This window comes from Methylobacterium sp. NEAU K, from assembly GCF_030700285.1.
Classification (GTDB): Bacteria; Pseudomonadota; Alphaproteobacteria; order Rhizobiales; family Beijerinckiaceae; genus Methylobacterium.
The window spans coordinates 1-93,511 of sequence record NZ_JAUYZJ010000023.1 but is presented as its reverse complement, the minus strand read 5'-3'; the positions used below and the strand labels follow the sequence as shown (position 1 = coordinate 93,511).

At 72.3% G+C, this 93,511-nt stretch carries 81 protein-coding genes and 3 pseudogenes; 50 read left to right on the top strand and 34 right to left on the bottom strand.

Annotation, left to right across the window (positions count from 1 at the left end):
- Positions 1-223 (top strand): transposase (locus tag Q8W67_RS18410; RefSeq protein ID WP_305548275.1); only part of this gene is annotated, 223 nt, incomplete at its 5' end.
- A 75-nt stretch (positions 224-298) separates the two neighbouring features.
- On the opposite strand, the pseudogene Q8W67_RS18405 reads toward Q8W67_RS18410, so the two are convergent.
- From Q8W67_RS18405 to Q8W67_RS18395, 3 genes and pseudogenes are all read right to left on the bottom strand, one after another.
- Positions 299-1,460 (bottom strand): annotated as a pseudogene (locus Q8W67_RS18405) (IS3 family transposase).
- 342 nt (positions 1,461-1,802) lie between these two features.
- Entirely contained in the window at positions 1,803-3,170 is a 1,368-nt protein-coding gene (locus tag Q8W67_RS18400) for an ATP-binding protein (RefSeq protein ID WP_305548272.1), read from the bottom strand.
- The gene (locus tag Q8W67_RS18395; protein ID WP_305548269.1) at positions 3,163-3,840 is read right to left on the bottom strand and encodes a response regulator transcription factor; all 678 of its coding nucleotides are present in this window, start codon (positions 3,838-3,840) and stop codon (positions 3,163-3,165) included. Before Q8W67_RS18395 ends, Q8W67_RS18400 begins: the two co-directional genes overlap by 8 nt.
- 250 nt (positions 3,841-4,090) lie before the next feature.
- Here Q8W67_RS18395 and Q8W67_RS18390 point away from each other — a divergent pair, with 250 nt between their 5' ends.
- The 7 genes from Q8W67_RS18390 to Q8W67_RS18360 all read left to right on the top strand — a co-directional run bounded on the left by Q8W67_RS18390 (position 4,091) and on the right by Q8W67_RS18360 (position 13,304).
- The gene (locus tag Q8W67_RS18390; protein ID WP_305548266.1) at positions 4,091-4,288 is read left to right on the top strand and encodes a polyhydroxyalkanoate synthesis regulator DNA-binding domain-containing protein; all 198 of its coding nucleotides are present in this window, start codon (positions 4,091-4,093) and stop codon (positions 4,286-4,288) included.
- 43 nt (positions 4,289-4,331) lie between these two features.
- Complete coding sequence (locus tag Q8W67_RS18385) at positions 4,332-5,681, top strand: efflux RND transporter periplasmic adaptor subunit (RefSeq protein WP_305548263.1); 1,350 nt, start codon at positions 4,332-4,334, stop codon at positions 5,679-5,681.
- 8 nt (positions 5,682-5,689) lie between these two features.
- Positions 5,690-8,854: an efflux RND transporter permease subunit gene (locus Q8W67_RS18380; protein ID WP_305548260.1), complete on the top strand. Its 3,165-nt coding sequence runs from the start codon at positions 5,690-5,692 to the stop codon at positions 8,852-8,854.
- Between the two features lie 506 nt (positions 8,855-9,360).
- Positions 9,361-10,650 (top strand): LarC family nickel insertion protein, encoded by a 1,290-nt coding sequence (locus Q8W67_RS18375; protein ID WP_305548257.1) that lies wholly within the window; start codon positions 9,361-9,363, stop codon positions 10,648-10,650.
- Entirely contained in the window at positions 10,647-11,462 is an 816-nt protein-coding gene (locus Q8W67_RS18370) for an adenine nucleotide alpha hydrolase (RefSeq protein WP_305548254.1), read from the top strand. The genes Q8W67_RS18375 and Q8W67_RS18370 overlap by 4 nt, the downstream gene beginning before the upstream one ends.
- Complete coding sequence (gene larB, locus Q8W67_RS18365) at positions 11,459-12,139, top strand: nickel pincer cofactor biosynthesis protein LarB (RefSeq protein WP_305548251.1); 681 nt, start codon at positions 11,459-11,461, stop codon at positions 12,137-12,139. The genes Q8W67_RS18370 and larB overlap by 4 nt, the downstream gene beginning before the upstream one ends.
- Before the next feature lie 55 nt (positions 12,140-12,194).
- Positions 12,195-13,304, top strand: coding sequence for an aldo/keto reductase (locus Q8W67_RS18360; RefSeq protein ID WP_305548248.1), 1,110 nt, complete (start codon positions 12,195-12,197; stop codon positions 13,302-13,304).
- 173 nt (positions 13,305-13,477) lie between these two features.
- Here Q8W67_RS18360 and Q8W67_RS18355 read toward each other — a convergent pair whose 3' ends face one another.
- The gene (locus Q8W67_RS18355) at positions 13,478-14,047 is read right to left on the bottom strand and encodes a PepSY domain-containing protein (RefSeq protein WP_305548245.1); all 570 of its coding nucleotides are present in this window, start codon (positions 14,045-14,047) and stop codon (positions 13,478-13,480) included.
- Between the two features lie 352 nt (positions 14,048-14,399).
- On the opposite strand from Q8W67_RS18355, the gene Q8W67_RS18350 reads away from it, so the two are divergent.
- A complete protein-coding gene (locus Q8W67_RS18350; protein WP_305548242.1) occupies positions 14,400-14,687 on the top strand; it encodes a hypothetical protein in 288 nt (95 codons plus the stop codon).
- A gap of 46 nt (positions 14,688-14,733) precedes the next feature.
- Positions 14,734-14,982: a hypothetical protein gene (locus Q8W67_RS18345; protein WP_305548239.1), complete on the top strand. Its 249-nt coding sequence runs from the start codon at positions 14,734-14,736 to the stop codon at positions 14,980-14,982.
- Positions 14,983-14,988: 6 nt separating this feature from the next.
- On the opposite strand, the gene Q8W67_RS18340 is transcribed toward Q8W67_RS18345, so the two are convergent.
- Positions 14,989-15,753 (bottom strand): 3-hydroxyacyl-CoA dehydrogenase, encoded by a 765-nt coding sequence (locus tag Q8W67_RS18340; protein ID WP_305548236.1) that lies wholly within the window; start codon positions 15,751-15,753, stop codon positions 14,989-14,991.
- A 358-nt stretch (positions 15,754-16,111) separates the two neighbouring features.
- Here Q8W67_RS18340 and Q8W67_RS18335 point away from each other — a divergent pair, with 358 nt between their 5' ends.
- Together Q8W67_RS18335 and Q8W67_RS18330 are read left to right on the top strand one after the other, a co-directional pair.
- Positions 16,112-16,861 (top strand): GDSL-type esterase/lipase family protein, encoded by a 750-nt coding sequence (locus Q8W67_RS18335; RefSeq protein WP_305548233.1) that lies wholly within the window; start codon positions 16,112-16,114, stop codon positions 16,859-16,861.
- Positions 16,858-17,163, top strand: coding sequence for a hypothetical protein (locus tag Q8W67_RS18330; protein WP_305548230.1), 306 nt, complete (start codon positions 16,858-16,860; stop codon positions 17,161-17,163). Before Q8W67_RS18335 ends, Q8W67_RS18330 begins: the two co-directional genes overlap by 4 nt.
- 310 nt (positions 17,164-17,473) lie before the next feature.
- Here Q8W67_RS18330 and Q8W67_RS18325 read toward each other — a convergent pair whose 3' ends face one another.
- Positions 17,474-18,247, bottom strand: coding sequence for a GNAT family N-acetyltransferase (locus tag Q8W67_RS18325; RefSeq protein ID WP_305548227.1), 774 nt, complete (start codon positions 18,245-18,247; stop codon positions 17,474-17,476).
- A 2-nt stretch (positions 18,248-18,249) separates the two neighbouring features.
- On the bottom strand, positions 18,250-21,120 hold the full coding sequence (locus tag Q8W67_RS18320) for an amino acid adenylation domain-containing protein (protein WP_305548225.1): 2,871 nt from the start codon (positions 21,118-21,120) through the stop codon (positions 18,250-18,252).
- A gap of 151 nt (positions 21,121-21,271) precedes the next feature.
- On the opposite strand from Q8W67_RS18320, the gene Q8W67_RS18315 reads away from it, so the two are divergent.
- Genes Q8W67_RS18315 through Q8W67_RS18305 form a run of 3 tightly spaced genes read left to right on the top strand, consistent with a single transcriptional unit; the run spans position 21,272 to position 25,066 of the window.
- Entirely contained in the window at positions 21,272-22,258 is a 987-nt protein-coding gene (locus tag Q8W67_RS18315; protein ID WP_305548223.1) for a GNAT family N-acetyltransferase, read from the top strand.
- A 34-nt stretch (positions 22,259-22,292) separates the two neighbouring features.
- A complete protein-coding gene (locus tag Q8W67_RS18310; RefSeq protein WP_305548220.1) occupies positions 22,293-23,624 on the top strand; it encodes a lysine N(6)-hydroxylase/L-ornithine N(5)-oxygenase family protein in 1,332 nt (443 codons plus the stop codon).
- Between the two features lie 8 nt (positions 23,625-23,632).
- Complete coding sequence (locus tag Q8W67_RS18305) at positions 23,633-25,066, top strand: MATE family efflux transporter (RefSeq protein WP_305548218.1); 1,434 nt, start codon at positions 23,633-23,635, stop codon at positions 25,064-25,066.
- 24 nt (positions 25,067-25,090) lie between these two features.
- Here Q8W67_RS18305 and Q8W67_RS18300 read toward each other — a convergent pair.
- Positions 25,091-25,585 (bottom strand): annotated as a pseudogene (locus Q8W67_RS18300) (sigma-70 family RNA polymerase sigma factor); the annotation flags it as partial.
- Between the two features lie 325 nt (positions 25,586-25,910).
- Here Q8W67_RS18300 and Q8W67_RS18295 point away from each other — a divergent pair.
- The 3 genes from Q8W67_RS18295 to Q8W67_RS18285 all read left to right on the top strand — a co-directional run bounded on the left by Q8W67_RS18295 (position 25,911) and on the right by Q8W67_RS18285 (position 27,750).
- Positions 25,911-26,306: a DUF3307 domain-containing protein gene (locus tag Q8W67_RS18295; protein ID WP_305548216.1), complete on the top strand. Its 396-nt coding sequence runs from the start codon at positions 25,911-25,913 to the stop codon at positions 26,304-26,306.
- Between the two features lie 222 nt (positions 26,307-26,528).
- Positions 26,529-27,035 (top strand): response regulator, encoded by a 507-nt coding sequence (locus tag Q8W67_RS18290; protein ID WP_370693902.1) that lies wholly within the window; start codon positions 26,529-26,531, stop codon positions 27,033-27,035.
- A 472-nt stretch (positions 27,036-27,507) separates the two neighbouring features.
- Entirely contained in the window at positions 27,508-27,750 is a 243-nt protein-coding gene (locus Q8W67_RS18285) for a hypothetical protein (protein ID WP_305548213.1), read from the top strand.
- Positions 27,751-27,766: 16 nt separating this feature from the next.
- Here the strand turns inward: Q8W67_RS18285 and Q8W67_RS18280 are convergent, their stop codons facing one another.
- Positions 27,767-28,165: a hypothetical protein gene (locus Q8W67_RS18280; protein WP_305548210.1), complete on the bottom strand. Its 399-nt coding sequence runs from the start codon at positions 28,163-28,165 to the stop codon at positions 27,767-27,769.
- A 405-nt stretch (positions 28,166-28,570) separates the two neighbouring features.
- Between Q8W67_RS18280 and Q8W67_RS18275 the strand changes: the two genes are divergently transcribed.
- From Q8W67_RS18275 to Q8W67_RS18260, 4 genes are all read left to right on the top strand, one after another.
- Positions 28,571-28,807, top strand: coding sequence for a DUF4170 domain-containing protein (locus tag Q8W67_RS18275; protein WP_305548207.1), 237 nt, complete (start codon positions 28,571-28,573; stop codon positions 28,805-28,807).
- A gap of 200 nt (positions 28,808-29,007) precedes the next feature.
- Positions 29,008-29,952: a ribose-phosphate pyrophosphokinase gene (locus Q8W67_RS18270; RefSeq protein ID WP_007563055.1), complete on the top strand. Its 945-nt coding sequence runs from the start codon at positions 29,008-29,010 to the stop codon at positions 29,950-29,952.
- Between the two features lie 576 nt (positions 29,953-30,528).
- Positions 30,529-30,936 carry a hypothetical protein gene (locus Q8W67_RS26885; RefSeq protein ID WP_370693901.1) on the top strand — a complete coding sequence of 136 codons (408 nt, stop codon included), beginning with the start codon at positions 30,529-30,531 and terminating at the stop codon, positions 30,934-30,936.
- Positions 30,937-31,215: 279 nt separating this feature from the next.
- Positions 31,216-31,923 carry a DUF1013 domain-containing protein gene (locus Q8W67_RS18260; RefSeq protein WP_305548201.1) on the top strand — a complete coding sequence of 236 codons (708 nt, stop codon included), beginning with the start codon at positions 31,216-31,218 and terminating at the stop codon, positions 31,921-31,923.
- A gap of 267 nt (positions 31,924-32,190) precedes the next feature.
- On the opposite strand, the gene Q8W67_RS18255 is transcribed toward Q8W67_RS18260, so the two are convergent.
- From Q8W67_RS18255 to Q8W67_RS18245, 3 genes are all read right to left on the bottom strand, one after another.
- Complete coding sequence (locus Q8W67_RS18255; protein ID WP_305548199.1) at positions 32,191-33,540, bottom strand: MFS transporter; 1,350 nt, start codon at positions 33,538-33,540, stop codon at positions 32,191-32,193.
- A gap of 170 nt (positions 33,541-33,710) precedes the next feature.
- On the bottom strand, positions 33,711-34,736 hold the full coding sequence (locus tag Q8W67_RS18250) for a histone deacetylase family protein (RefSeq protein ID WP_305548196.1): 1,026 nt from the start codon (positions 34,734-34,736) through the stop codon (positions 33,711-33,713).
- 138 nt (positions 34,737-34,874) lie between these two features.
- Positions 34,875-36,068, bottom strand: coding sequence for an HD domain-containing phosphohydrolase (locus tag Q8W67_RS18245; protein WP_305548287.1), 1,194 nt, complete (start codon positions 36,066-36,068; stop codon positions 34,875-34,877).
- 615 nt (positions 36,069-36,683) lie between these two features.
- Between Q8W67_RS18245 and Q8W67_RS18240 the strand changes: the two genes are divergently transcribed.
- The 3 genes from Q8W67_RS18240 (at position 36,684) to Q8W67_RS18230 (ending at position 40,846) form a co-directional block, all read left to right on the top strand.
- Positions 36,684-37,568 (top strand): LysR substrate-binding domain-containing protein, encoded by an 885-nt coding sequence (locus Q8W67_RS18240; protein WP_305548193.1) that lies wholly within the window; start codon positions 36,684-36,686, stop codon positions 37,566-37,568.
- 304 nt (positions 37,569-37,872) lie between these two features.
- Positions 37,873-39,069 (top strand): NAD(P)/FAD-dependent oxidoreductase, encoded by a 1,197-nt coding sequence (locus Q8W67_RS18235; protein ID WP_305548190.1) that lies wholly within the window; start codon positions 37,873-37,875, stop codon positions 39,067-39,069.
- 88 nt (positions 39,070-39,157) lie between these two features.
- Positions 39,158-40,846, top strand: a complete 1,689-nt coding sequence (locus Q8W67_RS18230) for a thiamine pyrophosphate-binding protein (protein ID WP_305548187.1) — start codon at positions 39,158-39,160, stop codon at positions 40,844-40,846.
- A gap of 105 nt (positions 40,847-40,951) precedes the next feature.
- Here Q8W67_RS18230 and Q8W67_RS18225 read toward each other — a convergent pair whose 3' ends face one another.
- A complete protein-coding gene (locus tag Q8W67_RS18225) occupies positions 40,952-42,280 on the bottom strand; it encodes an Nramp family divalent metal transporter (RefSeq protein WP_305548183.1) in 1,329 nt (442 codons plus the stop codon).
- A 158-nt stretch (positions 42,281-42,438) separates the two neighbouring features.
- On the opposite strand from Q8W67_RS18225, the gene mntR reads away from it, so the two are divergent.
- Positions 42,439-42,906: a manganese-binding transcriptional regulator MntR gene (mntR, locus tag Q8W67_RS18220; RefSeq protein WP_305548180.1), complete on the top strand. Its 468-nt coding sequence runs from the start codon at positions 42,439-42,441 to the stop codon at positions 42,904-42,906.
- A gap of 4 nt (positions 42,907-42,910) precedes the next feature.
- On the opposite strand, the gene Q8W67_RS18215 is transcribed toward mntR, so the two are convergent.
- Complete coding sequence (locus tag Q8W67_RS18215) at positions 42,911-44,095, bottom strand: putative zinc-binding metallopeptidase (protein WP_305548178.1); 1,185 nt, start codon at positions 44,093-44,095, stop codon at positions 42,911-42,913.
- 227 nt (positions 44,096-44,322) lie between these two features.
- On the opposite strand from Q8W67_RS18215, the gene Q8W67_RS18210 reads away from it, so the two are divergent.
- From Q8W67_RS18210 to Q8W67_RS18200, 3 genes are read left to right on the top strand one after another with little or no spacing between them, the layout of a single operon-like run.
- Positions 44,323-47,607, top strand: coding sequence for a DUF2126 domain-containing protein (locus Q8W67_RS18210; RefSeq protein WP_305548175.1), 3,285 nt, complete (start codon positions 44,323-44,325; stop codon positions 47,605-47,607).
- A 13-nt stretch (positions 47,608-47,620) separates the two neighbouring features.
- Entirely contained in the window at positions 47,621-50,158 is a 2,538-nt protein-coding gene (locus tag Q8W67_RS18205; protein ID WP_305548173.1) for a circularly permuted type 2 ATP-grasp protein, read from the top strand.
- Positions 50,155-51,066: a transglutaminase family protein gene (locus Q8W67_RS18200; protein WP_305548166.1), complete on the top strand. Its 912-nt coding sequence runs from the start codon at positions 50,155-50,157 to the stop codon at positions 51,064-51,066. Before Q8W67_RS18205 ends, Q8W67_RS18200 begins: the two co-directional genes overlap by 4 nt.
- A 179-nt stretch (positions 51,067-51,245) precedes the next feature.
- Here the strand turns inward: Q8W67_RS18200 and Q8W67_RS18195 are convergent, their stop codons facing one another.
- The 5 genes from Q8W67_RS18195 to Q8W67_RS18175 all read right to left on the bottom strand — a co-directional run bounded on the left by Q8W67_RS18195 (position 51,246) and on the right by Q8W67_RS18175 (position 55,040).
- On the bottom strand, positions 51,246-51,857 hold the full coding sequence (locus Q8W67_RS18195) for a pyridoxamine 5'-phosphate oxidase family protein (RefSeq protein ID WP_305548156.1): 612 nt from the start codon (positions 51,855-51,857) through the stop codon (positions 51,246-51,248).
- A 7-nt stretch (positions 51,858-51,864) separates the two neighbouring features.
- Positions 51,865-53,568, bottom strand: coding sequence for a lysine--tRNA ligase (locus Q8W67_RS18190; RefSeq protein ID WP_305548154.1), 1,704 nt, complete (start codon positions 53,566-53,568; stop codon positions 51,865-51,867).
- 124 nt (positions 53,569-53,692) lie between these two features.
- Positions 53,693-53,971, bottom strand: a complete 279-nt coding sequence (locus tag Q8W67_RS18185) for a type II toxin-antitoxin system RelE/ParE family toxin (RefSeq protein ID WP_305548151.1) — start codon at positions 53,969-53,971, stop codon at positions 53,693-53,695.
- A complete protein-coding gene (locus Q8W67_RS18180) occupies positions 53,968-54,195 on the bottom strand; it encodes a hypothetical protein (RefSeq protein WP_305548148.1) in 228 nt (75 codons plus the stop codon). Before Q8W67_RS18180 ends, Q8W67_RS18185 begins: the two co-directional genes overlap by 4 nt.
- Before the next feature lie 80 nt (positions 54,196-54,275).
- Positions 54,276-55,040, bottom strand: coding sequence for a transporter substrate-binding domain-containing protein (locus Q8W67_RS18175; protein ID WP_370693900.1), 765 nt, complete (start codon positions 55,038-55,040; stop codon positions 54,276-54,278).
- A gap of 225 nt (positions 55,041-55,265) precedes the next feature.
- Between Q8W67_RS18175 and Q8W67_RS18170 the strand changes: the two genes are divergently transcribed.
- The 4 genes from Q8W67_RS18170 (at position 55,266) to Q8W67_RS18155 (ending at position 58,832) form a co-directional block, all read left to right on the top strand.
- A complete protein-coding gene (locus Q8W67_RS18170; protein WP_305548142.1) occupies positions 55,266-57,134 on the top strand; it encodes a glycosyltransferase family 2 protein in 1,869 nt (622 codons plus the stop codon).
- A gap of 77 nt (positions 57,135-57,211) precedes the next feature.
- Positions 57,212-57,445, top strand: a complete 234-nt coding sequence (locus Q8W67_RS18165) for a hypothetical protein (RefSeq protein ID WP_305548139.1) — start codon at positions 57,212-57,214, stop codon at positions 57,443-57,445.
- 110 nt (positions 57,446-57,555) lie between these two features.
- Entirely contained in the window at positions 57,556-58,425 is an 870-nt protein-coding gene (gene mazG / locus Q8W67_RS18160) for a nucleoside triphosphate pyrophosphohydrolase (RefSeq protein WP_305548136.1), read from the top strand.
- A gap of 77 nt (positions 58,426-58,502) precedes the next feature.
- On the top strand, positions 58,503-58,832 hold the full coding sequence (locus Q8W67_RS18155; protein WP_305548133.1) for a hypothetical protein: 330 nt from the start codon (positions 58,503-58,505) through the stop codon (positions 58,830-58,832).
- A 108-nt stretch (positions 58,833-58,940) separates the two neighbouring features.
- On the opposite strand, the gene Q8W67_RS18150 is transcribed toward Q8W67_RS18155, so the two are convergent.
- From Q8W67_RS18150 to pabB, 6 genes are all read right to left on the bottom strand, one after another.
- Positions 58,941-59,477: a ferritin-like domain-containing protein gene (locus tag Q8W67_RS18150; RefSeq protein ID WP_305548130.1), complete on the bottom strand. Its 537-nt coding sequence runs from the start codon at positions 59,475-59,477 to the stop codon at positions 58,941-58,943.
- A gap of 129 nt (positions 59,478-59,606) precedes the next feature.
- Complete coding sequence (locus Q8W67_RS18145) at positions 59,607-59,783, bottom strand: hypothetical protein (RefSeq protein ID WP_305548127.1); 177 nt, start codon at positions 59,781-59,783, stop codon at positions 59,607-59,609.
- 289 nt (positions 59,784-60,072) lie between these two features.
- Complete coding sequence (locus Q8W67_RS18140) at positions 60,073-60,453, bottom strand: DoxX family protein (RefSeq protein WP_305548284.1); 381 nt, start codon at positions 60,451-60,453, stop codon at positions 60,073-60,075.
- Between the two features lie 32 nt (positions 60,454-60,485).
- Positions 60,486-61,349 carry an aminotransferase class IV gene (locus Q8W67_RS18135; protein WP_305548124.1) on the bottom strand — a complete coding sequence of 288 codons (864 nt, stop codon included), beginning with the start codon at positions 61,347-61,349 and terminating at the stop codon, positions 60,486-60,488.
- Positions 61,336-61,959, bottom strand: a complete 624-nt coding sequence (locus Q8W67_RS18130; RefSeq protein ID WP_305548121.1) for an aminodeoxychorismate/anthranilate synthase component II — start codon at positions 61,957-61,959, stop codon at positions 61,336-61,338. The genes Q8W67_RS18135 and Q8W67_RS18130 overlap by 14 nt, the downstream gene beginning before the upstream one ends.
- A complete protein-coding gene (pabB, locus tag Q8W67_RS18125) occupies positions 61,956-63,329 on the bottom strand; it encodes an aminodeoxychorismate synthase component I (protein ID WP_305548118.1) in 1,374 nt (457 codons plus the stop codon). The genes Q8W67_RS18130 and pabB overlap by 4 nt, the downstream gene beginning before the upstream one ends.
- A gap of 354 nt (positions 63,330-63,683) precedes the next feature.
- Between pabB and rimO the strand changes: the two genes are divergently transcribed.
- From rimO to Q8W67_RS18110, 3 genes are all read left to right on the top strand, one after another.
- A complete protein-coding gene (rimO, locus tag Q8W67_RS18120; RefSeq protein ID WP_305548115.1) occupies positions 63,684-65,036 on the top strand; it encodes a 30S ribosomal protein S12 methylthiotransferase RimO in 1,353 nt (450 codons plus the stop codon).
- A 118-nt stretch (positions 65,037-65,154) separates the two neighbouring features.
- Positions 65,155-66,237 (top strand): DNA polymerase IV, encoded by a 1,083-nt coding sequence (dinB, locus tag Q8W67_RS18115; protein WP_305548112.1) that lies wholly within the window; start codon positions 65,155-65,157, stop codon positions 66,235-66,237.
- Between the two features lie 142 nt (positions 66,238-66,379).
- Entirely contained in the window at positions 66,380-66,610 is a 231-nt protein-coding gene (locus tag Q8W67_RS18110) for a hypothetical protein (protein WP_305548108.1), read from the top strand.
- Between the two features lie 19 nt (positions 66,611-66,629).
- Here the strand turns inward: Q8W67_RS18110 and Q8W67_RS18105 are convergent, their stop codons facing one another.
- The 3 genes from Q8W67_RS18105 to Q8W67_RS18095 all read right to left on the bottom strand — a co-directional run bounded on the left by Q8W67_RS18105 (position 66,630) and on the right by Q8W67_RS18095 (position 68,544).
- Positions 66,630-66,830: a hypothetical protein gene (locus tag Q8W67_RS18105; RefSeq protein ID WP_305548105.1), complete on the bottom strand. Its 201-nt coding sequence runs from the start codon at positions 66,828-66,830 to the stop codon at positions 66,630-66,632.
- Between the two features lie 99 nt (positions 66,831-66,929).
- Positions 66,930-67,556, bottom strand: a complete 627-nt coding sequence (gene pncA / locus Q8W67_RS18100) for a bifunctional nicotinamidase/pyrazinamidase (RefSeq protein ID WP_305548102.1) — start codon at positions 67,554-67,556, stop codon at positions 66,930-66,932.
- Between the two features lie 10 nt (positions 67,557-67,566).
- A complete protein-coding gene (locus Q8W67_RS18095) occupies positions 67,567-68,544 on the bottom strand; it encodes a quinone oxidoreductase (RefSeq protein ID WP_305548281.1) in 978 nt (325 codons plus the stop codon).
- Positions 68,545-68,747: 203 nt separating this feature from the next.
- Between Q8W67_RS18095 and Q8W67_RS18090 the strand changes: the two genes are divergently transcribed.
- The 6 genes from Q8W67_RS18090 (at position 68,748) to Q8W67_RS18065 (ending at position 77,362) form a co-directional block, all read left to right on the top strand.
- On the top strand, positions 68,748-69,044 hold the full coding sequence (locus tag Q8W67_RS18090) for a succinate dehydrogenase assembly factor 2 (protein ID WP_305548100.1): 297 nt from the start codon (positions 68,748-68,750) through the stop codon (positions 69,042-69,044).
- 11 nt (positions 69,045-69,055) lie between these two features.
- Positions 69,056-69,286: a hypothetical protein gene (locus Q8W67_RS18085; RefSeq protein ID WP_305548097.1), complete on the top strand. Its 231-nt coding sequence runs from the start codon at positions 69,056-69,058 to the stop codon at positions 69,284-69,286.
- 147 nt (positions 69,287-69,433) lie between these two features.
- Positions 69,434-73,042 carry a transcription-repair coupling factor gene (mfd, locus tag Q8W67_RS18080; protein WP_305548094.1) on the top strand — a complete coding sequence of 1,203 codons (3,609 nt, stop codon included), beginning with the start codon at positions 69,434-69,436 and terminating at the stop codon, positions 73,040-73,042.
- A 246-nt stretch (positions 73,043-73,288) separates the two neighbouring features.
- Positions 73,289-74,611 carry an MFS transporter gene (locus tag Q8W67_RS18075; RefSeq protein ID WP_305548092.1) on the top strand — a complete coding sequence of 441 codons (1,323 nt, stop codon included), beginning with the start codon at positions 73,289-73,291 and terminating at the stop codon, positions 74,609-74,611.
- Positions 74,612-74,879: 268 nt separating this feature from the next.
- Entirely contained in the window at positions 74,880-76,178 is a 1,299-nt protein-coding gene (locus Q8W67_RS18070; RefSeq protein WP_305548089.1) for a tlde1 domain-containing protein, read from the top strand.
- Positions 76,179-76,312: 134 nt separating this feature from the next.
- Positions 76,313-77,362, top strand: a complete 1,050-nt coding sequence (locus tag Q8W67_RS18065; RefSeq protein ID WP_305548088.1) for a CoA ester lyase — start codon at positions 76,313-76,315, stop codon at positions 77,360-77,362.
- A gap of 9 nt (positions 77,363-77,371) precedes the next feature.
- Here Q8W67_RS18065 and Q8W67_RS18060 read toward each other — a convergent pair whose 3' ends face one another.
- Positions 77,372-78,367, bottom strand: coding sequence for a GlxA family transcriptional regulator (locus Q8W67_RS18060; RefSeq protein WP_305548086.1), 996 nt, complete (start codon positions 78,365-78,367; stop codon positions 77,372-77,374).
- A gap of 53 nt (positions 78,368-78,420) precedes the next feature.
- On the opposite strand from Q8W67_RS18060, the gene Q8W67_RS18055 reads away from it, so the two are divergent.
- From Q8W67_RS18055 to Q8W67_RS18045, 3 genes and pseudogenes are all read left to right on the top strand, one after another.
- Positions 78,421-79,164 carry a DJ-1/PfpI family protein gene (locus tag Q8W67_RS18055; protein ID WP_305548084.1) on the top strand — a complete coding sequence of 248 codons (744 nt, stop codon included), beginning with the start codon at positions 78,421-78,423 and terminating at the stop codon, positions 79,162-79,164.
- A 117-nt stretch (positions 79,165-79,281) separates the two neighbouring features.
- The gene (gene hspQ, locus Q8W67_RS18050) at positions 79,282-79,620 is read left to right on the top strand and encodes a heat shock protein HspQ (RefSeq protein WP_305548082.1); all 339 of its coding nucleotides are present in this window, start codon (positions 79,282-79,284) and stop codon (positions 79,618-79,620) included.
- A 93-nt stretch (positions 79,621-79,713) separates the two neighbouring features.
- Positions 79,714-80,697, top strand: a pseudogene (locus tag Q8W67_RS18045) (DUF4424 domain-containing protein).
- 83 nt (positions 80,698-80,780) lie between these two features.
- On the opposite strand, the gene Q8W67_RS18040 reads toward Q8W67_RS18045, so the two are convergent.
- Positions 80,781-81,539 (bottom strand): invasion associated locus B family protein, encoded by a 759-nt coding sequence (locus tag Q8W67_RS18040; protein WP_305548080.1) that lies wholly within the window; start codon positions 81,537-81,539, stop codon positions 80,781-80,783.
- Between the two features lie 486 nt (positions 81,540-82,025).
- Between Q8W67_RS18040 and Q8W67_RS18035 the strand changes: the two genes are divergently transcribed.
- Positions 82,026-83,276, top strand: coding sequence for an acyl-CoA synthetase (locus tag Q8W67_RS18035; protein WP_305548078.1), 1,251 nt, complete (start codon positions 82,026-82,028; stop codon positions 83,274-83,276).
- A gap of 161 nt (positions 83,277-83,437) precedes the next feature.
- The gene (locus Q8W67_RS18030) at positions 83,438-83,782 is read left to right on the top strand and encodes a hypothetical protein (RefSeq protein ID WP_305548076.1); all 345 of its coding nucleotides are present in this window, start codon (positions 83,438-83,440) and stop codon (positions 83,780-83,782) included.
- A 33-nt stretch (positions 83,783-83,815) separates the two neighbouring features.
- Here the strand turns inward: Q8W67_RS18030 and Q8W67_RS18025 are convergent, their stop codons facing one another.
- Positions 83,816-85,030 carry a UbiH/UbiF family hydroxylase gene (locus Q8W67_RS18025; protein WP_305548074.1) on the bottom strand — a complete coding sequence of 405 codons (1,215 nt, stop codon included), beginning with the start codon at positions 85,028-85,030 and terminating at the stop codon, positions 83,816-83,818.
- Between the two features lie 175 nt (positions 85,031-85,205).
- On the bottom strand, positions 85,206-86,090 hold the full coding sequence (locus Q8W67_RS18020) for an alpha/beta fold hydrolase (protein WP_305548071.1): 885 nt from the start codon (positions 86,088-86,090) through the stop codon (positions 85,206-85,208).
- A gap of 92 nt (positions 86,091-86,182) precedes the next feature.
- Here Q8W67_RS18020 and recG point away from each other — a divergent pair, with 92 nt between their 5' ends.
- Positions 86,183-88,396, top strand: coding sequence for an ATP-dependent DNA helicase RecG (gene recG, locus Q8W67_RS18015; RefSeq protein WP_305548069.1), 2,214 nt, complete (start codon positions 86,183-86,185; stop codon positions 88,394-88,396).
- Between the two features lie 294 nt (positions 88,397-88,690).
- Positions 88,691-89,014 (top strand): hypothetical protein, encoded by a 324-nt coding sequence (locus tag Q8W67_RS18010; RefSeq protein ID WP_305548067.1) that lies wholly within the window; start codon positions 88,691-88,693, stop codon positions 89,012-89,014.
- A gap of 185 nt (positions 89,015-89,199) precedes the next feature.
- Here Q8W67_RS18010 and Q8W67_RS18005 read toward each other — a convergent pair whose 3' ends face one another.
- The gene (locus tag Q8W67_RS18005) at positions 89,200-89,955 is read right to left on the bottom strand and encodes a DUF502 domain-containing protein (protein WP_305548278.1); all 756 of its coding nucleotides are present in this window, start codon (positions 89,953-89,955) and stop codon (positions 89,200-89,202) included.
- A 183-nt stretch (positions 89,956-90,138) separates the two neighbouring features.
- Positions 90,139-91,074, bottom strand: a complete 936-nt coding sequence (locus Q8W67_RS18000; RefSeq protein ID WP_305548065.1) for a sugar kinase — start codon at positions 91,072-91,074, stop codon at positions 90,139-90,141.
- Between the two features lie 497 nt (positions 91,075-91,571).
- Between Q8W67_RS18000 and Q8W67_RS17995 the strand changes: the two genes are divergently transcribed.
- Positions 91,572-93,511, top strand: a 1,940-nt coding sequence (locus Q8W67_RS17995; protein ID WP_370693899.1) for a methyl-accepting chemotaxis protein, incomplete at its 3' end; no start/stop codon positions are given.

The following is a 93,511-nucleotide window of genomic DNA, read 5'->3' as shown; positions in this document are numbered from 1 at the left end:
CGAGCAACTCCTGGTCTTCCTCGCCTATCCCGGACAGGTCGAGCCCACGAACAATGGCTCCGAGCGGCTCCTGCGTCCCGCCGTCGTCCAGCGGAAGGTGACCAATGGCTATCGCGCCATGTGGGCGGCCGAAGGCGAGGCCGCCATCCGCACCGTCGTCGACACCGCGCGCCTGACCGGCGCCAGCCCCTTCGGCACCATCCTCAAAACCGTCGGCGCCTGAACACCGCCATCACAGGCGTGGGTAATTACCAGCATAGTGACCTGACCTGTATTTTGGACCGAGCCAATTGAGGCGCTACTGCATGGTGGCGCCCATGGGTAGCCGGAAGGCCAGATCTGGGATGGGTACAGGCGCGGGCGGCCGGTAGCCGAGGGACGAATGCGGCCGGAGGCGGTTGTATGTGTTCTGCCAGAGCCTGATCACGATTTGCGCCTCTTTGAGCGAGTAGAAGATCTCTTGGCGCAGTCACTCGTCGCGCATCTTGCCGTTGAAGCTCTCGCAGTACCCGTTCTCCCACGGTGATCCAGGCGCGATGTACTGGATCTGCGAGCCGGTCTTGGCGACCCACTTGCGTAGTGCTTTGGAGATCATCTCGCTGCGCGGTCCTTCGGTTCGGGGCCATTGTCGCAACGGATATGCTCGGGGATGCCGTGCAGGCACATGGCGTCGGCCAGCGCTTCGATCACGCCCACACTGTTGATCCGCCGTGCCACCTTCAACGCTAAGCAGGCCCGACTGTGCTCATCGATCAGCGTCAGGATGCGCAAGCTTCGACCGTCGTGGGTCTGCTCCTGTACAAAGTCGAAACTCCAGACGTGATTGCGGTGGAGCGGCTGCAGCCGCACGCAGGAGCCGTCGTTCAGCCACAGGCGGCTGCGCGGCCGGTGCTTCTGTGGGACCTTAAGCCCCTCGCGACGCCAAATGCGTTGAACCCGATCCTTGCCCACCTGCCAGCCCGCTGCCTGCAGCAGTGCGGTGACACGGCGGTAGCCGTAGCGTCCGTACCCAGATGCCAGGGCGATGATAGCGCGGGTCAGTGCATCCTTGTCGGCCAGCACGATCGGCACGTAGCGTTGCGTGCCGCGGTGCTGGCCGACGATTCGACAGGCGTGACGTTCCGAGAGGTCGTACTTCTCTCGGATGCCGTCCACCGCCTCCCGGCGTCGCTCGGGGGCTACAAGTTTCCCGAGGCGACGTCCGCCAGCACCTGCTTTTCCAGGGACAGATCGGCCACAAGCCGGCGCAACCGGGCGCTCTCGTGCTCCAGATCCTTCATCTTCCTGGCTTGGTCGACTTGGAGGCCGCCGTACTCCTTGCGCCAGCGGTAATAACTCTGCTCGGAGATCTCCGAGTCCTTGCAGGCCAAGGCCAAGCTCTTGCCTTGTGCCGTTTGTACCTCGATCTGGCGCAGCTTCAGCACAACCTGTTCTGCACTCGTTTTCTGACCTCGCCGCATGTCCCGCTCCTTCGGTCCAGGCTGATCCTCTCAATCAGCCCCGTCCAAAGCCAGCCGGTCAGGTCAAGGGAACATTCCGTCTCTCAGCCGACGGAAAGACTCCTGTGGTTAGGTAGTTGCCAGCGGCGATGGTGTACGCTCCTCCCGGGCCCCCCAACACGACCCTTCGACGGGGCGGGCGGTGGATGAGCGACCCCATGCGGCGACCGGCTCGGACGGATCGGTCGGCATCCCGAACGCTGGACCGCCCTTGGTCGACCTCCTGCCGCCGCCGGCCGGGCGAGCCGCTCCGGCGCGGCGCCCGCGGAGACCGGGAAACCTCGGCTCCACCGGAACCGCGCGTCAGCCGGGTTCCGGCAGCGGGAAGGTCAGCTCGAAACGGCAGCCGCCGGCCGCGGTGGCACGGACGGTCGCGGCGGCGCCGTGGAGCTTCGCGATCGCCGCCACGAGGCTCAGGCCCAGGCCGTTGCCGGGCGTCCGGCGCGCCGCCTCGGCGCGGTAGAAGCGGTGGAAGACCTGGGCGTGCTCCGCCGGCGGCAGGCCGGGTCCCGTGTCCTCGACGGACAGGATCGCCGCCGCGGCGGCGCGCGTCACCCCGACCCGCACGACGCCCCCGGAGGGCGTGAACTTCAGCGCGTTGTCGAGGAGGTTCGAGAGCGCCTCGAAGCACAGGTCGCGATCGCCGTCGATGGTGTGGTCCGCGGACGAGACCGAGACGTCGAGGTGGATGTCCTTCTCCTCGGCCAGGGGCGCGAAGAACTCGACCGCGACGGAGGCCACATCGCCGAGATCGACCCGCGTGAAGCCGCCGCGGCGGCGCCCGTCCTCCATCTCGCCGATCCGCAGCACGGCGGTGACCATGGCCAGCGTCTGGTCGATCCACATCAGGCCCTGGTCGATCGCCTCGTGGAACTCCGCCACGGTCCTGGCCTGCGACCGGCTGCGCTCCAGCCGGGCGCGCAGGCGGGTGAGCGGCGTGCGCAGGTCGTGCGCGACCGCGTCGCCGACGCTGCGGACCTCGCCCATCAGGTGCTCGATCTCCTCGAGCATCCGGTTGACGTTCCCGGACAGCCGGTCGAACGCGTCGCCGTGGTTCCCGACCGGCAGCCGCTTGCGCAGGTCGCCGCGCATCACCTGGGCCATCGCGGCCTCGGTCGCGGCGAGGCGCCGGCGCGCGCGGCTTGTGAGCAGCAGGCCGCCGATCCCCGAGAGCACCAGGGTGGGCACCAGCGCCAGGCCGAGGGCACGCAGCGTCGTCGCCCGCACCCGGTCGATCTCGTCGGTGTCGTGGGCGATCACCACGGTGCTGCCGTCGGGCAGCGCCAGGGAGGCCGCCCAGGTCTCGTCGGCGAGGGTGCGTCCGGCGATGTCGACCGTCGCGCTCACCCGGTACGCGTCCCCGTCGCGTACCAGGTGATCCGGCACGAGGCCGAGATTGCCGGCCCGGCGCGTCCCGTCCGGTCCGAACAGGCCGCCGTAATGGGTGGCGTGGAGGTCCATGGCGATCCAGGTGTCCACGCGGACCGCCGCGGCCGCCGGTTCGGCCGCGGCGGTCCGGACCTCCAGCCGGAGCGTCTCGGCGAGTTCCTCGCGCAGGTAGGCGGCGGTCTGCCAGTAGACGAAGGCGAACGTCGCCAGCGACAGCAGGACCGACCACAGGGCGATGCCGAGCGCCCAGCGGAGCGCGGTGGAGCGCGGGAACTCAACCATCGGGTTCGAGCGTGAAGCCGATGCCGCGCACGCTGTGGAGCAGGGGCGCCTCGCCCCCCGCCTCGAGTTTCCGCCGCAGGCGCCCGACATGGACGTCGATGAGGTTGGATTTCGGCGTGAACCGGTAGTTCCAGACCTCCTCGAACAGCATCGCCCGGGTCACGATCTGACCCGGGCGGCGCATCAGGTATTCGAGGAGCTTGAGCTCACGCGGCAGCAGCTCAAGGTCGCGCGCGCCGCGCCGGCCGGTGCCGGCGATGAGGTCGACCTCCAGGCCGCCCACGTGCAGGACCGTCTCGCGGCTGTCCACCGGGCGCCGGAGCAGCGCCTCGATGCGGGCGGCGAGTTCGCCCAGGGCAAAGGGCTTGGCCAGGTAGTCGTCGCCGCCCGCGCGCAGGCCGCGGATGCGCTCGTCCACGTCGCCGAGCGCGCTCAGCACCAGCGCCGGCGTCCGGTCTCCGTCCCGGCGCAGGTCCTGGAGCACGCAGAGCCCGTCCTGGCCGGGGAGCATCCGGTCGACGATGATCGCACCCCAGGCGCCGTCCCGGGCCGCCCGGGCGCCGTCCGGCCCGGTCGCCGCCCAGGCGACGTCGTGGCCGCGCCCGCGCAGGTCGTCGAGCACGTCCCCGGCGGTCTCGGCATCGTCCTCGATCAGCAGCAGCCTCGCCACGCCCGCACCCGCTCCCGGCTCGCATCCATTGTGTCGGACTTCGACGCGGCAGTCGCCGCGCGGGGGCCCGTATGAACCCGAATTTAATGGCGCCGCATCGGGTTCGCCCCATTCATTGGAATGACTCTAATAGGTTCCGGCGCCCGTTCCGCGCCTGGAACCACGCCTATCCGGACCCCATCTATGTCTGACCCGCCTCGCGACATGGGCTCGATCCGGGCTGTTGCGTGCCGCGCGACGGGGGCCGGACATGCCTAGGAAACGGCGCCCGCGGCGCCTTATCAACCGGTACGCCCGGACCCGCCTCTACGATGTGGAGACCGGGACCTACGTCGCACTCGACCGGCTCAAGGAACTGCGCAGCGAGGGATACGAGGTGGTGGTGCGCGACGTCGAGACCGGCCGCTACGTGACCGAGGACGTACTCCGCCCGGGCCTCGACGCGTGAGGCCGCACGCGCGCCGAACCGGCGCCCTCTCCCGACCGTGCCGATGTCGCTGAACGCCGAGCCGCCGCCCGACGGCCGGGATTTCGACGCTGCCGACGCGGGCGCCCCGGACGGGGCGGAGCGAGCGGCTGCCCCGTCCGGTCCGCAGGCCTCGGCGCGCCGCCGAGGCGGGGCCGTCCTCTGGCTCCTGGTGCTCCTCGGGGCGCTGGGCTTCGCGGGCTGGCGCTACGAGGCTCCGATCCGCGACGCGCTCGGCCTCGCGCCGGCCTCCGCCGCTGCGGAGCCGGGGGACGCGAAGGCCGAGGACGCCCCCGCGAGCCCGGACAGCGTCACCCTCGACGAGGCCGGCCAGAAGCGGCTCGGCCTCGCCTTCGGGCAGGCCGAGACCCGCCGGATCGTCCTGCCGGTGCGTGCTCCCGGCACCGTCGCTTTCGACGAGCGGCGCGTGACGCATCTCCGGCCGCGCACGCAGGGGCGGGTTCTGAGTCTCGCCGTCCAGCCGGGCGACCGGGTCGAGGCCGGCCAGAGCCTGGCGACCCTCGACGCCGCCGGCATCCTGGACGCGCGCAACGGCTTCCTCGCCGCCCAGGCGGCTTTGGGCGAGGCGCAGGCCTCCGAGAAGGTCGCGGAGCTGCAGCTGAAGCGCGGCCAGGACCAGCTCAAGTTCGGCGGCGTCGCCCAGGCCGAGGTCGAGCGGCGGCAGGTCGACCTCGCCAAGGCCCGTGCCGCCCTCCAATCGGCCCAGGCCAGCGCCGACATGTACCGGGCGCAGTATCAGCGCCTCGCCCCCGCGGAGGGCGCCGCGCCCGGCACCAGCGCGATCGTCACCCCGATCGCCGGGATCGTGACCAGCGTCGGGGTGACCCTCGGGGAAGTCGTCGATACCGGGCGGGACGCCTTCACGGTCGCCGACCCGACCCGCATCCTGGTGCTGGCCAACCTCTACGGACCGGACATCACCCGGGTGAAGGCCGGGGACGCGGCCTCCGTGGAGAGCCCGATCCCGGGCCATCCGGGCTTCGAGGGGCGGGTCCGGTCGGTCAACGCCGCCCTCGACCCGGCGACCAACACGGCGCCCGCGCGGATCGAGCTCGACAACCCGGGCGACCTGCTGCGCGGGAACATGTTCGTCTCGGTCACCATCGCGGCGGATCTCGGCCGCGACGGCGTCACCATCCCGGCGGCGGCGGTTCAGCAGACCGAGGCGGGGCCGATCGCCTTCGTGCGCGCCGCTCCCGACCGGTTCGAGCGGCGCGCGCTCACCCTCGGGATCCAGCGATCCGACTGGGTCGAGGTCCGCAGCGGCGTCGCGGCCGGGGAGAGTGTGGCGACGGCGGGCAGCTTCGGCCTCAAGGCGATCCTGCTGCGCAGCCTGCTCGGCTCCACGGATTAGGCGCCCCGATGAGAACGTGGTTCGCCCTGCTGGTGCGCCGTCGCATCCTGGTCCTGGTGGTGGCGCTGGCGGCCGCGCTGGGCGGCCTCGCCAACCTCCGGGGCCTCTCCATCGACGCGGTGCCGGACATCTCGCCCAAGCAGGTGATGATCCTGACCCTGTCGCCGGGCCTCGGGCCGCTGGAAGTCGAGCGCCTCGTCACCTTCCCGGTGGAGAACGCCATGGCGGGGGCGCCGGGGCTGTCCGGCGTGCGCTCGACCTCCCGGGCCGGCGTCTCGGCGGTCTACGTCACCTTCGATGAGGCCGTGTCGATCACCGAGGCGCGGGCGCAGGTGTTCCAGCGCCTGCCGCAGGCCAGGAGCCTGATGCCGGCCGGCGTCGGCGACCCGCAGATGGGCCCGATGGCGACGGGGCTTGGCGAGGTCTACCAGTTCGAGCTGCGCGGGCCGGCCTACACGCCGATGCAGCTCCGGCGCATCCTGCAATGGACGATCGCGCCGAAGCTGAAGCTGACCCCGGGCATCGCCGACGTGAACATCTACGGCGGCCAGATGCCGACCTACGAGGTCCGCGTCTCCGCCGACGCCCTGCGCCGCTACGGCGTCACCCTCGCCCAGGTCTACACGGCGCTGGCCGACAACAACGCGGCGCGCGGCGGCGCCTATATCGAGCACAACGACCAGCAGGAGGTGATCCGCGGCCTCGGCCTCGCCAAGGGCCCGGAGGACATCGCCAACATCGTCGTCGCCACCGGCCCCGGGGGCGTACCGGTGACCCTGTCGACCCTGGGCGTGGTGACGGAGGCCCCCAAGGTCCGGCTCGGCGCCGTCACGCACGACGCGGCCGGCGAGACGGTCGTCGGCATCGCGATGATGCAGTACGGCGAGAACGCCAGCGCGGTCGTCGAACAGGTGAAGAAGACCCTCGACGACCTGCGCCCGCAGCTGCCCCCGGGAGTCGAGATCGTTCCGTACTACGACCGCAGCACGCTCGTGGACCGGACGATCCACACCGTGGCGCACAACCTCCTCGAAGGCGCGGTCCTGGTGATCGTGGTCCTGCTGCTGCTGCTCGGCAACCTGCGCGCCGGCCTGATCGTGGCCGCGGCGATCCCGCTCTCGATGCTGATGGCCTTTGCGGGGATGCGGCTGCTCGGCCTGTCGGGCAACCTGATGAGCCTCGGGGCGATCGATTTCGGCCTGATCGTCGACGGCGCCGTGGTGATGATCGAGAACGTCCTGCGCGCCCGCGGCGAGCACCCGGACCGGCCCGCCGCGGAGGTGGTGCGGGACGCCGCCGCCGAGGTCGCGCGGCCGGTGATGTTCGCGGTGGCGATCATCATCCTGGTCTACGTGCCGATCCTCGCGCTCCAGGGCGTGGCCGGCAAGATGTTCGTGCCCATGGCGCTGACCGTCATCCTGGCGCTCTCCAGCTCGCTGATCGTCACCATGACGCTGATGCCGGCGCTCGCGGCGATCTTCCTCGCCGGCCGCGGCGTCGGCGAGCACGAGACCCGCCTCGTCCGCTGGCTGCGCGCCGCCTACACGCCGGTGCTGAAGGGCGCCGAACGGCACGCGGTCGCCACCGTCCTGGTGACGCTCGCCCTGTTCGCCGGTTCCTGCGTGCTGGCGACCCGGCTCGGCGGCGAGTTCCTGCCCAAGCTGTCGGAGGGCTCGGTGGTGATCACCTCCGAGAAGCTGCCCGGCATCAATCTCGACGCCTCGCTGGCCACGATGCGTCGGATCGAGCAGGTGCTGAAATCCTTCCCCGAGGTGAAGCGCGTGGTCTCGCTCACCGGCAGCGCCGAGATCCCCACCGACCCGATGGGCGTCGAATCCACCGACAGCTTCATCACGCTCACCGATCCCGCCGCCTGGAAGACCGCCGAGACCCAGGACGGGCTCGTGGCGGCCTTCGACAAGCGGCTCAGGGAGGAGGTGCCGGGGGTCGCCTACGCGTTCTCGCAGCCGATCCAGATGCGCATGGACGACCTGCTGGAGGGCGTGCGCGGCGACGTCGCGATCAGCCTCTACGGCGACGACCTGAAGGTCCTCAAGGACAAGGCCGACGCCATCGTGCGCGCGGTCGCAGGCGTCGACGGCGCGGCCGACGTGAAGGCCGAGTCACAGGCCGGCATGCCGGCGCTCTCGATCCAGGTCGACCGCGCCCGGGCGGCGCGCTACGGCATCAACGTCTCCGACGTGCTCGACGTGGTCGAGAGCATCGGCGGCCGCACCGGCGGCATGGTCTACGGCGACGACAACTCGATCACCGAGATCGTGGTGCGCCTCGCCCCGTCCGACCGCGGCGACATCGAGCGGATCCGCGCCCTGCCGGTGGGCCGCGCGGGCAAGGAGGCGGGGCCTTCGCCAATGGTGCCGCTGTCGATGGTCGCCACCGTGGAGGTCGCCTCCGGTCCGGCCCAGATCAGCCGGGAGCGTCTGCAGCGGCGGATCTCGGTCCAGGCGAACGTCCGCGGCCGCGACGTCCAGAGCTTCGTCGACGCCGCCCGGAAGGCCGTCGCCGAGCAGGTGAGCCTGCCGCCGCGCTACGCGCTGGTCTGGAGCGGCCAGTTCCAGAACCTGCAGGAGGCCACCGCCCGGCTCGTGCTGGTCGTGCCCGCCGCGCTCGCGGCGATCCTGGTGCTCCTCGTGGTGATGTTCGCCGACATCCGCCTCGCCGGCCTGATCTTCCTCAACGTGCCGGTGGCGGCCACCGGGGGCATCCTGGCGCTGTCCCTGCGCGGCATGCCGTTCTCGATCTCGGCGGCGATCGGGTTCATCGCGACCTTCGGCATCGCGATCCTGAACGGCGTCGTTCTGACGAGCTACATCCGCGACCTGGAGCGATCGGGCCTCGACCCGCGGGAGGCCGCCACCCGGGCCGCCGAGAGGCGGCTGCGGCCGGTGATGATGACGGCGCTCGTGGCGGCTCTGGGCTTCCTGCCGATGGCGCTCTCGACGAGCGCCGGCGCGGAGGTGCAGCGCCCGCTGGCCACCGTGGTGATCGGCGGCCTGATCTCCGCGACCCTGCTCACCCTCGTGGTGCTGCCGGCGGTCTACCCCGCCGCGGCGCGGCTGCGCCTCCCCTTCGGCCGCGGCCGGCCCGGACCGGGTCCCGGCGCGCCGTCGGGCCGAACGGGGACGCGCCAGCAGGCCGGCGCCGGCGCGTGAGCGGAGCCGCCACGGCGGTCGCCCCCCTGCCGCCGTCGCCAGCGTCGGGCCGTGATAGGCGAGGATGCGCTTCGGCAGTCAGATGTCGGCGTCCCGGTGTGCGCCGATGCCGAGTCGCGTCCCGGCGCGGTGCGGGACATCCTTGGATTCCGGCCTGATCGGGCGCGACGATGATCATCGCCCGGTCGCGCAGGATGGCGCGGGTGAGCCCGTTGGTCGGCAGGAGCACCTCGGGCCGGACCACCGCCTCCGGTACTCAAGTGGTCAGGGAAGGATCCGGATCGTGCCGACGCGTGCGACCGCGAGCACAAAAGCAAAAGATTGTCTTCGCTCTTGTTCCCCGCGCGCCGGGGAAGGGCTTTCGCCGCTCGCCCGCTCGAGGCCATCCGGCCGGGGTCGACGGCGATACGCCGCGCCGCCGCTTCGGCCTGACGGACCTTGCCTTGCGGTCGCGACGGCCGATCTGAGCTGGACTTCCCGATCCGGTGCGGGCCGACCGACAGACGATGCACATCCATCTCGACGCCCTCGGCGGCGTGGCCGGCGACATGTTCGTCGCCGCGCTTCTGGATGCCTTTCCCGAGCACCGGGAGGGCCTGCGCGCGAGCGTGCGGGCCGTCGACCCGCGCATCGATTGCGCGGCCCGCGACCACAATGACGGCATCCTGCGTGGGCTGCGCTTCGCCGTCTCGGGCCCGGGCGCGGAACCCACCCACAGGCACGAGCCGCACCCGCACGGCCCTGACGGGCACGCGCACCCGCACCCTGATCATCCCGGTCACGACCACGGGCACGCGCACCCCGGTCACGGTCACCGGCCCTGGTCCGAGATCCGCGCGGAGCTGGAGGGCGCGGACCTCGCGCCCTCCGTCCGGGCGCATGCGCTCGCCATCTTCGGGCACCTCGCCGACGCCGAGGCCCGTGTCCACGGCATCCCGGTCGACACGGTGGCGTTCCACGAGATCGGCGCCTTCGACTCGATCGCCGACATCGTGGCCGCCGCCCATCTGATCGCCGCCCTGGAGGCGCGGAGCTGGAGCGTCTCGGCCCTGCCGCTCGGCTCCGGCCGGGTGCGCACCCAGCACGGCCCCCTGCCGGTGCCGGCTCCTGCCACCGCGCTCCTGCTCGACGGGTTCCCGACCCTCGACGACGGCATCCCGGGGGAGCGGGTGACGCCCACCGGCGCGGCGATCCTGCGCCATCTCTGCGGCGCCGATCCGGGGCGCGGCCGCCCCCGGGGCAGCCTCGGGCGCAGCGGCATCGGCTTCGGCACCCGGGTCCTGCCGGGCCTGAGCAACTGCCTGCGCGCCCTCGTGCTGGAGGATGGCCCCGCCCCCGGGCCGGGCCGGCGCGAGCTCGCGGTCGTCGCCTTCGAGGTCGACGACCTTTCGGGCGAGGACCTCGCCATGGGCCTCGACCGCCTGCGCGCGGAGCCCGGGGTGCTCGACGTCGTGCAGATGCCGGTCATCGGCAAGAAGGGGCGGATGATGGCGCATGTCCGCGCCCTGGTGCGCCCCGAGAGCCTGGAGGCGGCCATCGCGGCCTGCTTCCGCGAGACCACCACGATCGGGCTGCGCCACCACCGGGTGGAGGGCGCGGTGCTCGATCGCGAGGCCCGCACGGTCGCGTCCGGCGGCCGGACGGTCCGGGTGAAGATCGTCGACCGGCCGGGCGGGCGCACCGCCAAGGCCGAGGCCGACGATGCCCTGGACCAGGCGGGTCACGCCGCCCGGGCGGCCCTGCGCCGCGAGGCCGAGCGCGTTGCCCTGCAGGCGGATTGGAAGGAGGCCCCGTGACGCGCGCACGACTCGAATCCGGCCTGGCGGGGCTCGGCCCCGTCGCGGTGGCGGTGAGCGGCGGGGTCGACAGCCTGACGCTGGCCACCCTCGCCCATCGTCTGGCGCCCCACGCGACGCTGATCGTCCACGCGGTCTCGCCGGCCGTGCCCGGCGAGGCGACGGAGCGGGTCCGTGCCGAGGGCGCCCGCGAGGGCTGGGACCTGCGGGTGATCGAGGCCGGCGAATTTGCCGATCCCGCTTACCGGGCCAATCCGGTCAACCGCTGCTTCTTCTGCAAGACCAGCCTGTACGGGGCTATCCGGAGCGTGACCGACCGGCAGATCCTGTCCGGCGCCAATCGCGACGACCTCGGCGAGTACCGCCCCGGCCTCGATGCCGCCCGGGAGCACGGCGTCCGTCACCCCTACGTGGAGGCCGGCCTCGACAAGGCGGCGGTGCGCGCGCTCGCCCGCGATCTCGGCCTCGGCGCGGTGGCCGAGTTGCCGGCGGCGCCCTGCCTGTCGAGCCGGGTCGAGACCGGCATCCCGATCGAGCCGGAGACGTTGGGCTTCATCCACGCGGTCGAGCGGCTGGTCGGGGGTGCCCTCGACGCCGGGACCGGCCCCAAACGGGCCGTTCGCTGCCGGGTGCGCGCCGAGGGTGTGGTGGTGGAGCTCGATCCCGAGAGCCTCGCCGCCCTCGACGCCGACGGCCGCGCGGCGCTCGGGGCCGGCATCCGGGGGATCGCGCCGCAGCGGCTCGCCGGCCCGGTGCGGTTCGCGCCCTACCGCGTCGGCAGCGCCTTCCTGACCGGGGCTTCCCGGTCATGAGCGTGGCGGACGAGTTCACCCTCGACTTCGCCCGGTCCGAGCGGATCGGCCTGGAGGAGGCGATCTTCTGCGCCGGCAAGAGCGCCGAGCAGATCGACGCGATCCTCACCGCCGCGCGGGCGCGGGGGGCCTCGCTGCTGCTGACCCGGCTCGACCCGGAGAAGTGCTCCCGCCTCCGGGAGGCGGCGCGGCTCGATTATTGCCCGGTCTCGCGCACGGCGGTGTTCGGGGAGGCGCCCCGGGTCACCGGGCCGGCGCGCGTCGCCGTGGTGGCGGCCGGCACCTCGGACGTCCCGGTCGCCCGGGAGGCGCTCCGGACCCTGGCCTATGCCGGCCGGGCCGCCTCGCTGTTCGCCGATGTGGGCGTCGCCGGCCTGTGGCGGCTGACCACGCGGCTCGACGAGATCCGGGCGCATCCGGTGGTGATCGTCGCCGCCGGCATGGACGCGGCGCTCCCGAGCGTGGTCGGCGGCCTCGTGGCCGGCGCCGTGATCGCGGTCCCGACCTCGGTGGGCTACGGCGTCGCCGCGGGCGGGCGCGCGGCTCTCGACGCGGTGCTGGCGAGCTGCGCCCCCGGGATCGCGGTGGTCAACATCGACAACGGCTACGGCGCGGCCTGTGCGGCCCTGCGCCTGCTCAACGCGGCGTACCGCCTCGCTCCGGACAGCGAACGATGACCCGACGCGGACCGTTACCCACCCCGACACACGCATCCTCGAACGGAGACAGCCGATGGAACGCCGCAGCTTCCTCCAGGGCGCCGTGCTCGGCGCGGGCCTCGCGGGCGCCGGCAGCGCGGGTGCGGCCGTGAGCGTCCCGCCGCTCCCGAACACGCGGCCGCAGGACCCGGCCGACCTGCCGCTGGTCACCGATCCCGGGGAGCGCCGGGGCGAGATGCTCTACCGTGCGTTCGGGCGAACGTCCGAAAAAATCTCGGCGATCGGGATGGGCGGGTTCCACCTCGGCAAGAGCGCCGTCAGCGACGACGAGGCGACGCGGCTGATCCACGAAGGGGTCGACCGCGGCATCACCTTCATGGACAATTGCTGGGACTACAACGACGGCCGCTCCGAGCTGCGCATGGGCGCGGCCCTCGCCCAGGGCGGCTACCGGGACAAGGTCTTCCTGATGTCCAAGATGGACGGGCGGACCAAGGAGGAGGCGCTCAAGCAGATCGACCAGTCGCTCCTGCGCCTGCGCACCGACCGGATTGACCTCGTCCAGCACCACGAGATCCTGCGCTACGACGACCCCGACCGCGTCTTCGCGGAGGGCGGCGCCATGGAGGGCTTCCTGGAGGCCAGGAAGGCCGGCAAGCTGCGCTACATCGGCTTCACCGGCCACAAGGACCCCCGCATCCACCTGCAGATGCTCAGCGTGGCGCAGGAGCGCGGCTTCCAGTTCGATTCCTGCCAGATGCCGCTCAACGTGATGGACGCGCATTTCCGCTCGTTCGGCCACCTCGTGCTGCCGCACCTCGTGGCCGCGGGCATCGCGCCGCTCGCCATGAAGACCTTCGGCGACGGCGTGATCCTGAAGGCGGACGCGCCGATCAAGCCGATCGAGTACCTGCACTTCTCGCTCAACCTGCCGGTCTCGGTGGTGATCACAGGCATCCAGAGCCAACGCGACCTCGACCAGGCCTTCGAGGCGGTCAAGACGTTCAAGCCGATGGACAAGGCCGCGGTGGCCGAGCTGCTGTCGCGCTCCCGGCCCTACGCGCTGGAGGGTAAGTACGAGCTGTTCAAGACGAGCGCGACCTTCGACGGCACCGCTAAGAATGCGGCTTGGCTCGGCGAGGATGTGCAGGGCGTCAAGAAGCTCGCGCCGACGATGGAGTAGGCGTCCCAGGGGCGCGCCCCGCTTCTTCGCGCCGTTTCCCGGCCTTGTGGCGACCGGCTTGTGGCGGTGAGCCGCGGCGCCCTGTGCGGACGTCGCCGCCCCTTCGGCCTTCTGGGAACGGGCCGCGACGGTGCATCACCCTCATCGCGGCCCGAACGCGACCCTTCCGGCGCTCAGTCGACCACCTTGCCGTCCGGGCCGACCTTGACCTTCTGGTCCTTGTCGGCGGTGGCGACCTTAATCTCGTACTGGACCGCGGACCCGTCCTTCTCGACCTCTGCCTCGTAGGCCTTGCCGCCGCCGGCCTTCTGCTCGGCGATAGCGAGCGCGTCCTTCAGCGAGGTCTTGGCGTTCTGGAAGTCGGCGGGCTTGAGACGGGTGAAGTAGCGTTCGATCGGCTGGTTCTCGGTCTTGTACAGCGCGCCTGTATCGGCGTTGATTCCGTACTCCACGAGCTTGCCGCTCGGGTAGACGACCTTCACGCTGTAATGTGCCGGGTTCTTGCTGTCGGCCTTCTCGAAGTCGGCGTCGATGGCGCGGCCGCCCTTCTCGTCGCCCTGCGACTCGGCGGTGGTCAGCGCCTGGGCGAGGCCGACCTTGGCCACCTTTGCGACCTGCCATTCCTTCAGGCTGCTGTCGGCATGGGTGGCCGGTTCGGCGGGGGCCGGCGTGGCGGTCTGGGCCAGGGCGAGGCTCGTCGAGAGCGCGAGCAGGCCGGCCGTGGTGGCGATGCGGGTGATCATGGCGGGTCTTCCCTCTGCGGGTTCGTTCACGGGAGCGTGAAACGCCGAGCCCCGAAGGCGGTTGCCCGCCGCCGGAAAAAACCTGCCGCCGGAGCGGCCGCGTCGGATGGCCTCGGCTCCGGCCGCGCTCGCGCACCGGACGCTGCGACCCGACGTCGTGGCCCCTCTCGGGTCGCCCGACTGCCGAGGCGCGCGACAGGCGGCGCGGCGTGCCGAGGGGGCGCCCCGCGCCCTGGGCGCGCGTCCTCGACCACGCCGCCCGCGAAGGCGTATGGCTGGGCCGCCGCATCGACAAGCGCGCGGCACCGGATCACCCGTCCGGTGCGGGGCCCTGATCCCGGGAGGACACTGCATGCCCGACAAGCCCGCCGCCGGCTCGCCCCCCGAGGTCGAGGGCAGCATCGAGGCGCCGATCCTCTATTTCGAGACCGTCTCGGCCTTCGGCGTCGGGGCGGGGGTCGGGCGGATGACGCTGGAGATGGTGGTCTACGACCCGACCGAACCGGGGGCCCTGCCCCTGGCCCGGCGACGCGTCGTGGCGCATCTGCGCGGGCCGCTCCCCGCCTTCGAGGCCCTGCGCAGCGCCGTCAACCAGATCGAAGCGATGCTGACCCCGCCGACCGGCGATAGGCCCAACTGAGAGCGTCGCCGCCGGCGGCCGACCCCACCCCGAGACGGAGCAGTCCATGACCGCGAACGAGCCCGAACCGCTGGACGACTTTACGCGCGTGCACGCCAAGCTGTCCGCGCTGGAGATCGTCCTGGGCGTGCTGATCGGGCGATTGTGCGAAGAGAACCCGGAGATCCGCGAAGACGTGAAGCGCGACGTGGCCGCGATCCTGTCCGACATGCCGATCGAGGGGCCGAGCGAGGAGATGATCGCCGCCGAGGTGCGCCGGGCCGCCGAGATCCTGACCAGCGTGTCGATCGGCTGACGCCGCTCAGCGGGGCGGCATCCGCAGCGCCCCGTCCAGGCGGATCGTCTCGCCGTTCAGCATCGGGTTCTCGCAGATGTGCCGGACGAGGTCCGCGTACTCGGACGGGCGGCCGAGCCGCGGCGGGAACGGCACGCTGCGGCCGAGCGCATCCTGCACGTCCTGCGGCATCGCCGCCATCATGGGCGTCTCGAAGATGCCCGGCGCGACGGTGACGACCCGGATCCCGTGCCGGGCCAGCTCGCGGGCGATCGGCAGCGTCATCGCGGCCACGCCGCCCTTCGAGGCCGCATAGGCGGCCTGCCCGATCTGCCCGTCGAAGGCCGCGATCGAGGCGGTATTGACGATCACGCCCCGGGCGCCCTCCGCGTCCGGCGCCTCGCGGGCGATCGCCGCGGCGGCCAGCCGGATCATGTTGAAAGTGCCCACGAGGTTGACCGACACCGCCCGGGCGAAGCTGTCGAGCCGGTGTGGGCCGTCGCGGCCGATGACCTTCTCGCCCGGCGCGATCCCGGCGCAGTTGACGAGCCCGTGCAGATGCCCGAACCCGTCGAGGGCGGCCTGGACCGCGGCCTGCCCGTCCGCCTCGCTGGTGACGTCGGTGGCCACGAAGCGCGCCGGCGCGCCGAGTTCCGCCGCCACCCCGGCCCCCGCCTCCCGGGCGATGTCCGCCAGCACGACGCGCGCGCCCGCCGCAACGAAGCTGCGCGCCACCGCGGCGCCCAGGCCCGAGCCGGCACCGGTGACGATGTAGACCCGATCCCTGATCATCCTGGCTCCCCCCGGGCTGTGCGGCCTGCGCAGTCGCTTTCCGCAGCCATCACGTCGGGACGCGGCGTAGCGCGGGATCGTGAAGTCCGAAAGGGCGGACCGGCCGACTCGGCGATTGACGTGTGAAAATTTCCCACATATGCAGGTGGCAGTTCTAGAGTAGTTTTCAGCGCATGGTTCCTGCCAGATTGGCATGAATGCGAGTCTGAGTGTAATATAAACACAGTAAAATTCCGAACTATTAGAAAAATCCAGAATACAACTGCGTAAAAACGGCACCTCAATGCACTCGGTGCGAACCTCCGCTCCCGGACTGCCGTCGGGGGCGACCGTCTCCTCACGCCTGTTCAGGACAGCCATGCGTGCTCCATGGATCGAGACAGCGGCCCGGCACTGGCAACACAGGCGGCTCGCCCGGTGCCGCCGCGCCGAGCGGCGCCCCGCCATGCGCGACGCGCTGGCGGCCGCCGCCGGGGATTGCGTCCTTCTGGCGGGCAATTCGCACGCCGAGTTCCTCGGGACGCCGGATTTCGGCGGCAGGCCCTGCATCAACCTCGCCGTCGGCGGCAGCACCGCGGCCGATTGCGCGGCCCATCTCGCGGGCCTGCGCGCCCCGGTGCGGGTGGCGGCGTCCATCCTGATCATCGGCACCAACGACATCATGCGCTGGCGGCATCCGGAGCGGGCGCGCACGCAGCGCCGGTTCGAGGCCGAGGTCCGGTGCATCCTGCGGATCCTGGAGGCGTGCTCGCCACAGGTCTTCGTCGCCGCGCTCCCGCCGATCGGTGCCTGGGCGACGGGCCGGGATCCCGCGTCCGTCGCCCCCTTCTCGGCCCGGCTCGAGGCGCTCTGCGCCGAGGGCGGCCACAGCTTCTTCGACCCGTTCGCGGCGCTGCGCGACGCCGGCCCGGGGCTCGCCCGCACGGGCCTGTACCGGGACGGCGTGCATCTGGCCGATTACACCCGGCTGGCCGCGGAGGTCGTCCGGCTGGTCGCCATCGATCCGGCCCCGTCCGGCCTGCGGGCAGCCCCCCGGGCCGCGGCGGCGCCGCTCCCGACGGGCAGCCTTCGGGCGCTCCACGCCGCCGCCTGGGGCGTCCGCCCGTGAGGCTCCGGGCAGTCCGGGACGCGGTCCGGCACCGGCTGCGCCGGCCCGGTCCCGTGCGGCTGTGGCCCGCGGACGAGTCCGTCTGGCTCGATGAGAACGGCGCCCGGCGCCCGCGCGCGGCCCGGCACGTGCTGCGCGCCCTGGCCGCGCTCGGCCCCCGGGGCCGCTACGCCGCGCGCGCAGAGGGTAGGGGCAAGATCGTGACCGGACCGGTCAGCGCGTTGGCCTTGCGGGATGCCGAGGCCGAGAGCCGGTTCGTCTTCCGCCTCACGCCCCTCGGGTATGGCGAGGACGAACTCTGAAGCGCCGCAATCCGACCTGCCGGGCCGATCCAGCCGATGCGACCGAGCGTGATCGCCCATGCCGACGACCCGGACCTCTCGCGCCGCGGCGGGCCGACCTGATCGCGGCCCGACCGGCCCGATCGCGGCGCCGGGCACCGGCTCCGTGACGCGGCCCGGGCCCATGCCGACCTGGACGCCGACCTGGACGGAGGATGGCCACGGGCAGAGCCATCCTCACGGTCTCTCGTGCCCGCACCCATCCGGTCGCGGGCGGCTGCTGGATCGTGTCCTGCCGTTCCGCATCGTGCCCTCACGTCGCGGCGGCGCCTCAGGGCGGACTCGTGCACAGCAGGCTCGGCGTGCAGACCCTCCGAAACCCGGCTCGGGCGTAGAGCGCCTCGATGGCGCCGCCGGCTGGGCATTGCAGAAACACTTGGGCCGCTCCCCGCGCCCGCGCCTCGCGCAGGGCGGCGGCGGTCACGCCGGAGCCGAGGCCGCGGCGCTGCCGGTCGGACCGGGTGCTGACATTGTACAGCCCAGCGATGCCGCCGCGCAGGTAGAGGCTGGCGCAGGCCGCCGGGCCGCTCGCGTCGCGCAGCACGAGGTGGAGCGGCACGAGGCCGGGGCGCCGACGGGCCGCCTGGAGGGCCGGCAGGTAGGTGCGGCGCAGATGCGTCCGCACCGCCGCGTCGTCGGACAGGTTGGCGAAGACCCGCTCGAACGCGGGCGGCGGTGCGGGGGCGGCGTGCACGGAGACCGATCCGCCCGGGGGCGCTGATGTCGGGGCCGGCCGCGCCACCATCCAGCTCGCCGGATAGAGGACAGCCGGCTCGAACAGGGCCCGCAGGGCCACGACCTCCGCGTCGTCCCGGGCCAGGAAGGCTGGCGTCCGGGCGCGCCCCAGCGCCGTCGCGCCCGCCCAGGCGAACTGGTCGGGCCGGCGCACCCCGTAGGCGAAGTTCAGGGTCGGGTCCGGGATCGTGCGCGACCAGACGTAGGCCGCCCCGCCGGGACCGTGCTCGACGCCGTCGATCAGCGAGCCGGTGAGCGCCGCCACATGGGCGTCCCGCAGTTCCTCGAAGGAGAGGGTCGCGTCGTGCATGGTCAGGCTACGCTCCGGGCCGGGCCGGGCGCCGTCAGCGCGGCGATCCGGGCGTGCAGATGCGGCGACAGCACGATGTCGAGATGGTCGGTCTCCGGCACGGTCTCCACTGAGACGAGCCGGGTGGTGAGCGGCCCCCAGTCGATCACCGGAAGGCCGCGGGCGCGGGATTCCGCAGCCACGAAACTGCGGATCGGCACCGAACCGGGGGCGAGACTCAGCGCCCGGAACTGGATCGCGTGGTCGACCAGGGTCCACAGGATGCGCTCCCGGCTGCCGACCTCGGGCCCGTCGGCGGGCAGCGGATGCGGCTCGGCGGCCAGGAAGCGCAGGAACTGCACCGACGCCTCCGGGTCCATGCGGGCGCGCAAGCCCTCCCACTGCGCCCGCATCGGCGAGCGCTCCAGCCAGGCGGCCAGCATCGCCGCGTGCGCGGCCCGCTCCTCGACGTCGATCGGCCGGCCTGCGCCGCGCGCGAAGCTGGGCTCCAGCCCGCAGGCGTCGAGCATGCCGACGCAGTCCAGGGGAAAGCCGGGCCCGAGCCGCCGGGCGGTCTCGTAGGCGAGCACCCCGCCCCAGGACCAGCCGAGGAAGACGCAGCCGCCCGCACGCCCGGCCATCAGGCCGCGCACCCGCTCGGCATAGGCGGCAGCCAGCTCGGCGACCTCCGGCAGGGGGCGCACGGATTCGACCAGGGAGGCGCACAGGAAGCCGTGCGCCTCCTGCTCGGGCCCAAGATGGGCCACCAGCGGCTCGTATTCCCGGGTGCTGACCAGGAGCCCCGGGAACAGCACGAGGAGCGGCCGCCCCGCCCCCGGGTCGCCGGCCGAGAGCCGGACCATCGGGGCCGGGCCGTCCTCGGCGGTCTGCGCGCCTGCCTCGATCCGGGCGGCCAGCTCCGCGATGGTCGGATCGCGCAGGAGATCCGCCACCCCGATCCCGCCCCGGGGAGCGATGAGGCGCAGGCGCGCCACCAGCCGCAAAGCCGACAGGGAATCGCCCCCGAGTTCGAAGAACCGCCGGTCCGCGACCCGGACCGGGAAGCCCAGCACCTCGGACCAGATCCCGGCGAGCCGCCGCTCCGTAGTGCTGCCGGGCGGGCGCCCGCGCCGTTCGTCGGCGGCCGGGTCCGGCAGGGCGTTGCGGTCGAGCTTGCCGTTGGTGGTCACCGGCAGCCGGTCGAGGAGGGTGAGGCTCGCCGGCACCATGGGCTCGGGCAGCCGGCGGGCCAGCGCGGCGCGCAGGCGCCCGGCCTCCGGACGGCGGCTCTTCGCCGGGACGACATAGCCCGCGAGATAAGCGCCGCCGGGCCCCGCGCGGCGCAGCACCGCGGCGTCGGCCACCTCCGGCAGCGCCCGCAGGGCCGCCTCGACCTCGCCGATCTCGACCCGGTGGCCGCGGATCTTGACCTGGTCGTCCGCCCGGCCCGCGAAGGCGAGGCTGCCGTCGGGCCGGCGTCGCACCCGGTCGCCGGTGCGATACATCCGGCCGCCCTGCGGGGCGAACGGGTCGGGCAGGAACCGCTCCGCCGTGAGGGCGGGGCGCCGCCAATAGCCCCGGGCGAGACCGCCGCCGACATAGAGTTCGCCGGTCTCGCCCTCCCCGACCGGTTCGAGATCGGGCCCGAGGATGTAGGCCGCCCGCGCCCCGACCGGGCTGCCGATCGGCGCGTAGGGCTCGTCGAAGGTCGCGTCCGGCGGCACCTTCCAGATCAGCGGCGAGATCACGCACTCGGTCGGCCCGTAGCCGTTGATCAGCAGCCGGGGCTTCAGGGCGCGCCCGAGCCGCGCGAACGTCTCCCGGGCCATGGCCTCGCCGCCGAAGGAATAGACCTGGACCGCCGGTGCCTCGCCCAGGCGCTCGGCCCAGTCGGCGAGCTGGCCGACGAAGCTCGTCGGGAAGCCCGCATGGGTCACCCGGTGGCGGCGGATCTGCGCCAGGGTCTCGGCGGCGGTCCACAGCGCCGGCCCGCGCAGCACGATGGAGCCGCCCGCGACCAGGGGGGTCATCCAGCGCTCGTGCGCCCCATCGAAGGCAAAGGACAGAACGTGCAGCTCGCGCGAATCCGGGCCCATCTCGTAGGCCTCGGCCGTCGTGCGGCAATGCATCGCCAGCGGCCCGTGCTCGACCAGCACCCCCTTCGGCCGCCCGGTCGAGCCCGAGGTGTAGATCAGGTAGGCGGGATCCCCCGGCTCGGGCATGGCGGGCGCGGGGGAGGCCCGGCCGGCTTCGGCCAGCGCCGCGAGGTCGAGCCGCGCGATCCCCTGCGGCAGGTCGAGGTGCGCGGCGATCTCGGGATTCGTGACGCAATGCGCGATGCCGGCATCCTCCAGCATCATCTGGACGCGGGCGGCCGGATACTGGGGATCCAGCGGCAGGAAGGCGGCGCCGGCCCGCAGGATCCCGAGCAGCGCGACCACGAGGTCCGGCGAGCGCTCCAGCGCCACCGCGACGCGGTGTCCCCGGCCGATTCCGCGCGAAGCGAGCCCGGCCGCCACGGCGGCGGCCCGGGTATCGAGGCCGCCCCGGGTGAGCGCCGCCCCGCCGAACAGCACGGCCGGCCGGTCGGGCGCCGCCGCGGCGAGGCGGGCGAGGCGGGCCGGGACGCTCTCGGCATCCGCATCGGGTGCGGGCGCCACCGCGGGGGGGGCGTTCGCCGGATCCTCGATCCAGGCCCGTGCCGCGTCGATCCCGCAAGGGCCGTGCGCGCGTGTCCAGCCCGCGGGAAGCCCGCGCGCGGCCGGCCAGAAGGCGGCGTGCCCGGCCGCGTCGAACGCCGCCACGACCGCCCCCCCGGTCCAATCCTCGGCCGGCTCCCCGATCGACCCTTTGGCCGACTCTTCGACAGACTCTTGGCCGCCCTGCCTGTCCATCCGCTCGCTCCCGCGCCTCTCCGGGCCTCGCCTCATCTGACGGTTGGCCCCGGCCGCGGTTCACGGCGGGGCGCCCGCGGGGCGGCGAAAAATCCCTGAACCGCGGCCGGGGCCAACCGTCAGGGAGGTGCCGGCGACGCGCGGAGGGCGGATGACGGACGTGGCGAGGGATGAGGCGGGCGCGGTGCGGCTCGCCGTGGAGGGGAGCCGGGAGGCGCCGGTGATCCGCGTCTCCGGATGGGCGGAGGCGGCCGCGGAGGCGATCCTGGGCCGGGCCGAGGCGCTGACCGCCGAGGACACGCGGGTCCTGCGCATCGGCGTCGAGGCCGACCCCCGTGTCGCCGAGCGCCTCCTGGCCCTCGGGGCCGCCCGGCGCTTCGGCGGCGGGGTCGAGATCCTGCCGGGTCTGCTCTGGCAATGCGCCCCCCGCTGGCTCCCCGCCGCCCGGCCGCCCTTTCCCGAGCTGTTCACCGCGACGGACGGCCGCCGACACCCCCTGCGGCCCGAGACGCCCCCCGGCACCGTCTATGCCCGCGCCATCCCCTGGCTCGGCCGGACCTTGAGCTTCCGCACGATGACGGAGCCGGGGGACGTCGCGCTGTTCTCGGCCTGGATGAACGACCCCCGCGTCGCCGAGATCTGGCAGGAGACCGGCACGCTGTCGGAGCACGCCGCCTCCATCGCGCGCCTTCAGGCCGACCCCGCGAGCCTGCCGCTGTTGGGCTGCCTCGACGGCGCGCCGTTCGGCTATTTCGAGCTGTACTGGGCCCGGGAGAGTCGCCTCGGGCCACTCTACGAATCCGGCCCGTACGACCGCGGCTGGCACGTGGCGATCGGCGATGCCGGGGTGCGCGGGCGCCCCTACCTCTCGGCGTGGCTGCCGGCGCTGATGCACTACCTGTTCCTCGACGAGCCGCGCACGCAGCGCATCGTCGGCGAGCCCCGGGCCGACCACGCCCAGCAGATCCGCAACCTGCACGGCTCGGGCTTCGCCACCCTCGCCACCATCGACTTCCCCCACAAGCGGGCGGCCCTGGTCGCCCTGTCGCGCGAGCATTTCGTCCGCGACCGGCTCTGGGTGCCGGGGGCCGCGTCCGCCGACGCGGCGCCGCGGCCCCCCGCGGTGCCGGCCGCCTGAACGCCTTCCCCGGACCGCACGAGAGACGCGAACGATGACGGATCACCCCGCGACGGACGACATCGTCGGCATCGGCTTCGGCCCGGCCAACCTCTCCCTGGCCATCGCCCTGGAGGACGCCATGCGCTGCGGCCCGCTGCGGCCGAGCCTGCGCTTCGTCGAGCGGCAGGGGCGCTTCGGCTGGCACCGGGCGATGATGCTGCCCGGGGCCGACATGCAGATCAGCTTCGTGAAGGACCTCGTGTCCCTGCGCGATCCGACGAGCCCGTTCAGCTTCCTCAACTACCTGCACGTGAAGGGCCGCCTGAGCACCTTCCTCAACCTCAAGACGTTCAACCCGTCGCGGGTGGAGTACAACGACTACCTCGCCTGGGCGGCGGAGCATTTCTCCAACGTGGTCGCGTATGGCGAGACCGTTGAGGCCGTCCGGCCGGAGACCCGCGACGGGCGGCTCGCCGCCTTCGTGGTCGAGGCCCGGGACGCGGCGGGCGCGTGCCGCCTGCGCCGCTGCCGCCACCTGGTCGTGGCCGCCGGCGGCGATCCGGCGATCCCGCCCCCGTTCGCCGCCCTCGTGCAGGACCGGCGGGTGATCCACTCCTCCTGGTACCTGCCCGGGATTGCGGCCGCCCTCGGGGCGCCGCGGCTCGACGGGCCCCGGCCCCGGATCCTGGTGGTGGGCGGCGGCCAGAGCGCCGTGGAGATCGCCACCGACCTGGGCGAGCGCTACCCCAGGGCGCTGATCGACCTCGCGATCCGCGGGCCGGCCCTGAAGGCCGCCGACGACAGCCCGTTCGTCAACGAGATCTTCGACCCGGCCGCGGTCGACCGCATCCACGCCGCGCCCGCGCCGGTGCGGGCGGAGCTGATCGCCGCCCACCGCGCCACCAACTACGCGGTGGTCGACGCGGACCTGATCCAGGCCTTCTACGCGCGGCTCTACGAGCAGCAGGTCAGCGGCGAGGCCCGCTACCGCCTGCGGCGCAGCACCCGGGTCCTGACGCTGGAGGCCACCCCGGAGGGCCTGCGCGCATCCCTGCGGGACGACGTCGCCGGAACCGAGGCGCACCAGACCTACGCGGCGGCGATCTGCGCCACCGGCTACGCGCGCGCCGCGGTCCCGGCGATCCTCGATCCGCTGCGCCCGTTCCTGGCGGCCGGGACCGCCGACCGGCACTATCGCCTGCCGCTCGCCCCGGCCGAGCCGCGGGTGAGCCTGCACCTTCAGGGCTTCAGCGAGCCGACCCACGGGCTCACCGAGACGCTGCTGTCGATCCTACCGGTGCGGGCCGGCGCGATCGCGCGGACGATCCTCGGGGCGGAGCGCGGGGCCCGGGCCGCGATCCGCCCCGCCGCGGCGGCCCCGTGAGACACCCGGTGACGCGCGCGAGACACCGGCCGGTCGACCTTGACCAGGATCGGGTCGTCGCCCTGGTCCTGCGCCTGTCGGGGCCGGCGATCCTCGGCATCTCCGCCCACGCGCTGCAGATGCTGGTCAACGCGTGGTTCGTGGCCGATCTCGGGGCGGCGGCGATCGCCACGATCGCCATCGCGTATCCGGTCACCCTCCTGGTGGCCGCCCTCGGCTACGGCGCCGGGATCGCCGCGGCCTCGCAGGTCGCGCGGGCCCTCGGCGCGGGCGCGCGCGACCGGGCCGCGGCGGCGGCCTCCCTGGGGTTCTGGCTCAGCCTGCCCGCCGGGCTCGCGGTCACCGCCGCGATCCTGGCCGACACACCGTTCTGGCTGGGGCTCCTCGGGGCGGATGCCGGGCTGGCCGCGACCGCCGCCCCCTACACGGCTCTGGCGACGATCGGCACCGCCCTGATGCTGGTGATGATCGTTGGCGGCTTCGTGGTGCGCGCGCAGGGGCACGCGCGTCTCAGCGGCGCCATCATGGTCGGCAGCTTCGGCCTCAACATCCTGCTCGACTGGATCCTGATCCGCCTCTGCGGCCTCGGCACCGCGGGGGCGGGCTGGGCGGCGATCGGCGCGCAGCTCGCCGGGGCGGGCGCCTACCTCCTGCACTTCGCCCTAGCGCGGGGCCCGGACCGGATCCGCTTCCGGCGGCCCGGCGGTGGCCGGATCGCGCCCGGGCTGCTGGCCGAGGCGCTGCGGCTGGCGGTCCCGGTCACCGGCTCCAGCCTGCTCGCGGCCGTCGCGATGGCGCTGATCGTGCAGGCGGCCGCCCCCTACGGCGATGCCGCAGTGGCGGCCCAGGGGCTGGCGCTGCGCCTGGTCCTGGTGGCGGCCCTGCCGCTGCTCGGCATGATGGCGGGGGCCCAGGCGGTGCTTGGCCACGCCGCCGGTGCCGGTCGCCGGGACCGCTTGCACCGCGCCCTCGGCTTCGTGGTGGCCGCCTCCCTGGCCTACGGGCTGCTCGTGGGCGGGCTGATGGTCGCCCTCGCCGCCCCCCTGGCGGCCCTCTTCGCGCAGGATGCAGAGACGGCCCGGGAGGGCGCCCGCGCCACGGCCGCCTTCGCGGTCGCCTTCGCGCCGGTGGGGCTGCAACTCGCCGCCGCGACCCTGTTCCAGGCGATCGGCGCGCCGCGGCGCGCCGCCGCGGTGTCGCTGGCCGCGCAGGGGCTGGCGCTGATCCCGCCGCTCCTGATCCTGCCGCCGCTCCTCGGCTATACCGGCGTGCTAGCCAGCCGGATCGTGGCCGAGTTCCTCGCCGACGGGATCGGCCTGGCGCTGATGCTGGCGTGGCTCACCGGCGCGGGCGCCGGCCGGGCAGGCGGCGCACCGCCGGTCGAGGGCCGCAAGGCAGTGCAGGTGCCCCCGGCGCACGAGCCCGCACACCAGGGCACGTGAGACACCCAGCCGCGCGGCGATCTCGATCTGCGGCATGCCCTCGATCCGGTGCAGCCGGAAGGCGGTGCGCATGGGTTCCGGCAGCTCGGCTACCGCCACCTCGACCTGGCGCAGGGATTCCCGCGCGGTCACGGCCGTCTCGGGTGTTCCCGCATCGGAATCGGCCGGGTCGGAGGCCGCGTCGAGGCCGGTGAACAGGCGCCGCTCCAGGCCGCGCCGCCGCGCGCGGTCGAGGGCGAGGTTGCGCACCATCCGGCTGATATAGGCGGCCTCGGACCCCTGCCCGGTCCGCGGCGGATCGACGATGAGCCGGAGCATCACGTCCTGAACCACGTCCTCCGCCTGCATCGGACAGTCGAGGATGCGGCGCGCGCTCGCGAGATAGGCCGCGCGATGCCGCTGGAACGCAGCGAGGTTCCAGGGCGGGCCGGGGGGGGCCTGTCCGGGCCGGCCGAGCGGGCGCGCCGCGACCCGTGCGCCGTGGTCGTCCGCATCGCGATCCGGGTCTGCCGATGTCATGCTCGCAGGGCTCATGCGCCGCGACGGCTACCATGCGGAGCGTGTATCCAACAATGACTATCTTCATGAATTAGAACACTTAAAACCTGAAAAACGACCTATATGCAGGACAAAACGACAAAATTCACGATAACAATTCTGTCCAATAATTGGAAATATTTCGATCTTCAGTTGGTTCAACTGCCAATGCTGCGCAGGCCGCGCCGATCCCGGCTCGAGCCAGGAGCCTCAGACCCGGTATATGCTGCGCATTCCAGGATTCGGCTCGCACGACGCGGATCGAACCTTCGCCCCGCGGGATCGCGGCAGGAGAGACAGCGCCCGGATGCCGTCCGTCGACACGCCCGTTCCGGTCGGAGCCTTCGCGCTCCTGCTCGTCGCGTTCTCAGCGAAGCATCTCGCGGCGGATTTCTTCTTGCAGAGCAACTGGATGGCGCAGGGCAAGGACCGGCCCTCGGCCTGGGTCGGCCCGCTCTGTGCCCATACCGGCCTGCACGGCTTCGGGACCCTGCTGATCGCGCTCGCGGTCAAGCCGGCCCTGTGGTGGCTGGCGCTCGCGGATTTCGCGATCCACACGGCGGTCGACCGCGGCAAGGCGCTGGCGGGCCAGCGGACGCACTTCCCGACCTCCGACGCCCGGTTCTGGTGGCTGATCGGGTTCGATCAGTTCCTGCACCACGTGACCAACATCGGGCTCGCCGCCCTGCTGGCGGCGGCCTGATCCTCGGCGCGGCCGGGGCATGATCCTGCGCGCGCGTGCCGTGCACGTGAGCGTTTCAGCGGGCGGTACGGTTACGGATTGGATCGCGGGTTCAACCGTGCATTGTGTGATTTCATACGCTATAGGGTGCCTCCGGCGGCTGCCGGGAGGATGACACGGCCATTCGAGATCCGCCGCAGCTGCCTAGAAAGTCGGGACATTTCGGGCGCCGAGGGGTTGAGTGTGACGCAGCAATCGGGGTCGGAGGTCTCGCAAAGCCAGTCGGTCGCCATCCTGATCGCCGAGGATGACGATCACGTGCGGTTGGTGGCCTCCGACATGTTGGCCGATGCCGGTTTCAGCGTGGTCGAGGCGCAGGATGGGCGGGGGGCGCTGGCCCTGCTGCTCGCGCGCGACGACGTGCGGCTCCTGTTCACGGACTGCGACATGCCCGGTTCGATGGGCGGCCTCGCGCTCGCGCGCTTTGTCCACGAACGCTGGCCCGAGATCCGCATTCTCGTCACCTCCGGCAAGACGCACCCGGCGCCCGCCGATCTGCCTCCGGGGGCTCACTTCCTCCGCAAGCCGTACGGTGTCTCGGCCCTCGTCGGCGCCGTGGAGACACTGCTCGGGGTACGGGACGACGCAGACGGCGCGCCCCTGCTCCCGCAGTCGGTGACGGGCCAACCGACGCTCGTCGAGGGCGGTCAGATCGCCGCAGCACCGATCGCGGCCCCGAGCACCGAGTGACGACCTGACGGGTCCGGCTCGCCCCGACAGCCGCGCCGATCGCAGGCGTTCGGGTTGAGCCGAGCCGTCTGATCCGCGTGTCCCTTGGACCGGCGGATCACGCGGGCCGGACGCGATGCCAGGTTGCGACGGATCCGGGGCATCGAGGTCGGCGTGCGCGGGCGACGCGCTTTCCTTGGCGTCGGTCGTCCGCTGCCCGCCCCTCCCCGCCCACTTCGGAGCGCTCGGGTCCGAGGCCGCGACCGGTCCGGCGATGCGGATAGCAGCGATCTCGGGCGGCTGGATCCGTGCTCGGCGATCGCCCGGCGACATCCGCAACGGAGCTTGCCATCTCGAGCCGTGCGGAACGGCAGGTGCCCTGGCCCGTTTGATCTGTTGCATCGATCAATGCGCTGGATGCCGCCGTGAAGATCCGTCCCGCCATCTCCCTCTCGCCGCCGGCCGCAGCCGGCCGTGCGCGTTGAGGCCGGTCATGCTCGACAGGCTCATGCCGCTCCTCCCGCCCGGTTTGCGCGAGAGGCTTCGGGCGCTGGCCGCCCGCTGGCCGCTGCGCCCGGCGGCGCCCGCGTCCGATCCCACGATTCTGCCGGGGCTCGACCTGCGGCCCGGCCCGATGCCGCCCCTGCACCCGCCGGCCGCCATCAACGACAATCCGCTCCAGGCCGTCCACGACGCCGTCGAGCGGGGTCTGCGCGCGAGCGGCCACCTGCGCTGAGGCGGGCCGCCGCGTCTCAGCGGGCCGCCGGGGCTGGGCGGCCGGTCGCGCCGGCCTCCATCCAGTGGCAGGTCGTGGTCCCGCGTACGCCGGCGCAGTCGTAGCTCTCGCCGCCCAGGGATACCCGGTCGGCGATGCCGGTGATCTCCCCGCGCGAGAGCGTGCTGCAGCCGAGGTGGTCCGCCTTGGGATCGGCCAGCAGCGCCGCGGCCGCGGGGGCGCCCCCGCGCATCAGCATCCGGTAATTGGCCAGGGACGGGCAGCCGATCACCTGCGGCGCACCGGACCGGACCGGGGCGCCCTTGTCGTGTGCGGCCCGGTCCGGTCCGGTGCGGGCCGGCGCCCGGCCCCCCTGCTGGCCCAGCGCCTGCCCGGCGCAGAGGCCGAGCGCGAGTACGGCGAGGCGGAGTCGCATGCCCGTCATCCGCCGTCCCTAGGCATCATTGGCCGACGTGGTCACCGATCCGGCGGCAAACAGGATGCACGCGCTAGGACGTGAGCAGAATTGATTCATGCACGTCGGCTTAGAGCATGATGCAGCGAAGTGGAATCCGGTTTTCCGAGACCGTCATGCCACGACAGAGCGCTGAAGAACCCTCCTGTTTCCGTGAGAAAAAGTCCGCTCCAGCCTGCGGCATCGGCGGTTTCGTGCCCGCCGCGTGGCCGCGCCCGGTGACGCATGCGGCCCGTGGCGGGCGGCCGGGCATCGTCGCTGAATCCGTGCATGCGCGGGGTTCCCCGGCCCGGGGACCGCGACATCCGGGCTTGACCGGGCAGCCGCCATCTGCGAGCGCCGCGGACGAGAGCTGAGGAGTGGTTCATGACGACGGCGATCGATAGCGACCAGAAGCTGCACCTGGTCTTCGGTGGCGAGTTGCAGGACCTCGACGGCGTCCGGTTCCGGGACATCAAGGGCCTCGACATCGTCGGCATCTTCCCGGACTACGCCTCCGCGCAGGCCGCCTGGCGTGCCAAGGCGCAGGCCACCGTCGACAGCGCGCAGACGCGCTACTTCGTGGTCCACCTGCACCGGCTGCTGGAGCCCCCGGCCGTCTGAGGCGCCCCGCCCCCATGACCCTGCGCGATGACCCTGCGCGGGCGCCCGCCTGTGCGGTGCGCACGTGAAGGCCACGTGAAGGCATTGTGACGCTCCCTGCCCGCTGCTAAGAGCCTCGCCCGTCATCAAATCCATCCGGCCCGACGCGGGACCGGTATTCGGAGCGCGGCGCGAAGTTCGGCCGTGAGTGAGCGGATGCCATGAAATCCTCGATCAAGATCATCGCCGGCAACGCGAGCCGGCCCTTGGCCGAGGCGATCGCCGCCTATCTCGAATTGCCGCTGGCCAAGTGCATGGTCCGGCGGTTCGCCGACATGGAGATCTTCGTCGAGCTCCAGGAGAACGTGCGCGGCGAGGACGTGTTCATCGTCCAGTCGACTTCGTTCCCGGCCAACGACCACCTGATGGAACTGCTGATCATGATCGACGCCGCGCGCCGGTCCTCGGCCCGGCGCATCACGGCGGTGATCCCGTATTTCGGCTACGCCCGGCAGGACCGGCGCACCTCGGGGCGCACCCCGATCTCGGCCAAGCTGGTGGCGAACCTCATCACCGAGGCCGGGGCCGACCGGGTGCTGACCCTCGACCTCCATGCCGGCCAGATCCAGGGTTTCTTCGACATCCCCACCGACAACCTGTTCGCCGCCCCCGTGATGGTCCGCGACATCAAGGAGCGACTGCCGAGCGCCGACCGCATGGTGGTCTCGCCGGACGTCGGCGGCGTCGTGCGCGCCCGCGCCATCGCCAAGCGCATCGACTGCCCGCTCGCCATCGTCGACAAGCGCCGCGAGCGCCCAGGCGAGTCCGAGGTGATGAACATCATCGGCGAGGTCGAGGGCCGCTCCTGCATCCTGGTCGACGACATCGTCGATTCGGGCGGCACCCTGGTCAACGCCGCCGAGGCGCTGCTCAACGCCGGCGCCCGGGACGTGTCCGCCTACATCACGCACGGCGTGCTCTCGGGGGGCGCGGTCTCGCGCATCGCCGCCTCGCGGATGAAGGAACTGGTGATCACCGATTCGATCCAGCCGACCCAGGCGGTCAAGCTCGCCCGCAACATCCGGGTGGCGACCATCGCGCCCCTGCTCGGCGAGGCGATCGGGCGGACCGCCACGGAGGCCAGCGTCTCCAGCCTGTTCGACTGATCGCGGCGCCGGTTCCGCGAAGCCGCGTGACGGCGGCGCGGAATTCGCCGCAGTGTCTTTAGGAAAGGCCGGCCCTACCTCGTCAGGCCGGCGGAATCGCCGGTCCGGGAGGAGCGGGCACTGGGCCGGACGACACTCATCGGCATCCACGGGCTGGCCAACAAGCCGCCCCGGGACGAGAAGGCCGCCTGGTGGCGCGCGGCGATCCGGGAGGGCCTGGGGCGCAACCTCGGGCGCCCGGCGCCCGAGCTGGCCTTCTCGTTCGTCTACTGGGCGGACCTGCGCTACCCGGAGCCGCTGGCCGGGGGGCTCAACCGCGAGCCCTATCGTCCCGACGACGGCACCGGCCCGTTCCCCTCTCCGGCGGGCGATCCCGACCGCCCCGCGCCGACGCTCACCGACCGGATCTACCGCGGCCTCTCGCACCTGCAGGAGGCTGCCGGGCTGACCCCGGTCGACGACCTGATTCTGGAACACCGCCTCGACGATCTCTGGGGCTACTACGAGGACGCGGGCTTCCGGGCCGCCGCCCGCGCGCGCCTGCGGGCGGCGCTGTTGGAGGCCGCCGGATCCGACGTGCTGATCGCCGCGCACTCGATGGGCGGCCTGATCGCGTACGACGTGCTCCGGGCGGCCGAGGCGGAGGGGACACCCCTGCCCCGCTGCGCCCTGGTCACCCTGGGCGCGCCGCTGGGCCTCGCCGAGCTGAAGCTGAAGCTCGCGGCCGAGCACGGCGACCTGCGCGTGCCGGCCGCGCTGACGGCCTGGACCAACCTGATGGACCGCCAGGACATCGCCACGGTGGGCGACGACCTCGGCGAGATCTACGCGCCGAACGCGTCGAGGGTGCGGGTCCGGGACGTGCCGGTGATCAACGCCTACCGGAGGCCGGACGGCGCCGAGAACCGCCACAAGTCCTACGGATATTTGCGGACCCCGGAATTCTCGACGGCGGCGGCCCGGTTCCTGGGCGCCGGGCCCTGACGCGGCCGCGACGCCGGCGGAGCGGGCCGGCGCCGCCCGGCCTCGTGCGGGCTCCCCACGCGCGCCGACGAAAGCCCGGCCTCGGTCGAGGCCACCGGCGCCGAGGAGGCGACCCGGCTCGACGCGCGAACCGCCCAACCCGCGATTGCGCCACTCACCGGCCGGCCCTATAGTGGCCCATCCCCATTCGACAGCGTGAGACGGGACTTCCGGATCATCCATCCGGAGCCCGCGGCCCGATGCCCGGTCCCCGTCCCGCCAGGCCGGAGCACGAGAGACATGTCCCAAGGTCCGCTGATGCCGAAGGCGACCGCCGTGTGGCTGGTCGAGAACACCTCGCTGGCCTTCGAGCAGATCGCCGACTTCTGCAAGCTGCACCCGCTGGAGGTGAAGGGCATCGCCGACGGCGAGGTCGCGGCCGGCATCAAGGGGCTCGATCCGGTCGCCACGGGCCAGCTCACCCGCGACGAGATCGAGAAGGCCCAGAAGGCGCCGCACTACAAGCTCAAGCCCGCCGTCTCGAAGGTGAAGCTGCCGGAGGTGAAGCGCACCACCAAGGGCCCGCGCTACACCCCGCTCTCGCGCCGCCAGGACCGGCCCAACGCCATCCTGTGGCTGCTGCGCAACCACCCCGAGCTAAAGGATTCGCAGATCATCCGCCTGGTGGGCACCACCAAGTCGACGATCCAGCAGATCCGCGAGCGCACCCACTGGAATTCCGGCTCGCTCCAGCCGATGGACCCGGTGACGCTGGGCCTGACCACCCAGATCAACCTCGACTTCGAGGTCCAGCGCGCGGCGGCCGACCGCCCGGCCGCGGTGGCGGCCGAGGCCGGCGCCTCGCTCCTGCCCACGGAAGTCTCCACGGCCCGGGAGCCCGCGCACGAGGAGGCGGACGAGCATGGCGGCCGCGAGGAGCGGATCGACGCCGATTCGGTCTTCGCCAAGCTCAAGGGCCGGCACCAGGACGAGGACGACGAGGATTAATCAGGCCCTTCGCGCCTCCCCGCGGGTGCATAGAGCGGGGCCGGGTGCGAGCGTCTGAGATACGGCGCGTTTCCCCTCCCGATTGTGCGGAGGGGGGCGCGGGCGGCCCCGCCGCGATCGATTCCGGAACCAGCCCGCCTCCAACGCCGTCCCGCAAGGGCTAGGGGCGGCGCAGGATCGCCTGGCGGGACAGAGGGCCTTCCCCGATCCCGCCCCCCGCCGACGCGCGGGCCCCCCTTCCGCGTTGCGGGGAGGGATCCGAAGCGGTCATTCCGGGAGCGGCTTCCCGGTCGTCTCCGGCATGAACCACGGCACGATGAGGCCGACCACGTAGACGCTCGACATGGTCAGCGCCGCCGCCGCCACGCCCCCCGACAGGGTCACGATCTGCCCGGCGATGATCGGGAAGACCCAGGCAATCAGCCGCGCCCCGTTGAACACGAAGCTCGCCGCGGTGGCCCGGACCGCGGGCGTGAACAGCTCCACCAGGTAGATCGCCATCCACGAGAAGGCGAAGCCCAGGGTGAAGAACCCGTTCAGGAAGGCGAGCCCCAGGAACGGCACCAGCCCGCCCGTCCAGAGATAGCAGGCGAGCGAGGTGACGATGCAGCCGAGATAGGTCGCCAGCAGGAAGGCGCGCCGCCCGATCGCGTCGGCGACGAAGCCGGAGAGCACGTAGGCGGTGATCGCCCCGATATTGTAGATGATGCCCATGCGCGGGCCCCAGACGTTGGCCGGCTCGCCCGCGGCCTTGGCCAGCGCCTCCGTGTAGGCCGGCAGCCAGGACGAGACTGCCCACCAGCCGACGGTTGTGGCAAACGACATGGCGGTGGCCAGCAGCACCCGACGCCGGCTCTCCGGCTCCCGGAAGATTTCGGCCAGTGTGAACGGGCGCTGCGCGGTCCGCGGGGCGTGGCCGGCATCCTCCGCTGTGGCGGCCCAGCGCTGCTGCTTGAGCGCCTGCATCCATTGCTCGGATTCCTCGAGCGCCCGCCGGAGGTACAGGCAGACGAAGGCCGGGAGCGCGCCGAGGGCGAACATGATCCGCCACGAATCCTTGCCGAGCGGGTCGAAGGCGGCCAGCACAGCCCACACGATGGCGGCCAGCACCGCGCCGCCGCCGAAGCCCGACTGCAGGAAGCCGCAGCCCTTCGGCCGCGCCCGGTTCGGCCATGTCTCGGCCACGAGGGCGATGCCGGTGGACCATTCCGAGCCGATCGCGAGCCCGGTGATGAACCGCAGGATCGCGAGCTGCGCGAAGCTCCCCGCGAAGGCGGTCAGCCCCGTGAAGACCGCGTAGCCCAGGATGGAGATCATCATCATGCGCTTGCGGCCGATGTAGTCGGCCGCGATGCCGCCCATCAGGCCGCCGATGCCCCAGCCGAGCAGCGTGATGCCGATGGCCAGTCCCACGTAATAGGCCGGCGCCTGGGCCTGCTCGGGGGTGAGGATCGAGGCCAGTGCCGGGCGCAGGGCGTAGATCAGGGCGACCGCCTCGTAGCCGTCGAAGATCCAGCCGAGATAGCTGCCCCAGAGAATGCGCCAGTGGCGCGGGGTGACACCCGCGTACCAGGGTGCGCTGGCCGCCTCGCGCAGCCGGACGTCGCCCGCGGTCATCGCTCTGTTCCTCCTCCCGGGACGCACGTCGAAGCGGCGCCCTTTCCGACCGGTATACAGGTCGCACGCGCCATGTCGGCGCGCGCCGGGCCTCCGGCTATCACATTCGGGTCGCACTGCACGGTATTCGTATCGCGACGCCCGGTCTTCGCGTCGGGCGGAGCCGGCGCTCAGCGGGCCGCGTCGAAGGCGGCCAGGAACGCCGCCAGGTTCTCCGGCAAGGCCGCGCAGAGGTAGCCGCCCTCCTGGACGATCGCGGTGGGCAGCCCGGCCCGGGCGACAAGCTGCGCCGCCGCGGCGAACCCGGCCCGGGTCACCGTGAGCGCGCCGATCGGGTCGTCCGCTGAGGCGTCGAGGCCCAGCGCCACCACCAGCCCCCGCGGCCTGTGTGCCGCGATCGTCGCGAGGCCCGCCTCCACGGCCGCGAGCCAGGGCGCGTCGCCGGAGCCCGGCGGCAGCGGCAGGTTGCGGTTGAGCCCGGCCCCCATCCCCGCCCCGGTCTCGTCGGCGTAGCCGGCATAGAACGGAAAGTAGTCCGACGGGTCCGCGTGGACCGAGACCGTGACCACGTCCGCGCGGGCGTAAAAGATCCCCTGCGTGCCGTTGCCGTGGTGCACGTCGATGTCGAGGATCGCCACGGGGCCGCCTCCGGCCGCCAGCATCCGCCCGGCCGCGATCGCGCTGTTGTTGAGGAAGCAGAAGCCGCCGGCGGACTCCGCGTAGGCGTGGTGGCCGGGCGGCCTGCACAGGGCGTAGGCGTGGCCGATCTCCCGCGCCGCGTCGGCGGCCGCGACGGCGCATTGCGCCGCGCCGTAGACCGCCGCCCAGGTGCCCGCCCGGATCGGCGTCGAGGTGTCGGCGGTGTAGAGGCCGGCGAGCCCGAGCAGGCCGGCGGGCTTCCGGTGCATCTGCGGCCGGGCGAAGCAGCCGGTCAGGATCTCGTCGCCGATGCCGGGCATCTCCGCCCGGCGCGCCCAGGCCTCGGCCAGGAAGGTGACGTAGCCGGGATCGTGTAAGGCCAGGATCGGGTCGAGGCCGTGGTCGCCGGGGGCGGCGAGGTCGTGTCCGCCGTCCCGGGCCGCCGCGTGCAGGATGGCGTAGCGCGCGGCCTGCTCGGGATGCGGGATCGGCGTGCCGCGCCGCAGATAGCGTTCGGGATCGTGCCGGGCGGAGTCGGCGGTGTGGAAGACGCGCATGGGGGCAGGTTAGGCGTGCCGGCGCCGCGCGTCACCCGCGTTCGGATCGAGGCCCGCGATCGGGTTTCCAAAGGTCGAAGACCTTCTGAAGCCGTGATTTTCACAGATGCGCCGACATCAGCACCATTGCCCGCGGCGTCATCCATGGCGCCTGCATGCGGGCCTTTCCTCCCCGCCGGCGCGGGCGTTCGGGATGTCGACGAACCGTCCTGCGAGGACGGGGGTCTCGGCGGCGATCTCGCGGAGCAGGGTCGGCACCCGGGCCCAGGGCTCCGTGACGGCGCGGGCGCCCGGCCGGGCCGCGGCCCGCTCCTGCCCGCCGGCCACGAGCACGTCCGGCCAGCGCGCGCAGAAGGCCTCCACGCAGGCCGGGTCGAAATGGCGGCCGCTATCGGCCCGGATGCACGCCAGGGCCGCCTCGAAGGACATCGCCTCCTTGTAGGGCCGCTGCGTGGTCAGGGCGTCGAACACGTCCGCCACGGCGACGATCCGGGCTGCCAGGGGGATCCCGGAGCCCGTCAGCCCCTTCGGATAGCCGCTGCCGTCCCATTTCTCGTGATGCGCCTCGGCGATCTCGGCGGCCAGCCGGATCAGCTCGGAGGTGCTGCCGCCCAGGATGCGCTGGTCGATGGTCGCGTGCGTCTTGATCAGGGCGAACTCGTCCGGGTCGAGCCGGCCGGGCTTCAGCAGGATGCCGTCCGGGATGGCCACCTTGCCGACATCGTGCAGCGGCGCGGCCAGGTACAGGTTGCGGCAGACCTCCGCCGGCAGGCCCAGCGCCTCGGCCACGATCTGGCTGTAGCGGGCCACCCGCCAGGTGTGGTCGCCGGTGTCGTTGTCGCGGTACTCTACGGCCAGCGACAGGCGGAAGATGATCTCCTCCTCGCGCTCGCGCATGTGCCGCAGGGCGGCCTCGACCTCGCCGTCGAGCCACGCGGCTTGCTCGGCCAGCCGCCGCACCGCCTTGGCGAGGCGGACCAGGTTGCGCAGCCGCACGGTCTGCTCGACGCCCCGCATGGACTTGTCGAGGAAATCGGTCGCCCCCGCCTCCAGGGCGGCGAGCCGCACCGCGTCGGAGATGTCGCTGGTGACCATCGCGATGGGCACCTGGGCGTAGTGCGGGATGGTGCGCATGTGCTGGATGAACGCGATCCCGTCCATCGCCGGCATGTGGTAGTCGACCAGCACCAGGTCGAAGGCGCGCATCTGCGCCTCGACGAGGGCGGCGGCCGGGTCGGCGTAGTCGGTCACGCTGACATCGGGCTTGGCCTCCAGCATCTGGCGCAGCCGCAGGCGCATGGTCGAGCTGTCGTCGACCAGAAGCGCATCCATCATCGGGTCTCGACTCGCTCGGCGGGCAGGGTTCCGGCGCGGGACGGGCGGCGCGGCGCGCCGGAGGCGCACGGCCACGGTCCCGCAGCGCTGCGGCAGAGGGCGCCCCCCGCCGCGGGAATCCTCCCGCTGGTCAAACGCGGATCTGTATCGCCGAAGTCGGTCATGGCCTGGTCCAGTGACGATCGCGGTGCAGGTGCCGCACCCGACCCAAACGGATTCGGGGACGGTAGCATACGGTTGAATTGTTGCCCGTTAAAGAGGAGTAAATAATTCTCGAATCGATTCCAAATTTATCCCGATAGTGAAAGTCATGGTCTCTTCGCGTCCAATTGCGCGATGATTAGATATGTATATTGTAAGATTGTTATAGGAGAGACATAATGCGCGTTCATATATGAAGACAGGCGCTCTCCATTCGTTCCTGGCGCGCCGATAGTGGTCTGTCGGAACCTGCTTGGGGGCGGGGCGACCCGGTCGATGTCTTCGAGAAGATGCCCGGGGACGCTGACACGCAAGCGGTGCGACGCTACCGTCGCGGGGCATCGCGACACGACGGGGCGGGGCCGCGCGCGGCGGTCGGCGCGGGTGGCGTGCGGAGAGGGCACCTGGGCGATGATCCGGTTCGATCTGGTCGATCTCGGCCTGTTCCGGCACGTGGTCGAGGCCGGCTCGATCACCCATGGGGCGGCGCGCGCCAACCTCGCCCTGGCGGCCGCCTCGACGCGGATCCGGTCGATGGAGGAATCTCTCGGCGCCGCGCTCCTGACCCGGAGCCGGCAGGGCGTCTGCGCGACCCCTGCCGGGCGCGCGCTCCTGGTCCATGCCCGGGAGGTCCTGGCCGGCGTGGAGCGGCTGCGCGAGGAGATGTCGGTGTTCTCGGGGGGGGCGGTCGGCCAGATCCGGGTGCTGGCCAACACCAATGCGCTCACCGAGTTCCTGCCCGACGCGCTCTCGGCCTTCCTGGCCGCTCATCCCGGGATCGGCGTCGAGATCGACGAGCGCACCTCCGACGAGATCGTCGGGCTGGTGGCCGAGGGCGCGGCCGATCTCGGCATCCTGTCCGGCACGGTCGATACCGGCTCGCTCCAGACCTTCCCGTTCCGGGAGGATCGGTTCGTGCTGGTGGCGGCCCGAGATCATCCCTTGGCGGCGCGCACGGGGATCCCCTTCGCCGAGGTGCTCGGCCATGATCTCGTCGGCCTGGATCGGCGCAGCGCGATCAGCCGGTTCCTGGTCGCCCAGGCGGTCCGGGAGGGGCGGCCCATGCGCCTGCGGGTGCAATTGCGCGGCTTCGACGCGGTCTGCCGCCTCGTCGAGGCCCGGGTCGGGATCGCGGTCCTGCCCGAGAGCGCGGCCGCCCGGGCGGCCCAGGGGCTCGCCATCGCGGTGGTGCCGCTCTCCGACGCCTGGGCGCGGCGCGACCTGACCCTGTGCCTGCGCGATCTCGACGGTCTGCCGCCGTTCATGCGCGCCTTCGTGGCGCAGTTGCGGGCGTGAGGCCGCGGATCCGTGCTGGGTGCCATGGATCCGGGCAAGCTGCAGCGATTCAATCAGAAGATGAGGCGGCCTAGAGTCGCGGATGCTGCCATGTAAGCGCCCCTCACAAAACGCCCGCTGTGCCGTCGCGATCAGTAGGAGGTCTCCCGCTGATCGGGCGTTTTGTCAGGAGCTCTCAGTCTATCTCTGCGGACGCCGAAAAAATTACGTACGCGCTTTGCGGACTTCGCGATCGCTGCCATGCGGGCGTATTCATGCGTTCGATTACCGGCCCCGTGAACGGGACGACTTTCGGATGTCGGCGATGGAGAGCGTGTTGGACCGCCACGACGTGGCCGTGGTCGGGGCCGGGCTGGCCGGGAGCTGCCTGGCCGGGGCGCTCGCCCGCGCCGGGACGCGGGTCGCGCTGATCGACGCCCAGGCCGAACGCGGCGAGGCGCGTCGCGACTTCCGGGCGGAAAAATTCGGGGCCGACCAGATGGCCCTGTTCGAGGGGCTCGGCTTCGGCCCGGCGCTCGCCGCCTGCACGACGGCGACCGAGGAGGTCGCGGTGGTCCGCTACGGCCGCCTCGCCTACCGCGAGGCCGCCCGCGAATGGGGCGCGCCCTATCCCGTGCTGGTCGGGGCGGTCCGGGACGCCCTGCCGAAGGGGCTGCTGATTCCCGGCCGCGTCGCCGAGCTCGAACTCGGGCCGGATCGCCAGGTGGTCACCCTGGGCGACGGCCGCCGGATCGAGGCGCGCCTCGTCGTGCTCGCCACCGGGCTCGGGCAGGCGCTGCTGGCCAAGGCCGGCATCGCCAAGCGCCCCCTCAGGCCGCGCCACTCCCTGGCCGTCGGCTTCGACATGGCGGCCTCGCGCTCGTGCTTCCCGTTCCCGGCCATGACCTACTTCTCGGAGCGGTTCGGCGGGCGCGACGCCTACCTGACCCTGTTCCCGATCGGGGACGTCATGCGGGCCAACCTGTTCTGCTACCGCGACCCCGGCGAGCCCTGGGTCGCGGCCCTGCGCCGGGATCCGGAGGCGGCCCTGCGGGCGATGATGCCGCGGCTGTCTCGGCACTGCCCGGACCTGTCGGTGGCCGGGCCCGTGGAGGTCCGGCCGATCGACCTCGCCCGGGCCGAGGGCGTGGGGCGCGATGGACTGGTGCTGATCGGCGACGCCTTCCAGACCGCCTGCCCGATCCCCGGCACCGGGATCGGCAAGCTCCTCACCGACGCCGACCGGCTCGCGCGGGTCCACGTGCCGGCCTGGCTCGCCACGCCCGGCATGAGCCGGGGCAAGATCGCGGCGTTCTACGACGATCCGGTCAAGCAGGCCTGCGACGCGCGCAGCCTGCGCGCCAGCCTCTACGCCCGCGGGCTCGCCGTGGAGACCGGCGCGCTCTGGCGAGCCCGTCGCCTGCGCAACCGCCTCGCCCGCACGGCGCTTCGCCTGGTGAAGGATGGGCCCAGGGCCGCGGCGTCGCTGGCGCCCGGCCTCCTCCTGCCGATCGGGTCCTGACACGCGCTCGCAGCGCCCGGCCATTGCCCCGACGCACCCATGGTTTAGCCTCCCCCCGATTCCGCCGAGGCGCGGAGGAGGGATCCGCATGGCGATCGAGACCGTGGAAGCCGCCGGCCGCCGCCGGGGGGCCGACCTGCTGCTGGAGGTGCTGCGCTCGGAGGGGGTCCGCTACATCTTCGGCAATCCCGGCACCACCGAACTGCCGCTCATCGACGCGCTCACCGAGGCGCAGGACATCGGCTACATCCTCGCTCTCCAGGAGGCGACCGCGGTAGCGATGGCCGACGGCTACGCGCAGGGCGCGCGGCGGCCGGCCTTCCTCAACCTGCACACCGCCGGCGGCCTCGGCCACGGCATGGGCGGGCTCGTGAACTCGCAGGTCACCGGCACGCCGCTGGTGGTCACCGCCGGGCAGCAGGACCTGCGCCACGCGCTCACCGACCCGCTGCTGATGGGCGACCTCGTCGCCATCGCCGACCCGGTGGTGAAATGGGCCCGCGAGGTCACGAGCCCGGACCAGCTCCCGGTGCTCCTGCGCCGCGCCTTCCATGATTGCGCCGCCGCGCCCTCCGGCCCGGTCTTCCTGTCCCTGCCTATGGACGTGATGGAGGCGATGACCGCGGTGCCGGCGGGCGAGACCTCGACCATCGACCAGCGGGCGGTGGCGGGCTCCCTCGACCGGCTGGCGGACAAGCTCGCCGCCATCGCGCCCGGCCGCCTCGCGCTGATCGCCGGGGACGAGATCGACGCCTCGGACGCCTCCGCCCAGATGGTTGCGCTGGCCGACCTGCTGGCGGCGCCGGTCTACGGCTCGTCCTGGCCGGCCCACATCCCCTTCCCCACCGCCCACCCGCTCTGGGCCGGCAACCTGCCGACCCGGGCCGATGCCATCGCCGAGATCCTCGGGCGCTACGACGCGGTGTTCGCGCTCGGCGGCAAATCGCTGATCACCGTGCTCTACTCGGAGGTCTCGGCGGTGCCGCCGGGGACGCAGGTGTTCCAGCTCTCCGCGGACGTGCGCGATCTCGGCCGCACCTACGCCACCAATCTGTCGACGGTGGGCGACATCCAGGCCTCGCTGGACGCGCTGCTGCCTCTGCTGGCCGTCCGGGTGGCCGACCGCGCCGGCACCTTCGCGGCGCTGCGCGCGACGGCGACGGCGGCCCGGGCCGAGCGGCGGGGCAAGCTCGCCGCCGCGGCCGACGCCGCGTTCGAGGATCCGGTGATCGCGCCGCTTGTCGCCGCCCGCGAGGTGGCCCGCGCGGTAGGGGCGCAGACCACCATCATCGACGAGGCGCCCGCGACGCTCACCCACCTGCGCACCTTCCTCGACAGCCCCTCCGCCCACCAATACGCGGCGATGCGCGGCGGCGTGCTCGGCTGGGGCATGCCGGCCGCGGTGGGCTTCTCTTTGGGACTCGACCGCGCGCCCGTCGTCTGCGTCGTGGGCGACGGGGCCGCCATGTACTCGCCCCAGGCTCTGTGGACAGCCGCGCACGAAAAACTGCCGGTCACCTTCGTGGTGATCAACAACGCCGAGTACAACATCCTCAAGACATTCATGAAGGGCCAGTTGCACTACGCCTCGGTGCGGGCCAACCGCTTCATCGCCATGGACCTCACCGACCCGCGCATCGACTTCCTGGCACTGGCCGCCTCCATGGGCGTGCCGGCGCGGCGGGTGACCCGGGCGGCCGACATCGCCCCGGCGATCGAGGCTGGGATCCAGTCCGGGGGGGCCAACCTCGTGGAGGTTGTGGTTCGGGCGACCTGACCGGGGGCCGTGCGCGCGCGTCTGGCGAAAAAGTCACGGTTTCCAAAGGACTGTGACCCAGCCCTTTGGAAACTCGTAAAAGACGGCGCCCGCCTTGGGGAAGAATCACTCCAGCCCCGGCACCGGCACCCCGAAGGCGGCGGCCAGCAGAACCATGTTGAGGCCGAGCACCACCACAGCCCCGGCGACAGCCGCCGCCTGGGTCAGCGGGCCGTTGGCGAACGGGCCCATCAGGTCCCGGCGGCGGGTGAACAGCACCAGCGCCACCATAGGCACCGGCAGGGCGAGCGACAGCACCACCTGGGACAGGACCAGCGCGCGCGTCGGATCGATGCCGGCCGCCACCACCGCGAAGGCCGGCAGCATGGTCGCGAGCCGGCGGACCAGGAGCGGGATGCGCCAGCCGGTGAAGCCCTGCATCACCATCTGCCCGGCGAGCGTGCCGACCACCGAGGATGAGATCCCGGAGGCGAGCAGCGACACCAGGAAGGCGGCCCCGGCCGCCGGCCCGAGCAGCGGCGTCAGGGTGCGGTACGCCTCGCCGATCTCGGCGACCGTGCTGTGGTCGCCGTGGAAGGCGGCCGCCGCCATGATCACCATCGCGATGTTGACCAGACCCGCCAGCAGCAGCGCCACCACCACCTCGCGGTTCGAGAAGCGCACCAGCAGGCGCCGGTCGGCCTCGCTCCGGGGGCTGCCCCGGCCTTGCGTCAGCCCCGAATGCAGGAACAGCGCGTGCGGCATCACGGTGGCGCCGATGATCCCGACCGCGATGGTGAGCGCCTGCGCGTCCGGAATCTTCGGCGTGACGAGCCCCTTGGCGGCCTCCGCCCAGGCCACCGGCGCGATCAGCAGCTCGACCGCGTAGCAGAGGCCGATCGTGCCGACCATCGCGCCGATGGCGATCTCCAGCGGCCGGAAACCCTCGTGCTCCAGAAGCAGGATCGCGTAGGTGATGACCGCCGTGACCGCCATGCCGGCCATGAGCGGCATGCCGGTGAGGAGCGACAGGCCGATGGCCCCCCCGAGGAACTCGGCGAGGTCGGTGGCCATGGCGGCGATCTCGCTGATGCCCCAGAGGACGAGCCGCGCCGGCAACGGCGTCGCGTCGCGGCAATGCTCGGCGAGGTTCTTGCCCGTGACGATGCCGAGTTTGGCCGACAGCGCCTGGAACAGCATCGCGGTCAGGTTGGCCAGGAGCACCACCCAGAGCAGGCCGTATCCGTAACGGGCGCCGGCCTGGATGTTGGTGGCGAAATTGCCGGGGTCCATGTAGGCGATCGACGCCGTCACGGCCGGGCCCACGAACAGCAGGAACCGGCCCCTTCCGCCCTTCCGCCCCTCGAGGACGTCGCGGATGCCCACCTCGGCGCGCCGGCTCATCGCACCGGGCGCCGCGCCCCCGGGAACCGTCGCGGCGTTCGGCGCTCCCATGTCTCACCCTTTCCTCAAAGATATAGCCCGAGCTATATTCAGTGCGCCGGCCGCGGGATTCAAGAGGCCCGGCGCAGCGATCGCGGGACTCCCCTCCCCGGGCCGGTTTTTGCTAAACAGGAGTCGGGCGGTGCCGGGGGCGGCGAAAGGGAGAGCCGATGCAGGAACCGTCCGAGCAGGGCGCGCCCGAGACCGTGCTGGTCGAGCCCGAGCGGCAGGTGGAGAGCTTCCGCCAAGCCCGCGAGGCGCGCCGTTCCGAACTCATCGAGGATTACGTCGAGCTGATCGACGACCTGATCGGCGATGGCGGCGAGGCGCGCCAGGTCGACATCGCCGCCCGCCTCGGCGTGGCCCAGCCGACCGTCGCCAAGATGCTCAAGCGCCTGTGCGAGGACGGGTTCGTCCAGCAGCGGCCCTATCGCGGCGTGTTCCTGACCGAGGCCGGGCGCCGGCTCGCCGTCCAGGCGCGCGAGCGCCACCGGATCGTCGAGCGCTTCCTGTGTGCGCTCGGCGTCAGCCCCGAGACCGCCCGGCGGGACGCCGAGGGGATCGAGCACCACGTCAGCGCCGAGACCCTCGCGGCGTTCCGCGCCTTCGTGGAGAGCGGTCGAGCGGGCGGCGCCTGAGCGGTCACGCCGTCGGCGCGGCCACCTTCTGGCGCAGGCCCAGGATCACCGCACGGAGCATGTCCGCCCCCGCCTCGCCGGCATCCGGCAGGCTGCCGGAGCGGGAAGCGTAGATCCGCTCGTGCACGAAGGCGAGCTTGGCGATCACCGTCGGCGTCAGCTTGAACGGGTAGAGCGCCGGCTGGCCCATGCTGTGGGACAGGGAGTTGATCGCGTAGGTCAGCGGCAGCCACGCCTCGATCAGCCGGTCGAGGTCCTGCGTGTCGTAGGGATCGAAATCGATCACCGTGGGCGCCTGCGACGTGTTGCGCAGGCGCGGGCGCACATGCAGCTCGAAGGTCGAGGCGGTCTCCACCGTGTCGACGATGTGCAGGTAATGCGCGAAGGTCTCGGCGAAATCCTCCCAGGCATGGGCGGTGGCGTAGGCCGAGACGTAGGAATCCTCCCAGTCGGCCGGGGCGCCGCGGGCATAGTGGTCCTGCAGGGCCAGGACGTAGTTCAGGCTCTCGTCCCCGAACAGCCCCCGGAACTCGGCCATGTGGGGACCGTTCATCACCAGCAGATACCAGAAGTAATGCCCGATCTCGTGCCGGAAGTGGCCGAGCAAGGTGCGGTAATGCTCACCGAACAGGATCCGGCGACGCTCGCGCTCGACGTCGTCGGCCTCGGCGATATTCATGGTGATCAGGCCGTTGATGTGGCCCGTGAGCACCGGCGACCCGTACGAGAAGCTCTCGGACGGATCGACCAGAAAATCGAAGGCCAGCCCGTCCGTGTACTGGGCCCGGGTCGCGAGCGGCAGTTCGAGGCGCAGCAGCGAGTAGAACAGCCGGCGCTTGGCCGCCTCGATCTGGCGCCAGCGGGTGAGGTTCCAGGATTGCGAGAGATCCGGCACCACGCGGTTGTGCCGGCAGGCGGTGCAGAAGATGTCGGGGCTGTCCTCCGGCACCAGCCAGTTGCAGGCACCCGACAGGGCGTTGTTGCAGTAGCGGTAGCGCCGGCCGGAATCCGCGTAGGCGTGGAAGGCCTGGGCCCCGCCCATGGCCGGATGGGCCGAGAGACCCACGGGCTCCAGGGCCGAGACCTCGTGCACCGCGCAAGCATAGCCCAGCCGGCGCGCGCAGCTCTCGCAGGCGGTCGCCTCGAAGGTGACCGGCTGGTCGCAGGCCTGGCACTGGAAGATCTTCATCGCACGGTCCTGGGCCGGCACCCGGCCCACCTCGGGTTCAAAGATATGCGACCGGCAAAGTTCCGGCAGGCCCGCGACCGGCGAGCCCCTCGTCGGCGCGCCGATGCACGAAAATTGCTTGGGACCACCGCTTTGTCCCATAACCGTGCGGCGGGGGCGGCGATCGGCCGGCCCCGGTGCCCACTGCCGGCTACGAGACCGTATTCGATCCTTCACACGGAGCCATCGTGTCGATCAAAGCCGCCCTGCACCACGTCACGCATTACCGCTATGACCGGCCGATCAGCCTCGGTCCGCAGGTGATCCGCCTGCGGCCGGCGCCGCATGCCCGGACCAAGGTGCCGGCCTACGCGCTGACGGTGACGCCCGCCAACCACTTCCTGAACTGGCAGCAGGACCCGAGCGGCAACTGGCTCGCCCGAATCGTCTTCCCGGAGAAGACCGACGAGCTGAAGATCGAGGTCGACCTCACCGCCGAGATGGCGGTGATCAACCCGTTCGACTTCTTCGTCGAGGATTACGCGCAAGTTCGGTCCTTCGCGTACGAGCCCGACCTGTCGGAGGAACTCGCGCCCTACCTCCATCCCGTCGAGGCGGACGGGCCGGAGATCGAGGCTCTGCTCGCGCGGCTCCCCGAGGAGACCAGCACGGTCCTGTTCCTGGTGGCGCTCAACGGAATGATCGCCCGCGAGATCGCCTACGGCGTGCGCCTGGAGCCGGGCGTGCAGACGCCGGCGGAGACGCTCCGGCTCAAGAGCGGGTCCTGCCGCGATTCGGCGTGGCTCCTCGTCCAGGTGCTGCGCCGGATCGGGCTCGCCGCGCGGTTCGTCTCCGGCTACCTGATCCAGCTCGTGCCCGACACCACAGCGGTGGACGGCCCGGCCGGCGCCTCGGCGGACTTCACCGACCTGCACGCCTGGGCCGAGGTCTACCTGCCGGGCGCCGGCTGGATCGGCATGGACGCGACCTCGGGGCTGCTGACCGGCGAGGGGCATATCCCGCTCGCCGCGACCCCGCACTACCACTCGGCCGCGCCGATCTCGGGGGCTGTCGAGCCGGCCAAAACCGAATTCGGTTTCGAGATGCGCATCACGCGCGTCGCCGAGACGCCGCGGATCACCAAGCCCTTCTCAGAGGCGGTCTGGGCCAAGATGGATGCGCTGGGCGAGCGGATCGACGCCGACTTGGTCGCCCAGGACGTGCGGCTGACCATGGGCGGCGAGCCGACCTTCGTGTCGGTGGACGATTTCGAATCGCCGGAATGGAACATCGCCGCCGTCGGTCCGACCAAGCGGGGGCTCGCCGACCAGCTGATCCGGCGCCTGCGCGACCGCTTCGGCCCGGGCGGGCTGCTGCATTACGGCCAGGGCAAGTGGTACCCGGGCGAGAGCCTGCCGCGCTGGGCCTTCGCGCTGTACTGGCGCAAGGACGGCAAGCCGATCTGGACGAACCCGGCCCTGATCGCCCCGGAGGCGCCGCAAGAGGGCACCCCGGAGGGCGCGGCGACCATCGCCCAGGCCAAGGCGCTGGCGGACGCGCTGGCCCGCCGGCTCGGCCTGTCCGACTACGTCTTCCCGGCCTTCGAGGACGGCGATCTCTGGGAGAAGAAGGCCGCGGAACTGCCGGTCAACGTCACGCCGGCTGCCGCCCAATCCGGGTCGGTGGAGTTCGACGCCCGGATCAAGCGCGTCTACGCCCGCGGCCTCGGCGCGGCCGCGGGCTACGTCCTGCCGCTCGCGAGCCTGCCCACCGGCAAGGACGGCGATGCCGACCGGGTCTGGATCTCGGAGAAATGGGCCTTCCGCCGCGGCCACGCTTTCCTGGTGCCGGGCGATTCGCCCGTGGGCTACCGCCTGCCCCTCTCCTCGCTGCCCTACGTGCCGCCCGAGCACTACCCCTATTACCAGCCGCAGGACCCGCTGGAGGCCCGCGGCCCGCTCCCGGAGCGGCCCACCGGCGAGACGGTGGTCAACGGGGCGGGCATCACCGGCGTCGCGGTGCGCACCGCGCTGTCGATCGAGCCCCGGGACGGGATCGTGCGCGTGTTCATGCCGCCGACGCAGCGCGCCGACGAGTATCTCGAACTCGCCGCCCACCTCGAGGCTGCGGCCGCGGAGCTGAACCTGCCGATCCACATCGAGGGCTACGAGCCGCCCTACGATCCGCGCCTCGGACTCATCAAGGTCACCCCCGATCCCGGGGTGATCGAGGTCAACGTCCACCCGGCCGCCTCCTGGCGCGAGGCGGTGGCCATCACCACCGACCTCTACGCCGAGGCCCGGCAGACCCGGCTGGGCGCGGAGAAGTTCATGACCGACGGGCGCCACACCGGCACCGGCGGCGGCAACCACGTGGTCATGGGCGGCGTCACCCCGGACGATTCCCCGTTCCTGCGCCGGCCCGACCTGTTGAAGAGCCTCGTGCTCTACTGGCAGCGCCATCCGGCGCTCTCGTACCTGTTCTCGGGCCTCTATATCGGGCCGACCAGCCAGGCCCCGCGCATGGACGAGGCGCGCCACGACGGGCTCTACGAGCTGGAGATCGCGCTCGCCCAGATCCCGGCCGCCGACGCACCCAACATCCCGCGCTGGCTGGTCGACCGGGTGTTCCGCAACATCCTGGTGGACGTGACCGGCAACACCCATCGCGCCGAGATCTGCATCGACAAGCTGTACTCGCCCGACGGGCCGACGGGGCGCCTCGGCCTCCTGGAGTTCCGGGCCTTCGAGATGCCGCCGGATTCCCGCATGAGCCTCGCGCAGCAAGTGCTGCTGCGCGCCCTGGTGGCGTGGCTGTGGCGCGAGCCGCAGACCGGGGGCTGTGTCCGCTGGGGCACGAGCCTCCACGATCGCTTCATGCTGCCGCATTTCCTCTGGGCCGACTTCCTCGGGGTGCTGGAGGATCTCCGGGCGGCGGGCTACGATTTCGACCCGGTCGCCTTCGAGGCGCAGGCCCAGTTCCGCTTCCCGGTCTTCGGCACGGTCGAGCACGGCGGGGTCCGGATGGAGCTGCGCCAGGCGCTGGAGCCCTGGCACGTGATGGGCGAGGAAGGGACCAGCGGGGGCACCGTGCGCTTCGTCGATAGCTCGGTCGAGCGGCTGCAGGTCAAGGTCGAGGGCTTCGTGCCCGAGCGGCACGTCATCGCCTGCAACGGGCGCCGGCTGCCCATGACCGGCACCGGCCGCGCCGGCGAGGCGGTGGCGGGCCTGCGCTTCAAGGCGTGGCAGCCGGCCTCCTCCCTGCACCCGACGATTCCCGCCCACTCGCCGCTGACCTTCGACATCCTGGATTCCTGGAGCGGGCGCGCGCTCGGCGGCTGCCGCTACCATGTCGCCCATCCCGGCGGCCGCAACTACGAGACCCACCCGGTCAACGCCTACGAGGCGGAGGGGCGGCGCCTCGCCCGCTTCCAGCCGCACGGCCACACCCCCGGCCTGGTCGTGATGCCCCCGGCCGAGCCCAACGCCGAGTTCCCCCTGACCCTCGACCTGCGCATGCCGGCGCCGACATGACCGGGGTGCGGTGATGGAGGCGGCGCTCGCGGCCGGCACTGCCCGGACCGATGCGGTCGAGAGCCCGCGGGAGCGCGTCACGCGCTGGAGTGCGGGCTACCGGCCCGCCCCCGGCCGGCCGGACGAGTTTTTGGGGCGCGACGGCGCCCCGCGCGGTGCGTGGCCGCGCCTTCTCGACCATCTCGGGGCGCTCACCGAGCCGGAGATCATAACCCGCTTCGTCTCGGCGGAGCGGCACATCCGGGACGCGGGCATCTCCTTCCGGATCTCCGGCGACCAGCGCGAGCATCCTTGGCCGCTCGGCTGCCTGCCCTTGGTGATCGAGGCCGCCGAGTGGCGGGACCTGAGCGCCGGCATCGTCCAGCGCGCGGAGCTGATGGAGGCGATCCTCGCCGATTCCTACGGCGAAGGCCGGCTGGTCGCAGAGGGGCTGCTGCCCGCCGCGATCGTGGCCGGGACGCCCGAGTTCCTCCACCCCCTCCACGGCGTCGCGCCCCCCGGGGGGCACTACCTGAAGCTCTACGCCGCCGATCTCGGCCGGGGGCCCGACGGGCGCTGGCAGGTGCTGGCCGACCGGACGCAGGCGCCCTCGGGCCTCGGCTGGGCGCTGGAGAACCGCATGGTCCTGGCCCGGACCTTCCCGGATTTCTTCCACGACCTCCACGTCGAGCGCCTGCCGGCCTTCTTCCAGGCGTTTCGCGACGGGCTGGCGCTGGGGGCCGAGCGGTCCGACCCGCGCATCTGCCTCCTGACCTCCGGCCCCTACAGCAGCACCTATGTCGAGCAGGCGGCGCTCGCCCGGTATCTCGGCCTGATGCTGGTCGAGGGCGACGACCTCGTGATGCGGGACGGCTGCCTGCACGTGCGCACCGTCTCGGGGCTGAAGCGGGCCGACGCCCTGTGGCGGCGGATCGACGCCGACTTCCTCGATCCCCTGGAGCTGAACCCGGCCTCGCGGCTGGGGGTGCCCGGCATCCTCGAGGCCCTGCGCAACGGCTCCCTGGTGATGGCCAACATGCCGGGCGCGGGGCTGGTCGAGTCCGCGGCGCTGGCTCCCTATCTCGACGGCATCGCGCGCCGGCTGCTGGGTGAGCCCCTCCGGCTCGGGCACCCGCGGGCGTGGTGGTGCGGCGACCTCGAAGGGCTCGCCCATGCCTGGGCGAATCTCGACAGCCTCACCCTGCGCCCGGCCGCCACGCCCCAGCGCGGGGCGGGCCGCGACGCGATCCTGGCGCCCCAAGCCCTTGCGGCCGAGCGCGCGCGCGTGGTCGCGGCCCTGCGCGACCGGCCCTTCGACTACGTCGCCCAGGAGGCCGCGCCGCTCTCGACCATGCCCGGCTGGGAGCGCGGCGAGGGCGGCCTCACCCTCGTGCCCCGCCCCTTCGTGGTGCGGGTCTTCGCCACCCGGACGCCCTCGGGCTGGCAGGTGATGCCGGGGGGCTTCTGCCGGGTCTCGGAGCGCGAGGATGTCGACCCGATCGAGATGCGGCTCGGCATCCGCTCCGCCGATGTCTGGGTGCTGTCCGAGAACCCGGTCGAGGCGCCCCTGATCGGCTCCCACGCCGCCCCGCGGGTGCGGCGGGTCGGGGGCCACCTGCCCTCCCGGGCCGCCGACGGCCTGTTCTGGTTCGGCCGCTACCTCGAACGCGCCGAGGCGGTGATCCGGCTGGTGCTGGCCCACCTGCGCAGCGTCGGCGACGCGGTGGGCGCCGACATCTCGGGCGCCCTCGACACGCCGGCGGCGCTCGCCCTGCGGGCGCTCCTGTACGAATGGGGCGCCACCGGCGCGGCCGACCTGCCCACCGCCCGGCTCGCCCAGGAGGCGCTCACCGGGCGTGAGCGGCCGGGCTCGGCCCGCGCCCACATCGCCTCGGCCCGGCGCAACGCCGCGGCCTTGCGCGCCCGCCTGTCCGGCGAGGCCTGGCGGGTGCTCGCCGACCTGAACGAGCTCCTGTCCCTCGACACCGAGCTGGCCTTCACCGAGTCGCAGCTCGCGGGCCGCGCCGAGCGGGCGCTCAGCCATCTCGCCGCCCTCTCGGGCCTCACCCACGAGAACATGAGCCGGGCCGAGGGCTGGCACTTCGTCGAACTCGGGCGCCGCATCGAACGAGCGATCAACACCTGCACCTTCGCGCTCGCCTTCGCCAACGACGAGGCGACGCCGGGCTGCCTCGGGGTGATGCTGTCGCTCTGCGACTCGCAGATCAGCTACGGGCGGCGCTACCTGCAGGGCGCAGCCCTCGACCCTGTCCGCGACATGGTTCTGCTCGATCCCTACAACCCGCGCTCCATCGCGTTCCAGGCGGAGGCGATCGCCCGGCACCTCGCCGACCTGCCGGCGCTCGCGGCCGACGGCATCCCCGAGCCGCATTGCCGCCTCGCCGCCCGGATCCTGGCGGAGCTGCGCAGCGGCGAGGCCGCGGATTTCGACGCCGTGCGCCTCACCGCCCTGGAGACCGATCTCGAACGGCTCGCCGACGGCATCGCGGTGCGCTACTTCCCGGCGGGGCCGAACGCCCTCCGCCCGGAAAAGCTGACAGGCCTCGCGTGATCTACACGCTGCGCCACCGCACCACCTACCGTTACGGCAAGCCGGTGCGCTTCGCCCGCTGCTCCCTGCGGCTGAAGCCGCAGGACGGCGAGGGCCAGAGCGTGCTGGCCAGCGCCGTGACCATCGACCCGAGCCCGACCACCGCGGTGATGCGGCGCGACTATTTCGGGATCGAGGCGGTGGCGATCACCCTGGACGTGCCCCACACCGCCTTCAGCGTCGAGGCGCTCTCCACCGTGCGGGTCGAGCGCCCTGCCCCGCCGCCACCGGAATCCGGGCCGCCCTGGGAGCGGGTCCGGGACGCCGTGGTGGCCGGGCGCGACCTCGGCGGCCGGGCGCCGGTCCATTTCCTGTTCCCGAGCGCCCGGGTGCCGCTGCTGCCCGACGTGACCGACTATGCGAGGCTCAGTTTTTCCCCGGGCCGCAGCGCCTACGGGGCGGCCCACGACCTGATGCTGCGCATCGGCGCCGATTTCCGGTTCGATTCCAAGGCCACGACCGTGCACACGCCGCTCTCCGAATCCTTCGCGCTGCGGGCCGGGGTCTGCCAGGACTTCGCCCACGTGATGATCGCGGCCCTGCGCGGCATGGGCCTGCCGGCGGCCTATGTCAGCGGCTACCTGCGCACCGTGCCGCCGCCCGGCCGGCCGCGCCTGCGCGGGGCGGATGCGAGCCACGCCTGGGTGGCGGTCTGGTGCGGCGAGGGCTGGCTCGGCCTCGACCCGACCAACGGCGTGCCGGTGCGGGACGATCACATCGTGGTGGCCCGGGGCCGGGATTACGGCGACGTGGCGCCGGTCGACGGCATCGTCAGCGGTTCGGGCAAGCAGCGCCTCAAGGTCGAGGTGGACGTGATCCCCGATACGGAGACGCAGGGTCTCGACCAAGGTCTCGCCCTCGTCAGCTGAGCCGGCTCACCCCTGGGTCTCCGAAGGCGCGTTAACGGCGCCGTGCTGGAACGGTCCCGGTCTCACGTCGTCATTCCGGGCTCGCCTTCTGCGCCCCGGAACGACGGAGCGGGTGTCATCGGCGCTTCGATGAAGCCGGTCGCCGCGCGTTCTGTTAACCCGCGCTCGGAGTCCGGGCCTCACCACAGCGTCTCAGCGGCCCGGGCCGGCCAGTCCGCGTCGTAGGCCTGGCCACCCACGTCACCCGCGGTGAGCGCGGCCAGGATCGCCCCGGGGCTCGGCAGGCTCGACGAATCGACTCGGGACTCCGCCGCCCACAATTTGGCGCGGATGATCGCCCGCGCGCACTGGAAATATGCCGCCTCGACGGTGATCACGACCGCCGTGCGCGGCGCATGCTCGTCCACCCGGAACGAGTCCAGGAGATCCGGGTCGGCCGAGATCACGGCCGTCCCGTTCACCCGCAGGGTCGTGCCCGAACCCGGGATCAGGAACAGCAGCGCTACCCGGGGATCGCGCACGATGTTGCGCAGGGAATCGATCCGGTTGTTGCCGCGCCGGTCGGGCAGGATCAGCGTGCGCGGATCGGCGACCCGCACGAAACCCGGACGGTCGCCGCGCGGGCTGCAATCGAGCCCCTCGGGGCCGCTGGTCGCCAGCACCGCGAACGGCGAGGCGGCGATCAGCGCCGCGTAGTCCGGGGTGATCGCCGCCGTGACCTTGGCCACGGAGGCGCGGGCCGGGGGCGCAGCGTAGATCGTCTCCAGTTCCGCGAGGCTCGCGACGATCATCACGCCCTCACGTGGGCGTGGCGTCGCCGGCCGTGAAGGCGGCGTGCTCGGCCACCAGCGCGCCCGACAGGGCCGCTTCGATCAGGCTCCTCGTCTCCGCCACCCCGTAGAGGGCCACGAAGGAACCGAAGCGCGGGCCCCGCGCCTCGCCGAACAGCACGTTGTAGAGGCTCGTGAACCACGCCTGCGACACGCCGGGGCGCCCGTCCGGGCTTTTGGCCTTGCCGGACAGGTCCGGGAAGTGGCGCCGCCCGACCTCGTAGACCGCCGCCTGCAGGGCCTCCGGATCGGTGAAGCCGGCATGCTGGCCCAGCGTTTCCGACAGGTCCTCCAGGGCCGCCCGCTCCTCGGGGGTGGGCTCCCGGTAGGTCTTGGCCGGGCGCACGAAGTCCGAGAAGTATTTCAGGGCGTGGACCACCAGCCGGTCGAGGCCCGGATGGGTCTGCGGCCCGGTCTGCGGCGCGTAGCGGCGGATGAAGCCCCACAGCACGGCCGGATCCTCGGTGTTGGCGACCGCGGCGAGGTTGAGCAGCATCGCGAAGGTCAGGCTCGCGCCCTCGACCCGCTCGGGCTCCGGCGGGGTCCCGGCATGGAGGTGCCAGACCGGGTTGCCGAGCCGCAGCTTCGCGTCCTGGCCGGCAAAGCGGTCGAGGAAGCCGATATACTCGTCCACGTGCCGCGGGATCACGTCGAAGTACAGCCGCTTGGCCTCGCGCGGCTTGGTGTACATGAACAAGGCGAGCGATTCCGGCGTGCCGTATTTCAGCCAGTCGTCGATGGTCAGGCCGTTGCCCTTCGACTTCGAGATCTTTTGTCCTTTTTCATCCAGGAAGAGTTCATAGTTGAACCCCTCCGGCGGCTCGCCGCCGAGCGCCCGGGCGATCTTGCCGGACAGCTTGACCGAATCGATCAGGTCCTTGCCGGCCATCTCGTAATCGATGCCGAGCGCCACCCAGCGCATCGCCCAGTCGGGCTTCCATTGCAGCTTGGCGTGGCCCCCGGTGATCGGCGTCTCGTAGCGCGTCCCCGTGGCGGGATCGCGCCAGACCAGGGTGCCGGCCTCGACCCGCACCTCGTCGATCGGCACCTGCATGACGGCGCCGGTCTCCGGATGGAGCGGCAGGAACGGCGAGTAGGAGGCCGAGCGCTCCGCGCGCAGCGACGGCAGCATGATCGCCATCACGGCGTCGTAGCGCTCGGCCACGCGCATCAGCGTCGCGTCGAACACGCCCGAGCGGTAGCACGCGGTCGCCGAGCGGAACTCGTAGGCGAACCCGAAGGTGTCGAGGAAGCGGCGCAGCTCGGCGTTGTTGTGCGCCCCGAAGCTGTCATGGGTGCCGAACGGGTCCGGCACCCGGGTCAGCGGCTGGTTGAGATGGGCGGCCAGCATCTCGCGGTTCGGCACGTTGTCGGGGACCTTGCGCAGGCCGTCCAGGTCGTCCGAGAAGGCGATCAGCCGGGTCGGCACCGTGTCCCGGGTCAGCACCCGGAAGGCATGGCGGACCATGGAGGTGCGGGCGACCTCCCCGAAGGTGCCGATATGCGGCAGGCCCGAGGGCCCGTAGCCGGTCTCGAACAGCACCTCCGTCTTCCCGGATTTCTCTAGCCGCGCCACGAGCTTGCGCGCCTCCTCGAAGGGCCAGGCGGCGGCGTTGGTGGCGGCCTCGAGGATGTCGGCGTCGAGGGTTGGGGCAGGGGGAGCGGCGGGCATGTCTTCGGGGATCGAGGAAATCGGGGATCGCGCACCCTAGAGCGGTTCGGGCCGGAGCGGAACGCCCGGCGGTGCAATCCGGCATCCCGGTGTGGTTCGCGGCGGTGCGCGTGGACGTGTGCGTTCAGGGCTGTGGCTGCCGTGCGGCGTGCCGAATCCCGAGGATGACGATCTCATCCGCCGCGACGCAGTATGTGATCGCGTAGGGGTAAGGACGTGCTATGAGGCGCCGGACGCCGGGCCGGGCCGTGATGGAGCCCGCGAAGGGATGTTGCCCCCGAAGCTCCATGGCCGCCTGAAGGCGCTGTTGCACCTTGCGCGCGCCCTGCCGGTTCCGGCGGTCGATATAGGCGAGCGCCTGATCGAGCTGCGAGGCCGCGGGTCGGGTGAGACGCAGTCTCACAGGCCGTATTTGGCCCAGATGGCGCGCACCTCGTCGTCGGTCGCGAAGTCGCCACGTGCAGCCGCGGCTTCGGACTCATCGAGTTCTGCCTCCTTCTCGGGTGTGAACCGATAGACCGACGCCTCATCGCCCACGAAGGCCAGCATCAGGCGAGCGGTCTCGTCCTGCAGGTCTGGGGCGAGGTCCCGCGCCTTGGCAACCGCCTTCTCGAGAAGATCCGTCATGATCCGATCCCGTCGGGGGAACCCGGCGCCGGGCAGGATCACCGGTTCCCGCCCGCGACGGAAGCCCCTCCCCGGCCCCCTCAGAACGGGCTGACGGGGAAGAACCGCAGGTACAGCTCGGTGTACTTCCCGTCGTCCCAGACCCGCTGGAGCGCGTCGTCCAGCGCCCGGGAGAGCGCCCCATCCTCCTGGCGCGTGATCAGGCCGATCCCCTCGCCGAAATAGCGGTTCTCCAGGTAGTCGCCGCCGGTCAGCGCGCAGCAGGCCTCGGCCTCCTGGCCGCCGACGTAGAGGGCGAGGTTGAGGCCGTCGGCGAAGAGGTAGTCGATCTCGCCGCGCTTGAGCGCGCCCTCGGCGGCCGCGAGGTCGGTGAAATCCTTCTGGACGGCTTTGGGGAAGAACGCCTTCAGGTAGGCCGCGTGCGCGCTGCCGCCCATCACCCCGACGCTGCGGCCGGCCAGCGCCGTCGCCGAGGGGACCGGAAGGCCCTTGTCGACCCGCGCGGCGAAGCGCGCCGGCCACCGGAAATACGGCCGCGTCGCCAGGAATTTCCCGCGCAGCGCCGCGGTCAGGGGAATCGCGGCGGCGACCACGTCACCCTGCCGGCTGTCCAAGGCGTCGAGCAGTGTGTCGAAGCGACGCGCCTGCACCGTGCAGGGGATCGTCAGCTTCTCGCAGACGGCGCGGGCGAGCTCGACCACGAAGCCGGTCGGGTTGCCGTCGGGGCCGGCGAAGTGCAGCGGCGGGAACTCGTCGTCGGTGAGGAACCGGACCGCCCGGCCGGTCTGGGGCGCCTCCACCCGCTCGCCGCGGCTGCGCGGGTTCCAGAAATCCGGAACGGTCACGGTGGGCGTCGCGACGTGCGGCTCCGTGGGCGGCGCGGCGCAGGCGGGCCGCGGTCCGGCCCAGACGGACGCCGCGAGCAGGGCTGCCGCGAGCCAGGCGCGCGCCCGCCTCCTGCCGTCTCTTGACGACGGGGAGGGGGCGATGCTCCTCTCGGAGGGCGGGGACGGGGTCTGGCTCACGCCCCTGCTCTATCACGTCCGGGGGCCGCCAGGGGAGCGCGCGGCATGTCGTTCCAGCGCCTGCCCACGGCTGAGGTTGCCCTGCCGCCGGAGATCGCGTTCCTGCTCGCCGAGGGGATCGACGGTCGCCTGCTGGCCCGGGTGGCCGGTGCCGCCGCCGCCGCCGGGACCGACGCCGCGACCGCGCTGCTGAATGCCGGGCTGATGGCCGAGACGGCGTATTACCGGGCCCTGGCCCGGCATCTCGGCGCCCCCTACCTCGACGGGCCGATCCCGTTCGGCCTGGGCCTGCGCTTCCCCGACAGTCTGGTCGCCGGCCTCGCGCCCCTGGCGCTCGGGTCGGTCGCCCCCTGCGTGCTGGCGCCGCGCGGCCGGTTGATCGCGGAGCTCCTCGACGGGCCGCGCCGCGCCGCGATGCCGGCGATCACCAGCCCGACGCACCTGCGCGAGGCCTTGTTCGCCGCGATCCCGGAGGCGGTGGCGGATTACGCCGCCCAGGAGTTGCGGCGGCGTGCGCCCGAGCGGGCCGCCTCGCGCGAGCCCGCGAGCCGGTGGCTGCTGGTCCTCGCCCTCGCGCTCACCGCGGCGCTCTGCCTGTTCGCGGCGCTTCCGGCGCCCCTCGCCCTCGCGGTGACGCTGGCGGGGCAATGCCTGTTCCTGGCCATGGCGACGTTCCGGCTGACCGCGCTGGTCATCGCGGCCCCGGTGGCGGCCGGGGCGGTGGAGATGCTCACGGACGCCGAGCTGCCGGTCTACACGGTGCTGGTTCCCCTCCACCGCGAGGCGGCGGTGGTGCCCGACCTGATTCGGGGGCTGGCCGCCCTCGATTACCCGCCGGCCAAGCTCGACCTGAAGCTCCTGATCGAGGCGGACGACCCGGAGACCGCGGCGGCCCTGGCCCCGATCCCCCTGCCCGCCCGGTTCGAGGTGATCACGGTGCCGCCGGGCGCACCGCGCACCAAGCCCCGGGCGCTCAACGCCGCCCTGCCGCTGGCCCGCGGCTCCCTGCTCACGGTCTTCGACGCCGAGGACGTGCCCGACCCCGGGCAATTGCGGCTTTCCGCCTCGCTCTTCGCGCGCCTGCCCGAGAGCACCGCCTGCCTCCAGGGGCGGCTCGTGATCGACAACGCCGGCGATTCCCGGCTCGCGCGCGCCTTCGCGCTCGAATATGCGGGCCTGTTCGACGTGCTGAACCCGGCGCTCGCGCGCCTGGACCTGCCGGTCCCGCTCGGCGGCACCTCGATGCACCTGCGCACCCGGGTGCTGCGGGACCTGCACGGCTGGGACGCCTGGAACGTCACCGAGGATGCCGACCTCGGGATGCGGCTGGCCCTGGCCGGCTACGCGGTGGGCGACCTGCCGAGCGCCACGATCGAGGAGGCGCCGGCGCGGCTCGGGCCCTGGCTCGCCCAGCGCACCCGCTGGCTGAAGGGCCTGATGCAGACGAGCCTCGCCCACGGGCGCCGTCCCGTCGCCAACGCCCGACGCCTCGGTGGCCTGGAGGCGTTGTGCGCGGCGGCGCTGGTGCCGGGCACGGTGGCTTCGGCGCTGGCCTACCCGGTCTGCCTCGCCTGCGCGCTCTGGGCCTTCCTGGTCCTGGAGATCCCGGCCGCCCCGTCCTTCCTGGCCAACCTCGTGCCGGGGCTCGCCATCACCCTGTTCGCCGTGGGGCTCGCGGCCATGATCCTGCCGCCCCTGGTCGGCTGCGCCCGGCGCGGCTGGGGCGACCTCGCCCAGGCGGTTCCGTGGATGCCGCTCTACTTCCTGCTCATCAGCCTGGCGGCCTGGCTGGCCCTGATCGAGCTGGTTCGTGCCCCGGGCCGCTGGAACAAGACCCAGCATGGCTTGGCGCGCACGACGCGCAGCGGCCGTTTGCGACTGCGTCGCCGCAGCCGGCGGCCGGCGGCCGGATAGCCGCGCCGGGCCGCCGAGCCGGGGCGGATGCAACGCGAAGACCGCTCGCGTCGTTGATGTCCCATGGTGAGGGGCCCATGGCCACAGTCGCGATTCTGATCGGCACGCAAGCGGGGGCCCGGCTGCTGGCTGCCGCCTCCGAGCGCGAGGCGGCCCTGTCGGCCGAGGCCTTCCTGCTGCGCCTGCCCGCCCGCGCGCTGCCGGCCCCGCTCTGGGTCCAGTGCGCCGACCCGGAGGTCAGCGGGCGCCTGACCGGCTATCTCAGCGAACTGCAGGCCGAGCAGGTGCGCGAGCGCGACGCCCGGGTCTGACCGGGGCCGCGGCGCCGTCCGCTCGCGGGGGCCGGGCTGAATTCCCCTTTGCCGCCGCATGCTCTAACGCCGCGGGCGTGAGCGTGGCACGCGACGGGGATCGATCCGGCATGGCCGAGGCATCCACCCGACAGACAGCAGAGCAGGCGCCTGAGGAAAGGTCCTTGCGCCGGCTGCTGCGCCTGATGGCGTCTCTGCGCGACCCCGTCCGCGGCTGTCCCTGGGACGTGGCGCAGACCTCCGCGTCGATCGTGCCCTACACGATCGAGGAGGCCTACGAGGTCGCAGACGCGGTGGCGCGGGGCGACCGCGACGACCTGCGCGACGAACTCGGCGACCTCCTGCTCCAGGTGGTGTTCCACGCCCGCATGGCCGAGGAGGAAGGCGCCTTCGCCTTCGACGACGTGGCGCGCGCCATCGGCGACAAGCTGGTCCGCCGCCACCCGCACGTGTTCGACCCGCAGGGGATCCCCCTGCCCGAGGGCTCGCCGCTGCGCGATCCCGCCCAGGTCGAGGCGCAGTGGGCGGCGATCAAGGCGCGGGAACGTTCGGAACGGGGTGCCCAGGAGCCCGCGCCGGATCCGCTCGGCGGCGTCGCCAAGGCTCTTCCGGCCCTCGCCCGGGCGGAGAAGATCTCGCGGCGGGCGGCCGCCTACGGCTTCGACTGGGGGAACGCCGCACAGGTCATCGACAAGGTTCGCGAGGAAACCGACGAGGTCGCGCAGGCCCTGGAGGCGGGCGACGCACGGGCCGTGTCGGAGGAGATCGGCGACCTCCTGTTCTCAGTGGCCAACCTCGCCCGGCATGCCGGGATCGACCCGGAAACCGCCCTGCGCGACGGGACCGCCAAGTTCGAGCGTCGCTTCGCCGCGATGGCGGAGCACCTGCGGGCGGCAGGCGGTGCGCTCGGCTGCTCGGACCTGCCCGCCATGGAGGCCGCCTGGCAGGCGGCGAAGCGCGACGAGGGGGAGAAGGCGTGAGCGGGCGCGGCGATCGTCCGCGCGGCGCCCCGCGTCCGAGGGCTCGACAGGCGATGGGCGGCGGATATGTTCCGCGCATGCGCTTCGCCCTGCCTGCCCTCGCCGCCCTCGCCATCACGGCCTCCCTGTCCCGGCCCGCCGGGGCCGAGACGATCGTCCAGGAACGGTTCGGCTGCCACTCCCAGGAGGTCACGGACCGCCTGTTCAAGCTGGTCATGGCCGGCGACGAGGAAGGGTTCGGGCAACTCCTGCGGGGCAGCCTCGCCAGCGGTGAGTGCCGGTCCTGGAAGACCGGCGAGGAGGTCCGGCTGGAGACCCGGACCATGAGCTACGGTTGCCTCGCCCTGACGGACAGCCAGGATCGCTGCTACTGGACGCCGCTGAGCGCGATCGAGAAGGCGAACTGAAGCGCTTCCCGCGCAGGCAATGCCGGGTCGGCGCGCAGGATCGCGTCGAACCACGACGTGGAATCGTACCCGGCACCGCCGAGGCGGCGGCGCCGGACGCAACCGCGCTCAGGCGGCCTTCTTCGAACCTTTGCCCTTCGCGGCATTCCCCTCGTCGGGCGTGCCGTCGGCGTTGATCGTCTCGGCGATCTTCGAGAGCAGCGCGTCGGTCCTCTTCTCCTCCTGCAGGGTCTCGTCCAGGAGTTTGGCCGCCTCGCCGTAGCCGAGCTGGTTGGCCCAGGCCTTCAGGGTGCCGTAGCGGGCGATCTCGTAGTGCTCCACCGCCTGGGCGCAGGCGGCCAGCACCGCGTCGGCGGCCGGGCTGCCCTCGAAATCGTCGAGATCCTCCTCCATCTCGGAGACGATCCCCTGCATCGCCTCGCAGGTCTTGGCCCGGGCCGGCTTGCCGATGATCTCGAACACCTGGGTCAGGCGCTCGACCTGCTGGGCGCTCTCCTCGGCATGGGTCTCGAAGGCCTGTCGCAACGCCTCGTGCTCCGCCGCCTTGGCTGATTTCTTGAGGGCTTTCACGGATTGCTTCTCGGCGTAGTAGACGTCCTTCAGGGTCTCGTAGAAGGCGTCGTGCAGCGTCTTCTGCTTGGCCATGGCGGTCTGTCTCCAATGCGGGCCGCTGTCGGGAACGCGGCTTCCGGACGGGCAACTCCGGTCCGGCCCGACGGGTCCGGGCGATATCTTCGCCCTGGGGAGGAACCTTTTTCCGAGGCCGGCGGCCGCTCAGCCGTCCTTCCGGACCGGGCCGGTCTTCCGGGCGGCATCGGCCCGCGGCACGCGGACCGGCTTGGGGCGCAGGCGGTCCAAGATGGTCTCGATGGCGCTTTCGACCGCGGCACGGTCCGGCAGGGTGTCCGGGAGTGGCGGCGGCCTCGACCGGCCGGCATTGCCGCGCTTCATCCTGCACTCCGCCCGTATCGGGGCCGGGCTGCGCGATGTTCCAGCGCGCGCGGCGGTCGAACCAGAGTGTATCTGCCGTGATCTCCGGATCAAAGTCTGCCGTGAGCCTGCGATGCCGGGATCCTGTGATCACGGTTTCTGGGCGGTTGCTGGCAGCACGCGGCAGCCGGACGCTCCTCGGGTACGGCAAATCCCGGGTGTCCGCGTCGGTCGGCGGCTGGTCTCTCGGCGAAATCCCCGGGCGGACCTTCCGGTGGCCGGAGTAAGCGGCGCTGAGCGGGCCGGGGCCTCAGCGCCTGCGATCGCGCAGCGGCCAGTCGATCAGGCCGCCGGCCCAGAGGGCGGCCCAGACGAAGACCGGCTGAAAGGCGAGCCGCGGGCCGTGGTACCACCAGGAATCCGGGATGCCGTCGATGTGGATGCGATCGAAGGCGTGCTTGAGGTTGGCCGGGTAGACGCAGACCGCGTAGAGGGCGAGGCCGATCGCCGCCGCCCGGCGGAACGAGCGGGTCAGGAGGCCGACGGCGCCGGCGATCTCGCACAGGCCGGTGGCCAGGATCACGAGGCGCGGCGCCGGCACCCAGTCGGGCATCAGCGGCAGCATCGCGTCGGCCGCCACGAGGTGGACGATCCCGATGAAGACGTAGAGGGCCGAGAGCCCGTAGCGCAGCCACCGGCGGCCTGCCGCCTCTGCCCGGTCGGTCACGCCACGCGGTCCTCCGCCACCCCGCAGGCGCGGGCCACCGAGGCCTTGAGCGCTGCCATGAGTCGGGCCAGGGCAGGGTGTCCGGCGCTCGCGAAGGCAGTGTCGCCGATCGCCGTCACGGGGGCTATGAGCCGCAGGGAGTTGGTCAGGAACACGGCCTCGGCGCCCAGCAGATCGGGCAGTGTCAGGGACCGCTCCTCCGCGCGCAAGCCGCAGCCGCCGGCGAGTTCCAGCACCGCCCCGCGCACGATCCCGGCAAGGACTCCGTCGTCGAGCGGCGGCGTGACCACGCTCTCCCCGAACAGCGCGAACAGGTTGCCGGTGCCCGCGCAGGCGACATGCCCCCGCGTGTTGCGGAACAAGGCCTCGTCGAACCCCGAAGCGGCGGCCTCGCGGGCGGCGAGCACCGCGTCGAGATAGCCGAGCGTCTTCAGCCGGGCGGCCGGCGACGTGTCGTTGCGGGCGATGGCCGTCGGCCGCAGGCGCAGGGGCGCGAAGGCGATGCTCCGGGCGCTCGGCGCCGCGATGGCGAACAGGGTGGGGCTCGGATCCTCCGGGGGCTTCAGCCCGCGCGGGCCGGAGCCGCGGGTGAGGGTGGTGCGGATCGCCAGCCGGTCGCCCGTCCTGGCCCCCTCGCCGGCCAGCCCCCGTATGGCGGCGCGGATCCGCTCCGCCTCGGCGGGGATCCCGAGCGCCGCCGCGGAGGCGACGAGCCGGTCGATATGAGCCTGCTCGAAGGCCACGCGGCCGCCGATGGCCAGCGCGGTGTCGAACAGGCCGTCGCCCAGAGTCAGGCCGCGGTCGGTGTGGTCGAGGGGCGCGTGCGTCCCCGGGACGATCGTCCCGTCACGCCACAGCATCTGTTCGCCCTGCCTGTTGGTCGCGCCGCTGCCGCCAGGCGCGGGCCAGTCCCAGAAAATTGGCGAACAGGGCGTGGCCGCCCTCGGTCAGCACCGATTCCGGGTGGAACTGGATGCCGTAGGTCGGGTGGGTCCGGTGCGAGAGCGCCATCACCTCGCCCTCCTGCGAGACCGCGTCGACGGTGAGGTGCTTCTCCATGCCGGGCTCGGGCGTCACCACCAGCGAGTGGTAGCGGCCCACCGGCATCGGCGCCGGGAGGCCGGCGAACAGCCGCTCGCCCCGGTGCTCGATCGGCGTCGCCTGCCCGTGCAGGGGGCGCCGAGCCCGCTCGACTTTGCCGCCGAAGGCCGCGCCGATCGCCTGATGACCGAGGCAGACCCCGAGGATCGGCACCGCGCCGGACAGCTCCCGGATCGCCGGCAGGGAGATGCCGGCTTCCGCGGGGGTGCAGGGACCCGGCGACACCACCAACGCCTCCGGGGCCAGCGCCCGGATGCCGGCGACGTCGAGGGCGTCGTTGCGCACGACCCGGACCTCCTCGCCCAGCTCCTCCAGGTAGCGGACGATGTTGAAGACGAAGGAGTCGTAATTGTCGAGGACGAGGATCATGCGAAGGCCTCGAACACGCGCGCGGCCTTGGCCAGGGTCTCGTCGTATTCCGGGCCGGGCTCCGAGAGCAGCGTCACCCCGCCGCCGGCCTGCAGGACGGCCTGGGTCTCGTCCATGAACACGGTGCGGATCGCGATCGAGGTGTCGAGCGCCCCGTCGAAGCCGATCCGCCCGATGGCGCCGCAATAGAGTTCCCGGGCGTCCCCCTCGATCTCCGTGATGATGTCCATGGCCCGGATCTTCGGGGCGCCGGTGATCGAGCCCCCGGGGAATGTCCCTTTCAGGAGGTCGAGGGCGTCGAGCCCGTCGCGGAGCGTCCCGGTCACCACCGAAACGAGGTGGTGGACGTTGGCGTAGGTCTCCAGGCCGCACAGGGTGGGCACGGTGACGCTGCCGGGCGCGCAGACCCGGGACAGGTCGTTGCGCAGCAGGTCGACGATCATGACGTTCTCGGCCCGCTCCTTGACGGAGGCCAGCAGCGCCTCGGCGGCCGCTCGGTCGGCCGCCGGATCGTCGAGCCGGCGGGCGGTGCCCTTGATCGGCCGGGTCTCGACGTGCCGGCCGTCGAGCCGGATGAAGCGCTCCGGAGAAGACGACGCGATGGTCAGCCCCTCGAGTTCCAGATAGGCCCCGAAGGTCGCCGGGTTGGTGTCGCGCAGGCGCCGATAGAGCGCGAACGGGTCGAAGCCCGCCGGCAGGTCCGCCGTGAAGCGCTGAGCGATGTTGGCCTGGTAGATGTCGCCGGCCCGAATATAGGCGCGGACCTTTTCGACAGCAGCCTCATAGGTTTGCCGGTCGAAGTTCGATCGCCACGTGAGCTTCTCGGCCGGCTGGGAGGGGGGCTCGATCCGGGAGCCGTCGGTGCCGAGCAGGTCGGCGAAGCAGGCGAGTCGTTCCTCCGCGCGGGCCTGCTGGGCGGTCGGGTCGGATTCGGGGAAGCCGGTGGCGACGAGGCGGCAGGCGCCATCGGCATGGTCGATCACCAGCGCCGTGTCGTAGAGGTTGAAGGCGATGTCATCCGTGAGCCCCGCCCGCCGGGCTGGTGCCGCGACCCGCTCCAGCTGCGCGCCGAGATCGTAAGCGAGGTAGCCGATCGCTCCGCCCGGAAAAGGTTCGGAGCCGGGTTCGAGCCGGTAGGGGGCGAGGCACGCCCGCAAAGCCGTGAACGGGTCCCCCGGCACCGGAGTCCCGTCCAGGGTCGCGCGCCCGTCGCGGAACCGGAAGCGCGCGAACGGGTCGGCGGCCACGATCGCGTAGCGACCCAGGGGATCGTGCCGCATGGCGCTGTCGAGGAAGGCGAGTCCCGGCAGGCGCCGCAGCCGGGCGGCCGCCGCGACGGGATCGATGAAGGGGATCTCTCGGGTCCACATGACCGGGTTCGGGGCTGATGTCCTGGGCTCGCGCGCCGCACGCTGCCGTTGCACAGGCGATGCCGCGGGGGAAGCGGCAGTTCCGCGCAAGGCCCGGCCTCACAGCCGGGATTGATCCCGCAGGACTTGATGTGGGATCTCAGGAGCCCCCGGCAAAGCCCTGGCAAACGGCCAAGTTTCAGATCGGGATCTAGCCTCCCACGCGGGGCCGGGCACCCCTGCGGCCGTCGGCCTCGCGCCAGCGCGCCGGAGCCGCTATAGGAAGCGCGATCCCGAACTCACGTCCTCGCGCCCCCTGCGACTGAGCTACCGGCCGCACGCGAGGGTGCCGTCCGATCCGTCCTGAACGCGCCCATGACCGCAACCGCCACGCCCACCCCCCGCGGACCCGCTCCCGGCGCCGCCCCGAAGATCTCGTTTGTCTCGCTGGGCTGCCCCAAGGCCCTGGTCGATTCCGAGCGGATCCTCACGCATCTGCGCGCGGAGGGCTACGAGCTGGCCCGCCGCCACGACGGGGCGGACGTGGTGATCGTCAACACCTGCGGCTTCCTGGATTCGGCCAAGGCGGAATCGCTCGCGGCGATCGGCGAGGCCATGGCGGAGAACGGCCGGGTGATCGTCACCGGCTGCATGGGCGCGCAGCCGGACGAGATCCGCGAAAAATATCCCGACCTCCTCGCGGTGACCGGGCCACAGGCCTACGAGTCGGTGGTGGCCGCCGTCCACGAGGCGGTGCCGCCGGCCCACGACCCGTTCCTCGACCTCGTGCCGCCGCAGGGGATCAAGCTCACCCCGCGCCACTACGCCTACCTGAAGATCTCGGAAGGGTGCAGCAATCGCTGCAGCTTCTGCATCATCCCGTCGTTGCGCGGAAACCTCGTCAGCCGCCCGGCCGGCGACGTGCTGCGCGAGGCCGAGAAGCTCGTCAACGCCGGCGTGAAGGAGCTGCTGGTCGTCTCGCAGGATACCAGCGCCTACGGGGTCGACATCCGCTACGCCGAGAGCCCGTGGCGGGACCGGGAGGTCCGGGCGAAGTTCTACGACCTCACCAAGGAGCTCGGCGAGCTCGGGGCCTGGGTGCGGCTGCACTACGTCTACCCCTACCCGCACGTGGACGAGGTCATCCCGCTGATGGCCGAGGGCAAGGTGCTCCCCTATCTCGACATGCCGCTTCAGCACGCGAGCCCCGCGGTGCTCAAGCGCATGCGCCGGCCCGGCAACCAGGAGCGCCAGCTCGACCGGATCCGGAGCTGGCGGGCGATCTGTCCCGACCTCGCGATCCGCTCGACCTTCATCGTCGGCTTCCCCGGCGAGACCGAAGCCGAGTTCGAGGAGCTGCTGGCCTGGCTCCAGGAGGCCAAGCTCGATCGCGTCGGCTGCTTCGAGTACGAGCCGGTGGCGGGCGCCACCGCCAACGCGCTCGGCGACCTCGTGCCGCCGGAGGTGAAGGCCGAGCGCAAGCGCCGGTTCATGGAGACGCAGAACGGGATCGCGCTGCGGCTCCAGCGGGCCAAGGTCGGGAAGCGGATGGCGGTGATCGTCGATGCCGTCGAGGGCGGGGTCGCGAAGGGCCGGTCCAAGGCCGATGCGCCGGAGATCGACGGCACCGTCCACGCCGCCTTCCGGCGGCCGGTGCGGGTCGGCGACATCGTCACCGTGAAGGTCGAGCGGGCCGAGGCCTACGACCTCTACGGCAGCGTCGCCTGATTTTTTCGCGTTTCTCGTGAACGACCTGTGAGCTGTGCGGCCGGATCGGTTGACCCGGGCGCCTCGCCGCGCTCTTTCGGAACAGATCAGGAACCTGGACCGGGACCCCGAGGCGGCGATGGATCCGGAGGTCGCGCTCCGCAAGATCATCCACATCGACATGGATGCGTTCTACGCCTCCGTGGAGCAGCGCGACGACCCCACCCTGCGCGGGCGCCCGCTGGCGGTGGGCGGCTCGCGGGAGCGCGGCGTGGTGGCGGCGGCGAGCTACGAGGCACGCCGGTTCGGGGTGCGCTCGGCCATGCCGTCGGCGACCGCGCGGCGGCTCTGTCCGGACCTGCTGTTCGTCAAGCCGCGCTTCGAGGTCTACCGGGCGGTCTCGGAGGAGATCCGGGCCGTCTTCGCCCGGCACACGCCGGTGATCGAGCCGGTGGCCCTGGACGAGGCCTATCTCGACGTCACCGAGAATCTTCTGGGGCTTCCGACGGCGACAGCCGTTGCGCGGGCCATCCGGGCCGAGATCCTGGAGCGGACAAGCCTCGTCGCCTCGGCCGGGGTCTCGTACAACAAGTTCCTGGCCAAGGTCGCATCCGACCACCGCAAGCCCGACGCCCTGTTCGTGATCACCCCCGCCATGGGTCCGGATTTCGTGGCCGCCCTGCCGATCGGCCGGTTCCACGGGGTCGGCCCGGTCACCGAGGCGAAGATGAAGCGGCTCGGGATCCAGACCGGGGCGGATCTCCGCGCCTGGACGCCGGAGCGCCTGCGCGAGACCTTCGGATCCGCGGGTGCCTACTATCACGCGGTCGCCCGCGGGATCGACGAGCGGCCGGTGCGGGCCCACCGGGTGCGCAAGTCGATCGGGGCGGAGACCACCTTCTCGGAGGACACGGCCGCCTACGACGTCCTGGCCGCCCGGCTGGCACCCCTGTTCGACAAGGTCTGGGCGGGCGCGGACGCCAAGGGGATGCGGGCCCGGACCGTGACCCTGAAGCTCAAGTTCTCGGATTTCGCCCAGGTGACCCGGGCGAAGTCGCTCCCCGCCCCCGTAACCGACCGGGCCGGCCTGGAGCGGATCGGCCTCGATCTGCTCGCCGGCCTGTTCCCCTTGCGGCGCAGCGCCCGGCTGATCGGCGTGTCGCTCTCGGGCTTCGCGCAGGACGAATCGGACGGGCCGCAGCAACTCGGGTTGGCGCTCTGATCCGTCCCCGCGGCCATCAGGGTGCAGGGCGGCGGGATTGGTGTGGGGCCGCACGCTGGCCGCGGCCGATCGATCACAGATAGGAGCCATCCGGTGCGGACCGGGATTGCCCGGACACCGCACGAACCGAAGGGTCCGCCCCATGTCGAAGCACGCCCCGCTGGCCCTGGCCGCCGCTCTGCTGCTGAGCGTCCCGGCGGGCGCTGCCCACGCCGACGGCACTGCCGCCTTCGGTGCCGCCAACGCGGCCCAGCTCCAGGGTTACACCGCGAGTCCCGCCCAGCTCTACGTCCCTGCGGGCGGCCCGAGCGCCGGGCTCGCCGCCACCGTCCACGCTCCGCAGCGGCCGAAGGCGGCGGTGCGCGGCCGCTGAGATCGACCCGGGCAGGCCGTTACGCGTTCTTGCGCGGCCGGTGGTCGGGATCGATGCCGCCGTCCACCTTCGTCGCGTTGTCGACGTCGCCCTCGAAGGTCCAATCCGCCTGCAGATCCGCAGGGTCGGCCCCGCTCATGCCTTGCGACCTGCCGATGCCGGGATTGCCCTTGAGGTCGGCGTCCGTGGGAGTCTCGGTCTCCGGGTCCCGGCCTGACACGCTGGCTCCTGTCGAGTGCTGGTGGCAGGCCAACGCGTCGGGGCCGGGGCGGTCTCCCGATCCCCGTGCTGCGGTTCGCCTCCCGATCCCCGCGGGCGCTCAGCCGATCTCCCCCGATCCGATCCGGCGCACCCCCGCCGCCTCCATTCGCGCCCAGGCTTGGGCGAGCGAACCGCCGACATCGATCCCCCGCACCGCATCCTCCGCCACCCACACGTCGAAGCCCGCCGCGCGGGCGTCCAGCGCGCTCCAGGCCACGCAGAAATCCGTGGCGAGCCCGCATAGGATCACGCGGGATATCTCGCGCTCGGCCAGTGCCCCGGCGAGCCCGGTGCGGGTGGCACGGTCGGCCTCCAGGAAGGCCGAGTAGCTGTCGACCCGGGGATCCATGCCTTTGCGGATCACCAAGCCGCCCCGTTCGGTGTCGAGTCCCGGCCCGAAGCCGGCGCCGGCCGTGCCCCGGACACAGTGGCGGGGCCACAGCACCTGCGGGCCGTAAGGGAGCGCCACGCTCTCGTAGGGCGCCCGCCCCGGATGATTGTCGGCGAAGGAGACGTGGTCCGCCGGATGCCAGTCCTGCGTCAGGGCGACGTGCCGGAACCGGTGCTGGAGCGCGTTGACCGGCCCGATCACCGCGTCGCCGTCCGGGACGGGGAGTGCTCCGCCCGGCAGGAAGTCGACCTGCACGTCGACGATGAGGAGCAGGTCGGCGGCGCCGGGCGTCACGGTGGAGGCCCTATGGCAGCATCACGATCGAGCCGGTGGTCTCCCGGGCCGCCAGATCCCGGTGCACCTGCTGCGCCTCGGCGAGCGGGTAGGTGGCGTTGACCGCGATCTTCACCGAGCCGTCGCCGACCACCTTGAACAGGCGGGCGGCGGCCTCTTCCAGGGTGGCGCGGTCCGACGAGAAGGTCGCGAGCGTCGGCCGCGTCACGTAGAGCGAGCCGCGCGGGGCCAGCAGCCCGAGGTCGAGGCCGCTGATCGGCCCGGAGGCCGAGCCGAAGCTCGCCAGCAGGCCGAGCGGCGCGAGGCTGTCCAGCGAGCCCATCAGGGTCGCCTGCCCGACGCCGTCGTAGACCACCGGCACGCCCTTGCCGCCGGTGATCTCGCGCACGCGCTTGGCCACGTCCTCCTCGCGATACAGGATGACGTGGTCGCAGCCGTTCTGCCTGGCCAGCTCCGCCTTCTCGGGGCTGCCGACGGTGCCGATCACCGTGGCGCCGAGATGCTTGGCCCATTGGCAGGCGATCAGGCCGACGCCGCCGGCGGCCGCCTGCCACAGGATCGTGTCGCCGGGCTTCACCGCGTAGGTCCGGTGCAGCAGGTACTCGACCGTCAGGCCCTTGAGCATCATGGCCGCGGCGGTCTTCTCGTCGACGCCGTCGGGGATCGGCACGGCCGCGGAGGCCGGGACCACCGGCTCCTCGGCGTAGCAGCCGTCCGGCGCCGAGCCGTACGCGACCCGGTCGCCGGGCTTGAGGTTTGAGACTCCCTCGCCCACCGCCGTGACGATGCCGGCGCCCTCCTTGCCGGGGGTGAAGGGCATGTGCGGCGACTTGTAGGCGCCGCTGCGGAAGTAGATGTCGATGAAGTTGACGCCGATGGCGGCTTGGCGGACCCGGATCTGCCCGGGGCCGGGCTCGGCCAGGGGCACGTCCTCGAACCGCATCACCTCGGGGCCGCCGTACTCGTAGACCCGGATCGCCTTCGGCATCGTCGTACTCCCGCTCATCGCCCATGATCCTGGACGTCGCGGACCCGAGATAACGGAGCGTCCGCAGGAGGCAATTTCTTTTTGCGCCTCGCCTTGCGGTTGCAGGGCGGTCCGCGGCCCGACCATCCTGGATCCGCCGGTCCCGGCCGCCTATCTTGGGTCTGCGCGTCCCCGCCCGTCCCTCCGGCCCGAAGTCAGAAACCATGTCCGGCACCACCCGCACCAGCGCCGACCTCGATCCGCGCCGCCGCCGCCTCCTCTACCAATCCTGGCACCGGGGCATCCGCGAGATGGACCTGATCATGGGCCGCTTCGCCGATGCCGAGATCGGGACCCTGTCGGAACCGGAACTCGACCAGTTCGAGGCGCTGATCGAGGTGCCGGACCGGGACCTGTTCAAGTGGCTCACCGGCGAGGTGGAGACGCCCTCGAACTACGACACGCCGGTCTGGCGGCGGGTGCGGGCCTTCCACCGGCACGACGCGCCGATCCATTCTTGAGAGTGCCCGCGATGGATGAACCCAAGCCCGCTTACGACCACCCGGCCCGGTCGATCGCCACCGAACTCGTTGTCCGCATCCTGCTGGAGATGATGGAGCGCTCCGACCCGTCCCTGCGGTCCGAGGTCCTGCGGCAGGCCAGCGGCCGGGCCGCCGCCATGACCGGGGACATGCCCAACGCGGATTTCTTCCGCGGCCGGGTCGAGGCGGCGCTCGCGGAGATCGTCGGGCCCGACGCGTGAGGGTGCGGGCGCCGCACACACCCGCGGCCCCCGGTCCGTGCGTCGTCTGTGCTGTCGCCGGGGCGCTTTATCGCGACGGCCCAATGGGCTAACGCCGGCCGGCATAAGCCCCCGATGTGCCCGGCGGGATCCCCCGCGAAAGACCCGATGGCCAAGCCTCAGCCCAAGTCTGCCCCGAAGCCTCCTGCCCCCGCCGCCAAGCCGCAGGCCGCGCGTTTCGCGCTGCCGAAATCCTCGGCGCTCGCCAAGGTGCTCGACGCCCTCAAGCGCGGCGACAGCCCGGTCCTGGCGAATGCCCCGGAGGGGTTCGACGCGCTCGCGGTGGCCGATCTCGCCCGTGCCCTGGCCCCGGACGTCGACGCCCCCGCGGTGCTGGTGCACGTGGCCCGCGATTCCGGGCGCTCGGCGGCGTTCCAGTCGGCGCTGGGCTTCGTCGCGCCCGAGATGGACGTGATGAGCCTGCCGGCCTGGGACTGCCAGCCCTACGACCGGGTCTCGCCGACCACGGCCGTCGCGGCCGCCCGGATGACGGCGCTCGCCCGACTCGCGCGGACCCGTTCCGCCGAGGACCGCCCGCGCATCCTCTGCACCACGGTCAACGCCCTGGTGCAGCGCGTGCCGCCCCGCGGCCACATCGCCAAGGAGGCGTTCTCGGCGGCGATCGGCAACGTCGTGGCCATGGACGACGTGGTCGCCTGGGTCGAGGCCAACGGCTTCCTGCGCACCGGGACGGTGCGCGACACCGGCGAATACGCGGTGCGGGGCGGCATCCTCGACCTGTCGCCCCCCGGCCTGCCGGCGCCGATCCGCCTCGACTTCTTCGGCGACACGCTCGAATCGATCCGTGCCTTCGACCCGGAGACGCAGCGCACCACCGGCCAGCTGCGCTCCCTCGACCTGATGCCGATGAGCGAGGTCCAGCTTACCACGGAGACGATCCGGCGCTTTCGCCAGGGCTACATCCAGAGCTTCGGGACGGCCAACCGCGATGACCGCCTCTACGAGACGGTGAGCGAGGGGCGGCGCTACGCCGGCCTCGAGCACTGGATGCCTCTGTTCTACGAGCGCCTCGACACGCTGTTCGACTATCTCGGCGGCGTGCCGATGGTGTTCGACCCGCAGGTCGAGGACGCGGCCGCCGAGCGGATCAGCCTCGTGCAGGATTACTACCAGGCCCGCGAGGGGGCGATGAAGACCCCGCAGGCGGGCGTCGCCCCCTACAAGCCGCTGCCGCCGCGTGCCCTCTACCTGATGCCGAACGAGCTGAAGGAGTGCATCGCCGCCGCCACCGTGGCGCGGCTGACCCCGTTCACGCAGCCGGATTCCACCGAGCGCGCGGTGATCGATTGCGGTGCCAAGGCCGGACGCAGCTTTGCCCCGGAGCGCGCCGACGAGAATGCCAGCGTGTTCGACGCGGCGGTGGCCCATATCCGCGATCTCCAGGGATCCGGGCATCACGTGATCCTGGGATCCTGGTCCGACGGCTCCCGCGACCGGCTCTGCGGGGTTCTCGCCGACCACGGCCTGAAGAAGCCCGTGGCGATCACCCGCCTGTCGGACGTCTACGCGCTCAAGCGCGGCGCCGATGCCGCGGTGGCGGTCTGGGGCCTGGAGGCGGGCTTCACGGTGGGCGAACTCGCCGTCGTCTCAGAGGGCGACATCCTGGGCGACCGGCTCGTGCGCCAGAAGCGCAAGGCCAAGCGGCCCCAGGACGTGATCCTGGAGGTCCAGGCGCTCCAGCCCGGCGACCTCGTGGTCCATGCCGACCACGGCATCGGCCGCTTCGTCGGGCTCAAGACGATCCATGCCGCGGGCGCCCCGCATGATTGCCTGGAGCTGCAATATACCGGCGGCCTGCTGCTGCTGCCGGTGGAGAACATCGAGCTCCTGACCCGCTACGGCTCGGAGGATTCCGAGGTCGCCCTCGACCGGCTCGGCGGCGGCGCCTGGCAGGCCCGCAAGGCCAAGATGAAGCGCCGCATCCTCGATATGGCGGGCGAGCTGATCAAGGTCGCGGCCCAGCGCTTCGTCCGGAAGGCCCCGGTCCTCAAGGCGCCCGACGGCCTGTACGGCGAGTTCGCCGCCCGCTTCCCGTTCGAGGAGACCGAGGACCAGGCCAACGCCATCGACGCGGTGCTCGACGACCTCAATGCCGGCCGCCCGATGGACCGGCTGGTCTGCGGCGATGTCGGCTTCGGCAAGACCGAGGTGGCGCTGCGTGCCGCCTTCGCGGCGGCGATCGCGGGCAAGCAGGTGGCGGTGATCGTGCCCACCACGCTGCTCGCCCGCCAGCATTTCCGCACCTTCGCGGAGCGCTTCAAGGGGCTGCCGGTCCAGGTCGCCCAGCTCTCCCGCTTCGCGAGTGCCGGGGAGATGAAGCAGACCCGCGCGGGGCTCGCCGCCGGCACCGTCGACATCGTGGTCGGCACCCACGCGCTTCTGGCCAAGAACATCGCCTTCCGGGATCTCGGCCTGATCATCGTCGACGAGGAGCAGCATTTCGGCGTCGCCCACAAGGAGCGGCTGAAGGCGCTCCAGGCCGATGTCCACGTGCTGACGCTTTCGGCGACCCCGATCCCGCGTACGCTCCAGCTCGCCATGACGGGCGTGCGCGAACTCTCGATCATCGCCACGCCGCCGGTGGACCGCTTGGTGGTGCGCACCTTCGTGACGCCGTTCGACCCGCTCACCATCCGGGAGGCTTTGCTGCGCGAGCGCTACCGCGGCGGCCAATCCTTCTACGTGGTGCCGCGCATCGAGGACCTCGCGGAGGTCAAGAAATTCCTCGATGCGGAGATGCCCGAGATCAAGGTTGCGATCGCCCACGGCCAGATGGCGGCAGGCCAGCTCGAGGACGTGATGACCGCCTTCTACGAGGGCAAGTTCGACGTCCTGCTCTCGACCACGATCGTCGAATCCGGCCTCGACATCCCCACCGCCAACACCCTGATCGTGCACCGGGCCGACATGTTCGGGCTGGCCCAGCTCTACCAGCTGCGCGGTCGCGTCGGCCGCTCGAAGGCCCGCGCCTACGCGCTGTTCACGACGCCGGCCAACCGGCAACTCACCGCCCAGGCCGAGCAGCGCCTCAAGGTGCTCCAGAGCCTCGACACGCTGGGCGCGGGCTTCCAGCTCGCGAGCCACGACCTCGACATCCGCGGCGCCGGCAACCTGCTGGGCGACGCGCAGTCCGGCCACATCAAGGAGGTGGGCTACGAACTCTACCAGCAGATGCTGGAGGACGCGGTCACCGCCCTGAAGGCCGGCATCGAGGACGTGCCCGAGGAGGCGTGGTCGCCCACCATCGCGCTCGGCGCGCCCGTGACCATCCCGGAGGATTACGTCGAGGATCTGGGCGTCCGGCTGGCCCTCTACCGGCGGCTGGCCACCATCCAGGACGATGCCGAGATGGAGAGCTTCGGGGCCGAGATGATCGACCGGTTCGGGCCGCTGCCGCCGGAGGTGGAGCAGCTCCTCAAGATCGGCACGATCAAGATCCTCTGCCTCAACGCCAACGTCGAGAAGGTCGAGGCCGGCCCGAAGGGTGTGGTCGTCCACTTCCGCGACAAGTCCTACGCCAACCCGCAGGGGCTGGTGGCCTTCGTGGCGGAGCAGGCTTCCTTCGCGAAGGTGCGCCCCGACATGAGCGTCGTGTTCGTGCGCGAGCTGACCACGATCCCGGCACGGCTCAAGACCGCCACCGAGGTGCTGCGCAGCCTGGTCAAGATCGCCGAGCGGGTGAAGAAGGCGGCGTGAGCGAGGCGGCCAAGCGCGCGGTGCGTGACGCCCATCTATGCAACCTCCCTCATCCTCAGGTGCGTCCGCGCAGCGGACGCCTCGAAGGAGCCCTCCAGCCGGCCGCGCGGTCCCCGCAGCCCTCCTCCGAGGCCCGCTGACGCGGGCTCCGCAGGATGAGGGCGTGGGTGGGAAAGGGCGTTCCCGCACCGTTGCACCTTCCGCCCAACTCTGCTCTCTCCGCCGCGCAGCCCAGGAGACGAGCGGATGGCAAACCCGGCGCAGGCCACCGGCGCATCTGGCCCGGCAAAGTCGGGAACAAGCGCCTTCCTGACGCCCCTGTTCACCGACCGGCGGGTGGCCGCGGTGCTGGGCCTCGGCTTCGCGCAGGGCATCCCGTTCCTGCTCGTCTACGCGACGCAGTCGGCGTGGCTCACCCAGGCGAAGGTGCCGCTGGCGACCATCGGGCTGATGAGCGAGCTGGCCATCGCGTACAAGCTCAAGTTCCTCTGGGCGCCGTTCCTCGACCGCTACGACGCGCCGCTGCTCGGACGCCTGCTCGGGCGCCGCCGCGGCTGGATCGTCGCCGCGCAGATCCTGGTGGCGCTGGCGCTGGCCGGCGTGGCCTTCGGCGACCCGGGGCACTGGCTCGCCTGGACGGTGGCGTTCTCGCTGGCGCTGGGGGTGGCGGGCGCCACGCAGGACGTGGTGATCGACGGCTGGCGCATCGCCGTCGCGCCAGCCGAGCGGCAGGCGCTGATGTCGTCCTGGGCCGAGATCGGCTACCGGGTCGGCAACCTGGCGGCAGGGGCCGGCGCCCTCTACCTGTCCGACGCCTATGGCTGGCGCGCCGCCTACCTCTGCATGGCCGCGCTCCTGGCCCCGGGCACGATCGCGGCGCTGCTGGCCCCGGAACCCCCCGCCCCTACGGCGCCGCAGGCCGGGGGATTCGTCGAGACCGTCTGGGCGCCGATCCGCGATCTCCTCGGCAGGCTGGGACCCCTGGCGGTGCCGGTGCTGGCGCTGGTCGCGGGCTTCCGCATGCCCGGCTACGTTTCGAGCGCCATGGCGATCCCCCTGTTCAAGACGCTCGGTTACACCAACACCGACATCGCCACGGTGACGAAGCTGTTCGGCTTCTGGATCGCGCTGGGCGGCACCTTCCTGGCGAGCGCCATGATCCCGCGGATCGGCATGATGGCCAGCCTGCTCATCGGCACGGTGGTGGCCTCCGCATCGCACCTCGCGCTGGCCTATCTCGCCTGGCACGGCGGCCATGGCGGGGCGGCGTTCTGGACCTTCGCCGTCACGGTGGGGATCGACGGCTTCGCCTACGCCTTCGCGTCGATCGTGCTGATCACCTACATGTCCCGGCTCGCGGCCACCGAGCACGCGGCCAGCCAGTACGCCCTGCTCACCTCCCTCTGCGCGCTCCCCGGCAGCCTGCTCGCCGGGCTCTCAGGCTTCGTCATCGAGCAGACCGGCTTCGTATGGTTCTTCGTCGGCACCTCCCTGATCGGGGTGCCGGTGGCCCTGCTGTGCCTCCTGGTGGCGCGCCGCCACGGGCCCATGGAGGTGCCGGCCGCGTGAGCGGGCGGGTCCCGGCGATCGGCCTCGTACTGTTTTCGAAGGCTGGCGGCCGCCTTTCAGGCAAATACACGGATGTCTCAGGAGGTGTTCCATGTCGGCGCGGCCGGCTCGGCCGGCTCTTTAGCGGGGATTAACCACGTGGATGCCTAATGGGCTGGACGGTTGATGTCCTCCCCAGACGGGCAACCCAGGCCACGTGCGCGGAAAGAGCCTCCGCGGGCGAACGGCGGCGGCTGCCATTCGGGGAAGCGCGTACGCGAGTTCCCGCATGGCCCAGGTTGCGTATTCCCGAACCGCGTACCGAAACGCGGCCCCAGTCCCGGCGGCCTTCCCGCGCCTCGCCTTCGAGGCGGCGTATGCTCCCCCCACCCGGGCGCCCTACCCGAGCGCCATGCGACGCGCCCGCCGCCGTGCCCGGCTGACGGCGCTGATTTCGCTGGCCGCCCTGTCCATGGCCGGCTGGACCGTGCTGACCCTCCCGCACGGGCTGCCCATAACCTGGAGCGAACCCGCCCCGGTCGCCGAGGCGGAGCCCGCGCCCGCCGCCGAGTCCCGGCCGGCGCCGCGGCCGAGCATCGCCTGGATGCTTGATCCCAGCCCGGCGCTGGGCTCCGGCGCCGCCAGGGTCTTCGGGGCGCCGCCGGCCGCAGCCTTCCAGGTCGCGGTGGCCGAGCCGTCCCCGGCGGTCCGGGAGATCGCTCAGCGGGTCGCCCAGAAGGTGGCCCAGGCCAAGCTGGCGCCGGTCGAGCCGGCTCAGGCCTCCATCGTGCAGGCCGCCGCCGTTCCGCCCAAGGCGGCCGCGCAGGTCCGGATCGCCGCCGCCGAGCCGACCCCTGCGGCGCTGGCGCCGAGCCTCGTTCCCAATCTCGTCCCCTTGCCGGTCGCGCGCCCGCCCGAGCTGCGGCGTCCGCTTGTCGCCGCGGCACCCCGGGTGGCGGCCCGCGCCCTGCCCCGCACCCGCGACGTGTTCCGCGCCGCGATGGCGGAGGAGCCGTCGTTCCTCGAGAAGCTGTTCGGCGTCGGCGGCGCCGCGCCCCGCGAGACGTCGCGCCAGGCGCTGGCCTATGCCGGACCGGACGCCCTGCCGCAGGAGGCGCCGCGCGCCCGGGTCAGCCCGGCCCCCGAATCCGTGGCCGGAACGGCGGTCTACGACATCAGCGCCCGCACGGTGACGCTGCCCTCCGGCGAGGTGCTGGAGGCCCATTCCGGGCTCGGGCAGGCCATGGACGATCCGCGCTACGTGCACCTGCGCATGCGCGGCTCGACGCCGCCCGGCACCTACGAGCTGACCGAGCGCGAGCGCCTGTTCCACGGCGTGCGGGCGATCCGCCTCAACCCGGTGGGCGGCAGCGGCGCGATCCACGGCCGGGACGGTCTGCTCGCCCATACCTACATGTTGCGTCAGCCCGGCGCGTCGAACGGCTGCGTCTCGTTCCGCGACTACAACCGCTTCCTGCAGGCGTTTCTGCGGGGCGAGGTCCGGCGGCTCGTAGTGGTCGCCGGCAGAAGCGGCGACTTCTTCGGCGGCCGTATCGGGATGGCCGACCGCCCGGGACGGCGGGGCTGAGACCGGGCGCTTGCGGCGCGACCCGGCCGGCCTAGCCGGAAAGTCCGAAGCCGGCCCGGCGCCGGGCGCCTTTACGCGCCCGCCCAAGCCTGCCTTAACGGGGTGAGACGCCAAGCCCCGAACGAGAGGCACCCATGAAACTGCCCCGCCGCTTCTTCCAGCCCCTCGCCACCGGCGCGCCGGCCCCGTTCCGCGAGCTGCCGGTGCGGCTGGAGCGGATGATCCACTTCGTGCCGCCCCACAACGACAAGGTCCGCGCCCGGGTGCCGGAACTCGCCGGCACCGTCGACGTGGTGCTGGGCAACCTGGAGGACGCGGTCCCCGCCGACCAGAAGGAGGCGGCGCGCAAGGGCTTCGTCGCCATGGCCCAGGCCACCGACTTCGCCGCCACCGGCACCGGCCTCTGGACCCGGATCAACGCCCTGAACTCGCCCTGGATTCTCGACGACCTGTTCACGATCGTGGCGGAGGTGGGCGATAAGCTCGACGTCGTGATGGTGCCCAAGGTCGAGGGGCCGTGGGACATCCACTACATCGACCAGCTCCTCGCGCAGCTCGAGGCGCGGCACGGGGTGACGAAGCCGATCCTGGTCCACGCGATCCTGGAGACCGCCGAAGGCGTGGCCAATGTCGACGCCATCGCGTGCGCGTCGCCGCGGATGCACGGGATGAGCCTCGGACCGGCGGATCTCGCGGCCTCCCGCGGCATGAAGACCACCCGGGTCGGCGGCGGCCACCCGGATTACCGGGTGCTCAGCGACCCGGCGGGGGACGCGCCCCGGGCGACCGCCCAGCAGGACCTCTGGCACTACACGATCGCCAGGATGGTCGACGCCTGCATGGCCAACGGCATCAAGGCGTTCTACGGCCCGTTCGGCGACTTCTCGGACGGGGATGCCTGCGAGGCGCAGTTCCGCAACGCCTTCCTGATGGGCTGCGCCGGCGCCTGGACGCTGCACCCGAGCCAAGTGGCGATCGCCAAGCGGGTCTTCGCCCCCGATCCCGCCGAGGTGGCCTTCGCGGCCCGCATCGTCGCGGCGATGCCCGATGGCACCGGCGCGGTGATGCTCGACGGCAAGATGCAGGACGACGCCACCTGGAAACAGGCCAAGGTCATCGTCGACCTCGCCAAGCTGGTGGCCGCCAAGGATCCGGATTTGGCGGCAGTGTATCAGCTGGGGTGAGCGGGGCGCTCATCCCCCGAACCGCGCCCGATAGTCCTGCGGTGTCGCCGCCACGTGGCGCAGGAAGCTGCGCCGCATGGTCTCCTCGGAGCCGAAACCGCAGGTCCGGGCGATGCGCTTCACCGGAAGCGCCGTCTCGGCCAGCGCCCGCCTTGCCGCCTCGACCCGCAGGCGCTCCACGGCCTTGGCGGGCGTGAGCCCGGTCGCCTGCCGGTAGATCCGGCTGAGGCTGCGTTCGCTCATCCCCGCCGCCCCGGCGAGCACGGGGAGCGAGAGGTCGCCGGACAGGTTCTCGGCCATGAAGGCGTGCAGCCCCCCGAATCTTTCCTCGCCCGCCTGCAGGGCGAGCGCCGCGCTGAACTGCGCCTGCCCGCCGGGGCGCTTGAGGAACATGACCAGATGGCGCGCCACAGCCAGGGCGAAGGGGCGTCCGAGATCCGCCTCGACCAGAGCGAGCGCCAGGTCGAGGCCCGCGGTGATCCCGGCCGAGGACCAGACCGGGCCGTCCTGCACGAAGATCGGGTCGGGCTCGACGCGGGCCAGCGGGTAGCGTCGGGCGAGGGCGCCGCAATGCTTCCAGTGCGTCACGGCCCGCCGCCCGTCGAGGAGCCCGGTGGCCCCGAGCAGGAACGCCCCGGTGCAGACTGAGGCGATCCGGCGCGCGCCTCCGGCCCGGACCCCCACCCACGCCACCAAGTCCGGATCGGCGCAGGCCGCCGTGACGCCGGGGCCGCCGGCGATCACCAGGGTGTCCAGCGGCGCGTCGAGATCCGGGAGCGAGTCGGCCACCAGCCGCAGGCCCGCCGACGCGGTGAGCGTCAGGTCGCGGGTCGAGACGACGCGCGGCGCGTAGGGCGCGACCCCGTCGCCGCGGGCGGCAGCGAGGTCGTTGGCCGTGGCGAAGACCTGGAGCGGCCCGGCCACGTCGAGGAGTTGCACCGCCGGGAAGGCCAGCACTTCGACGGGACGCGGGGCTTCTGGCGAGAAACGAGGGGACTTTGGCATCTCCGCCAGATCGTGACGCGCTAGGGTTCGCCTGTCCACCACGGAGATGCCTGATGATCCCGCCCGAGACCCACCTGCAGATCGGCTCGCTCCTGTTCGAGGGGCTCGACCAGATCGACCTGACCGGTCCGTTCGAGGTCCTGGCGCGCGTGCCCAACAGTACCTACCGGCTCTACGGACCCACCGCCGCGCCGGTGCGCGACGTGCGCGGCCTCCGGATCACGCCCGACGCCGCCATCGCCGATGCGCCGCGTCTCGACGTGCTGCACGTGCCCGGCGGCCAGGGCCAGGAGGCGCTGATGCGCGACGCGGCCGTGCTCGGGTGGATCCGCGGCCAGGCGGCGGGCGCCTCCCACGTCTTCTCGGTCTGCACCGGCGCGCTCCTGCTCGGCGCGGCCGGTCTCCTCGTGGGGCGCCGGGCCACCACCTACTGGAACGCTTTCCACCTGCTGCCCTGGTTCGGAGCCGAGCCGGTCGACGAGCGGGTGGTGGTCGACCGCGCCGCGGACGGCCGGACCTGGATCTTCGCGGCCGGCGTCACCGCGGGGATCGACGGCGCGCTCCGGCTGGCCGCGGCGCTGCGCGGCGACGATGCCGCCCGGGCGATCCAGCTCGGCATGCAATACGCCCCCGAGCCGCCCTTCGACAGTGGCACCCCGCGAACCGCTCCGCCGGCCATCGTGGCGCAGGCCCGGGCGGCGGCCGCTGGGATCACCGCCCGGCGCGAGGCCACCGCGCGGGCGATCGCGGCCGAACTCGGCATCCCGAGTTCCGAACACGCGCAGAAGAGAAGCTGACGCTGCCGGGATGCGGGCGACGGACCGGACAACCCCGCGGAGGAGCGGGCATGCGGCGTCCGCCCGGTGACACGCCCCGGCATCGGACCTATCTGTCCGGTCAGGACGGACTGGACCATGACGGACGTAACCCTGAGAACAGCGAAATTCGCGATCGGCGCGGTGGTGCGCCACCGGATATACCCGTTCCGGGGCGTCGTCTTCGACGTCGACCCGGTCTTCGACAACACCGAGGAATGGTGGCTGGCGATCCCCGAGGAGGTCCGGCCGCGCAAGGACCAGCCGTTCTACCACTTGCTCGCCGAGAATGCCGAGACCGAGTACGTCGCCTACGTGTCGGAGCAGAACCTCCTGCCCGATACGTCCGGGGAGACCCTGCGCCACACCAGCATCCCGGAGATGTTCGAGCGCGACGCGGCGGGCGCCTACCGCATGCGCGACCGCGCTAGGAACTGATTCCTCGCGATCCCTCGGATCGCGCCCGAGGCGGTAATCGTCGGGCAAGGCCGCTATGGCAGGCGTGGCGGCCGCCGGTCGGACCCGTCTGCCGTGCCTCGCTCCTGCGCCGTGGCGCTGCTCGCCGCCGGCCTCCTCGGCGCCCCGGCCCGCGCCAACGACAGCGCCTCCGAACTCGATGCCGGGGGCCTGATCCTCGTGCCCGAGCCCGGCATCGCCCTGGCCAGCGAGGACCTGTCGATCGCGCTGGACCGGATCACCGTGTCCTAAGTGTTCCGCAACCGGGCATCAGAGCCGCGCACGGTCCGGATCGCCTTCCCGTTGCCGCCGATCGACGGCCGGACCCTGAGCTTCTCCCCCACCCGGCTGCCGCGGGTCGACAGTGTCAACTTCGTCGGCTTCACCGTCACGGTCGACGGCCGCCCGGTCGAGCCGGAGCTGGAGGAGCGCGCCTTCGTGGGCGAGCGCGAGGTGACCGACTTGCTGCGCCGCCACGGCCTGCCGCTGAACCCGCTGCGCTTCGCCGCAATCGATGCGGCCGCGAAGCGGATCGGCAAGTCCGAATGGGCGGAGCTGGTCAAGGCCGGCCTCTTCCCCGACGCCGAGGGCATGACCGAGGGATTGTGGCGCAGCGAGGCGAAGTTCCACTGGCAGCAGATCTTCCCGCCGGACCGGGAGGTCCGGATCGCGCACAGCTACGCGCCGGTGAGCGGGTTCCATCTCCTCCCGCCCCGGGAAGCGTCCGGCGAAAGCTACCGCGCCACCTATTGCCTGGATGAGGCCGGATTGAACGGCATCCGGCGCCTCCACGCCAAGGCGGCGGACCAGAGCGGCTACCTGCGGGCTTTCGTGGTGCCCTACATCGTCACGACGGCACGCAACTGGGCTGCCCCGATCGGGCGGTTCGCCCTGACGGTCGACAAGGGCACCCCCGCGGCGGTCGTGAGCTTCTGCCGCGCGGGCGTCCGCAGGACCGGCCCCACCACGTTCCGGTGGGAGGCGAGGGACTACGTCCCCGACCAGGACCTCCGGGTCCTGATCGTCCTGCCCGGCCCGGGGCCGCAGGGGATCCGGTAGCCGCGGCCCGATCCTGAAACGCGAAGGGCCGGACCTCGCGGTCCGGCCCCGAAACCCTCCGCCGCGGCCACGGCGGAGCGGTGTTACTTCGCGGGAGCTGCGGCGCCGGCCGCCGGAGCGGCCCCACCCTGCTGCTCGAGCTTCTTGCGCATGTCCTCGCTGCGCTTCTCCAGCTCCGCCTGGAGCTTCTTCTGCTGCTCTTCGAGGACCTTCGGGTCGATGGCCGGGCCGTCGAAGGCCTTGCCGAATCCGGTCAGCGGCACCGCGAAGGTGACCTCGCGCTGGGTCTGGTTCTGAACCGAGACGTTGAGGGTCGTGCCCTTCTTCATCGCCGCGATCACGCCGGCATCGACGCCCCCGGCCTCAGCGAAGCAGCCGTTCGGGAAGCAGACCGCGAACCGGCCGGGCGTGGCGGCTTGGCCGTCGACGTTGAAGCGGATGCCCGGCTGCAGCAGCAGGCCGAGCGGCAGCAGGTAGCGCACCACGCGCACCTCCTGCTTCTGGGCGGCGTTCTTCATCTCGTAGACGGCCACCGCCAGGACGGGCTGGCCCTGGTCGGACACGAAGTCGCGGGTCGTGTAGCAGATGTCGGTGCCCGAGCCCTGGTCCTTGCCGCAGACCTTGGTCCAGTCGGCCTGGCTCGGCTCGGACTTCACGGTCACGATCTGCGGGCCGGTCTGCGCGGCCGGGGTGTTGGCCGCTGGGGTACCGGGCGCGGGAGCGGTGGGGGCGGGCGCAGTCGGCGGGGGGGCCGTGGGCTTCTTCGGCTGCGCCAGCGCCGGGGCGGCCGCGAGGCCGAGGAGGGCGGCGCATGCGAGCGTCGCGGGGCGGGTGAAGGACATCGGCTCAGACCCCTTGGAAGAGACGTGGTGTGGCTTGCTGGATGCGGAGCCGGCCTGGCGGGCTGGTCCGCCCGGGCGCGCACTGCCGTGGCGTGCCTCCCGGGGCTCCGGATGAATCGGTCCGACCGTCGGGCGGGGACGGGCGCCGGATGCGCGCATCTCCCGCCCCGGCAATCGGGCGGCCTGCCTTTCCCCTCGAATGAGGCGAAGGCATGACACCGCGGCTCGGAGCGCCCGTCATGGCGCCCCCGTGCCGCGGCCGGCTCCCGATAGGCCCGCGCCTGCCCGGCCGCAAGCGCAACGTTGCACGAGACCGTGAGGAGCCGGGCCGGTCGGCCTTCCGGCTCCGGGCCGCGGGCGCCCGGCATCGGCCGAACGCATTGGTGCTGGGCGGCCGCGGCGATCGGCTTCTTCGGGTCTTAGCCTGCGGTTAACCGTACTCGGTCGACCATACGGGCGGATCTTCGGTTTTCGTTGGGGGCCAGGTTGAGCGCGTTCGCGGTGGCGGAGAGGGCGGCCGAGGCCGCGCCGGACGCGTCCGCGCGATCCGGCGGCTTGGCCGCCTGCCTCTTCGCGGCGGCGCTCGCGAGCCCGCAGCGCACCGCGTTGCGTGATTCGGGCGACCGGGTGGCATGGTGCGGGCGTCCGGCGATCACCTGGACCTACGCGGCGGCGGCCGAGATCGTCGGCCGGCTCGCGCGAGGGATCGGAACCTGGCGGCTGCCCGCGGGCAGCCGGATCGGCCTGTGGTTCTCCGGCGGTGCCGAATCGGCCCTCGCCCACCTCGCCGTCGAGGCGGCCGGCCACCTGCCCTGCCCGATGCCCGCCGTCTGGGATTCCGGGCAGCTCTCGGCCGGGATCGCGGCCGCCGGGTTCGTCGCGGTGCTGACGGAAGGCCGGCGCGGCCCGCGTCGCCCCGCCGAGGAGCTCGCCCGCGCGGCCATGGGCCATTTCGGTCTGCGCTACCTCGCCGCCTTCGGCCCCGGCGTGCCGGACGGCGTGATCAGCCTCGACGCCATGGCCCTGGAGCGCGGGATCGTCGAGCCGGCGGCCAGCCGCGGCCTCGTCACCTTCGCGGGGGGCGATCCTGGCCGGCCGATCTTCCGCACCGCGGCGGCCCTCACCGCGGCGATCGACGCCCATCTCGACGCGCTCCCGGTGACCGGGGACGAGCGGATCCTGACGCTCCTGCCCGCCCACGACCTGCGCGGCCTGGTGACCGGCCTCGGCGCGGCGCTCTCCGCCGGGGCCGGCCTCGAGACCGTGATCCCGTTCGACGAGGCGGGCTTCCGGGCCGCCGTGATGCGGCCGGTGCCGACCCGGCTCGTCGTTCCGGCCCTGATCGAGTCTGCGCTGTCCGCCCTGACCCTGCCCTGGACGGTGCGCACCCTCGACGTGGTGCACCGGGTTCCCGCGGGCCTGACGCCGGGCGCGCCGGACTCCGCCGGCCCGCAGCGAATCGATTCGCTGGTCTTCGACGAGGACGCTGTCCTGACGCGTCCCGGCGGCCGTGATCTCGCGGCGACCCTGGCCCATCCGGAGCGCGCGCCCCTGCCTCGGGCCCTCCTGGCCCTCGCCCGCGGAGCGGATGGGCGCGTCGCGTATCGCGGGCCGGCCTGCGCCGCCGCTCCGCTCGCCCGCGGCGCAGTCCCGGAACCGGACGGGCAGGCGTGGCGAAGCTCGGGCTACCGGCCGGTCCTGTCCGATGGGATCGTCACCGGTGTCGAGCCCGCGTGAACCGCGGACGATCGCCGGTTCATCCAGCGCTCAGGCGCGGACGATAATCTCGCATTTGCACACGGGACGACGGATCCGATCCGCCCCCTCGTGGGTTTCACAACGGATTGTGGTCACGGCTATCTTTCCAAGCCGAGCTTGATGGGGTACCGCTCAGGTCTATGGGTGCGCTGCAACAAGTGCTCGTGGTCGATGACGGCGTCCGCGCCGTGGACCGGTCCCTCTCGGGCGAGCTGGCCAGCCTCGGCTACGCGAGCGTCACCGCCTCCATGGAGGCGGCGGACGATGTCCTGGCCGTGATCGCCCGCCCGGCTGCGGTGCTGCTCCAGGCCCCTACCCGACGGGATCCCGCTTATGCCCGCCGCGCGGCTCGGCTGCGCGCGCAGCTGCGCGACCGCGGTATCCCTGTCATCCTGATCGGCGACGCCGCCGAGGTCCGGGCCGGCGGCCCGGTGGACCTCGCGACCCGTCTCGGCGCCTACGTGGCCGCCCAGCCCGAGTTCTGAAAGCCATTCGTCCCCGACGGGACGAGGCCCGCCTTAGCGCGCCGCGCGCATCAGTTCCGGCGCGCCGAGCCGCGGGAGCACGCCCTCCCGCATCACCATCCGCCGGAGCGGCCCGAGCTGGGACATCGCCAGCAGCCCGAGACCCCGGAGCGCGTCGACCGGGAGCAGGTCCGTGAGCAGGCTGCGGTTGAGGAGATCGACCGCGGCGGTGCGGGCGGTGGCATCGAGGCGGCGGGTGCGGGCGTAGCCGTCGAGCACCGGCCGCGCCCCGGGATCGCGGCCGTCCCGGGCCGCCGCGACCAGCGCGTCGCGCAGGGCGGCGGCGTCGCGCAGGCCGAGATTGAGCCCCTGCGCGCCGATCGGCGGGAAGACGTGGGCCGCCTCGCCGACCAGCGCCAGCCGCCGCGCCACCGGGCTCGACACCGAGAGGCCGCGCATCGGCACGAGGCCCCGCGGGCCATCGACCCGCATCCCGCCGAGCATCGCCCGGGCCTGCCGCTCAACCGCCTGACCGAGGGCGGCGTCGTCCAAAGCCGCCAGCCGCCGGGCCGCGCCCTCCCCGGTCACCCAGACCAGGCTGGAGCGATGGCCGCCCGGCAGCGGAACCAGGGTGAACGGGCCCGAGCGGGTGTGGAACTCGGTGGAGACGTCCCGGTGCGGGCGCTCATGCGCCAGGATCGTGGTGATCGCGCTCTGCGGGTAGGTCCAGTCGCGCACGCGCACGCCGCTGGCGGCCCGGAGCGGAGAGCGCCCCCCGTCGGCCCCCACCACCAGCCTGGCCGCGACCGAGCCTCCCTCCGCCAGGGTCAGGCGCGAGATCGCCTCCCCGGGCACGGCCTCGGCGGCATCCGCCTCGACCAGGGTGAGATTCGCCTGGGACCTGGCGCAAGCGCGCAGGCTCTCCACCAGGCGGGCGCTCTCGACATTCCAGCCGAAGGCGTCGAGGCCGATCTCGGTGGCCTGGAATCGCACCGGCGGCGGCCGGAACAGGCTGCCGGTGTCGTCCACGATCTGCAGGGTGCAGAGCGGGCTCGCATGCGGCGCGACCGCCTCCCAGGCGCCCAGCGCCTCCAGGAAGCGCACCGATCCGTCGAGGAGCGCGACGGTGCGCCCGTCCGCCACGGGGGCGTGGCGGCCGACCAGCGCCGTCGGAATTCCGGCCTGGGCGATCGCCAGTGCGGCCGCGAGCCCCGCGGCCCCCGCGCCGACCACGGCGACGTCGAATCGGTCTGTTCGCGTGTCCGACATGACACCCTGCACGGTTTCTGACCCTGTTCGTTCCGGGCGCCCGCTCCAAGCGGGCCGCGCGCGGCGGCGGCGGCGGCATCGGCGCATCCCCTATCTGCGCTTTTCCGGACCCCTGCCAAGACCGATCCGCGCGGGCCACGGCGCCGCAGTCCGGCCCGGCCACGCGTGCCTTCGGTCAGGCGAGGAAGGCCGAGAGTTCGGCAAACACCTCCTCCGGCCGCTCCTCCTGGAGGGTGTGGCCGCAATCGAGGGCCCGGCCGGACACGTCCGTGGCCTTCTCGCGCCAGGTCTCCAGCACGTCGTAGGTCTGGCCGACCGTGCCCTTCGCCCCCCAGAGCGCCAGCAGCGGCACCGTGACCCGCGCGTCCGAATCCGCGGCATCGTGCTCCAGGTCGATCCCGGCGGCCGCCCGGTAATCCTCGCAGATCGCGTGGCGGCAGGCCGGATCGGCATAGCAGCGCAGGTACTCGGCGAAGAGTTCTGGCGGCGTTGAGCCGGGGGTCCTGGACTGGCCCTCGATGTGGTGGCGCAGGAAGAATTCCGGGTCCGCCCCGATCAGCGTCTCCGGCAGGGGGTGGGGCTGGATGAAGAAGAACCACCAGAAATAGCGGGTGGCGAAGGCCTTGTCGGTGCGCGCGTACATGGTCGCCGTGGGGGCGATGTCGAACAGGGCGAGCCGCTCGACGGCCTGCGGGTGGTCCAGGGCGAGGCGGTGGGCGACGCGCCCGCCCCGGTCGTGGCCGACGACGGCGAAGCGGTCGTGGCCGAGGGCCCGCATCACCGCCGCGGAGTCGGCCGCCATGGCGCGCTTGGCGTAAGCCGCGTGGCGCGCGCCGCCCGGGGGTTTGTCCGAATCGCCGTAGCCGCGCAGATCCATCGCCACGACCGTGCGGCGCTCGGCCAAGCGCGGGGCGACGTGGAGCCAGGTCGACAGCGTCTGCGGGTGGCCGTGCAGCAGCAGGACCGGTGGCCCGGAGCCGGCCGAGCGGGCGTTGATCGTCACGCCGGGTTCGGTCTCGATCCGGTGCCGGTCGAAGCCCGGCAGGAAGTCCGTGGCCATGTGCGTCCGTTCCCCCGTGACGCGCGCCGCACTGGCGTGCCGGGATGCACCGGATGATAAGGCGCCTCCGGCACGATGTCCGCCGAGCCATCATGACAGACGCACCCGCGACTCAGGACGCCGCCCTCCGGGACGCGGCACCGAACGACCCCGAGGCGCCGGGGGGCGAGGCCGCCCGCGCGCCCGTGCTGCGCCCCAGCATCCTCGATCCCCTGTTCGCCCCGGCCCGCTCCCTGCCGGGCATCGGCCCGAAGATGGCGCCGCTCATCGAGAAGCTGCTCGGCAGCCCCGAGCGGGAGGCCCGGGTCGTGGACCTCCTGTTCCACCTACCCCAGGGCGGCGTCCCGCGCCGTCTCATGGGCTCGGTCAGCGAGGCGCCCGTGGGCGAGCCGGTGACTCTCGGGGTCACCGTGGTGGCGCACCGCCCGGCCCAAGCCGGGACCGGGCGGCGCCCGCACCGGGTTCTGGTGGAGGATGCCACCGGGGACATCTCCCTGGTGTTCTTCGGCATGCCCCGGGCCCGGGTGGAGAAGATGCTGCCGCTGGGCGCCCATCGCTACATCTCGGGCCGGATCGACCTGTGGGACGGCACCCGCCAGATGGTCCACCCGTCCCGGATCGTCGACGAGGCGGGGCTCGCCGAGCTGCCCGCCGTGGAGCCGATCTACGGCGCCACGGAGGGGCTGACCTCCCGGGCGATCAACAAGCTCGCGGTGGCGGCCCTCGACCGCCTGCCGATCCTGCCCGAGTGGCAGGACCCGGCGTGGCTGGAGCGGAACCGCCTGCCCGCCTTCGCGGAAGCCCTGCGGGTCGAGCACCGCCCCGAGGAGCCCCTCCCGAAATCCGAGGATCCGCTCCAGCCGCCGCCCGCCACCCCCGCCCGGCGGCGCCTGTCCTACGACGAGCTCCTCGCCTCGCAGCTGGCGCTCGCCCTGCTGCGCGCCCGCCAGCGGCGCAAGGCCGGCCGGGTCAACGCCGGCGACGGCGCCCTGAGCGGCCGGATCGAGGCCGCCCTCCCCTTCGCGCTCACCGGTGCGCAGGCCCGGGCGGTGGCGGAGATCCGCCAGGACCTCGCCGCCCCGCGCCGGATGCTGCGCCTGCTCCAGGGCGATGTCGGCTCGGGCAAGACCGCTGTCGCGCTGCTCGCCATGGCGTCGGCCGTGGAAGCCGGCCGGCAGGCCGCCCTGATGGCCCCCACCGAGATCCTGGCGCGGCAGCATTTCGAGCGGCTCCAGCCGCTCGCCGGCTCCCTGCGGCTGCGCCTGATGACCGGCCGCGACCGGGCGGCCGAGCGCAAGAGCACGCTGGCCGCCCTCGCCGCGGGCGAGATCGACATCCTGGTCGGCACCCATGCCCTGTTCCAGGAGGCGGTGACCTTCCGGGATCTCGGGCTTGCGGTGGTCGACGAGCAGCACCGGTTCGGCGTCCACCAGCGCCTGGCGCTGGGCGCCAAGGGCGAGGCCGTGGACTTCCTGGTCATGACCGCGACGCCGATCCCGCGCACCCTGGCGCTGACCTTCTTCGGCGACATGGACGTCTCGGTCCTCGACGAGAAGCCCGCCGGCCGCCAGCCGATCCGCACCCTCACCATGCCGACCGAGCGGATCGACGAGGTCGTGGCCGGGCTCGCCCGGGCGATCGCCGGCGGCGAGCGGGCCTACTGGATCTGCCCGCTGGTGGAGGAATCCGAGTTCATCGACCTCGCCGCCGCGGCCGAGCGGTTCGACGACCTGAAACAGCATTTCGGCGACGCGGTCGGGCTGATCCACGGCAAGATGCCGGGCCCCGAGAAGGATGCCGCCATGGCCCGGTTCGCCGCCGGGGAGACCACGCTCCTGGTCTCGACCACGGTGGTCGAGGTCGGGGTCGACGTGCCCGAGGCCACCATCATGGTGATCGAGCATGCCGAGCGGTTCGGGCTGGCGCAGCTGCACCAGCTGCGCGGCCGGGTCGGGCGCGGCTCCAAGGCGTCCTCGTGCCTGCTGCTCTACCGGGGGCCCCTCGGGCAGGTCTCCCGGGCGCGGCTGGAGATGATGCGCGACAGCGAGGACGGTTTCCGCATCGCAGAGGCCGACCTCAAGCTGCGCGGCGAGGGCGAGGTGCTCGGCACCCGCCAATCCGGCATGGCGGCCTTCCGGCTGGCCCGGCTGGAAAGCGACGGCGACCTGCTGGAGGCCGCCCGGGATGATGCCCGGATGATCGTCGAGCGCGATCCCGGCCTGAAGAGCCCGCGCGGGCAGGCGCTCCGGGTGCTGCTCTACCTGTTCGAGCGCGACGCCGCGATCCGGCTGATCGGGGCCGGATGAACGGCGCCGTTCAGGAAAGGGGCGCGTTCAGGAAAGCACCGCCTGCGCGGAGTGTGCCATGAGACAGGACGGACAGAGCGTCTGTCCGATGCACGGCTGCCACGCCACGTGAAGAAAAGCCTTTATTTTCAGTATGTTGCCGTTGCGCGCCAGAGGCCTCGGCCAAGCCGGGCTGCCGTGGGACGAGGCGTCGGCATAGCCTGGGACCTTGCATCAGCCACAATCCTCCCTTAACTGCAGATGAACGAATGGCCCGGTAAGCCGGGACATCACGGACGAATCTGGAGGACGGACATGTCGAACGGACTGTTCCAGAACCTGCCGGGCTCCCACGAGATGGCCGGCACGCACGCTCTGCCGACCGAGCCCTGGCTGCTGCCGATCTCGGATCGCGCCGCTGCGGTGGTGAACAAGACCTCGGACGAGCTGCAGGCCGCCGTGCGACAGGCGGCGCGCCCATTCTGGCTGGCCGCCAACGGCCTCTGCATCGCGCTGGGACTCGCCCTGACGATCCAGTGCGCCACCGGCTGGATGGTGACCCAGCCCCGCAGCGCCGTGACAGTCGCTCAGGCGACCCCGCCGACCATCGCGCCGCAGACGGCTTCGCTCCAGCGCTGAGCCATCGCGCGGGTCGCGGTTTCAAAAGGTCCGGGACATTTTGGGGCGCAGGGCGAGGCTCTGCGCCATCAGGGCTCCGCGCCTGACAACCCGCCGAAGGGCTTTCGTCCTTCCGAGACCCCGGATCTCAACCGGTTGGCTTCAGGGCCGTTCCGCGCCTGCGGGGCGGCCTCTTCATGTGTGCTTCACGCATCCTGCGGCGCCGGTTCCCGGTGGGCAGCAGGGCCGCCCGCCTGCTGGACCGCGCGCAGGGACGCCGCCATGGCTTGAAGCCGTCCCTGCGGGTCCTCCGGCTGGATCACGCCCGCCGACATCACCAGCTTGGCCGCGTCGTCGACGCTGATGTGGAGTTCCACCACGTCGGCGCGCGGGAGGTAGAAGAAGAACCCCGTGGTCGGATTGGGCGCGCAGGGCAGGAACACGCCGACCATCTCGTCCGCGGCCGCTCCGTGAGCCCGCAGGGCACCCTCGACCTCCGGGGCCGCCGGGGCGGACAGAAACACCACCGACCACGTGCCCTTCACGGGGAACTCCACCAGCCCGACGGTGCGGAACGAGGTGCCGTTGGCCGAGAACAGGGTCTCGAAGATCTGGCGCAGGCCCTTGTACAGGCCGGAGATCACCGGGGTCCGGGCCAGCAGCACCTCGCCGAACTCGATCACCGAGCGGCCGACGAGGTTGGCGGTGAGAAAGCCGAGCAGCGTCACCGCCAGGAACGCGATGACGAGGCCGAGGCCCGGGATCGAGAACGGCAGGTAATGGTCCGGCAGGTAGCTCGCCGGAACCAGCGGCTTCACGAAGGAATCGATCAGCGCGATGAACCACCACGTGATGTAGGCGGTGATCGCGAGCGGGCCGGCGACGATGACGCCGGTGAGGAAATAGGTGCGCAGACGCCCCCGCGCGCTGACCCGCGTCTTCGGGGTGGCGGGGCCGGGCATCTCGGGCTCGGGAGCCTGGATCGGCGGGGAACTCGGCGCCACGGGTGCCCTCTCGGCCGCTCGATGCGCGGCGATCCTGCCTGGGGGATGATCCCCCAGGAGCACAGGTAGCGGCTGCGCTTGCCCGCCTCAAGGGTGACGGCGTCGCCGCCTCGTCCCGCAGGCCCCTGCCCCGGCCGCCGCCTATGCGTCCGGGCCGGGACCCCGGATGACGAGGGGCGGCATCGCCTCCCGGGGGATCACGGCGCCGTGATGGCCGATCACGGCGCCGGCGAGGCGGTGTGCCTCGGCGGCGGCCGCCTCCGGGACCAGCCCGGCGATGCGCGCGGCGAGATAGGCCGCCGCGAAGCTGTCGCCGGCGGCCGTGGTGTCGACGACCCGAGCCACCGGGGCGGCCGGTACGGCCGTGTCGGCCTCCCCGTACAGAACCCGGGCGACGGGAACCGGGCCGCTCGACGCCCTCAGGACGATCTCGGCCCGGCCGCGGTGGCGCAGCACCTCGTCCACCCCCGGCTCGCCATAGAGCCAATCGAGATCCTCCACCGAGGCGAAGATCAGGTCCGCCTGTGCCAGGGTCGCGCGGAACGCTTCGCGGGCCACCGCCCGGTCGGGCCAGCCGCGGGGGCGGTAATTGGTGTCGAAGGCGACCCGTCCGCCCCGGGCGCGCAGGGCCGACAGGGTCTCGGCCAGGGCGGCACGCCCGGCCTCGCCGTAGAGCGAGAGGCTGATGCCGGAGACGTAGACGATGTCGTAGGCCTCCAGCGCGGCCCGCGTCGCGGCTGCGCCCGGCTCGGAGAAGAGGTCCCGGGCGGCGGCATTGTCGCGCCAGTAGTGGAAGCTGCGCTCGCCCGCGGGATCGGTGCGGATGATGTAGAGGCCGGGCATCCGACCCGGCAGCCGGCGGATCCGGGCGAGGCCGATGCCCTCGCGGCCCCAGGCCGCCAGCATCGCGTCGCTCCAGGGATCCTCTCCCACCGCCGTCACGTAGTCGACGGTGACGCCGAGGCGGGCGAGATAGAGGGCAGCGTTGAGCGTGTCGCCGCCGAAGCCGCGCATGAGGCTCCCGTCCGGCCGCTCCGACAACTCGACCATGCACTCGCCGATGCAGGCGACCCTCATGCGTTTCCCCCGATGCAGCGCCGTGGGCCGGCCCCGTGACGGTCCCGCATCGTTCGGCCCGGCGTGTCAATCTCATGGCTCAGCGGCACGTCCGGGACGGCGCTGCCGGCCCGAGCGGCCCCCGGTCGACGAAGGGGGGTGACGGGTCGTCCGCGGGCGCCGGCACCGCCGCGTCCAGCCCGGAGGCAGTCGTGCGTCCGATCCGCCCGAATGCCCCGATCGCTCCGGATCCGCCAGCTTCTGTTCCGATATAAAGTGGCGTTCGTCAAATATAATAATATTCGCGTCTAATTAAGCTCGCGTGGATTGATTTTTATATAGATACGTAAAAATTTGTATATAATAATTAACTGATACGATAAACAAAAATCATCTCATGTTAGGATACGGTTAGCATCGCTATGCTATGAGTGAGCCTGTGTGGAAATGGCACTGATTCGATGATGAATACTTCGATGCGTACGCGGATTTATGCTTGTTTTGGACTTATTATGACGATGGCGGCCTGTATTGGTTCATATTCGATCTATCTGCAGCACAAGATCGATCGGCAATACGACCTGCGGTCGGTCCTCGAGGGCGGTGCACGGTCCGTCTTCACGATCAGCAGCCTGGCGGCGCGCCTCACAGGCGAAACCGAGCTGTATCGCCTGGCTCCGAAGGCGGACACGATTTCCGAGCTGGAGACCATGCGCCGCACGATCGGCTCGACCGCCGAGGGGCTGGTCGCGATCGCGCTCTCGGAGGAGCGGCGCGGCAACTACGCGCGGATCTTGGACTCGGCCCAGGCCCTGAAGCCCGGGCTGGAGCGCCTCGCGGCTGCCGGCACGGGCTTGAGCGAGGCCAGGGGCAAGCTATTCAAAGGCGGCGATGAGCTGACGCGCGCGACCGGCGAACTCGTATCCGACGTGCGGGCGCATGGCGGCGCGGCGAGTCTCGGCCAGGCGCAAGCGGTCGAGAGCGCGATGCTTCTGGTGCGCGTCTCCAACTGGCGCTTCCTCGCGACTTCGGACCCGCAAGGCCCCGCAGCCTTCGCGAGAAACGCCGCGGAAGCCGAGGTCGCGCTCAAGGCGATGCGCGAGGCGGATGATGGCGCGATGTTCGCCCGTCCGCTCATGGCGGTCGAGGTCGCGCTCGCTGCCTACAAGGCCGGATTTCAGACCACCACGGCGGCTCTGGAGACCTTGAAGGCGACGTTCGAGACCGGGATCAAGCCTCACGCGGACGCCATCGATCAAATCGCCGTAAGCGCGAAGGCCACGATCGATGCCGTCGTCGCCGACGTGACCCGGCAGACGGCAGAGCTGGTTGCGCGTGCCCAGCTGTTGCAGATCGGCCTGACGGGGGTCGCGCTCGTTCTCGGCGCGGTTCTGGCGTTTGTGATCGCCCGCAGCATCGTCCGGCCGATTGCCGGGATGACGCACGCGATGAAGCGCCTGGCGGAGGGCGATACGCAGGTCGTGGTGCCCTCGCGGGACGCCACCGACGAGATCGGCGCGATGGCCAAGGCGGTGGACGTGTTCCGGCAGAACGCCATCGCCCGCGCCGATCTGGAGGCCGCGCAGGCCGCCGAGCACGCTGCCCGCGAGCGTCGGGCCGACCGGGTCGACCGGCTGGTCCGGGCGTTCCAGCAGACCGTGGCCGCGTCGCTGGAGGTCGTCACCGCGGCCGCCACCGAGCTCGACGCGACCGCGCGCTCGATGACCCGGGTCGCCGACGACACCAACAGCCAGGCGGTGGCCTCCAGCGCGGCCGCCGAGCAGACCTCGGCCAACGTCCAGACCGTGGCGTCGGCCGCCGAGGAGATGGTGTCCTCGCTGCAGGAGATCGAGCGGCAGGTGATCCGCTCCAACGAGGTCGCCAGCCATGCCGCCCACGAGGCGCAGACGAGCAGCGCCGCGATGGCGAGCCTGCGCATGGCCGCCGAGCAGATCGGCGCGGCGGTGACGACGATCTCGGGCATCGCCGGCCAGACCAACCTGCTGGCGCTCAACGCGACCATCGAGGCGGCGCGCGCCGGCGAGGCGGGCCGGGGGTTCGCCGTTGTGGCGGCTGAGGTCAAGGAGCTGGCGGGTCAGACCGCCAAGGCCACCGAGGAGATCGGCGGCCAGATCGCCGCGATCCAGGCGGCGACCGGCCAGGCGGCCGACGCGATCGAGCAGATCGGGCGCACGATCGGGATTGTGAACGAGATCAGCGGCTCGATCGCCTCGACGGTGGTGGAGCAGACGGCGGCCACGAGCGAGATCTCGCGCAACGCCGGCCAGGCCGCGCGCGGGACCCAGGACGTGTCGGCCAACGTGGCCCGCGTGCTGGCCGCCTCGGGGGAAACCGGCAGCGCCGCCGCGCAGGTGCTGAACGCCGCGGCCGCGCTCGCGACGCAATCCCTGACGGTCAAGCAGGAGGTCGACGGATTCCTGCGCGACATCCAGGCCGC

Excerpts from the sequence above, each read along its gene's own strand:
- Q8W67_RS18255 (WP_305548199.1), bottom strand. The coding sequence starts at position 33,540 with ATGACCGCGGGCGACGTCCGGCTGCGCGAGGCGGCCAGCGCACCCTGG.
- Q8W67_RS18240 (WP_305548193.1), top strand. The coding sequence starts at position 36,684 with ATGATCCGGTTCGATCTGGTCGATCTCGGCCTGTTCCGGCACGTGGTC.
- hspQ (WP_305548082.1), top strand. The coding sequence starts at position 79,282 with ATGACGGACGTAACCCTGAGAACAGCGAAATTCGCGATCGGCGCGGTG.
- Q8W67_RS18150 (WP_305548130.1), bottom strand. The coding sequence starts at position 59,477 with ATGGCCAAGCAGAAGACGCTGCACGACGCCTTCTACGAGACCCTGAAG.
- Q8W67_RS18155 (WP_305548133.1), top strand. The coding sequence starts at position 58,503 with ATGCGCTTCGCCCTGCCTGCCCTCGCCGCCCTCGCCATCACGGCCTCC.
- Q8W67_RS18055 (WP_305548084.1), top strand. The coding sequence starts at position 78,421 with ATGATCCCGCCCGAGACCCACCTGCAGATCGGCTCGCTCCTGTTCGAG.
- larB (WP_305548251.1), top strand. The coding sequence starts at position 11,459 with ATGAGCGTGGCGGACGAGTTCACCCTCGACTTCGCCCGGTCCGAGCGG.
- mazG (WP_305548136.1), top strand. The coding sequence starts at position 57,556 with ATGGCCGAGGCATCCACCCGACAGACAGCAGAGCAGGCGCCTGAGGAA.
- Q8W67_RS18070 (WP_305548089.1), top strand. The coding sequence starts at position 74,880 with ATGGCCCAGGTTGCGTATTCCCGAACCGCGTACCGAAACGCGGCCCCA.
- Q8W67_RS18205 (WP_305548173.1), top strand. The coding sequence starts at position 47,621 with ATGGAGGCGGCGCTCGCGGCCGGCACTGCCCGGACCGATGCGGTCGAG.
- Q8W67_RS18010 (WP_305548067.1), top strand. The coding sequence starts at position 88,691 with ATGTCGAACGGACTGTTCCAGAACCTGCCGGGCTCCCACGAGATGGCC.
- Q8W67_RS18135 (WP_305548124.1), bottom strand. The coding sequence starts at position 61,349 with ATGCTGTGGCGTGACGGGACGATCGTCCCGGGGACGCACGCGCCCCTC.
- Q8W67_RS18345 (WP_305548239.1), top strand. The coding sequence starts at position 14,734 with ATGACCGCGAACGAGCCCGAACCGCTGGACGACTTTACGCGCGTGCAC.
- dinB (WP_305548112.1), top strand. The coding sequence starts at position 65,155 with ATGGATCCGGAGGTCGCGCTCCGCAAGATCATCCACATCGACATGGAT.
- Q8W67_RS18085 (WP_305548097.1), top strand. The coding sequence starts at position 69,056 with ATGGATGAACCCAAGCCCGCTTACGACCACCCGGCCCGGTCGATCGCC.
- Q8W67_RS18350 (WP_305548242.1), top strand. The coding sequence starts at position 14,400 with ATGCCCGACAAGCCCGCCGCCGGCTCGCCCCCCGAGGTCGAGGGCAGC.
- Q8W67_RS18215 (WP_305548178.1), bottom strand. The coding sequence starts at position 44,095 with ATGAAGATCTTCCAGTGCCAGGCCTGCGACCAGCCGGTCACCTTCGAG.
- Q8W67_RS18170 (WP_305548142.1), top strand. The coding sequence starts at position 55,266 with ATGTCGTTCCAGCGCCTGCCCACGGCTGAGGTTGCCCTGCCGCCGGAG.
- Q8W67_RS18110 (WP_305548108.1), top strand. The coding sequence starts at position 66,380 with ATGTCGAAGCACGCCCCGCTGGCCCTGGCCGCCGCTCTGCTGCTGAGC.
- Q8W67_RS18235 (WP_305548190.1), top strand. The coding sequence starts at position 37,873 with ATGGAGAGCGTGTTGGACCGCCACGACGTGGCCGTGGTCGGGGCCGGG.
- Q8W67_RS18060 (WP_305548086.1), bottom strand. The coding sequence starts at position 78,367 with ATGCCAAAGTCCCCTCGTTTCTCGCCAGAAGCCCCGCGTCCCGTCGAA.
- Q8W67_RS18375 (WP_305548257.1), top strand. The coding sequence starts at position 9,361 with ATGCACATCCATCTCGACGCCCTCGGCGGCGTGGCCGGCGACATGTTC.
- Q8W67_RS18310 (WP_305548220.1), top strand. The coding sequence starts at position 22,293 with ATGACGGATCACCCCGCGACGGACGACATCGTCGGCATCGGCTTCGGC.
- Q8W67_RS18005 (WP_305548278.1), bottom strand. The coding sequence starts at position 89,955 with ATGCCCGGCCCCGCCACCCCGAAGACGCGGGTCAGCGCGCGGGGGCGT.
- Q8W67_RS18025 (WP_305548074.1), bottom strand. The coding sequence starts at position 85,030 with ATGTCGGACACGCGAACAGACCGATTCGACGTCGCCGTGGTCGGCGCG.
- Q8W67_RS18145 (WP_305548127.1), bottom strand. The coding sequence starts at position 59,783 with ATGAAGCGCGGCAATGCCGGCCGGTCGAGGCCGCCGCCACTCCCGGAC.
- rimO (WP_305548115.1), top strand. The coding sequence starts at position 63,684 with ATGACCGCAACCGCCACGCCCACCCCCCGCGGACCCGCTCCCGGCGCC.
- Q8W67_RS18225 (WP_305548183.1), bottom strand. The coding sequence starts at position 42,280 with ATGGGAGCGCCGAACGCCGCGACGGTTCCCGGGGGCGCGGCGCCCGGT.
- Q8W67_RS18180 (WP_305548148.1), bottom strand. The coding sequence starts at position 54,195 with ATGACGGATCTTCTCGAGAAGGCGGTTGCCAAGGCGCGGGACCTCGCC.
- Q8W67_RS18315 (WP_305548223.1), top strand. The coding sequence starts at position 21,272 with ATGACGGACGTGGCGAGGGATGAGGCGGGCGCGGTGCGGCTCGCCGTG.
- Q8W67_RS18030 (WP_305548076.1), top strand. The coding sequence starts at position 83,438 with ATGGGTGCGCTGCAACAAGTGCTCGTGGTCGATGACGGCGTCCGCGCC.
- Q8W67_RS18325 (WP_305548227.1), bottom strand. The coding sequence starts at position 18,247 with ATGCACGACGCGACCCTCTCCTTCGAGGAACTGCGGGACGCCCATGTG.
- Q8W67_RS18280 (WP_305548210.1), bottom strand. The coding sequence starts at position 28,165 with ATGCGACTCCGCCTCGCCGTACTCGCGCTCGGCCTCTGCGCCGGGCAG.
- pabB (WP_305548118.1), bottom strand. The coding sequence starts at position 63,329 with ATGTGGACCCGAGAGATCCCCTTCATCGATCCCGTCGCGGCGGCCGCC.
- Q8W67_RS18000 (WP_305548065.1), bottom strand. The coding sequence starts at position 91,074 with ATGAGGGTCGCCTGCATCGGCGAGTGCATGGTCGAGTTGTCGGAGCGG.
- Q8W67_RS18285 (WP_305548213.1), top strand. The coding sequence starts at position 27,508 with ATGCTCGACAGGCTCATGCCGCTCCTCCCGCCCGGTTTGCGCGAGAGG.
- mntR (WP_305548180.1), top strand. The coding sequence starts at position 42,439 with ATGCAGGAACCGTCCGAGCAGGGCGCGCCCGAGACCGTGCTGGTCGAG.
- recG (WP_305548069.1), top strand. The coding sequence starts at position 86,183 with ATGACAGACGCACCCGCGACTCAGGACGCCGCCCTCCGGGACGCGGCA.
- Q8W67_RS18390 (WP_305548266.1), top strand. The coding sequence starts at position 4,091 with ATGCCTAGGAAACGGCGCCCGCGGCGCCTTATCAACCGGTACGCCCGG.
- Q8W67_RS18400 (WP_305548272.1), bottom strand. The coding sequence starts at position 3,170 with ATGGTTGAGTTCCCGCGCTCCACCGCGCTCCGCTGGGCGCTCGGCATC.
- Q8W67_RS18065 (WP_305548088.1), top strand. The coding sequence starts at position 76,313 with ATGAAACTGCCCCGCCGCTTCTTCCAGCCCCTCGCCACCGGCGCGCCG.
- Q8W67_RS18075 (WP_305548092.1), top strand. The coding sequence starts at position 73,289 with ATGGCAAACCCGGCGCAGGCCACCGGCGCATCTGGCCCGGCAAAGTCG.
- Q8W67_RS18340 (WP_305548236.1), bottom strand. The coding sequence starts at position 15,753 with ATGATCAGGGATCGGGTCTACATCGTCACCGGTGCCGGCTCGGGCCTG.
- Q8W67_RS18020 (WP_305548071.1), bottom strand. The coding sequence starts at position 86,090 with ATGGCCACGGACTTCCTGCCGGGCTTCGACCGGCACCGGATCGAGACC.
- Q8W67_RS18095 (WP_305548281.1), bottom strand. The coding sequence starts at position 68,544 with ATGCCGAAGGCGATCCGGGTCTACGAGTACGGCGGCCCCGAGGTGATG.
- Q8W67_RS18190 (WP_305548154.1), bottom strand. The coding sequence starts at position 53,568 with ATGCCCGCCGCTCCCCCTGCCCCAACCCTCGACGCCGACATCCTCGAG.
- Q8W67_RS18040 (WP_305548080.1), bottom strand. The coding sequence starts at position 81,539 with ATGTCCTTCACCCGCCCCGCGACGCTCGCATGCGCCGCCCTCCTCGGC.
- Q8W67_RS18250 (WP_305548196.1), bottom strand. The coding sequence starts at position 34,736 with ATGCGCGTCTTCCACACCGCCGACTCCGCCCGGCACGATCCCGAACGC.
- Q8W67_RS18320 (WP_305548225.1), bottom strand. The coding sequence starts at position 21,120 with ATGGACAGGCAGGGCGGCCAAGAGTCTGTCGAAGAGTCGGCCAAAGGG.
- Q8W67_RS18295 (WP_305548216.1), top strand. The coding sequence starts at position 25,911 with ATGCCGTCCGTCGACACGCCCGTTCCGGTCGGAGCCTTCGCGCTCCTG.
- Q8W67_RS18380 (WP_305548260.1), top strand. The coding sequence starts at position 5,690 with ATGAGAACGTGGTTCGCCCTGCTGGTGCGCCGTCGCATCCTGGTCCTG.
- mfd (WP_305548094.1), top strand. The coding sequence starts at position 69,434 with ATGGCCAAGCCTCAGCCCAAGTCTGCCCCGAAGCCTCCTGCCCCCGCC.
- Q8W67_RS18090 (WP_305548100.1), top strand. The coding sequence starts at position 68,748 with ATGTCCGGCACCACCCGCACCAGCGCCGACCTCGATCCGCGCCGCCGC.
- Q8W67_RS18270 (WP_007563055.1), top strand. The coding sequence starts at position 29,008 with ATGAAATCCTCGATCAAGATCATCGCCGGCAACGCGAGCCGGCCCTTG.
- Q8W67_RS18260 (WP_305548201.1), top strand. The coding sequence starts at position 31,216 with ATGTCCCAAGGTCCGCTGATGCCGAAGGCGACCGCCGTGTGGCTGGTC.
- Q8W67_RS18385 (WP_305548263.1), top strand. The coding sequence starts at position 4,332 with ATGTCGCTGAACGCCGAGCCGCCGCCCGACGGCCGGGATTTCGACGCT.
- Q8W67_RS18245 (WP_305548287.1), bottom strand. The coding sequence starts at position 36,068 with ATGGATGCGCTTCTGGTCGACGACAGCTCGACCATGCGCCTGCGGCTG.
- Q8W67_RS18195 (WP_305548156.1), bottom strand. The coding sequence starts at position 51,857 with ATGATCGTCGCGAGCCTCGCGGAACTGGAGACGATCTACGCTGCGCCC.
- Q8W67_RS18230 (WP_305548187.1), top strand. The coding sequence starts at position 39,158 with ATGGCGATCGAGACCGTGGAAGCCGCCGGCCGCCGCCGGGGGGCCGAC.
- Q8W67_RS18335 (WP_305548233.1), top strand. The coding sequence starts at position 16,112 with ATGCGTGCTCCATGGATCGAGACAGCGGCCCGGCACTGGCAACACAGG.
- Q8W67_RS18130 (WP_305548121.1), bottom strand. The coding sequence starts at position 61,959 with ATGATCCTCGTCCTCGACAATTACGACTCCTTCGTCTTCAACATCGTC.
- Q8W67_RS18275 (WP_305548207.1), top strand. The coding sequence starts at position 28,571 with ATGACGACGGCGATCGATAGCGACCAGAAGCTGCACCTGGTCTTCGGT.
- Q8W67_RS18165 (WP_305548139.1), top strand. The coding sequence starts at position 57,212 with ATGGCCACAGTCGCGATTCTGATCGGCACGCAAGCGGGGGCCCGGCTG.
- Q8W67_RS18355 (WP_305548245.1), bottom strand. The coding sequence starts at position 14,047 with ATGATCACCCGCATCGCCACCACGGCCGGCCTGCTCGCGCTCTCGACG.
- Q8W67_RS18360 (WP_305548248.1), top strand. The coding sequence starts at position 12,195 with ATGGAACGCCGCAGCTTCCTCCAGGGCGCCGTGCTCGGCGCGGGCCTC.